General features: G+C 42.6%; 116 protein-coding genes and 1 tRNA gene (1 of these 117 only partly in view). 56 read left to right on the top strand and 61 right to left on the bottom strand.

Annotated elements, in window-relative coordinates:
- Positions 1-630, top strand: partial view of an S-layer family protein gene (locus tag CKK33_RS10990; protein WP_095704153.1) — the final stretch only. The gene continues 5,259 nt to the left of window position 1, outside the view; only the last 630 of its 5,889 coding nucleotides appear in the window; its start codon lies off the left edge, out of view; its stop codon occupies positions 628-630.
- Positions 587-1,555 carry a PorP/SprF family type IX secretion system membrane protein gene (locus tag CKK33_RS10995; RefSeq protein ID WP_158223425.1) on the top strand — a complete coding sequence of 323 codons (969 nt, stop codon included), beginning with the start codon at positions 587-589 and terminating at the stop codon, positions 1,553-1,555. The genes CKK33_RS10990 and CKK33_RS10995 overlap by 44 nt, the downstream gene beginning before the upstream one ends.
- Before the next feature lie 21 nt (positions 1,556-1,576).
- Here CKK33_RS10995 and CKK33_RS11000 read toward each other — a convergent pair whose 3' ends face one another.
- Both CKK33_RS11000 and CKK33_RS11005 read right to left on the bottom strand, forming a co-directional pair.
- Positions 1,577-2,779 (bottom strand): MFS transporter, encoded by a 1,203-nt coding sequence (locus tag CKK33_RS11000; RefSeq protein ID WP_095704155.1) that lies wholly within the window; start codon positions 2,777-2,779, stop codon positions 1,577-1,579.
- A complete protein-coding gene (locus CKK33_RS11005; RefSeq protein WP_095705826.1) occupies positions 2,769-3,488 on the bottom strand; it encodes an SGNH/GDSL hydrolase family protein in 720 nt (239 codons plus the stop codon). Before CKK33_RS11005 ends, CKK33_RS11000 begins: the two co-directional genes overlap by 11 nt.
- A 68-nt stretch (positions 3,489-3,556) precedes the next feature.
- On the opposite strand from CKK33_RS11005, the gene CKK33_RS11010 reads away from it, so the two are divergent.
- Complete coding sequence (locus tag CKK33_RS11010; RefSeq protein WP_095704156.1) at positions 3,557-3,805, top strand: hypothetical protein; 249 nt, start codon at positions 3,557-3,559, stop codon at positions 3,803-3,805.
- A 71-nt stretch (positions 3,806-3,876) separates the two neighbouring features.
- On the opposite strand, the gene CKK33_RS11015 is transcribed toward CKK33_RS11010, so the two are convergent.
- The 10 genes from CKK33_RS11015 to pyrE all read right to left on the bottom strand — a co-directional run bounded on the left by CKK33_RS11015 (position 3,877) and on the right by pyrE (position 11,350).
- Entirely contained in the window at positions 3,877-4,227 is a 351-nt protein-coding gene (locus tag CKK33_RS11015) for a single-stranded DNA-binding protein (protein WP_095704157.1), read from the bottom strand.
- Positions 4,228-4,599: 372 nt separating this feature from the next.
- Positions 4,600-5,193: a dihydrofolate reductase family protein gene (locus tag CKK33_RS11020; protein ID WP_095705827.1), complete on the bottom strand. Its 594-nt coding sequence runs from the start codon at positions 5,191-5,193 to the stop codon at positions 4,600-4,602.
- A 129-nt stretch (positions 5,194-5,322) separates the two neighbouring features.
- Positions 5,323-5,736, bottom strand: a complete 414-nt coding sequence (locus tag CKK33_RS11025; protein ID WP_095705828.1) for an EamA family transporter — start codon at positions 5,734-5,736, stop codon at positions 5,323-5,325.
- A 184-nt stretch (positions 5,737-5,920) separates the two neighbouring features.
- Complete coding sequence (locus CKK33_RS11030) at positions 5,921-6,328, bottom strand: response regulator transcription factor (RefSeq protein ID WP_095704158.1); 408 nt, start codon at positions 6,326-6,328, stop codon at positions 5,921-5,923.
- On the bottom strand, positions 6,306-7,304 hold the full coding sequence (locus tag CKK33_RS11035) for an AraC family transcriptional regulator (RefSeq protein ID WP_095704159.1): 999 nt from the start codon (positions 7,302-7,304) through the stop codon (positions 6,306-6,308). Before CKK33_RS11035 ends, CKK33_RS11030 begins: the two co-directional genes overlap by 23 nt.
- A gap of 501 nt (positions 7,305-7,805) precedes the next feature.
- A tRNA-Lys gene (locus CKK33_RS11040) sits at positions 7,806-7,878 on the bottom strand.
- 90 nt (positions 7,879-7,968) lie between these two features.
- Positions 7,969-8,163 carry a hypothetical protein gene (locus tag CKK33_RS11045; protein WP_095704160.1) on the bottom strand — a complete coding sequence of 65 codons (195 nt, stop codon included), beginning with the start codon at positions 8,161-8,163 and terminating at the stop codon, positions 7,969-7,971.
- Positions 8,164-8,297: 134 nt separating this feature from the next.
- The gene (locus CKK33_RS11050; protein WP_095704161.1) at positions 8,298-9,926 is read right to left on the bottom strand and encodes an ABC-F family ATP-binding cassette domain-containing protein; all 1,629 of its coding nucleotides are present in this window, start codon (positions 9,924-9,926) and stop codon (positions 8,298-8,300) included.
- 370 nt (positions 9,927-10,296) lie between these two features.
- On the bottom strand, positions 10,297-10,695 hold the full coding sequence (locus CKK33_RS11055) for an SRPBCC family protein (protein WP_095704162.1): 399 nt from the start codon (positions 10,693-10,695) through the stop codon (positions 10,297-10,299).
- A 13-nt stretch (positions 10,696-10,708) separates the two neighbouring features.
- Positions 10,709-11,350: an orotate phosphoribosyltransferase gene (gene pyrE, locus CKK33_RS11060; RefSeq protein WP_095704163.1), complete on the bottom strand. Its 642-nt coding sequence runs from the start codon at positions 11,348-11,350 to the stop codon at positions 10,709-10,711.
- On the opposite strand from pyrE, the gene CKK33_RS11065 reads away from it, so the two are divergent.
- Positions 11,349-11,972, top strand: a complete 624-nt coding sequence (locus CKK33_RS11065; protein ID WP_095704164.1) for an NUDIX hydrolase — start codon at positions 11,349-11,351, stop codon at positions 11,970-11,972. The two genes, pyrE and CKK33_RS11065, sit on opposite strands and share 2 nt — an antisense overlap.
- Here CKK33_RS11065 and coaD read toward each other — a convergent pair.
- From coaD to CKK33_RS11085, 4 genes are all read right to left on the bottom strand, one after another.
- Positions 11,956-12,417 carry a pantetheine-phosphate adenylyltransferase gene (coaD, locus tag CKK33_RS11070; RefSeq protein WP_095704165.1) on the bottom strand — a complete coding sequence of 154 codons (462 nt, stop codon included), beginning with the start codon at positions 12,415-12,417 and terminating at the stop codon, positions 11,956-11,958. The genes CKK33_RS11065 and coaD overlap by 17 nt on opposite strands.
- Before the next feature lie 190 nt (positions 12,418-12,607).
- Positions 12,608-13,189 (bottom strand): GDP-mannose pyrophosphatase NudK, encoded by a 582-nt coding sequence (nudK, locus tag CKK33_RS11075; RefSeq protein ID WP_095704166.1) that lies wholly within the window; start codon positions 13,187-13,189, stop codon positions 12,608-12,610.
- Positions 13,182-13,727: a 16S rRNA (guanine(966)-N(2))-methyltransferase RsmD gene (gene rsmD, locus CKK33_RS11080; RefSeq protein WP_095704167.1), complete on the bottom strand. Its 546-nt coding sequence runs from the start codon at positions 13,725-13,727 to the stop codon at positions 13,182-13,184. Before rsmD ends, nudK begins: the two co-directional genes overlap by 8 nt.
- A complete protein-coding gene (locus tag CKK33_RS11085; RefSeq protein WP_158223427.1) occupies positions 13,715-14,515 on the bottom strand; it encodes a DUF3822 family protein in 801 nt (266 codons plus the stop codon). The genes rsmD and CKK33_RS11085 overlap by 13 nt, the downstream gene beginning before the upstream one ends.
- Before the next feature lie 69 nt (positions 14,516-14,584).
- Between CKK33_RS11085 and CKK33_RS11090 the strand changes: the two genes are divergently transcribed.
- The gene (locus CKK33_RS11090) at positions 14,585-16,006 is read left to right on the top strand and encodes an ATP-dependent RecD-like DNA helicase (RefSeq protein WP_095704169.1); all 1,422 of its coding nucleotides are present in this window, start codon (positions 14,585-14,587) and stop codon (positions 16,004-16,006) included.
- Between the two features lie 66 nt (positions 16,007-16,072).
- Here the strand turns inward: CKK33_RS11090 and CKK33_RS11095 are convergent, their stop codons facing one another.
- Positions 16,073-17,407: a sensor histidine kinase KdpD gene (locus CKK33_RS11095; RefSeq protein WP_095704170.1), complete on the bottom strand. Its 1,335-nt coding sequence runs from the start codon at positions 17,405-17,407 to the stop codon at positions 16,073-16,075.
- A gap of 186 nt (positions 17,408-17,593) precedes the next feature.
- Here CKK33_RS11095 and clpB point away from each other — a divergent pair, with 186 nt between their 5' ends.
- Positions 17,594-20,191: an ATP-dependent chaperone ClpB gene (clpB, locus tag CKK33_RS11100; RefSeq protein ID WP_095704171.1), complete on the top strand. Its 2,598-nt coding sequence runs from the start codon at positions 17,594-17,596 to the stop codon at positions 20,189-20,191.
- 141 nt (positions 20,192-20,332) lie between these two features.
- On the opposite strand, the gene CKK33_RS11105 is transcribed toward clpB, so the two are convergent.
- Positions 20,333-21,130 (bottom strand): hypothetical protein, encoded by a 798-nt coding sequence (locus CKK33_RS11105; protein ID WP_095704172.1) that lies wholly within the window; start codon positions 21,128-21,130, stop codon positions 20,333-20,335.
- Between the two features lie 193 nt (positions 21,131-21,323).
- Here CKK33_RS11105 and CKK33_RS11110 point away from each other — a divergent pair, with 193 nt between their 5' ends.
- Both CKK33_RS11110 and CKK33_RS11115 read left to right on the top strand, forming a co-directional pair.
- Positions 21,324-22,943, top strand: coding sequence for a hypothetical protein (locus CKK33_RS11110; RefSeq protein ID WP_198952462.1), 1,620 nt, complete (start codon positions 21,324-21,326; stop codon positions 22,941-22,943).
- 164 nt (positions 22,944-23,107) lie between these two features.
- Complete coding sequence (locus CKK33_RS11115; RefSeq protein WP_095705829.1) at positions 23,108-23,455, top strand: phosphoribosylpyrophosphate synthetase; 348 nt, start codon at positions 23,108-23,110, stop codon at positions 23,453-23,455.
- A gap of 74 nt (positions 23,456-23,529) precedes the next feature.
- On the opposite strand, the gene CKK33_RS11120 is transcribed toward CKK33_RS11115, so the two are convergent.
- Entirely contained in the window at positions 23,530-24,087 is a 558-nt protein-coding gene (locus CKK33_RS11120) for a hypothetical protein (protein WP_095704173.1), read from the bottom strand.
- 65 nt (positions 24,088-24,152) lie between these two features.
- On the opposite strand from CKK33_RS11120, the gene CKK33_RS11125 reads away from it, so the two are divergent.
- The 5 genes from CKK33_RS11125 to CKK33_RS11145 all read left to right on the top strand — a co-directional run bounded on the left by CKK33_RS11125 (position 24,153) and on the right by CKK33_RS11145 (position 29,460).
- The gene (locus CKK33_RS11125) at positions 24,153-24,458 is read left to right on the top strand and encodes a DUF3175 domain-containing protein (RefSeq protein ID WP_095704174.1); all 306 of its coding nucleotides are present in this window, start codon (positions 24,153-24,155) and stop codon (positions 24,456-24,458) included.
- Positions 24,459-24,539: 81 nt separating this feature from the next.
- On the top strand, positions 24,540-25,820 hold the full coding sequence (locus CKK33_RS11130) for a pitrilysin family protein (RefSeq protein ID WP_095704175.1): 1,281 nt from the start codon (positions 24,540-24,542) through the stop codon (positions 25,818-25,820).
- Positions 25,821-25,830: 10 nt separating this feature from the next.
- The gene (locus CKK33_RS11135) at positions 25,831-27,114 is read left to right on the top strand and encodes a pitrilysin family protein (protein WP_095704176.1); all 1,284 of its coding nucleotides are present in this window, start codon (positions 25,831-25,833) and stop codon (positions 27,112-27,114) included.
- A 162-nt stretch (positions 27,115-27,276) separates the two neighbouring features.
- Entirely contained in the window at positions 27,277-28,749 is a 1,473-nt protein-coding gene (gene guaB, locus CKK33_RS11140) for an IMP dehydrogenase (protein ID WP_095704177.1), read from the top strand.
- A 126-nt stretch (positions 28,750-28,875) separates the two neighbouring features.
- Positions 28,876-29,460 carry a TIGR00730 family Rossman fold protein gene (locus CKK33_RS11145; RefSeq protein ID WP_095704178.1) on the top strand — a complete coding sequence of 195 codons (585 nt, stop codon included), beginning with the start codon at positions 28,876-28,878 and terminating at the stop codon, positions 29,458-29,460.
- 16 nt (positions 29,461-29,476) lie between these two features.
- Here the strand turns inward: CKK33_RS11145 and CKK33_RS11150 are convergent, their stop codons facing one another.
- Positions 29,477-30,082, bottom strand: coding sequence for a hypothetical protein (locus CKK33_RS11150; RefSeq protein WP_143822948.1), 606 nt, complete (start codon positions 30,080-30,082; stop codon positions 29,477-29,479).
- A gap of 163 nt (positions 30,083-30,245) precedes the next feature.
- On the opposite strand from CKK33_RS11150, the gene CKK33_RS11155 reads away from it, so the two are divergent.
- From CKK33_RS11155 to CKK33_RS11175, 5 genes are all read left to right on the top strand, one after another.
- Positions 30,246-30,692, top strand: coding sequence for a DUF3592 domain-containing protein (locus CKK33_RS11155; RefSeq protein WP_095704180.1), 447 nt, complete (start codon positions 30,246-30,248; stop codon positions 30,690-30,692).
- The gene (locus CKK33_RS11160) at positions 30,692-31,852 is read left to right on the top strand and encodes a dipeptidase (protein WP_095704181.1); all 1,161 of its coding nucleotides are present in this window, start codon (positions 30,692-30,694) and stop codon (positions 31,850-31,852) included. The genes CKK33_RS11155 and CKK33_RS11160 overlap by 1 nt, the downstream gene beginning before the upstream one ends.
- 105 nt (positions 31,853-31,957) lie before the next feature.
- Positions 31,958-32,914, top strand: a complete 957-nt coding sequence (trxB, locus tag CKK33_RS11165; protein ID WP_095704182.1) for a thioredoxin-disulfide reductase — start codon at positions 31,958-31,960, stop codon at positions 32,912-32,914.
- Positions 32,915-33,158: 244 nt separating this feature from the next.
- On the top strand, positions 33,159-35,516 hold the full coding sequence (locus CKK33_RS11170; protein WP_233138196.1) for a family 20 glycosylhydrolase: 2,358 nt from the start codon (positions 33,159-33,161) through the stop codon (positions 35,514-35,516).
- A gap of 18 nt (positions 35,517-35,534) precedes the next feature.
- Positions 35,535-36,275, top strand: a complete 741-nt coding sequence (locus CKK33_RS11175) for a hypothetical protein (protein ID WP_143822949.1) — start codon at positions 35,535-35,537, stop codon at positions 36,273-36,275.
- Between the two features lie 6 nt (positions 36,276-36,281).
- Here the strand turns inward: CKK33_RS11175 and CKK33_RS11180 are convergent, their stop codons facing one another.
- Positions 36,282-36,743 carry a DUF4268 domain-containing protein gene (locus CKK33_RS11180; RefSeq protein WP_095704184.1) on the bottom strand — a complete coding sequence of 154 codons (462 nt, stop codon included), beginning with the start codon at positions 36,741-36,743 and terminating at the stop codon, positions 36,282-36,284.
- Entirely contained in the window at positions 36,743-38,899 is a 2,157-nt protein-coding gene (locus tag CKK33_RS11185) for a glycoside hydrolase family 3 N-terminal domain-containing protein (protein ID WP_095704185.1), read from the bottom strand. The genes CKK33_RS11180 and CKK33_RS11185 overlap by 1 nt, the downstream gene beginning before the upstream one ends.
- A gap of 152 nt (positions 38,900-39,051) precedes the next feature.
- Between CKK33_RS11185 and CKK33_RS11190 the strand changes: the two genes are divergently transcribed.
- Both CKK33_RS11190 and CKK33_RS11195 read left to right on the top strand, forming a co-directional pair.
- A complete protein-coding gene (locus tag CKK33_RS11190) occupies positions 39,052-39,456 on the top strand; it encodes a VOC family protein (RefSeq protein ID WP_095704186.1) in 405 nt (134 codons plus the stop codon).
- Positions 39,457-39,460: 4 nt separating this feature from the next.
- Positions 39,461-40,354, top strand: a complete 894-nt coding sequence (locus CKK33_RS11195) for an SMP-30/gluconolactonase/LRE family protein (protein WP_095704187.1) — start codon at positions 39,461-39,463, stop codon at positions 40,352-40,354.
- Between the two features lie 11 nt (positions 40,355-40,365).
- Here CKK33_RS11195 and CKK33_RS11200 read toward each other — a convergent pair whose 3' ends face one another.
- From CKK33_RS11200 to CKK33_RS11230, 7 genes are all read right to left on the bottom strand, one after another.
- Positions 40,366-41,181, bottom strand: a complete 816-nt coding sequence (locus CKK33_RS11200) for an SDR family oxidoreductase (protein WP_095704188.1) — start codon at positions 41,179-41,181, stop codon at positions 40,366-40,368.
- Positions 41,165-42,004, bottom strand: coding sequence for a glycosyltransferase (locus CKK33_RS11205; RefSeq protein ID WP_095704189.1), 840 nt, complete (start codon positions 42,002-42,004; stop codon positions 41,165-41,167). Before CKK33_RS11205 ends, CKK33_RS11200 begins: the two co-directional genes overlap by 17 nt.
- 5 nt (positions 42,005-42,009) lie before the next feature.
- Positions 42,010-42,624: a recombination mediator RecR gene (recR, locus tag CKK33_RS11210; RefSeq protein WP_095704190.1), complete on the bottom strand. Its 615-nt coding sequence runs from the start codon at positions 42,622-42,624 to the stop codon at positions 42,010-42,012.
- Positions 42,625-42,935: 311 nt separating this feature from the next.
- Positions 42,936-43,964 carry a DUF4097 family beta strand repeat-containing protein gene (locus CKK33_RS11215; RefSeq protein ID WP_095704191.1) on the bottom strand — a complete coding sequence of 343 codons (1,029 nt, stop codon included), beginning with the start codon at positions 43,962-43,964 and terminating at the stop codon, positions 42,936-42,938.
- 67 nt (positions 43,965-44,031) lie between these two features.
- Complete coding sequence (locus CKK33_RS11220) at positions 44,032-46,434, bottom strand: ABC transporter permease (protein WP_095704192.1); 2,403 nt, start codon at positions 46,432-46,434, stop codon at positions 44,032-44,034.
- Between the two features lie 159 nt (positions 46,435-46,593).
- A complete protein-coding gene (locus CKK33_RS11225) occupies positions 46,594-47,766 on the bottom strand; it encodes a hypothetical protein (protein ID WP_095704193.1) in 1,173 nt (390 codons plus the stop codon).
- A gap of 121 nt (positions 47,767-47,887) precedes the next feature.
- A complete protein-coding gene (locus tag CKK33_RS11230) occupies positions 47,888-48,319 on the bottom strand; it encodes a GNAT family N-acetyltransferase (protein ID WP_095704194.1) in 432 nt (143 codons plus the stop codon).
- Positions 48,320-48,471: 152 nt separating this feature from the next.
- On the opposite strand from CKK33_RS11230, the gene CKK33_RS11235 reads away from it, so the two are divergent.
- The 3 genes from CKK33_RS11235 (at position 48,472) to CKK33_RS11245 (ending at position 51,874) form a co-directional block, all read left to right on the top strand.
- The gene (locus tag CKK33_RS11235) at positions 48,472-49,395 is read left to right on the top strand and encodes a glycosyltransferase family 2 protein (RefSeq protein WP_095704195.1); all 924 of its coding nucleotides are present in this window, start codon (positions 48,472-48,474) and stop codon (positions 49,393-49,395) included.
- Positions 49,392-50,567, top strand: coding sequence for a glycosyltransferase family 2 protein (locus CKK33_RS11240; protein ID WP_095704196.1), 1,176 nt, complete (start codon positions 49,392-49,394; stop codon positions 50,565-50,567). Before CKK33_RS11235 ends, CKK33_RS11240 begins: the two co-directional genes overlap by 4 nt.
- A gap of 104 nt (positions 50,568-50,671) precedes the next feature.
- Positions 50,672-51,874 (top strand): DUF763 domain-containing protein, encoded by a 1,203-nt coding sequence (locus CKK33_RS11245; protein WP_095704197.1) that lies wholly within the window; start codon positions 50,672-50,674, stop codon positions 51,872-51,874.
- Here CKK33_RS11245 and CKK33_RS11250 read toward each other — a convergent pair.
- On the bottom strand, positions 51,866-52,390 hold the full coding sequence (locus CKK33_RS11250; RefSeq protein WP_095704198.1) for a DUF4142 domain-containing protein: 525 nt from the start codon (positions 52,388-52,390) through the stop codon (positions 51,866-51,868). The genes CKK33_RS11245 and CKK33_RS11250 overlap by 9 nt on opposite strands.
- A gap of 74 nt (positions 52,391-52,464) precedes the next feature.
- Positions 52,465-55,038, bottom strand: coding sequence for a phosphoenolpyruvate carboxylase (locus CKK33_RS11255; protein WP_095704199.1), 2,574 nt, complete (start codon positions 55,036-55,038; stop codon positions 52,465-52,467).
- 188 nt (positions 55,039-55,226) lie between these two features.
- On the opposite strand from CKK33_RS11255, the gene CKK33_RS11260 reads away from it, so the two are divergent.
- Positions 55,227-57,392, top strand: a complete 2,166-nt coding sequence (locus tag CKK33_RS11260; protein ID WP_095704200.1) for an FUSC family membrane protein — start codon at positions 55,227-55,229, stop codon at positions 57,390-57,392.
- A 2-nt stretch (positions 57,393-57,394) separates the two neighbouring features.
- On the opposite strand, the gene CKK33_RS11265 is transcribed toward CKK33_RS11260, so the two are convergent.
- Together CKK33_RS11265 and CKK33_RS11270 are read right to left on the bottom strand one after the other, a co-directional pair.
- Entirely contained in the window at positions 57,395-57,856 is a 462-nt protein-coding gene (locus tag CKK33_RS11265; RefSeq protein WP_095704201.1) for a PRC-barrel domain-containing protein, read from the bottom strand.
- Positions 57,857-57,877: 21 nt separating this feature from the next.
- Complete coding sequence (locus CKK33_RS11270; RefSeq protein WP_095704202.1) at positions 57,878-58,528, bottom strand: OmpA family protein; 651 nt, start codon at positions 58,526-58,528, stop codon at positions 57,878-57,880.
- 141 nt (positions 58,529-58,669) lie between these two features.
- On the opposite strand from CKK33_RS11270, the gene CKK33_RS11275 reads away from it, so the two are divergent.
- The 4 genes from CKK33_RS11275 to CKK33_RS11290 are packed head-to-tail and all read left to right on the top strand — an operon-like array spanning position 58,670 to position 63,239.
- A complete protein-coding gene (locus tag CKK33_RS11275) occupies positions 58,670-60,727 on the top strand; it encodes a BatA domain-containing protein (RefSeq protein ID WP_095704203.1) in 2,058 nt (685 codons plus the stop codon).
- A 21-nt stretch (positions 60,728-60,748) separates the two neighbouring features.
- Positions 60,749-62,005, top strand: a complete 1,257-nt coding sequence (locus CKK33_RS11280; RefSeq protein ID WP_095704204.1) for a dihydroorotase family protein — start codon at positions 60,749-60,751, stop codon at positions 62,003-62,005.
- Between the two features lie 11 nt (positions 62,006-62,016).
- On the top strand, positions 62,017-62,685 hold the full coding sequence (locus CKK33_RS11285) for a hypothetical protein (RefSeq protein WP_095704205.1): 669 nt from the start codon (positions 62,017-62,019) through the stop codon (positions 62,683-62,685).
- A gap of 8 nt (positions 62,686-62,693) precedes the next feature.
- Positions 62,694-63,239, top strand: coding sequence for a DUF4199 domain-containing protein (locus CKK33_RS11290; RefSeq protein WP_095704206.1), 546 nt, complete (start codon positions 62,694-62,696; stop codon positions 63,237-63,239).
- A 262-nt stretch (positions 63,240-63,501) separates the two neighbouring features.
- On the opposite strand, the gene rseP is transcribed toward CKK33_RS11290, so the two are convergent.
- The 6 genes from rseP to CKK33_RS11320 all read right to left on the bottom strand — a co-directional run bounded on the left by rseP (position 63,502) and on the right by CKK33_RS11320 (position 70,491).
- Positions 63,502-64,833 (bottom strand): RIP metalloprotease RseP, encoded by a 1,332-nt coding sequence (gene rseP / locus CKK33_RS11295; protein WP_095704207.1) that lies wholly within the window; start codon positions 64,831-64,833, stop codon positions 63,502-63,504.
- Positions 64,834-64,850: 17 nt separating this feature from the next.
- Entirely contained in the window at positions 64,851-66,017 is a 1,167-nt protein-coding gene (locus tag CKK33_RS11300) for a 1-deoxy-D-xylulose-5-phosphate reductoisomerase (RefSeq protein WP_095704208.1), read from the bottom strand.
- A 172-nt stretch (positions 66,018-66,189) separates the two neighbouring features.
- Positions 66,190-67,689, bottom strand: coding sequence for a GH3 auxin-responsive promoter family protein (locus tag CKK33_RS11305; protein WP_095704209.1), 1,500 nt, complete (start codon positions 67,687-67,689; stop codon positions 66,190-66,192).
- Position 67,690: 1 nt separating this feature from the next.
- The gene (locus CKK33_RS11310; RefSeq protein ID WP_095704210.1) at positions 67,691-68,419 is read right to left on the bottom strand and encodes a hypothetical protein; all 729 of its coding nucleotides are present in this window, start codon (positions 68,417-68,419) and stop codon (positions 67,691-67,693) included.
- Between the two features lie 6 nt (positions 68,420-68,425).
- On the bottom strand, positions 68,426-69,394 hold the full coding sequence (locus tag CKK33_RS11315; protein ID WP_095704211.1) for a glycosyltransferase family 2 protein: 969 nt from the start codon (positions 69,392-69,394) through the stop codon (positions 68,426-68,428).
- Positions 69,395-69,540: 146 nt separating this feature from the next.
- Positions 69,541-70,491: a glycosyltransferase family 2 protein gene (locus CKK33_RS11320; RefSeq protein WP_095704212.1), complete on the bottom strand. Its 951-nt coding sequence runs from the start codon at positions 70,489-70,491 to the stop codon at positions 69,541-69,543.
- Positions 70,492-70,622: 131 nt separating this feature from the next.
- Between CKK33_RS11320 and CKK33_RS11325 the strand changes: the two genes are divergently transcribed.
- The gene (locus tag CKK33_RS11325) at positions 70,623-71,579 is read left to right on the top strand and encodes an energy transducer TonB (protein ID WP_095704213.1); all 957 of its coding nucleotides are present in this window, start codon (positions 70,623-70,625) and stop codon (positions 71,577-71,579) included.
- A 7-nt stretch (positions 71,580-71,586) separates the two neighbouring features.
- Here CKK33_RS11325 and CKK33_RS11330 read toward each other — a convergent pair whose 3' ends face one another.
- Positions 71,587-73,086, bottom strand: coding sequence for a malate:quinone oxidoreductase (locus CKK33_RS11330; protein WP_095704214.1), 1,500 nt, complete (start codon positions 73,084-73,086; stop codon positions 71,587-71,589).
- A 282-nt stretch (positions 73,087-73,368) separates the two neighbouring features.
- Between CKK33_RS11330 and CKK33_RS11335 the strand changes: the two genes are divergently transcribed.
- Positions 73,369-73,884, top strand: a complete 516-nt coding sequence (locus CKK33_RS11335; protein ID WP_095704215.1) for a hypothetical protein — start codon at positions 73,369-73,371, stop codon at positions 73,882-73,884.
- Between the two features lie 248 nt (positions 73,885-74,132).
- Positions 74,133-75,143: a glutamine synthetase beta-grasp domain-containing protein gene (locus CKK33_RS11340; protein ID WP_095704216.1), complete on the top strand. Its 1,011-nt coding sequence runs from the start codon at positions 74,133-74,135 to the stop codon at positions 75,141-75,143.
- A gap of 35 nt (positions 75,144-75,178) precedes the next feature.
- Here CKK33_RS11340 and CKK33_RS11345 read toward each other — a convergent pair whose 3' ends face one another.
- Entirely contained in the window at positions 75,179-75,592 is a 414-nt protein-coding gene (locus CKK33_RS11345) for a gamma-glutamylcyclotransferase (protein ID WP_095704217.1), read from the bottom strand.
- Positions 75,593-75,672: 80 nt separating this feature from the next.
- Between CKK33_RS11345 and CKK33_RS11350 the strand changes: the two genes are divergently transcribed.
- The 4 genes from CKK33_RS11350 (at position 75,673) to CKK33_RS11365 (ending at position 80,354) form a co-directional block, all read left to right on the top strand.
- A complete protein-coding gene (locus CKK33_RS11350; RefSeq protein WP_095704218.1) occupies positions 75,673-77,031 on the top strand; it encodes a glutamine synthetase family protein in 1,359 nt (452 codons plus the stop codon).
- 129 nt (positions 77,032-77,160) lie between these two features.
- Entirely contained in the window at positions 77,161-78,198 is a 1,038-nt protein-coding gene (locus CKK33_RS11355; protein WP_095704219.1) for a hypothetical protein, read from the top strand.
- 46 nt (positions 78,199-78,244) lie between these two features.
- Positions 78,245-79,114: an HAD-IIA family hydrolase gene (locus CKK33_RS11360; protein ID WP_095704220.1), complete on the top strand. Its 870-nt coding sequence runs from the start codon at positions 78,245-78,247 to the stop codon at positions 79,112-79,114.
- A 160-nt stretch (positions 79,115-79,274) separates the two neighbouring features.
- The gene (locus CKK33_RS11365) at positions 79,275-80,354 is read left to right on the top strand and encodes an aldose epimerase family protein (protein ID WP_095704221.1); all 1,080 of its coding nucleotides are present in this window, start codon (positions 79,275-79,277) and stop codon (positions 80,352-80,354) included.
- A gap of 46 nt (positions 80,355-80,400) precedes the next feature.
- Here the strand turns inward: CKK33_RS11365 and CKK33_RS11370 are convergent, their stop codons facing one another.
- Complete coding sequence (locus CKK33_RS11370; protein WP_095704222.1) at positions 80,401-80,946, bottom strand: hypothetical protein; 546 nt, start codon at positions 80,944-80,946, stop codon at positions 80,401-80,403.
- 195 nt (positions 80,947-81,141) lie between these two features.
- Between CKK33_RS11370 and CKK33_RS11375 the strand changes: the two genes are divergently transcribed.
- From CKK33_RS11375 to CKK33_RS11455, 17 genes are all read left to right on the top strand, one after another.
- Positions 81,142-81,840, top strand: a complete 699-nt coding sequence (locus CKK33_RS11375; RefSeq protein ID WP_095704223.1) for a CoA transferase subunit A — start codon at positions 81,142-81,144, stop codon at positions 81,838-81,840.
- Between the two features lie 136 nt (positions 81,841-81,976).
- Positions 81,977-82,633, top strand: a complete 657-nt coding sequence (locus tag CKK33_RS11380; RefSeq protein WP_095704224.1) for a 3-oxoacid CoA-transferase subunit B — start codon at positions 81,977-81,979, stop codon at positions 82,631-82,633.
- 75 nt (positions 82,634-82,708) lie between these two features.
- The gene (gene rpe / locus CKK33_RS11385) at positions 82,709-83,359 is read left to right on the top strand and encodes a ribulose-phosphate 3-epimerase (RefSeq protein WP_095704225.1); all 651 of its coding nucleotides are present in this window, start codon (positions 82,709-82,711) and stop codon (positions 83,357-83,359) included.
- A gap of 174 nt (positions 83,360-83,533) precedes the next feature.
- Positions 83,534-84,601, top strand: coding sequence for a 3-phosphoserine/phosphohydroxythreonine transaminase (gene serC / locus CKK33_RS11390; RefSeq protein WP_095704226.1), 1,068 nt, complete (start codon positions 83,534-83,536; stop codon positions 84,599-84,601).
- A gap of 84 nt (positions 84,602-84,685) precedes the next feature.
- Positions 84,686-85,636, top strand: a complete 951-nt coding sequence (locus CKK33_RS11395) for a D-2-hydroxyacid dehydrogenase (RefSeq protein ID WP_198952463.1) — start codon at positions 84,686-84,688, stop codon at positions 85,634-85,636.
- A 166-nt stretch (positions 85,637-85,802) separates the two neighbouring features.
- On the top strand, positions 85,803-86,996 hold the full coding sequence (gene mqnE, locus CKK33_RS11400; RefSeq protein WP_095704227.1) for an aminofutalosine synthase MqnE: 1,194 nt from the start codon (positions 85,803-85,805) through the stop codon (positions 86,994-86,996).
- Between the two features lie 88 nt (positions 86,997-87,084).
- On the top strand, positions 87,085-87,717 hold the full coding sequence (locus CKK33_RS11405) for a histidine phosphatase family protein (protein ID WP_369803556.1): 633 nt from the start codon (positions 87,085-87,087) through the stop codon (positions 87,715-87,717).
- A gap of 2 nt (positions 87,718-87,719) precedes the next feature.
- The gene (locus CKK33_RS11410) at positions 87,720-88,463 is read left to right on the top strand and encodes a menaquinone biosynthetic enzyme MqnA/MqnD family protein (protein ID WP_095704228.1); all 744 of its coding nucleotides are present in this window, start codon (positions 87,720-87,722) and stop codon (positions 88,461-88,463) included.
- Positions 88,464-88,518: 55 nt separating this feature from the next.
- Positions 88,519-89,325: an SDR family oxidoreductase gene (locus tag CKK33_RS11415; RefSeq protein WP_095704229.1), complete on the top strand. Its 807-nt coding sequence runs from the start codon at positions 88,519-88,521 to the stop codon at positions 89,323-89,325.
- A gap of 248 nt (positions 89,326-89,573) precedes the next feature.
- Complete coding sequence (locus tag CKK33_RS11420; protein WP_095704230.1) at positions 89,574-90,044, top strand: hypothetical protein; 471 nt, start codon at positions 89,574-89,576, stop codon at positions 90,042-90,044.
- Positions 90,045-90,266: 222 nt separating this feature from the next.
- Positions 90,267-90,464 carry a cold-shock protein gene (locus tag CKK33_RS11425; protein ID WP_095704231.1) on the top strand — a complete coding sequence of 66 codons (198 nt, stop codon included), beginning with the start codon at positions 90,267-90,269 and terminating at the stop codon, positions 90,462-90,464.
- A 125-nt stretch (positions 90,465-90,589) separates the two neighbouring features.
- Positions 90,590-91,834: an MFS transporter gene (locus CKK33_RS11430; protein WP_095704232.1), complete on the top strand. Its 1,245-nt coding sequence runs from the start codon at positions 90,590-90,592 to the stop codon at positions 91,832-91,834.
- Between the two features lie 93 nt (positions 91,835-91,927).
- Positions 91,928-92,839: an oxygen-dependent coproporphyrinogen oxidase gene (hemF, locus tag CKK33_RS11435; RefSeq protein WP_095704233.1), complete on the top strand. Its 912-nt coding sequence runs from the start codon at positions 91,928-91,930 to the stop codon at positions 92,837-92,839.
- Between the two features lies 1 nt (position 92,840).
- Positions 92,841-93,236 (top strand): hypothetical protein, encoded by a 396-nt coding sequence (locus CKK33_RS11440; RefSeq protein WP_095704234.1) that lies wholly within the window; start codon positions 92,841-92,843, stop codon positions 93,234-93,236.
- Positions 93,237-93,438: 202 nt separating this feature from the next.
- On the top strand, positions 93,439-96,081 hold the full coding sequence (gene gyrA, locus CKK33_RS11445; protein WP_095704235.1) for a DNA gyrase subunit A: 2,643 nt from the start codon (positions 93,439-93,441) through the stop codon (positions 96,079-96,081).
- 3 nt (positions 96,082-96,084) lie between these two features.
- A complete protein-coding gene (locus CKK33_RS11450) occupies positions 96,085-97,191 on the top strand; it encodes a lipopolysaccharide assembly protein LapB (protein ID WP_095704236.1) in 1,107 nt (368 codons plus the stop codon).
- Positions 97,192-97,248: 57 nt separating this feature from the next.
- Complete coding sequence (locus CKK33_RS11455) at positions 97,249-98,496, top strand: lipopolysaccharide assembly protein LapB (protein WP_095704237.1); 1,248 nt, start codon at positions 97,249-97,251, stop codon at positions 98,494-98,496.
- Positions 98,497-98,825: 329 nt separating this feature from the next.
- Here the strand turns inward: CKK33_RS11455 and CKK33_RS11460 are convergent, their stop codons facing one another.
- The 17 genes from CKK33_RS11460 to CKK33_RS11530 form a co-directional block, all read right to left on the bottom strand.
- Complete coding sequence (locus tag CKK33_RS11460) at positions 98,826-99,029, bottom strand: hypothetical protein (RefSeq protein ID WP_095704238.1); 204 nt, start codon at positions 99,027-99,029, stop codon at positions 98,826-98,828.
- A gap of 413 nt (positions 99,030-99,442) precedes the next feature.
- Positions 99,443-99,607 carry a hypothetical protein gene (locus tag CKK33_RS19515; protein WP_158223428.1) on the bottom strand — a complete coding sequence of 55 codons (165 nt, stop codon included), beginning with the start codon at positions 99,605-99,607 and terminating at the stop codon, positions 99,443-99,445.
- Between the two features lies 1 nt (position 99,608).
- Positions 99,609-99,944 carry a hypothetical protein gene (locus CKK33_RS11470; RefSeq protein WP_095704240.1) on the bottom strand — a complete coding sequence of 112 codons (336 nt, stop codon included), beginning with the start codon at positions 99,942-99,944 and terminating at the stop codon, positions 99,609-99,611.
- Positions 99,944-100,501, bottom strand: a complete 558-nt coding sequence (locus CKK33_RS11475; RefSeq protein ID WP_095704241.1) for a hypothetical protein — start codon at positions 100,499-100,501, stop codon at positions 99,944-99,946. The genes CKK33_RS11470 and CKK33_RS11475 overlap by 1 nt, the downstream gene beginning before the upstream one ends.
- Positions 100,501-100,995: a hypothetical protein gene (locus CKK33_RS11480; RefSeq protein ID WP_095704242.1), complete on the bottom strand. Its 495-nt coding sequence runs from the start codon at positions 100,993-100,995 to the stop codon at positions 100,501-100,503. The genes CKK33_RS11475 and CKK33_RS11480 overlap by 1 nt, the downstream gene beginning before the upstream one ends.
- Positions 100,967-101,548, bottom strand: a complete 582-nt coding sequence (locus CKK33_RS11485) for a lysozyme (protein WP_095704243.1) — start codon at positions 101,546-101,548, stop codon at positions 100,967-100,969. The genes CKK33_RS11480 and CKK33_RS11485 overlap by 29 nt, the downstream gene beginning before the upstream one ends.
- Positions 101,548-101,712, bottom strand: coding sequence for a hypothetical protein (locus CKK33_RS19520; protein ID WP_158223429.1), 165 nt, complete (start codon positions 101,710-101,712; stop codon positions 101,548-101,550). The genes CKK33_RS11485 and CKK33_RS19520 overlap by 1 nt, the downstream gene beginning before the upstream one ends.
- Positions 101,713-101,785: 73 nt before the next feature.
- Positions 101,786-102,214 carry a hypothetical protein gene (locus CKK33_RS11490; protein WP_095704244.1) on the bottom strand — a complete coding sequence of 143 codons (429 nt, stop codon included), beginning with the start codon at positions 102,212-102,214 and terminating at the stop codon, positions 101,786-101,788.
- A gap of 91 nt (positions 102,215-102,305) precedes the next feature.
- On the bottom strand, positions 102,306-102,446 hold the full coding sequence (locus tag CKK33_RS19525) for a hypothetical protein (RefSeq protein ID WP_158223430.1): 141 nt from the start codon (positions 102,444-102,446) through the stop codon (positions 102,306-102,308).
- 52 nt (positions 102,447-102,498) lie between these two features.
- Positions 102,499-102,984: a hypothetical protein gene (locus CKK33_RS11495; RefSeq protein ID WP_095704245.1), complete on the bottom strand. Its 486-nt coding sequence runs from the start codon at positions 102,982-102,984 to the stop codon at positions 102,499-102,501.
- Between the two features lies 1 nt (position 102,985).
- Positions 102,986-103,261 carry a hypothetical protein gene (locus tag CKK33_RS11500; RefSeq protein ID WP_095704246.1) on the bottom strand — a complete coding sequence of 92 codons (276 nt, stop codon included), beginning with the start codon at positions 103,259-103,261 and terminating at the stop codon, positions 102,986-102,988.
- Positions 103,261-103,704 carry a hypothetical protein gene (locus CKK33_RS11505; RefSeq protein ID WP_095704247.1) on the bottom strand — a complete coding sequence of 148 codons (444 nt, stop codon included), beginning with the start codon at positions 103,702-103,704 and terminating at the stop codon, positions 103,261-103,263. The genes CKK33_RS11500 and CKK33_RS11505 overlap by 1 nt, the downstream gene beginning before the upstream one ends.
- Positions 103,705-103,707: 3 nt before the next feature.
- Complete coding sequence (locus CKK33_RS11510; protein WP_143822951.1) at positions 103,708-104,391, bottom strand: hypothetical protein; 684 nt, start codon at positions 104,389-104,391, stop codon at positions 103,708-103,710.
- A gap of 44 nt (positions 104,392-104,435) precedes the next feature.
- Positions 104,436-105,476 carry a hypothetical protein gene (locus CKK33_RS11515; protein ID WP_095704249.1) on the bottom strand — a complete coding sequence of 347 codons (1,041 nt, stop codon included), beginning with the start codon at positions 105,474-105,476 and terminating at the stop codon, positions 104,436-104,438.
- 433 nt (positions 105,477-105,909) lie between these two features.
- Complete coding sequence (locus tag CKK33_RS11520; RefSeq protein WP_095704250.1) at positions 105,910-106,182, bottom strand: hypothetical protein; 273 nt, start codon at positions 106,180-106,182, stop codon at positions 105,910-105,912.
- Positions 106,182-106,589: a hypothetical protein gene (locus tag CKK33_RS11525; RefSeq protein WP_095704251.1), complete on the bottom strand. Its 408-nt coding sequence runs from the start codon at positions 106,587-106,589 to the stop codon at positions 106,182-106,184. The genes CKK33_RS11520 and CKK33_RS11525 overlap by 1 nt, the downstream gene beginning before the upstream one ends.
- 167 nt (positions 106,590-106,756) lie before the next feature.
- The gene (locus CKK33_RS11530; RefSeq protein WP_095704252.1) at positions 106,757-106,963 is read right to left on the bottom strand and encodes a hypothetical protein; all 207 of its coding nucleotides are present in this window, start codon (positions 106,961-106,963) and stop codon (positions 106,757-106,759) included.
- Positions 106,964-107,118: 155 nt separating this feature from the next.
- On the opposite strand from CKK33_RS11530, the gene CKK33_RS11535 reads away from it, so the two are divergent.
- From CKK33_RS11535 to CKK33_RS11550, 4 genes are read left to right on the top strand one after another with little or no spacing between them, the layout of a single operon-like run.
- Positions 107,119-107,589 (top strand): DUF4442 domain-containing protein, encoded by a 471-nt coding sequence (locus tag CKK33_RS11535; RefSeq protein WP_095704253.1) that lies wholly within the window; start codon positions 107,119-107,121, stop codon positions 107,587-107,589.
- A 1-nt stretch (position 107,590) separates the two neighbouring features.
- Positions 107,591-108,040: a GNAT family N-acetyltransferase gene (locus tag CKK33_RS11540; RefSeq protein ID WP_198952464.1), complete on the top strand. Its 450-nt coding sequence runs from the start codon at positions 107,591-107,593 to the stop codon at positions 108,038-108,040.
- A gap of 5 nt (positions 108,041-108,045) precedes the next feature.
- The gene (locus tag CKK33_RS11545) at positions 108,046-108,669 is read left to right on the top strand and encodes a helix-turn-helix domain-containing protein (RefSeq protein ID WP_095704254.1); all 624 of its coding nucleotides are present in this window, start codon (positions 108,046-108,048) and stop codon (positions 108,667-108,669) included.
- Positions 108,670-108,713: 44 nt separating this feature from the next.
- Positions 108,714-110,081, top strand: coding sequence for an MATE family efflux transporter (locus tag CKK33_RS11550; protein ID WP_095704255.1), 1,368 nt, complete (start codon positions 108,714-108,716; stop codon positions 110,079-110,081).
- Here the strand turns inward: CKK33_RS11550 and CKK33_RS11555 are convergent.
- Complete coding sequence (locus CKK33_RS11555; protein ID WP_095704256.1) at positions 110,078-110,980, bottom strand: histone deacetylase; 903 nt, start codon at positions 110,978-110,980, stop codon at positions 110,078-110,080. The genes CKK33_RS11550 and CKK33_RS11555 overlap by 4 nt on opposite strands.
- Before the next feature lie 27 nt (positions 110,981-111,007).
- Positions 111,008-112,291, bottom strand: coding sequence for a kynureninase (gene kynU / locus CKK33_RS11560; protein ID WP_095704257.1), 1,284 nt, complete (start codon positions 112,289-112,291; stop codon positions 111,008-111,010).
- Between the last annotated feature and the right edge of the window lie 52 nt (positions 112,292-112,343).

A 112,343-nucleotide genomic window follows, 5' to 3' on the forward strand; every position in this document is an offset into this window, starting at 1 on the left:
ATGTCCAGTTTGGCGGTTAATCCGACGGGAACGCTAACCCTTGTTTCCGCAGGTAATTACAGCACAACGGCAGCACCTGCACAAGCCAGTGTACAGGTAGCGGCCATACCTTCTGATAGCAATGCTTCTATAACCATCAACGGAATAGCTACCGCCAACGGCGTGCCATCAGCGCCAATTGCGTTAAACGCGACCAGTACATTATTATCTATTGTAGTTACAGCAGAAGACGGGATTACCACACGCACCTTTACCATAACTGTTAACAAAGCGCCAAACACCCTTATGGCTACACGACAGGAAATAAGAATGCTGGCCCCTAAAACCGCTGCATCTTTTGCACCTGCTGATGTTGTAGTACACCCGGCCGTATCACCTAATGGCGACGGATCAAATGATTTTCTCACAATTGAAGGACTGTCTGATGTTTCGGGCAGCAAGTTGTCTATCATGAACGCGGCGGGTAACCTGGTTTATGAAACCAAAAACTATGGCAAGAACGGCAATGTGTTTGACGGCCATGACCGCGGCGGCTCCATGCTTAGATCCGGCACTTATTATTACGCGCTGGAATACACCACCGGGAATGAAACCAAGCGCAAAACCGGTTACCTGGTACTTAAATATTAAACCACAGAAAGATAAAGTGAAGAAGGTATTTCAACTCATCATATTCATAAGCCTGCTGCCATGCGGTGGCAGGCTTTTAGCTCAGCAACAGCAAATATTCAGCTATAGTCAGTATGCCGATAATCTGATACCGGTTAACCCGGCTTACTCTTTACTGGATAAGGCGGGCTCCATCAACCTGATGGGCAAAAAGCAATTTGTTGGTATCGACGGTGCACCTACCAGCTTGATGTTCAGCGGTAGTTTGCCCATTGAATCGATAGGAGGCTCGGCCGGTATATTTGTACTGAACGACCAGGTGGCTATTGAAAAGCAGTTAGAAGTAAACGCGTTTTTCGCGAAGAGCATACAGCTTTCGGCTAATGATTACCTCGCAGTGTCACTTAATGCGGGTATTAGGAATTACAATGCTAACTACTCGTCGCTGGATGCATATGACCCGCAATTCAGGGACGATGTGCGTGAAACATCGCCCAACCTGGGGTTCGGTATCATGTTCTACAGCAGTAAGTATTACCTTGGCTTCTCTTTACCCGAACTTACTATACGCAGTTTAGGTACGGCATCGGTACAGCAGGCCAATTACCTAAAAAACCATTACTATTTTACAGGTGCTTACCTGGCTACACTGAGTGACGATGTAAAGTTTAAACCATCTACACTCGTCTCTTATGTAAAAGGTTCGGATATACTGGCAGACATAACAGGCACGTTTTATCTGAAAGAGCAAATAGGGCTGGGGGCTAACTATCGCACCAATAAGCGTGGTTCAGGTATTATCTCTATTATTGGCGATAACTACAAAATTGGATATGCCTACCAGTTTGGCACTTCATCAAACAATCTCGGCGGTTTTAACGCGGTGGTACATGAGGTTAGTTTGGGTTACCGTTTTGGTAAAACCATCGAAAGGAAGTTACTTTAACCGTATGATATGATATGCTACTTAGATGTCGCTTTTCAGGAGCAGATCGTTCTTATGCTTTGAGGGTATTTTATGCCTTAATAGCATGTAAATAAAAGCAAGTACAGCTACTACGCCGCTGGCATACATAATAAATGGCACCTTACTGATCACATCCTGATATAACCAGCCCGAAATAAGCGCGCCGAGGCCAATACCTGCTTCCAATGAAATATACATGGTAGCCATTGCCTTACCACGGTGATCGGGGTGGCTCATATCAACCGTCCAAGCATTGAGGGCGGGAGAGAGGATACCCGTCGCTACACCATAAATAACACCACCCGCCATAAAGCCGGTAATAGTGGTAGAAAAACCGATAACAAACAAGGCTAATATAAGTAAAACCAGCCCGGCGTTAATGACCGCTATACGGCCATATTTATCTGACACCCTGCCCGCGATAAAACGGATAACTAATGATGCGACGGTAAATACCATAAAAAACAAACCTTTGTTTACGATACCGAGGTGCTGGCTCCAATCAGGTATTACAGTAAGGATAGCCCCATAAGCTACATATGCTAACAGCGTTACTACCGCAGCGGGCAATACTTCCACAGCTATAATATCCTTACGGGATATTTTTAAGACGGATAATTTGAATGCTTTTTTGTCCTTAAGCGTTTCCTTCATGTTCATGAGTATGGCGATTGACATGAGCGCAAACAACGAAGACGTATAAAATAAAGCGTTAAGCGAAAACCCGAGCCTTATGGTACTGCCAATTGCAGGCCCGATGGCCAGCCCGGTACTAAAGCACAGACCATGCAAGCCCAGCGCTTCGCCCCAGCGCTCCCTTGGTACAATATCGGCTACGTAAGCTGCTGTGGCCGTAGGCTTAAAACCAGTTGAAAAGCCATGCAACAGCCTCAGAAATAAAAAACCGGCTACCGTACTTAATATGGGGTATAAAAAGCCGCAAATAAAGCAAACTATTGAACCTACGGCCATTACCGGCACACGGCCCAGCGTATCAGTAAGTCGCCCGCTAAAAGGGCGGGAGATACCCGCGGTTAAGGTAAACAAAGCAATGATGAGGCCTTTATGTTCGGCACCGCCCAGGCTGGAAAGATAGCCAGGCAGCTCAGGAATAAGCATGTTAAAGCTGCAGGAAAACAGGAAAGAGCTTAAGCAAACAAGGGCAAAATGTAAATTATAAATAGGGTTTGCCTTATCGGCCATGTTTTTTATTATTGGTATGGTTGGCGGGTTGGGCCAGGGCCTTTTTTATAATTGGCTGCAAAGCGTTTTCCATGATGGTATAACCTGCGACATTGGGGTGTACGCCATCCTCGGCAAGCGCGGCCTGCATGCCATTTCTGTCGTCCTTCATCAGGGAATGATAGTCAACATAGTACATGTTGTTTTTAGCAGCGAAGGTTTTGAGCATATTGTTAATTGCTACAATTTTCCCGGCGGGTTCAATACCTTTCTTCCATGGGTAGTCGTACACCGGCAATATCGAACTTAGTATCACTTTTATATGGTAAACCTGTGCCAACTGCGCCATTGATATAATATTCCCGTAGATCTGTTCCAGCGTGGCGGGGCCGGTATTGCCCGCGATATCATTGGTACCAGCTAATATGGTTACAACAGCAGGTTTAAGGTCGATAACATCCTGCCTGAAACGTAGCAACATTTGTGGTGTAGTTTGCCCGCTGATACCACGATCAATGTAATTAGGATTATTTTCAAAAAAAACCGTGTGTTTGGTTTTCCAGAATTCGGTAATAGAGTTTCCCATAAACACCACGCGGTTAGCGGGATTGGATTCGGCCATTAAGCGGGCGTTGTCTGCCTGGTATTTAGCCAGGTTTGGCCAATCCTGCGCCTGGGCACCCAAAGCGGATAACAAAAATAATTTAACTGCAAAAAATAACTTTTTCATAACATAGGGTTCATCACTACCAAAAGTGGTATAAAATTTGCTTTTTTCAATACAAAATATAAACAATTGTGAGAGCGGATCATTTTAAAGAGCATTTAAACAGCCTGAGAGAACAAAGCAGTAAATTAAACGAAGCTTTGTCCGAGTTTAAATCTAATTACCATACACTCCAGTTTGGGCTGCAAAGACTTGAAAATGAACTCCGTAAATCAAGAGATATGTTTGAGCAGATGACGCTTGGTACCATCGAGGATACACAAATTATACAATTAACATCAAATAAAGAGGATAACGCTGACAGGCAACTTACCGCCTAATACATGTATAATTAAAAAAAGGACAGCTATCCGGTAATCAGATAGCTGTTCTTTTTTTGCTCTAATTTTTTTCAATACGTTTCTACAACCTGATTTACAATGGGTGTTAGTTGGGTAACCACAATTTCGGTTTTATAACGTTTAATATTCTCTTCATCTACCCACATTTTGGTTTGTATCTTACCTACTATGTGCAGCAGATCATTTTTCTTAATTTCAATATTTTGAATATCAGCCAGGTTTTTATCCACTATTAAATTATGTAGCTCTACGTGTTCAACCGGTTCCGAGTTCTTTTGTATTCGTTCCACCGTTTTTAAAGTGAAGCAGATATTTTCTGCTTTGGCGGTTTTGTGTAAACGTGGGCTGCTTTCTATATGCCCGAGTAAAAATACTTTGTTAATACCTGAATTATTATACATAGGTAAATAAGTGTAAGTAAAAATTTACTAAAAATTACAAACGCGTAATTATACAACTATTATGTTTAAAAAGGAGTGAAATTTTTAAATATATTTCTTATTAATACCAATAAATAACCAATAGTTTTAATAAATAACTTTCAAAAAAACAAGGCGATGTGCGTAAATTCAGTATTCAGAAATTATTTGAAGAGTACATGTCTGACAGGAGAGTGCGAGATACTTATTTGAGCATATTCTCCAAACAAACTATTTATTTTATATAAGCGGGCAAAGCATGGAAAATGAATATAGGCAATTAAATGTTGCAGACCAATAATCAACCAATAGCAGTACGCCTATTTGCTTTAAAACAGGCGTACGGCTACTTATTTATGCACCTATTGTACCTGTTTTAACTTCGCCTGCACGGGTATAGTTGGCAAATATCACACCTCCGGGCGTTATGGTACTCTCAGCTAAGGTAAATGCCGCAGCAGAAATTTCATCACTAAATAGCTTTTTACCGCTACCTAATACAACAGGATATATTTTAAGCCATAACTCATCGGCCAGTTGATGTTTCAATAATAAATGCACAAGCTGGCTGCTTCCCCACACTATGATATGGCCACCTTCAGTTTCCTTAATTTTACGGATATCTTCTACAGTATTAATAAAGATAGTATTTTGCCAGTCAGAACTTTCCCTGGTGGTTGATAATACATATTTAGTAACCTCATTGATGCCCGGCCAGTGATCGGCATGCTGCGGCCAGTAGCTTTCAAAAATATCAAAGGTTTTGCGGCCTAAAAGCAAATCGGCAGGTTGCATTTGTTTTTGCATTGCTTCACCCGATATTTCATCGCCGTACGGGGCCGACCATCCACCGTAAGCAAAGCCTCCTTCGCGGTCTTCATCAGGGCCGCCAGGCGCCTGCATAACGCCATCCAATGACATAAATGCCGAAATAATAATCTTTCTCATATGGTTATGCGTAATAATTGCCAATTAGTTATTCAATACAAATGTGCAGCATTAACAAGTTGATGACGATAGCCATTTCGGACAAACTACAGGGCAGAATACGACAGACTAAACCTTTAAGAATTTTAATTAAAATATGAGTACTATGGAGCCGCATATGATGAGCAATGCGCCAAGCGCGGTTTTAACAGTAAGTGATTCGCCAAGAAATAATACCGAAAATATAATAGCGAGCGCCACGCTCAATTTATCAACCGGGGCAACCTTTGATACCTGTCCGATCTGCAATGCCTTAAAATAAAATATCCACGAAAGCCCGGTAGCAATTCCGGAAAGCCCTATAAAAAGTAGGTTATGTCTTGTTAAAGAGGGTAGGGATGCTGTGCTGCCACGAAAAATGGCTATTCCCCAGGCAACTACCAAAATCACTACTGTGCGTAAAGCCGTAGCCAGATCAGAATCAACTCCTTTAATGCCAATCTTGGCAAAGATGGCCGTTAACGCCGCAAACAGCGCCGAAAGCAATGCATATATCCACCACATACCCATTTTGTTTACGCATTATACGTATTTATCTTAATAGTGTTTGTGGTAGATTATATTTAATCAATGTAATGAGTATTCAATACCCGGATTCGGCTATGTGTTTTTTCACGATTATATCCTTACCGGTTTATGGTACCATTTAAGGCTGGCATATAGAAATAGGATAGAGCTAAAATATTTATTACAGCATATGCCCACAACTACTTGATAAGTTTTTTATTGTATCAATTAGCTTGGTGGCATCTGGCTGCTTTTGAACAAATGTATCAGCACCATCTTTAATGATCTGTTTATGTACATCGCTATTTGTTAATGAAGAATGTGCAATTATTTGCAAATAAGGCCATGCCTGTTTTAAATATCTTACCACTTCAAAACCGTTCATTACCGGCATTTCAATATCAACAATAACAATTTGGGGATGGGTTGACATGGCTTGTAATTGAGTTATCCCCAACAAACCATTATCTGCGGCGAGCACAATGGCTATACCTGCGCGTTTTAATTGCATGGCCATTATCTTGCTATAAAACGCGTCGTCGTCAATAATGGCAACGGTTATTAAATTATTTGCTCCCTTGAAATTCATTAACAATGCCGGGCTGGTGATTATTTATTTTTTTATACCATGCAGAAAACGTACTGCTTTTTTTAAATCCCAAATCTGAAGCTATTTCCTTGACTGTTTTTTCGCGCCCCCTGTATGAGGCCATTGCATAATTGATTTGTATGTTTCGGAAGTAATTCAGCGGGGTTATGCCATAGGTTTCCTTAAAATCTCTCTTAAGCTTAGATACGGATATATTACAGTCTGACGCCAGTTTATATATCCCCGGAAAGCTCTCCGAAAAATGTGCTTCAAGTATCTTAGCGGCTTTTAACATGGCATAGTTGCTATTATTTTCGCGATCGTTACTCATAACGTTTTTTTCAATCAATGAGCATCTTAAAAAAAATGTAGTAAGCCCATATACTGCACTAAAAAGAGAGGCGCGATAATGGTACCTACCACGCTCATAACGCAGGATGTTAAAAAGGCGGTTTTGCAGGAAAAGCTCTGCCTTTGCCGTCCCTCTCGCCTCATTTAATGAAATATCTTTTGTAGAAGTAATATTTTCACTTTTTCCGGTTAGTGCCTTAATAAAACCATCGGTATAAATAAGCCGGCAACATTTTACCACGGTACCTGCTTTAAGGTAAATCTCATAAGAAGCATTAGGATCAAAAAAAACGACCTGGTTATCAGCCCAGTTAATATCTTTTCCATTTTTATACCCTATCTTTTTTGACCCCGAAATAAAGTTTACCGAGTATAATTTGGCTTTGTTTTTCGGCATAAAGTGATAACGGGTATTTTGTTTAGCTTTAATTTCTAACGCGATCATCCAAAATCCATCTTCTATCTTTTCATAAAATATTTCGGATGATACGTATTCCTCATTTAAGTAAAAATGCCCTTTAGTGACCAGGCCAGGTACCGTACTATGCCTTCCATAATAACGTAGGTAGGTAAGAGGCTCAACTCGTTTTAAATTAACGTCCCGCCATCTGGTTAACAAGGTCATTATAATTAATTTTCAACACAGGTGCAGTTATACTGTATTATTGCCATTGTTTAAACCAGCGGGTGTTTTGGAGATATTAAATCTCCCCGGATGCCTTATATATCTTGGGCGTAAACACCGGTAACAATAGTATTTTTTAACAGAAGGGAAAAAGAGCTTCATAAAAACCGATCGGCGTATTCTGTAGAGTTGGTTCCCACATATGTTGCACTCGGGACTGAAGGATGGAGCGGCTAATTTTGACGAGTTAAAACTGTTTTCCATACAATTAATAAAGGATGGACAATTTTAAACAAAATAAGAATAAATGATAGGTCCAAAAGTTCCCAAATAAGCTCTTTTAATGTCAAAAAAGCCGATTATGGTATTTATTGGCCAGGGGAACGAGCAGATTAAACTTAAAGCAAAGTTTTACATACAGTTAAACCCACAAATACGTAAGAAAGGTTTGTTAAATAAAAAAGCCCTGCCGGTTTGGCAAGGCTTTTTTTCGTTTGGAGGTGACCCCGGAGAGATTCGAACTCTCGACCCAATGATTAAGAGTCATTTGCTCTACCAGCTGAGCTACGGAGTCGTTGTGGTGTTTGATAACGCTTCAATAAGTAAAGCGGGTTGCAAATATACAATTGCTTAAGCTAACTCCAGAAAAAATAATGCAGCTTTTTTATCGCGGCAGATCTTTCCGGATATACTTATGGTATAAATATTCGGCATAACCCACGCTGATATAATCAGGGAATTTCCAGGCAGGGTAGTACTTTCTTTTAATATATTTAAGAAAACTGAAAAACACTACGCCAGCTATAAGCAATAAAGCAAAGCCTAATATTATAGTGCCGAAAACCGTGATAATATTCATAGGTATTTAATAAGGTTATATCCGGCTAAATTATTCATTACTAAAGAAATAAAAAGGCCTGTTGATAAATATTCTTGAACTAAAAAAGCCCGTATAATACTTATTACACGGGCTTTTTATACAAGTAGGTATCTTTAGGCCGTAGCGTACATCTCTTCGCGTTGCTTTTTTACAGCTTCGCTGTTGATGTATTCATCGTAGCTCATTAGCTTATCAATAACACCACCGGGAGTAATCTCAATGATACGGTTGGCTACGGTTTGTACCAGTTCGTGGTCACGCGAGGTAAAGATAATATTACCCCTGAAATCGCGCATACCGTTGTTCAGTGCCGTAATAGATTCCAGATCGAGGTGGTTGGTAGGCTCATCAAAAAGCAGCATATTGGCGCTTTGCAGCATCATACGGCTAAACATGCAGCGCATTTTTTCGCCACCTGATAACACATTGGCTTTCTTTAACACTTCCTCGCCACTGAAAAGCATACGGCCCAGGAAACCACGAATAAACTGATCGTCCTTTTCGCCCGGTGAATATTCACGCAGCCAGTCAATCAGGTTCTCATCCTTGCCTTTGAAATATTCGGCACCATCAATAGGTATGTCGGCCAGGTTAACGGTAACGCCCCATTTAAAAGTACCGCTGTAATCTTTATCTCTCCCGGTTAAAATATCGTAAAAAGCGGTAGTAGCCAAACTGTTTTGCGATAGTACGGCTATCTTATCGCCTTTGCTGACCATAAAATTCACGTTGGCAAATAATACTTCGCCATTAAGGGTTTTACCCAGGTTTTCGGTCTGTAGTACCTGATCGCCAATCTCGCGGCCCTGGTTATTAAATATAATGCCCGGATATTTACGGTTCGATGGCTGTATCTCGTCAAGATTAATTTTATCCAGCGCTTTTTTACGGCTGGTAGCCTGTTTTGACTTTGAGGCGTTGGCGCTAAAGCGACGGATAAACTCCTGCAACTCCTTAACCTTATCCTCGGCCTTTTTATTTTGCTCGGCACGTTGTTTCAATGCCAGCTGGCTCGATTCGTACCAGAACGTGTAGTTACCGGTATAAATGGTCATCTTGCCAAAATCAATATCTACTACGTGCGTACACACGGTATCCAGGAAGTGCCTGTCGTGCGATACTACCAGTACAATAGCCTCGTATGATGCCAGGAAATCTTCCAGCCAGCTAATGGTGTGTATATCCAGATCGTTGGTAGGCTCATCCAGTATCAGGATATCCGGTTTACCAAAAAGCGCCTGTGCCAGCAATACGCGTACTTTTTGGGTATTGTCAAGATCTTTAACCAGTTTATAATGAAACTCCTCCTTAATGCCCAAGTTACTCAGTAGGGTAGCGGCATTACTTTCGGCGTTCCAGCCATCCATCTCCGCGAAGAGGTTTTCCAGCTCACCGGCACGCTCGCCGTCGGCATCGGTAAAATCTTCTTTTAGATAAATAGCGTCTTTTTCCTTCATAACGGCATACATTTCCTTATGCCCCATCATTACGGTTTCAATAACGCTGTATTCGTCAAAAGCGTAGTGGTTCTGGCTTAACACAGCCATACGCTCGCCCGGGGTAAAGCTTACCGAACCGCTTGTAGGATCAACCTCGCCTGATAATATTTTAAGAAAGGTTGATTTACCTGCACCATTGGCGCCAATAATACCGTAGCAGTTTCCCTGTGTAAACTTTAGGTTTACATCTTCAAAAAGGGTGCGTTTACCGTAACGGAGAGATAAGTTTGATACCGTGATCATTCTGCGTTCTATTTTGCGGCAAAGGTACGGTAAATTGTTAAGGATAAGAAGCGGGGAGGGGCATTTGAAGCCGGATATTGCTTTCAGGGATATTTATCTACACTTAGTGGCATATACATGTAGAGGCTATTCCTCAAAAGATAACTTTAACGAAATAAAATTTTCACAAAATCCTTGCAAACAACAAAAAAACGCTATATTTATAAAAACGGAATAACAATTGAACAGGTTAATCCGTACAAATAGTTAACCCCCTAAAAATCCCTAATTAAACTATGGCTATTGTAGTAACCAGTCTGTTCATCGTAAATGCGTTGGTAGCAGCCAACCATATTAAAAACGGCAGCAAAAGCGAAATTTAATGCTACGGCTAACTTAGTGCAAGCACTAAGTTAGCCGTTTCTGCTTGCACAAGTTTATTCAAAGGCCCGCTGGCGGCCATCTTCATCAGCATATTCAGTTCAGCAGCAATGGTAAATTTTGCCTTTGTAGTGTTGGCATCATTTTGCGTTATTTCCCATTTCAGTTCCATATCAAATGGCGGCTTTTCAGCAGGTATAACAGAAATTGATTTATTGGGGACCTTTTGATCTATTTTAAGTGAAAGACGGGTAATGTTCTGCACATTAAAACTTGCCGTGTCTGTAGTTGACTCCCAATCGGTAATACCTTCAGGCATTAACTGCCTGTGGTTATTCATATCAGTTAAAAACGCGTAAACAACACCAGCCGGTTGGTTGATCACTACTTCGCTTTCAAAAATGCTCATACCTTATTTTAGATTATTGCCCCCAGGTGGAAGGTTCTTCGCGCCATTTTCTCAACATATCTACATCAGCGGATGATATAAACTGCTTCTCTTCGGCGTATTTAATTAAAGCGTTGTAATTTGACAGGGTGAAGTAAGGACATTTAGCATTCTTGAAATTTTCATCAGCTACATTAAAACCGTAGCTAAAAATAGCTGCAAGGCCCGCAACGGTATAACCGGCCTCACGCAAAGCATCAACCGCCTGCAAACTGCTTTTTCCGGTAGAAATAAGATCTTCAATAACTACTACACGCTGCCCCGGGTTAATTTCGCCCTCTATAAGGTTACCGCGGCCATGCTCTTTGGCTTTAGCACGTACATAAATAAAGGGTAAACCAAGTTCCTGAGCAACCAGCGCGCCCTGAGGGATACCTGCTGTTGCCACGCCTGCTATGCACCCTACAGAACCAAACATTTCCTGTATGGCCGATGTAAGCTTTTGCCTGATATAAGTGCGAATGGTAGGATAAGACAGGGTTACACGGTTATCACAATAGATAGGTGATTTCCAGCCCGAAGCCCATGTAAAAGGATTAGTAGGTTGCAATTTTATTGCTTTAATTTGCAGCAAAAATTCAGCGACCTGCTGTTCGGTCTCACTATTGGTAAACATGGCTCAAAAATACAGAATTTATATCAACGAAAAAGTGGTTTTATTAACCTCAAAAGTGCCTGACGATGGCCTGGAGTACCAACCTATTGATGCAGAGCATTTTGATTTAAAAATAGTTTACTACTGGGCGCTTAAACAAAACAACAGGTTTTTTTACGTATTGTGTAATGATACGCGCGCGTTTTTGAAAAGGATCATCAGGAATAATTTCCTGATAGAGGCAGCCGGCGGTTTGGTGACCAATAAGGATGGAAAGCATCTTTTTATTTACCGCAACGATAAATGGGACCTGCCTAAAGGTAAAATTGAAAAGAAGGAAAAGAACAGGGTTGCCGCTGTACGCGAGGTAGAGGAGGAGTGTGGTATTAAAGTAAGCCGTATTGAAGAAAAAATATGCAAAACCTACCACACCTATATTTACCGTGGCGAAGTAGTACTTAAAAAGACACACTGGTTTAAGATGCGTTATAAAGGTAAGGCTAAGCTTATCCCGCAGTTAGAAGAAGGAATCACCGACGTACGCTGGTTTGCCGATAAGGAAGTACCCGCAATTGCAGGCAATACTTTCCCTTCAATTCTGGATGTGCTAAAAAAGGAAAAACTGATTACAGAAATGGAATAGCCTCTTTAGGAATAAACTGCGCTACATCGCCATTATACCGGATAATTTCGCGTACTATGCTGGAACTGATGGATGAATATCCCGGTTTGCTTACGATAAATATGCTTTCAATTTCGGGCTCAAGCGCATGGTTCATTTGTGCTATGGCCTTTTCGTACTCAAAATCGCTTACGGTACGTATGCCCCGTATCATATAATCGGCACCTATACTCCGGCAAAAATCAACGGTTAGGCCCTCATAGGCAATCACGTGTATACGCTCATCATATGAAAAAACAGCCCTCAGCATTTCTTCGCGTTTGCTTACCGACAAAAGCCCCTGCTTGCTGCTGTTAACACCAATACCGATATACAGTTTATCAAACAAATTTACCGAGCGCTTTACAATATCAACATGCGCTTTGGTAACAGGATCAAACGAGCCGGGGAAAAGGGCTATTTTCATATTTGAGCTTTTGCTTATCAAAAGTAGGGAATAATCGTTAGAAAAGAATTTTCAATAATCAATTGTTCATTGCGGGCGGGCAGAAAGGCTGAAGCAATGTAAAGCGCGATGATAGATATTTTGTTAGCGGTATTTATTGCCAAAAACACAGCGTATAAGATTTCTAACTGTCGTTCGAAATGACAGAATGTTATACCAAATCGTTTAACTGGGCGTATTGCAACAGCATAATAGTTTTGGCATCTTTTATTTCGCCGGTCTTAACCATATCAAGCGCCCTGCCGAACGGCAGTTCCAGCACTTCAATATGCTCCGTTTCTTCTTCAAGGCCACCGCCGTCGCCTACTTTTTGGCTTTTATTATACTCGGCCACAAAGAAATACAGTATTTCTGTAACCGAACCGGGCGACATGTATGCCTCAAAGACTTTTTGTACCTCGGTTATTTTGTAGCCGGTTTCCTCCTCGGTTTCTTTCCGAATACAGTCGTCCGGGTTATCTTTATCCAGTAAGCCGGCGCACGCCTCGATCATATAGCCGTCGGCATTGCCATTTAAGTAGGTGGGCAGCCTGAATTGTCTGGTCAATATGACTTTACCCTCCGCTTTGTTGTAAAGTAATATTACGGCGCCGTTGCCACGGTCATAAGCCTCACGCTGCTGCGGCTGCCATTTTCCATCGCGGCCCAACAGTTCGTAGGTTGCTTTACGCAGTGTGTACCAATTATCTGAGAGAACGGTAAGTTCCAGATTTTTAACATGCTCATTACTCATCTGCCTTATGCTTAAAAAACGAAAAAGAAGAGTGCCCGTATTTACGCTGTTCCACAAACGCCGGGTGGTTACTTAAATTTTGCAGGCTTTGGTGTTCTACTATCAGCAGTCCATCAGGCTTTAACAGCGCCCTATCGAACACTATTTTAGGTATCTCCGGAATTTTATTGAGATCATACGGGGGGTCAGCAAATACCAGGTCGTATTGCTCGGTTTCCATAGCCAGGTATTTAAATACATCGGCTTTGTAGGTTTGTATCTGCGTTAGGCCATGCTGGCGCGAAGCGTCTTTTAAATAATTTACACAATGTATGCTGCGGTCTACCGCGGTTACCTTTTCTGCGTAACGGGAAGCAAACTCCATGGAAATATTACCGGTGCCGCTAAAAATATCCAAAACGGACAAGCCTTCAAATTCTATCTGATTTTGCAGGATATTAAATAGGGCCTCTTTGGCCAAGTCGGTAGTTGGGCGTACAGGTAAATTATTAGGCGGGTTAAGCCTTAATCCTTTTAATTTTCCTCCTATGATGCGCATAATGATAACGCTGCAAGGCTTAATATTTGATGCGCGGAAATGTTAGCCGGCAAATTGATAACGCTTGCGGAGTTTAAATTAACCTCGCCAAAAAAGGCTTTGAGATAGGTAAAATAACCATCAGTGATATTCATATCTCCGCTGATATATAACCTTGCCTTTTCAGGATCTAGGTCTATTTCCCTGCACACCATCGCGCAAAAATAGGCCAGTTCTTCGTGGTTTTTAAAGCTGAAGGTGTTATAAAAACGCAGTTTACTGTAATGGTAGTTGAGTATTGAAACACTTTCGTGACCAATATGCAAATACAAGGAAGTATTGGTAGGATAATTAGCGGATGTAGCCTTTAGCCAGCCCATATCGGCATGGGTTACTTGCTGGTTATCGAGGTCTTTTACCGCGTACAGCAACGCTTCATCAACCTTGTATATAATATGGTTTACTTCATCAAGCGGTTCCACCAGTACTTTTTCGTTGTCTTTTACATCAAGCAGGCGGGCGGCGTCAGCAATATGGGCCTGTTCATAAAGCGCAGCGGGTAACAATGTTAACGCATCAGCCTTTAGACCGATAAGCACCTTTTTATAATTGGCGGTGAGTATGTCCCGCAAATCACTGGGGTCACGTAACTCATCTGTAGAAAAACCGGTTCCCCACTGTAATAGCTGCTTATCCTGTAAAACAGCGTAATTAAAATGGTTTACATCGGCCTGTAGGAGCAGGGAGTATGTGTTGGCCCGGCTCAGGCTAAAATCGTCGCTGGTGTAGTGGGTTTTATTCTCGCTCATGCAGTTTAAGCAAAAGTAATATTTTTTCTGAATTACGTATGTTAACATACTATTCAGCAATTTTGTGATGTGCACGGTACAGAATACATCAGCCAAAGCTTTCCGCATGAGCCAAACGCCCAGCAACTGGAGCTCTTTTTAAAGCTGCACCAATTTTTGGTGAGCGAGGATGGCGACGAATGCTTTATATTAAAAGGTTATGCCGGTACCGGTAAAACCACCATAGTGGGCGCGCTGGTAAAGGCGTTGCCAAAATACAACCTGCGTTCGGTACTTTTAGCGCCTACCGGCCGTGCTGCCAAGGTGATCACGAGTTATTCGGGCCGGAAGGCTTTTACCATACATAAGCGCATTTATCGCAAAAAATCGGCATTGAACGTCGACGAGTCTTTTTTGATAGCCGATAACCTAAGCGCCAACACCCTGTTCATTGTGGATGAAGCTTCCATGATATCTGACGAGATCAGCGGGAACAACCGCGAAACGCTCCTGCACGATCTGGTGAACTATGTTTACAACACCAAAAACTGCCGCTTACTGCTGGTGGGTGATACGGCGCAGTTGCCTCCCGTTGGTGCCGACGACAGCCCCGCTTTAAACGAGCGTTTGATGAAAGCGCAGTTTGGGCTCAATGTGTTTTATTATGAGCTCACAGATGTACTAAGGCAACAAAAAGACTCCGGTATACTGCACAACGCTACGCAAATACGCAACCTGATCAGACAGGAAAAAGAAATTACCCCTAAAATTACCACCAAAGGCTATAAAGATATTTACCGCATGGGTAGCGATATGCTGGAGGAGGGTTTAAACTACGCCTATAATAAATATGGCGATGATCAAACGCTGATCATCTGCCGGAGCAATAAAAACGCTAACCTGTATAACCGGCAAATACGGGGGCGTATATTGTACAGGGAAGAAGAACTTACCGGCGGCGACCAGCTCATGGTGGTGCGTAATAATTATTTCTGGCTGAAAGACCAGGAGGATAGCAGTACCGGCTTTATTGCCAATGGCGACATTGCCCGTATCAGAAAAGTACGCCGGTTTGAGGAGATGTATGGTTTCCGGTTTGCCGATGTGCAGCTGGAATTTACAGATTATGCCGAAGACCCCATATTGGAATGTAAAATACTACTGGACACATTGTACTCCGAAGCGCCCGCTTTACCACCTACCGATCAAAAGCGCTTTTACCTGGAGGCCATGAAAGATTATGACCATATCCCCAATAAGCGCGATAAACATAATGAGCTAAAACTAAACCCTTACTACAATGCCTTACAGGTGAAATTTGCTTATGCCGTTACCTGCCACAAGGCGCAGGGCGGGCAATGGGAAGCAGTATTTGTTGACCAGGGATATTTGACCGACGACATGGTTAATACTGATTTTTTAAGATGGTTTTACACCGCCTGTACAAGGGCAACTAAAGAGCTCTACCTGGTTAATTTTAATGAGCAGTTCTTTATAAACAGTGGTTCATAGTTAGTGGACAATCGTTCATAGAAAAGGAAGATATTCATCAGCAAACTATGACCCATTAACAAAAATCTATTGTGCTTCCGGCAAAGTAATAGTAAATACACTGCCTTCCCCTTCCTTACTTTGCACCGTGATTTTACCGTTATGGGCATTCACTATATCTCTTACAATACTTAAACCAATACCGGTTGATTCTTCGCCTCTTAAACCGGTGCGACCGGCACCTGAGAAACGTTCAAATATTTTAGGAAGCATTTCCTGTGGTATGCCTAAGCCGTAGTCTTTAACCTGTATAATAAAATTACGCTTATCCTTATTTAAATGCACTTCAACCAGATCTCCGTCTTTTGAAAACTTAAGTGCATTACTTACCAGGTTATCAATTACCCGGGTAAACTTCTCATGATTGAGCAGGGCGAAAGCATTTTTTACATTACTCATCAATACCACTCGTTCTTTGCCATTGAGTTGTATCTTCCATGCATTTACAATGCTTTGCAGGCAACTATTGAGATCGGTGCGCTGCAGATCAATAGAACTGGAATTATTCTCGCTGCGCGCCGCTGCAAGCAGGTCATCTATAATGGTACGGGCCTTCACGCATGATTCGCGCATCATATTCAGGTTCTCCTGCGTTTCTTCGTCAATATCGTCCAACGCCATCACCATGGTTAATGACTCTACGGCAGCTATGGGGTTTCGCAGATCATGCGCTACCGTCCCCAACACCTGGTTTTTAAAGATATTGGCCTTTTCTATTTGCGCTTTTTGTTCCCGTATTTCCACTATTTGCCCGTAATAGCTGGCTTTGTAACTGAAAAAATAGCGCGAGGTAAGATAAAAACCGGCCAGCAAAATAGCCGATATCATTTGGTTGTGTATTGTTTCTGTTGGGCCGGCCTGTGCGTGTAAAAGCATCATACTAAACAACATTTCAACACCCACCAGTAATACCAGCGTTTCATAATATTCAAAGGTGAAAAGCATACTAATGATGCTTAACGCAACGAGGTATAAGGTAAGGCTGTTACTGGGGTCTGAGGTGGAAATAAAGCTCGAATACATACCGCACATAATAATGTACAGAGCAAAAACAAATACAAATAAGGCCATGCCCGAGGTAGCAAACCTTGTTTTACGCATATGGCCAACCATCAGGTGGCTAAAAAGGTAAAAGAAAGGTGTTACACCTATAAATACCCAGTTAATAAAGTTGAACTCCGGAAAATTTTGCGCTTTGGTAAGGCTTTCAGGAAATACGTGGTACAGTATCCTGATAATGATGTTTAAGGTAAGAAAGATAAAGCTGGCCGTACGCACTGCCAGTAAATTCTGATAAGTATAGTAATTGCGGTAAGGCTCGCGGTATTTAGGCGGGAGCTTTGCAAAAAAGTGAGTTTCCAATACTGATAAGTTAGTTTAGTTAGGGCTCACCAAAAATATCAATTTGTTGGCTTACAACAAAAACTTGCATGGCGTTCATTTCCTTTATTTGACAAAATGTCTTTTAAAAACAATTTTAAATGCCAAATTTTCAGCGCTGCCGATAGTTAAGGGGAGTGGCAAAAGATTTGATATCATCTTATTACTATGAATTTTAACAACTTTACCATCAAAGCCCAGGAAGCCGTTCAAAAGGCTTCTGAAATTGCAACCGGCAATCAGCAGCAAGCTATTGAACCGGCGCATTTATTAAAGGGTTTGTTACTGGTTGATGAAAACGTGATAACCTACCTTTTGAAAAAGCTAAACGTTAACCTTAACCGGCTCAACGATACCCTCGACCAGCAAATAGCGTCGTTCCCGAAAGTGAGCGGCAGCAACATCTATTTGTCGGCAAATGCCAACACCGCCTTGCAAAAGGCACAATCATATTTAAAAGAATTTAAAGACGAATTTGTATCGGTAGAACATATTCTGTTGGGTATACTGGCGGGTAGCGACAAAGCCGCTACTGCACTTAAAGACGCGGGAGTGAACGAAGCTGATCTTAAAAAAGCGATCATCGCTCTTAGGGGTGATAATAAAGTAACCGACCAGAATGCCGAAGCCACTTATAACGCTTTAAACAAATATGCCCGTAACTTAAACGAGTACGCCGAAAGTGGCAAACTCGACCCGGTTATTGGCCGCGATGAAGAGATACGCCGGGTAATACAGATCCTATCACGCCGTACCAAGAACAACCCGATACTGGTTGGTGAACCGGGTGTGGGTAAAACCGCCATCGCCGAAGGTATTGCCTTCCGTATTATTAAAGGCGACGTTCCCGAAAGCCTGAAAAGCAAAACCGTGTACTCTTTAGACATGGGTGCGCTGGTGGCCGGAGCCAAATATAAAGGAGAGTTTGAAGAGCGGCTTAAAGCGGTTATTAAAGAGGTGGTGCAAAGCGATGGCGATATCATTCTGTTCATCGATGAGATACACACCCTTGTTGGTGCGGGTGGTGGCGAAGGCGCTATGGATGCCGCCAACATTCTTAAACCAGCCTTAGCACGCGGTGAACTGCGCTCAATAGGTGCTACCACGCTTAACGAGTATCAGAAATATATTGAAAAAGATAAAGCGCTTGAACGCCGTTTTCAGAAAGTAATGGTTGATGAGCCGGATGCGGCCGATGCTATCTCTATCCTTCGTGGTTTGAAAGAACGCTATGAAGCCCACCACAAGGTGCGTATTAAAGACGAGGCCATCATTGCCGCCGTTGAAATGTCACAGCGCTATATATCAGACCGTTTTCTGCCCGATAAAGCTATCGACCTGATGGACGAGGCTGCTTCTAAACTCCGTTTAGAAATGGATTCAGTACCAGAGGCGGTTGACGAATTGGAGCGCCGTATAATGCAGTTGGAGATCGAACGCGAGGCTATTAAACGTGAAAAAGATGAGCACAAGGTGGCGGAACTAAGCGAAGAAATAGCCAACTTATCGTCACAACGCGACTCGTTACGAGCTAAATGGCAGGGCGAAAAAGACCTGGTTGATGGCATTAACCAAAAGGTTGAGCAGATTGAGAACTATAAGCTGGAAGCCGAACAGGCAGAACGCGCCGGTGATTACGGCAAAGTGGCCGAATTACGTTATGGTACCATTGTACAGGCGCAAAAACAAGTTGAAGAACTGAAAGCTGCTTTACAGGAAAACCAGGACGATAACCGCATGCTGAAAGAAGAAGTTACTGCCGATGATATTGCAGGCGTGGTATCACGCTGGACAGGCATCCCGGTAAGTAAAATGGTACAAAGTGAGCGCGAAAAGCTGCTTAACCTGGAAGATGAACTGCACAAACGCGTAGCAGGGCAGGAGGAAGCGATTGAAGCTATAAGCGATGCCATACGCCGCAGCCGTGCGGGTTTGCAGGACAAGCGTAAACCAATTGGTTCATTCATATTCCTGGGTACTACCGGTGTGGGTAAAACCGAACTGGCTAAAGCTTTGGCCGAGTACCTGTTTAACGATGAAAATTCGATGGTGCGTATAGATATGAGCGAGTACCAGGAACGCCACGCCGTATCCAGATTGATAGGTGCGCCTCCGGGCTATGTGGGTTATGATGAAGGCGGACAATTAACAGAAGCCGTTCGTCGTAAACCTTACAGTGTGGTGCTGCTGGATGAGATTGAAAAAGCTCACCCCGATGTGTTCAACATCTTGCTGCAGGTATTGGATGATGGCCACTTGACCGATAACAAGGGCCGTGTGGTGAACTTTAAGAACACCATCATCATCATGACCTCTAACATCGGCTCTAACATCATTCAGGAAAACTTCCAGGATTTTGAAGCCAGCGATAAAGAGGCCGTTATCGCTAAAACCAAGAACGAGTTGTTTAACCTGTTAAGGCAAACCATTCGTCCGGAGTTTTTGAACAGGATAGATGAGATCATTATGTTCACTCCGCTGAGCCGTGATGAGATCACCGATATTGTAAAACTGCAATTTAAACAAGTGCAGCAAACACTTGCTGAAATGGGTATAAGTATCGAAGCCTCTGACGATGCGCTGGATTGGTTGGCGCAACTGGGTTACGACCCGCAATTTGGCGCGCGCCCGTTAAAACGTGTGATACAAAAGAGGATTTTGAACGAACTATCTAAACAGATCCTTGCCGGAAAAGTGGACAGGGACAGCAAAATAAAGCTGGACATGTTTGATAACAACTTTGTGTTTATGAATGCCAATGAGTGACAGGTGAGGGTGGTAGCAGACCGGCAGTTACACGGCTATGTGATTGATTATTAAATTTAGCCGGTTTGCCATTCATTAAATACAATTAACAAAAAAGAGCTGCCTTAACAGGCGGCTCTTTTTGTTTAAGATGGCATAGCATTATTTAGCATCAACGTAGGTATAAGTAATAACGGAGTTATTGTTTCCACTATAAGTACTGCTTAGTTTAGCTTTAACAGGATAGTTTTGATTGTTATAGGTGTATTGATAAGTATCTATGGTTATAGAGCCATCATTATTAATCGTTTCCCTTGTAAGTTCATTTTTGTTGGCATATGGAACATCCGGTAATATCCATTTAGAGCCACTAAAAAGGTAGGGGCTATTATGAGTACCGTATTCATCATTAAAAGTCAAGGTAAAAGTTAAGAGATTGTTTGGAGAGTATGCCTTATTTATCTCACTAATTCTATTTTGGTTTTGATAGGTAAAATCAACGGTAGCATGCTCACCAGCAGGTGTTGTAATGGTGTGTGCAATAACCTGATTATTTTGTACACTTATGTCCAGTGTATGCCCTTGAGATGGGTTGCCGGGCTGGCTGTACTTAACTAATACCGGTACACCATTTTTATAAATATAGTCAAAAATGGATATGTCTTTTCCTCTTGTAATGGTCGACTTTATTAAATTCCCATCATTATCATAGGCATAAATATGATCGGCAACGTCTGCGTAGGGAGCATTAATTGACTTACTATGCATGCCTATCATTCGGTTTTGATTATCGTAATCGTAGTCAATTTCAGTGGTCCCCCCATTAGCCTCAGTAACAACAGATGATAGCAATTGATTTTTGCCTTGTACAGGATTTGAAGGTTGTAGATCAGTGTTTTTAGTACTGCAAGCAGTCAAATAAAACGCGATAAACGCTAAAAAAAATGATTTTTTGTTCATGTATGTGATAAGATTTTCGCTGCCAAGATACTACACGCTGGCCGTAATGAAAAATTTGAGTTAGATGTATTAACTACATCGATGAACTATCATTCATCAAAAATTAACAATAAGTTAATGCTTTATAGGGTTTTAGGTGAAACATAACTACTTACTTTAAACGTATAATTAAGCATTATTAACCAACCCTCAAATGAAACAAAACTACAAAAACACATTTAAGGCCTTAGCTTTCATAGCGGCGGGCTTAATGGCAATGGGTTGCCAAAAAAACCAGGAGCAGGCCATCACAAAACCAGCCGAAGCCAATGCAACCATTGGCCGCACTTTAAAAACCATGGCGGTATCGTTAACGCAAGGCTTTGAGGTGGGTGCTACCAGCCCAAAAACAGCTTATGATGTATCGCCAACAGGTTCATCATCCGGCGATAATGTAACCTTATCGGGTAACCAGTGGAATTTGTATGACGCACTGATAGGCAACCTCGCTGCCGATCAAAAGAACGGCTCGTGGTCGGCCCGTATCCGTAACACCGGTAAAATTACCATGTTATATGATGTTACTACAGGCATCAGCAGTGTTACGGTAAAAAGCGCTACTTACAGCAGCGACGCCGCCAGTACATGGGGCTTGTTCTACTCAACAAATGGCGGCAGCTCATGGACACAGGCAGGCTCGGCCGTAACTACCACTTCTACGCTGCAAACGCAAACTTTCACCTTTTCGGTTACCGGCACTGTACGTATCGAGATCCGTAAGCTAAGCGGTGGCAGCAGCCGTATCAATATAGATGATATCACCATCAATGATAATGGTTCTACCGGCGGCGGCGGTACGGGCACCGTCATCACAGGTAAAAAATTCCTGTTTGATGCCAGCCACCTGGAAAATGCAGGTAGCGCCGACTGGCAGATAGACGCTGACGGTACCGAAAACGTAGCATCTTACACCGGCGGTACCACTGTTGAGTTAAAGGCCCAACGCTATCCAACACCGTCATATACCGGCATAACCTCATCAACAGCAGAAACCTACTGGACTGGCGGTATATCTGCCTGGGCTGTTGAACTGGTAAAGAAAGGCGAACTGGTAGAGTCGCTTCCTAATGGCGCTGCCATTACCTATGGCGATTCATCAAACCCGCAGGATTTAAGTAACTACGATGTTTTTGTAGTGGTTGAGCCAAATAAACTGTTTACCGCAGCCGAAAAAACAGCCATCATGAACTTTGTATCTAACGGCGGTGGTTTAATTATGGTGGCCGACCATACAGCTGCCACCACAGCAGGCACTGATGCTAACGGGTACAACCCATCAGATCGTGATGGCGATGGTTACGATTCGCCACGCGTTTGGAACGACCTGATGACCAATAACGGCATCAACAACAGTAATCCATTTGGCTTTACTGTAAACTATGTGGATATCAGCGAAAAGCCATCGAGCAATGTGTATACCGGCACCAATGCCAACGCTACAAAAGTGCTGAACGGCGCTGCAGGCACGGCTTCAAAACTGGCCTTTTACAATGGCTCAACAGCTACGCTTACACCGGCAAACAATGCTAATGTACAGGGCCTGTTCTGGCGCAGTAGCTCGACAAATGGCGGCACTACCGGGGTTATGGCGCTTTTATCTACCTACGGCAGCGGCCGTGTGTTTTTCATTGGCGATAGCTCGCCTTGCGATGACGGTACTGGCGACCCTAATGACAACCTGTTCAACGGTTGGTCTGGCGATTCACCATCGGGCTTTACTTCGCATCCGGCGCTGCACTTAAACGCATCGCTTTGGGCGGCAAAAGCGCAATAACATTAGTACAGTTAACATTTTGAAAAATAGCAGGGTAGCGCAATGCACCCTGCTATTTTTGTTTAATCAACCATCTTGTTACAATAAATTAGCATTACCCGCTGAAACAACCGCTATGTATTTTGGGTTATCATAATACATCATTATCACGCAAAACTACTACCATGAAAAATTTTGAAACATTAGTGGACGCCACTAACGATCTTACCAAAAGAGGTTACACACAAAACCTGAGCCTTGAGGGAGATACTATAGACGATAAGTCCAAAAACATCCAAATGACTGCCGACGATTTTGAAATAGATGAATTCTACCGTTTTGAAGGGCAGAGCAACCCCGATGATATGGCTATTGTATACGGCATCAGTTCGGCAAAATATGGCTTAAAGGGTATTTTGGTTAATGCCTACGGTACTTATGCTAACGATAGCTCTTCGGCCATACAGGCTAAACTGCATCACCACCAGGTAAGCAACAACCTGCATGGATCGGACAGGCCGTCGAACAACTAACGTTGTTAAAGTCAAAAATCAAAAGTCAAAATTTAGGGGTTGGCGAGCTTGCTAAGCTTTTGAATTTTGACTTTTTAATTTTGAATTAAAGCCAACAGCTTTTTACCTCTCGCTTGTATAGCAGCCGTTCCGTTGCGCATGAGAAATTGCATTTGGTTGGCTAATTCTTCTTTTATCCAATCATAGCGGGGAGTGAGGTTAAACAGCACTTCTGCTGCTGTAGCTTTAACTGCCACTTTCACACCAGGGTTTATTAACCAATCGAAGCACTTTTCAACTACCTGTTCTAAATTGATGTTATTGAGTTGTTCACGGATATTATCAGGAGCAGTACTACGTGTCAATAGCATTAGTACCCGCGCGAAGTGCCTTTCACAACTCGGGTTGGTCACTTCGGGCATTCGTGATATAATATAGCCAACGTTAGCAGCATACTTTTCTGGCTGTAGGTGCATCACGCTATCCAGCAGCCAGCAAGCCCTAAAGCCTGTTTGTTGGTTTTGGTGGAACGTAAGATCAACCAGTTGATTGATGTCAAAATTTTCCCGAATAACCTTTTCAGAAAGATTTTCTATGAATTTCGCTCCGCGAATACTCGAAAGTTCCTTAATAAGTAAGTCTGCGGTTAACATCTAAATAACATTAGCAAAAACTTTATTTGGGTAAACAAACTTAATTAAATATAAACCAAAAAGATATGCCGGTTAAGGGTAAGCACAGGAGAAATACGCATAGGTGGTCGGCTAAGGTTACCGCTACCAGTGACGCGCTCGATCTGAAGGAAAACATTTTCAAATCTAAGGATCCAGAAAAGATTGCAGAGTCCTTAAAGCAATCAGCCGAAGAAAGCCACAAGCGCAAGGCTTCTCCTTTCCAGAGCGCCATGTCTATGCTTAATTTCTATATTAACCGTGCAGGGAAAAATCTTACCAAGACGCAGAAAAAACCGCTTGAGCAGGCAAAAAATAAACTCCGGAAATTATATGGTCGCCCGGTGAAATAGTAAGAGGCCACAAAAAACTACCTGCATTTTACATCACCGCATCCTAAAAATTATACATTTGCTAACCGTTATTTAATATATATGGTTAAATACAATCGTTTTACACTTGACAATGGGCTACGTGTCCTTGTCCACGAAGATCATACAACCCCCATGGCGGTGCTAAACATATTATATGATGTTGGCGCCCGCGACGAAGATCCCGAACGCACGGGTTTTGCCCACCTTTTTGAGCACCTGATGTTTGGCGGATCAGTAAATATTCCTAATTATGATGGCCCTCTACAGCGCGTAGGCGGCGAAAATAACGCCTTTACCAGCAACGATATTACTAATTATTATATCACCCTGCCATCCGCTAATATCGAAACCGCTTTTTGGCTGGAGAGCGACCGCATGCTTAACCTCGCTTTTAGCGAAAAAAGCCTGGAGGTGCAGCGCAACGTGGTGATAGAGGAGTTTAAGCAACGCTATCTTAACCAGCCTTATGGCGATGTTTGGTTAAAACTTCGTCCGCTGGTTTACAAAACACACCCTTACCGTTGGGCCACTATCGGCAAAACCATTAAGCATATTGAGGATGCCCGCATTGAGGATGTAAAGGCCTTTTTTAAAAAACACTACAACCCGCAAAACGCCATTATGGTGGTTGGCGGAGATGTGACCACAGAACAGGTGAAGCAACTTGCCGAAAAATGGTTCGGTAGCATACCGGCAGGCGAAAAGTATGTGCGCAACCTCCCGCAGGAGCCTGAGCAACGCGAAGAACGCCGGGAAACCACCACAGGCAAAGTGCCTTTAAACGATATTTACATCGCTTTCCAGATGGAGGCCAGGGCCGATTCGAGTTATTATCCAACAGAGCTGATGTCTGATATCCTTTCACGTGGTAATTCGTCACGCCTGTATAAAAGCCTGATAAAAGATAAACAACTTTTTAGCGAAGCTAATGCCTACATAACCGGCAGTATTGATAAAGGGATGTTTGTGATACAGGGAAAGCCATTACAGGGTGTGAGTATGGAAACAGCCGAAAAAGCACTTTGGGATGAATTGGAAAAAATAAAGGCCGAAGAGGTACCGCTGGAAGAATTGACCAAGGTGCAGAATAAGACCGAGTCGACCATGGTATTCTCGGAGATGTCTTTGCTGGATAAAGCCATGAACCTGGCCTATTATGAACTGCTGGGCGATGCTGATGACTTTAACAGGGAAACCGCAAAATTTTTAGCGGTTACACCAGCACAAATTCAACAGCAGGCGTTAAAGCTTTTCCGTAAGGAAAACTCATCAACCTTAGTTTATCTGGCAGAAACCGCTGAAAGCGTTGACGAACCCGAACTATCAGAAGCCCAAAATTGATCTGAACCCTATGACAGTACTTGACAGAAAAACACCGCCGCAATTTAATGGCGTTGAAAATATACATTTAATAAAGCCTGAGGAGAAAACACTGGACAACGGCGCAAAAGTTTTCATTTTTAACTCAGGCGAACAAGATCTGGTGCGTATTGAATTTATATTTAGTAACCTGCGGTTCAACCCATCTAAACCCTTACTGAATGTGGCGGTTAATACCATGCTTACTGATGGCACCTCGAAAATGACGGCTGCTCAGATCGCGGATAAGATTGACTTTCATGGCGCGTTTTTGCAGGTTGATTATGGTTATGATAACTCCCAGGTTACACTTTTTACGCTTAACAAACACCTGAACGCTACGTTGCCGGTGGTAAAGGAAATACTTACCGATTCTATTTTCCCTGAAAAGGAGCTGGCCACTTATAAGCGCAACCAACAGCAAAAGTTACAGGTAAGCTTACAGAAGAATGATTTTGTTGCCCGGCGCCTGTTCAACGAGGCTGTTTTTGGTGATACCATTTATGGCAAGGCAGCCTATCCCGAAGATTTTGAATCATTGAACAGGGAGGATATGCTGGCTAATTATAAACAAATGTACCAACCGGGCAACTGTACCATTATTGTAGCAGGCAAGGCGGGTGCAGAAGTGGTAGCGGCTGTAACCAGCACATTTGAGCAGGGCTGGGATCATCAATCGGCCAAAGGCGATACTTCTCAGCCCGAGGTAAAATCAGCAGACGAGCATTTCATTTATAAAGAAAAAGCCGGGGCTTTGCAATCAGCTATTCGTGTAGGTACGCCATTCGTAAGAAGGTCGCATCCTGATTTTGCAGGGCTGCAAGTATTAAATACCGTATTGGGCGGGTATTTTGGATCGAGGCTAATGAGTAATATCCGTGAAGATAAAGGTTACAGCTATGGCATAGGGTCGGGGATGGCATCTTTTAAAAACGCGGGGTCTTTCTTCATCGCCTCTGAAGTAGGCGCTGATGTTTGCAAAGCGGCGTTAAACGAAGTAGAGAAAGAGATCAACCTACTGAAAACCGAACTGATCCCTGAGGAAGAACTTTCGCTGGTACGCAACTTTATGTTGGGCTCGCTGTTGGGTAGCCTGGAAAACATCATGTCGCATGCTGATAAATTCAAAAGCATCTATTTCTCCGGCTTGGATTATGATTATTACGACCATTATACTGAAACCGTTAAAAACATAACTGCCGAAGATTTAAAGGCATTAGCCAATAGATACTACGATTTTGGTAATTTCTACAAAGTTGTGGCAGGGAAATATTGATTAAGAAACAAGATTTAAGAGCCAGGAATCAAGACAGAAATAAATATTCTTTTAAATGTAAAATTCTTGATTCTTGGCTCTTGTTTCTTGTATCTCTTTTAAAATTCAAAATAAAAATCTATCTTTGCCCGGCAAATAATAACTCCAATATAATTATTTGCCATGCAGTTAGACCCATCCAAATTTGTCGCCGAAGGCTTAACTTACGACGACGTACTGTTACTCCCCGCATACTCTGAAGTTTTACCGCGCGAAGTGGATACAAGCACTTTTTTAACTAAAAAGATCCGCTTGAATATTCCTATTATTTCCGCTGCGATGGATACAGTTACCGAGGCTGGCCTGGCCATTGCCATTGCGCAGGCAGGCGGTATAGGCATGCTGCATAAAAACATGACCATTGAAGCCCAGGCCGATGAGGTACGTAAAGTAAAACGTTCTGAAAGCGGTATGATACAGGAGCCCGTAACACTGTCTGAAAATGCTTTACTGTCTGATGCGGTAAACATCATGCGCGAATATGGCATTGGAGGTATCCCGGTGGTATCTGCTGACAATAAGCTAAAAGGTATCATCACTAACCGCGATCTGCGTTTCCAGAAAGATCTTACCGTACCTGTAAGCCAGGTAATGACCAAAGAAAACCTCATCATAGCCCCGGAAGGTACTACCTTGCAAGACGCGGCTGTGATATTGCAGGATAATAAGATAGAGAAACTACCCGTTGTAAATAAAGATGGTAAACTGGTTGGTTTAATTACTTACAAAGATATCCAAAAGGTAAAAACATTCCCTAACGCTTGTAAGGACGAGTTTGGCCGCCTCCGCGTTGGCGCGGCCGTTGGTGTTGCCGCCGATAACATTGACCGTGTTACCGCGCTTGTAAAAGCAGGTGTTGATGTAATTACTGTTGATACCGCTCATGGCCATTCAAAAGGAGTTATCGATATGGTTAAGGCCGTTAAAAAGCTTTACCCGGATCTGCAGGTTATTGCGGGTAACATTGCAACAGGCGATGCGGCAAAAGCCCTTGCCGAAGCCGGCGCTGATGCCGTTAAAGTAGGTATAGGCCCGGGGTCTATTTGTACTACCCGTATTATTGCCGGTGTAGGTGTACCGCAGTTATATGCGGTTTACGAATGTGCTAAAGCCCTTGAAGGTACCGGCATCCCGGTAATTGCCGATGGTGGTATTAAGCAAACCGGCGATATGGTTAAAGCCATAGCCGCAGGCGCAAGTACCATAATGGCGGGTTCGTTGTTCGCGGGTGTTGAAGAATCTCCGGGCGAAACCATCATTTACGAAGGCCGTAAATTTAAATCGTACCGCGGTATGGGCTCTATCGAGGCGATGGCAAAAGGTTCTAAAGACCGTTATTTCCAAGACGAAACTGATGTGGTAACCAAGTTAGTACCAGAGGGTATTGTGGGCAGGGTGCCGTTTAAAGGTAACATGGCCGAGGTGGTTTACCAGTACATTGGCGGCCTGCGCGCAGGTATGCATTACTGTGGTGCCGCAACTATTGAAGACCTGCAAAAAGCACGCTTTGTACGTATCACCGCTGCCGGTATGCGCGAAAGCCACCCGCACGATATTACCATTACTAAAGAAGCACCGAATTATACTTCGCGGTAAGGTATTAGAGGTTGGAGATTAGAGATTAGTTTTGAGAAATTCTAAACTCTGATCTCTAAATTCTGAAATAAAAATACCCGGGTAAGAAAAAACTAATCTCCAATTAACCGATCACTAATCAACTAAATGCAAAGCATTGCCATTTTCTGCGGCGCCAACTTCAACGGCGATCCTCTGCTTAAACAAGCCATTGAAACATTGGCTGATGTTTTTGTAGCAAAGAATATCAAAGTGGTTTATGGTGGTGGCAAGGTAGGAGTGATGGGCTTGATAGCCGATGCCATGCTTAGTCGTGGTGGCGAGGTAATTGGTGTTATTCCGCAGTTTTTGATTGACAAGGAAGTGGGCCACATGGGTATCACCGAATTGCACGTGGTTGATAACATGCACCAACGCAAACAAATGATGAATGACCTTTGCGACGGCATCATTATGCTGCCGGGTGGTTTTGGTACGCTCGAAGAATTTTTTGAAGTACTTACCTGGCTGCAGTTGGGCCTGCACAATAACCCTGTAGGCGTGCTCAACATTAGCGGCTTCTACGACCATTTGTTAAAGCAAATGGATGTTATGGTAGAGCAGCGCTTTCTTAAACCCGCTAACCGCCAACTGGTGCTCACTTCTGCCGACCCCGCGGAACTGGTAAGCCTGATGGAAAACATCGACATAAAGCCCGATGAAGTTTGGTTTAAAGACCGGAACCTGACTTAATTATTCCGTTATTAACTTAACTATTCGCGGGTCTGATGTATAACCTTATTCTATGAGTTGGACTAATAGTTACAATACCATTAGTTAATTCATTGTTAGATAACACAATATACATTTCTACCTCTACGCCGTTTTTTCTAAAAACATCTTTTCTTTTAACCCTTCCGGTTTCTATTGCTGATAGGTCTTCTATTGAACCTGTAGTTTCAGGAGTACCATAATTGGCACTTACCTGGGCAAGCAGTTCTTTATATTTGTTCACATAGTTCATCAAAACCGTGGTAGGTTGTGTAGTCGCATGATGATCTTCGGTAAAATTACTGTCGTCCCATTCATAAAGGATATTATTGATGGTAGAGTCTTTGGCATTGGCGAAATAATATACCCACAGGTTAGGCACATTTTTTTCAGGCCGCTCAAAAACTACCGGATCCGCAATACCCGGTGGGTTAATGTAGGTGCTCCACAGATCAACAGGCTTGCTTTTCAAATTGGTTTCGTAACTGCGTATTTCCGCTATGTTTTTGTTTTTAATATCAAAATTGATCTGCGCGGTGGTAAACTGGCAGAAAAAAGGCACAACATATAGTAAAGCGGCAAAGCTTTTAAAATAACTCATCATAAAAATAGGCGCAGGTTTATGGTTTACCTGCAATTGGTTAAATGCTAAAGTAAGTAATTTTAGCCGGATTAGCTGCTAATTGTTTAACTTACACTACCAAATAATACCTTTTAATTGAAGTATTGTTTTTAAAGTCACCCTTACACCTTTAAATATTTGCTTAATGCATATCAACTTATCTGATGAAGATTTTCAAGGACTTATCACTTTATTGCTTGGATGTATTTTCCTTTTCACAGGATATATTTATACAAGGCGTAACCGTATGCTTTATGATAAAGGGATTAAGGTAGAAGGAGTAATTTTCTCCATTGAACGCAATGATGGATTAAGAGTTGGCAACCGTATTGAGCCGGATTATTACGTAACCATAAGATATACCACGACCGATAACCTGTGGATAACCAAACGCTATGATGAGATAAGAGACGCCTTAACTTTATCTGAAGGCGACAAAGTTAAGGTCATATATAATCCTGCTGACCCGGAAGAGTTTATTTTAGGTGATGGAAGATCTAAGTTTGGGCCATTGGTATTTACGTTGATTGGCGTTTTGCTAATTGCCGGTTCTGTGATAGCATACTTATTTAATTTAAAAATTTTTAGCTAATGATAAAATATTTTTTGTTATTGATAGCGTTTTTTTCATTCTCTGCGTCGGCTCAGATCAATCGAAAACCTATTCTAATTGATACACATAACGATGCCATATCCAATGAGCTCATCACCGGTTCCGATTTAGGCAAATTACAGCAAACAGGCAATTTAGACCTGGTACGAGCCAAAATTGGCGGCCTCAATGCACAGGTATTTTCCATTTGGTGCGGCGACCAATATGGCAATGGCACTGCATTTCGCTTTGCTAACCGTGAAATAGACTCGCTTGATGCGTTAATTAAACGGTACCCAAATAAAATAAAGTTAGTCACTACCTCTACCGATCTGCAAAAGACGGTTAAACAAGGCAAATTTGCCGCGTTGATAGGCGTAGAAGGCGGCCATATGATAGAAAGCCGGCTGGATTATATTGACAGCCTTGCTAAAAGGGGCATGATCTACCTCACCCTAACCTGGAATAACAGTACCCCCTGGGCCACATCAGCCCGCGACGAGGTATTACATGGTGATACCCTGAAACATAAAGGACTTACAGACTTTGGCAAAGCCGTAATTAAAAAATTAAACAGGCTGGGTGTTATTATTGACCTTTCTCATCCCGGTGAGCAAACTTTTAAGGATGTAATGGCACTAACCAGTAAACCGGTAATGGCATCGCATAGTTGCGCTTACGCGCTGGCACCCCATCGCCGTAATTTAAAAGATTACCAGCTAAAAGCCATTGCTAAAAACGGCGGTGTAGTATTTGTAAATTTCTACAGCGGTTTTTTAGATACCGCCTATGAAGCAAAGCACGAAGCCTACCTTTCCAGGCATAAGCCCCAACTGGATTCATTAATGAAGATCTACCACGATTATGACCTGGCCAGTATACGCCTTAACGCCATTAACAAAGCCGAGGCAGACCAGTTACGCCCGCCATTGAGCCTGCTCATCAAACACATTGATTATATGGTGAAACTAATAGGTGCCGATCATGTAGGTATCGGGTCGGATTTTGACGGCGCTGAATCATACCCGCTTGGCTTAGACAGCGTAACCGATTACCCTAAAATCACCGCGGAACTGGTTAAACTGGGCTACGAAGAGAGTGATATTGACAAAATATTGGGCCGCAATTTTATCAGGATCCTTAAAGCGAACAGGGGGTAGTTAACAGCTTATCAACACACCTGCCGCAGCGTTAATAAGTTTTACGGGGTGTTGACTGTCCTTGTTTATGTTTTTATTAAATTCGCATCTCATTAATATATGCAAATGTCACAAGATACTGAACACGTTAAATGTTTAATTATAGGTTCGGGACCTGCAGGTTATACCGCGGCCATTTACGCTTCGCGCGCCGATCTTAAGCCCGTTATGTACACTGGTATGCTTGCCGGCGGTCAGCTTACCCAAACTACCGAAGTGGAGAATTTTCCCGGTTACCCCAATGGCATTATGGGCCCCGAAATGATGGAAGATTTCCGTAAACAGGCAGAGCGTTTAGGAACCGATATACGCTTTGGTTACGTAAGTTCAGTTGATTTTGCATCACTACCACACAAAGTAGTAGTTGATGAAAGCAAAACTATTTTGGCAGATACCGTTATTATCTCTACAGGCGCTTCGGCCAAATGGCTCGGCCTGGAGAGCGAACAAAAATATAGTGGCTTTGGCGTATCAGCCTGTGCCGTGTGCGATGGCTTTTTCTTTAAGGGGCAGGATGTGGCTATAGTTGGTGCCGGTGACACCGCCGCCGAAGAAGCTACTTACCTGGCTAAGATGTGCCGCAAGGTGTACATGATCGTTCGCAGAGATGAGTTCCGTGCTTCAAAAGCCATGGTGCACCGCGTATTAAATACGCCGAACATTGAGGTATTATACAATACCGAAACCATTGAAATAATGGGCGATGGTACCAGCGTTAACGCGGTTAAAGTGTGTAACAATCAAAGCCAGCAGGAAACTATTTTAGATGTGACCGGCTTTTTCGTAGCTATTGGCCATAAACCCAATACCGATATTTTCCGCGGATGGATTAATATGGATGAAACCGGCTATATTATAACACGTCCCGGTTCAACAGAGACCAATGTGGAAGGCGTATTTTGCTGCGGCGACGCCCAGGATCATATTTATCGCCAGGCTGTTACCGCGGCCGGTACAGGCTGTATGGCAGCTATAGACGCAGAGCGTTACCTGGCTGCAAAAGAGCATGTGGTTACCGCTTAAACGGTTAATTGATTAGAGATTTGTGATCAAAGATTGGTTAATTAAAGATTAGAGATTAGAGATTAGAGATTAGAGATTAGTGCTTAAGGTACAATTATATATTTCCTAATCTTTAATCTTTAACCTACAGTCTCTAATACAGCTTCCTAAAAAACTTTAAAAAGGCCGGTTCTTTATAACGAACCGGCTTTTTTGTTTCTATTCGGGTAATTTTTGTGTGATAATGACACATTATTTTCAAATAATGTTAAATTCACAGCTCATTATTCACCTGAAGAAATACGTCATGCTTAAAACGCTAACTGCTTTATTATTCTCCTGCTTCTTAGTATCGTCTGCAATGGTAAACGCGCAGGATACCGATCCTTATGCCGGTATCATCCCGGCACCGGTATCTGTTAAAAAAGCCGCGGGCCAATTTGTTCTTAGTCAGGAAACGGTTATACAGGCAGATACACCTGATAATAAAGCAGTTCAGTTTTTTTCCAAATACATGGCCAATAATATGGCCTACAATAAACAGGTGGCCACCCGCAACGCGCGTGTAAGCACTACAAGTATTGTTTTCACTTCTGCCGGCACCGATAACCTACCGGCAGAGGGGTATCGCTTAACCATTACACCAAACCAGGTCACTGTTGCAGGTAAAGGTGCCGGCCTTTTTTATGGTGTGCAAACCCTCATTCAATTAATGCCGCTTGAACATGGCGGAACAGCGAAGCTACCTGCTGTTGTTATTGAAGATTATCCGCGATTTGGTTACCGGGGCATGATGCTTGATGTTTGCCGCCACTTCTTTACGGTTGAATTTGTAAAAAGGTATATCGACCTGATGGCGGCTTATAAGCTTAACCGCTTTCACTGGCATTTAACCGACGACCAGGGATGGCGAATTGAGATAAAAAAATATCCGAGATTGACCTCTGTTGGCAGCTTTAGAAAAGAAAGCGTAATAGGCAACTACAAAGACCGCCAACCGCTGCAATATGATGGTGTACCGGTATCCGGCTATTACACGCAGGAGCAGATACGCGATGTGGTAAAATACGCGCAGGACAGGTACATTACTATTGTACCCGAAATTGAGATGCCCGGCCACGCCCTAGCGGCGCTTGCCGCTTACCCGGAGTTGAGCTGCAACCCCGATCAAAAGTATGAGGTATCGGGCAAATGGGGTGTGTTTAATAATATCTTTTGCCCCTCAGAAAAAACCTTTGGCTTTTTGCAGGATGTTTTAACTGAGGTGATGGAACTGTTCCCGGGTAAGTACATCCATATTGGTGGCGACGAAGCGCCTAAAGAAGTATGGAAGCAATCTAAATTTTGCCAGGACCTCATCAGGCGGCTTAACCTAAAAAATGAGCATGGTCTGCAAAGCTACTTTGTACAACGTATGGAGAAGTTTGTGAACAGCAAAGGCCGCAGCATTATTGGCTGGGACGAAATATTGGAAGGCGGCCTGGCACCTAACGCCACGGTAATGAGCTGGAGAGGCGAGGAGGGCGGTATTGAGGCTGCCAAACAAAACCATGATGTGATCATGACGCCGAGCAGCCAGGGTTTATATTTTGACCATACCCAGGGCAAACTTAACCAGGAGCCGGTTGGCATTGGTGGCAACGCGCCTATACAAAAAACCTATGCTTATAATCCAACGCCTGCATCATTAACGCCCGACCAGCAAAAGTATATCAAAGGCGTACAAGCTAACCTTTGGACGGAATACATCACCACCGAAAACAAAGTAGAGTACATGATATTACCACGCATGCTGGCACTATCAGAAGTGGCATGGTCGCCTTTGGCTAATAAAAATTTCAAGGACTTTTATGAAACACGCCTGCCGGATCATCTGGCATGGTTTGATAAAAACGGCTACAACTTTCGTGTACCGCCGGCCATTGGCGCTGCTGATACGGTAATGATAGCGCCGGTAATGACGGTGAATTTAAAATCGCCGGTTACGGGAGCCAAAATATACTATACGATTGACGGTTACACCCCACGTGAAACCGAACTGCTGTATACCAAGCCCATGACATACCAGGTACCCCTAAACGAATTTCGCGATCTGAAAACCATTGTGGTAACACCTGCGGGCCGCAGAAGTGTAATTACGGCTGCCAAGGTATTTAATAAAAGGCCGTTGCCGCCAATAGCTTACAACGGAAATGCCCAGGGTTTAAAATACCAGGTTTCGGAAGGCACATATATCAACACTACGCAGATAAACCCGGCCGCGGTAATAGATACCGGCGTTGCTAAAAGTTTCAGTACCGCGCTAAGTGCCTTTAAAAAGGAGTTTGATAAGTATGGCGTTGTGTTTAGTGGTTATATAAAGATTGACGTTGATGGTAATTATGGCTTTTCAACAGCCTCATCAAATGGTTCGGTATTATTGATAGATGAAATACCTATTGTCGATAACGATGGTCGCACCGGACTGATTGAGCAGCAGGGTGTCATTCCATTGCAGAGGGGTTACCATAAAATAACTATCAAATATGTAGACGCAAACACATCGGGTAGTGGTTTACGTGTTTATATGACCATACCCGGTAAGCCTAAAGGTGAAATTTCGCCGGATATGATGTATTATTAATAGCCGATATAAAATATAATGTTAAAAGGTAGATACTCAATTGCAGTTGCTGCTTTGGCTTTACTTGCCGCCTGCAGCAGTAATGATAAAAAGCCGGTTAAGGCCAGCGCTCCCGCTAAGCCCGCGTTAATGGCGCCTTTCAGGTACCATAAAGCCATAGAAGTATCGCCGGGACAAACGTATGATGTAGTAAGCTGGGGCAGGGGCTCAACCGATGCCGGCGCTTTTGCTATTTTACATTCCGATTCGGCTAAAATTAAATATACCACTACCACGGGCGACCTGGACGGCGCCATTGCTGACGTGTATAACGCTGACATGGATAATGATGGCAACCCGGAAATACTGATTGAAGCTAAAGCAAAAGATACCGTTAATTATGCGCGTATATATGGCTTTGAGTTCAATAATAACTCCGTAAATAAGCTGGATTTTCCTAAACTCACAGCTTCGCAACGCAAGGGTTATCGTGGCAACGATAATTTTTATATCAGAGAAGGTAAACTGATAAGAGAGTTTCCTATTTACAGTTCCAACGATTCGCTGGCCAAGCCAAGCGGAGCTAAACGCCAATTAGAATACAGCCTGCGTAATAATAACTTTTCAGTAAAGCAAATCAGTAAAGACTCTACTGATACCATTACGGCTACCCCAAAAAATACGGAACCAAAATCAACCAATGAGGACAAAACCTCAAGATCAACGAAAAAGAAAAAAAGCGAAAGCCATAAGAAGCATCATAAAAGAAGAAGGCGCTAAATATAGCTACACACTTACCCCGAATGCATACTTTACATCGGCCCAAAATTCATCAAGCGCAATGATACGGGGTTTAAAAAAAGAAATTAACCGGGGCCAGTCTTCTTTCTGATAAATGCTTACAGGCGCCAACTCCGCATATACACGGCTAATGGTTTTGCCATATTCATCTGTATCATGCAGCTGCCATTGCCATTCCTCATTCAGAGTAGTATGCAGGATGCTTTTATAGGAGAGTAACTGATCAAAATACAATTCCTGTAGTTCCACATCAGGGTGGGCCAAGTCAATAGAAATAGTCGCCGAGCGGTTATCGGCCTGCATTCTGAAATAGATATGCTTTGCCCCGGTTTTATAATTGATCCAGTTGGTTTTTAAGCCATCGGCAGATAAAACAGGCGTCATATATTGCCCAAAGGCCGTCCAGAACGCCTGTTTTAACTGTGATGCTTGTTCTTTGCTATACATTAAATACCCTCAACCCTGAAAGGGGCCGTTAATTTTTCATCGGCAGAACTGCTGCCCAACACTAACTGATAGTTCCCCTTGTGTAATTGCCAGTCGCGCTTATACAGATCCCATTTGCGCAGTTCCTTAACGGGTATTTTAATGGTTACCGTATTGGCGCTGCCTTTAGTAACCGTTACCCGCTTAAAGGCCTTAAGCTCTTTGTAGGGCATACGTTCAACAGACGGGTATTTGATGTAGGCTTGTACCACCTCATCACCATTAAAATTACCGGTGTTTTTTACGTTCACGGTAACGCTAATGGTATCATTTAGCTTATACGAATCCTTTAGTGGATTACTTAGGGCATATTCAAATGAAGTGTAACTCATACCAAAGCCAAAAGGATACTGTACCGGCCCATTATAATAACGGTAAGTGCGGCCCGCCATGTTGTAATTGTGGTATTCGGGCAAGTCGCTAAGGCTTTTATAAAAAGTTACCGGCAAGTGGCCCGATGGCGATACATCACCAAATAAAATATCAGCTAAGGCATTTCCGCCTTGTTCGCCTGGGTACCAGGCTAATATTACCGCGTCGGCATAGGGGGCAATAGCATCAATATTCACGTCGCTACCGGCGGTAACCACTGCGATAATTGGCTTTTTGACATCATGGCGTAGCTTTTTCAGAAAAGCGATATGGCTGGCCGGGAGATCGATATTCAATTTATCACCACCACCTGCAGCCAGGAAAGCATCGCCCTCTTCACCCTCATAAACAGGGGACAGGCCCAAAACCGCGATGGTAACATCAGCGTTACCCGCTGCCCATATACCACCAAAATGAGTAGTGTCACGGTTATCAGCACCCATATCATATTCCACACGTGCGGCAGGGCCAACGGCAGCTGTAATGCCCTCTACAAAATTTACCACTTTACCTGCACCATGATAGTTGCCTATTAAAGCGTCATAAGAAGTAGAGGTGGGGCCTATAACCATGTAGCTACTGTATTTTCTCTTACTTAACGGCAATATGTGCTGATCATTCTTTAACAGCACCATGCTCTGCTGCGCCACTTTTCTGGCCAGGGCGATATGTTGGGTGTTATGTACGCTATCGGCGCCATAAGCATGGTATGGGCTAAGGCTGGCATCATCGTAAAACCCTAATTTGAATTGGGTGCGTAATGAAGCTGATAAAGCACGGTCAACATCACTGTTTTTTAACAAACCACGCTTCACGGCAGCCAGCACATCATTCTGCAAAAGCGTTGAGCAATCCAGGTTTACACCTGCCTTTATCGCCTCTGCCGCAACTACCACCTGGTCCGGCTCGGTTTTATGGCGAAGATAAATATCATCTAACGCGCCGCAATCGGTAACTACCTGTCCTTTAAATTTCCACTCTTTTAGCAATATGTCATGTAAAAGGGTATTGCTGGTGCAGCAGGGTTCGTTATTTAGGCGGTTATAACCACACATCACACTGGCTACGCCACCATCAACCAGATATTTAAATGAGTAAAGGTATGTTTCGCGCAGGTCTTTCTCATCTACTACCGCGTTAAATTCGTGCCTTCCGGCTTCAGGGCCGCTATGTACGGCAAAGTGTTTGGCCGTAGCGCTTGCCTTGAGATGATTGGGATCATTCCCCTGTAAACCGCTTACAAAGGCCGCGCCCATACGCGAAGTAAGAAAAGGGTCTTCGCCATAAGTTTCCTGACCGCGCCCCCAACGTGGGTCACGGAAAATATTAATGTTAGGTGTCCAGAAGGTAAGCCCCATATATTGTAAACGCCTGCCCATACCGGTTGAAAGGTTGTATTTAGCCCTTGCTTCGGTAGATATAACGGTTGATACCTGTTTTAGCAGATCATCATTAAACGTTGCCGCCATCCCTATGGCTTGCGGAAATATGGTGGCCTCGCCGGCGCGTGCCACGCCATGCAAAGCCTCGTTCCACCAGTTATAAGCGGGGATACCCAGGCGCGGCACGGCTTTACTGTTGTAACCAAGCAGATCAATTTTTTCCTGTATGGTTAAGCGCGATAACAGGTCTTTGACCCGTACTTCAACAGGCTGCTTCGGGTCTTTGTATATTGGTTTTTGCTGCGCGGATGCCAATAACGGCATTAACAGAATAAAAGCCAGGCGGGTAAACCTATTTCTCATTATTACAGTTTTTATAAATAAAGGCTAACTTAAAAGATTTAGCGGGCATGAGCAACAAAGTATAGCCCTAAACGCTACATTAGCAACAAATGCTTACTTTTTTGCAAATATGATAAAATGACTTCGGCTTACCTATTCCTGATCTGATAACCATGCAACAATCTATTATTCACGTATCCCTATTAGTTAATGACTATGATGAGGCCATTGATTTTTATTGCAATAAATTAAACTTCGATATAGTTGAAGATACAACATTAACGCCTGACAAGCGGTGGGTATTAATTAAACCTCCCGGCTCATCGGGCTGCTGCTTGTTGCTGGCAAAAGCGGCAAACGAAATGCAAACGGCAAGCGTTGGCAATCAATCCGGAGGGCGGGTTTTCTTGTTTCTGGAGACTGATGATTTTTACCGCGATTACCACCGGATGCTAAACAACGAGATTATCTTTGTGCGCGAACCCCTTAACGAGAGCTATGGCATTGTAGCTGTTTTTAAGGACCTGTACGGCAACCTTTGGGACCTGATACAAAGGCATAGCCAAAAAAATAATTGATTATATGATGAGGGTCTTATTTACTTGCGCCATTATTGGGTTGATACTTTTCCCATCTGCATCACCGGCTCAGCAAAAAACATTATTTAACACTGATGAAAAGCCACGACTGATCTCCAGGCAATTTTCTTTTACCGAAGGGCCGTCAGTCGATGCAGCGGGGAATATATTTTTTACCGACCAACCCAATAACCGCATCTGGAAATATGATACCCTTGGCAAATTATCTGTTTTTATGGAGAATGCAGGCAGGGCCAATGGCACTTATTTCGACAAGAAGGGCAACCTGATAGCTTGCGCCGATGAACATAACCAGTTATGGCGTATTACTCCGAAGGGCAAAATAAAGATATTGCTTAACAACTACAGCGGGCGGTTAGTTAATGGCCCAAACGACTTATGGGTTAGTCCGCATGGCGATATATATTTTACAGACCCTTATTACCAGCGGGATTATTGGTCACGCACCAAAAGCGAGCAAAGCGGTCAAATGATATTTGTATTGCTTAAAGGGAACAGGGAAGCTCTATTTTTAGATAGCCTGGTAAAGCCGAATGGAATTGTTGGCTCCCCGGATGGTAAAACTTTGTTTGTTGCTGATATAGGAGCCGGCAAGATCTATAAATACCCCATCCTTAAACCAGGCAGGTTAGGAGCAAAGGAACTCTTTTATGAACAAGGGGCAGACGGCATTACACTTGACGAGCGGGGTAACCTTTACCTTGCCGGAAACGGCATTACCGTTATTGATCCGAACGGTAAAAAAATAGCGCATATCGATATTCCCGAACCTTGGACTGCTAATTTATGCTTTGGCGGAAAAAACCGCGATGAGCTTTTTATAACGGCTTCCAATGCGATATATGTTTTAAAAATGAATGTAAAAGGAGTAGAGTAATTGAATATCAGTTACTTTAGCAATGAATTGCGTTCTTTTGAGAATAACTTATATACCTGCTTATCTACAAAGCCAGGCAAAAATTTATTGATTAACACCGTTAACTTGCCTTGCGTAGTGAGTATTAATGTGCGCTTACGTTGCTCTGTGGCGTTGGCAATGCGTGTGGCCACTTCTTCGGCAGTCATCATTTTATCTTCGTGCAAAGTACTCTCACCCTGGGCCACACCTTCAGCGTTTAAGGCGGTGTTTCTGATGTTTGATGCCGTAAAGCCCGGGCATGCTACCATAATATGTACACCGGTATGCAAGTTTTCTATCCGCAACGCGTCCATAAAGCCATTCATAGCGAACTTGGAAGCCGAATATCCTGTACGACCCGGCAAGCCTTTGTAACCGGCTATTGATGATACCGCTACAATGCTCCCTTTGGTCTTGAGGATTTCAGGTAAAGCGTGCTTGGTACAATAAACCGTTCCCCAAAAATTCACGTCCATTAATTTCTTCAGCACAGACACCTCTGTATCTTTGAACAGAGCTCGCATAGACATACCCGCATTGTTAATGAGTATATCCACCTTTCCAAAAGTGAGTTGCGCTTGTTTAATAAGCGATTTACAATCTTCGTCTATAGTAACGTCACATTGTACGGCTACTGCTCTGTTGCTGTATCTGGCCTCGATATCCTGTGTGATCTCGCAAAGGGTAACAAACTGCCTGGCACCTAATACCAAATTGGCTCCCCGTTTTGCAAACTCATAAACCAACGCTTTGCCTATTCCGGAAGAAGCCCCTGTAATAACAACTACTTTACCTTTCAATTTCATATTTCGGTGCGAACAACTGTGGTATGCCCGGTAATTTTAACTCGGGTTTTTTAAACAGATATTTCGCTGCGAAGATAAACATAGCGCCATAATAATGTTTGATGTAATTCCAGCTTGTAGTGGGTTTGATCTGCTTATTAAAGCTCAAAATATAGGTACGTGGGTAATAATAATTCTTGTAGCCCAAAAGCCTTAACCTGAAAGAAATATCAATATCATGGCCAAAATAAGCCAACTTTTCATCAAGCAGGCCGGTTTGCGCTAACGCTTGTTTACGTAACAGCATAAACGCGCCATTAACCACGTCAACTTCGGTAGTGGCAAATTCCTCTTCCTCGACCCAGTTATCGTTATTCTTATAAAGCCTGGATTTAGTAAAATATTTAGACAAACCGGTAAGCTTTAAAAGCGCCGCCCATGGCTTTGTAAAACCGGTTCTTGAATGAGGTATGAAACGACCGCCTGGTGTAAGCGCCCTAACGCCAACGCTACCTGCTTCGGGGTGGGCATCCATAAAGTCTACTACCTGCTCAATTGTTTTTTTGCCGCTTATAATATCCGCATTGACCAGTAAAATATACTCACCAGACGCTAACTCTATACCTTTATTTCGGGATGCGGATACCCCAAGGCTTTGTTCATTCACCATCAATTTAGCTTCCGGAAAATCTTCATTCAGCATTTTTACCGACTTATCGGTAGAAGCATCATCAATGATAATAAGCTCATAATCAATATCTCTGCAAGCTCTTGTTAAAGTAAAAAGAGCCTGCCTGAGCAGGGTGCACATGTTGTAATTAACTACAATGACAGAAAGTTTCATAAGCGTCAGGATGGTGAATTTTCATACGGCACACGAGTCACAATAGAACGCCCTAAAGTAATTTCGTCAACGTACTCTAACTCACCACCAAAAGCAATGCCACGAGCTATGGTAGAGATATTTATATTAAATTGTTTTAAGCGCTTATGCAGATAGAATATGGTAGTATCGCCCTCCATAGTTGCGCTTAAAGCAAAAATTGTTTCTTTTACATTACCATCCTTTAATCTTTCAACAAGGGTATCCACCTGCAGGTCGCCGGGGCCAATACCATCCATGGGCGATATCAAACCACCTAAAACGTGGTAAACACCATTGTATTGGTTGGTATTTTCAATAGCCATAACATCACGCGTATCTTCCACCACGCAAATGGTAGTGTGGTCACGCCGGGGCGACGCGCATATTTCACATATCTTCTGATCAGATATATTATGGCAGGTTTCACAAAACTGTATCTCCGTGCGTAATTTGGTGATAGCGGTACTAAACTTTTGCACTTCTGCCACATCGCGGTTGAGTAAATGCAATACCAGCCTTAACGCGGTCTTTTGCCCTACACCCGGTAATTTCGCAAACTCAGCTACCGCTTCCTCCAACAATTTTGATGAAAAATTCATTGAGCGAAGATACTCATTTTACTGTCTGTTTGCTACTCATCCCATAGCGGTTAGCTATGCTAAAGATTGACTACGGTACTGCTGTGCTGCACAAGATAAATAAGAAAAGGAGACAAATAAACACTCTTGTTATCAGCTATTTGATCGTCGTTAGTTCAATAATAAATTCACACAAGTAGTGTATTTAATCATGTATAACTAATTGATCATTAAAGCACAATTAAAAAAGCAAAGGCATTCCGTGCGGAACGCCTTTAAAGATCAATGATCGCAGATTTTGAGTGTATTTCTTGTAACTGAATCGTTAATAATTAACGGGTTGATACATTAACATTGCTGCTGCCGTTTACCTCAACAGTAGTACCGCCACCGTTTACTTTACCTACCACATCATCTTTATCCTTACGGCCCTGGAAATCGCCATTTACATTGAAGCTTACACGGTTGCCATGGAGGCTTACATCCATGCCGGCTTTCTGGGGAACCAGCAGGTCAATATGCCCGGCACTGGTTTCCAACTTAACATACCTGCCAAGTTTGTCCATCTGTACGTGTACGCTGCCACCACTGGTTTCGGCGTTTACGCTTCCGGCTATTTTCATCAAATTAATGCTTCCACCGGAAGTACTGGTGATCAGTTCGCCATCAACATTATTCCCTTCAATGCTACCGCCGCTTGTTTCAGCACTTACATGCCCTTTAAGGTCAGTTAAGTTTAATGAGCCGCCGCTGGTTTCCAGTTTAATGTTTCCGCTGCAACGCGCGGCGGTAATGCTGCCACCGCTCGTTTCCAGATCAATGTTGTTACGGCTGTCGGTAACGGTAATGCTGCCGCCACTGGTTTCGCCTTTAATGTTACCGGTAATGTTAGCTACAGATAAGCTACCGCCGCTAGTTTCAAAATTTTGGCTGCCGTTTAAGCTCTTTAAAGTAATAGAGCCACCACTGGTATTTAAATTGGTTGAGGTTTGGCTGCCTACATAAACTTTAAAGCCTATGCTGAGCGATTGTCTCCAGTCCATATTATTACGACGGCTTTTGGCTGTAGCGTGTAATTCGCCGTTATGTATATCAATATCTAAGATGTAATCCTGCTCAAGGCGTTTCTTTATTTCGTCTTTGGTGTACTCACGGCCGTTATTACCCACTACAAATACATCAATATGGGGGGCTTCTTTACCTTCGCCACTTACCAGTAAACTGCCGCCGCTGGTATTCAGAAATACTTTTTTAATACCGTCGTTACTTAATGACCGGGTATAATAGGGCTCTTTGCCGGTTTGTGCAAAAGCCGCGCTTGCAGATGAAGCCATCAGCAATAAGAATAGGTATTTTTTCATGTGTGTTTAATGGTTTATTTCTACTAAGACGAGTATTATCGCCTCAACGTTGCAAGAGATTTTATAATTATTCGTTTTTTAAGCTTTTAACTGGATTTACCATAGCGGCCCTTACCGACTGGAAGCTCACGGTAATGAGTGCTATCAAAGTTACAGCAGCAGCTGTGCCAGCAAACAACCAAATATTAGGCTTTATACGGTAGGCAAAATCCTGTAACCATGCATGTGTAGTATACCAGGCCAGGGGCAGGGCGATAATTAGCGATACAATTATGAGCCTGATAAATGATGCCGAGAGTGCGGTGGTAATATCAAATATACTTGCACCTAACACTTTGCGGATACCTATTTCCTTAACGCGCTGCCTGGCTATATATGATGACAGGCCAAACAAGCCCATACACGCAAGCGCTATGGCTATTGCGGCAAATACATTTAAGGCATCGCCCAGGCGTAGTTCTGCCTTATATAATTTATCAAAATCAGCATCCATAAAGCTATACTCGAAAGGCATTTGCGGCATTATTGCTTTGAGTTTGCCTTGTATGCCCGCTATGGTTTGCCGGATATGCTTGCCGGATATTTTAACCAGCAAATTGCGGCCTCTTGGTTCAGTAAATAGTACCAGCGGCTTTATAGTGTTGTGTAACGATTGAAAATTAAAATCCTTAATTACAGCCTTAACAAAACCAGGGCGCGTGGCATCAAGGTACATTTTTTTACCTACGGCCTGTTGCGCAGTCCAACCAAGCGCTTTTGCCGCCGACTCATTTATGATAAAGTGATAAATATTCTTTGTTTGATTATCGTCTTTAATATCTTCTACATCCTGGCGTGTAAAGTCGGCCCCAACCAGTATATGCAGTCCTGTTGTTTTAATATAGTCCTCATCTACAGGGTTAGCGGTAACGGCAAGCTGCTCATTTTCGGGCATGGCATCATTACGCATATTATAGCCACCCACTATATTTACAGGCGTATTTACGCAACGGGAAACAGATACGATATCCTTATCCGCTTTTAACTCGTTTTTGATCAGGTCAACCTTATCATTGAGGCTATAACTAAAAGGCAATACCAACAAGCGATCGCGGTTGTAGCCTAAATCTTTATTACGTATAAAGTTTAATTGTTTCTGGATAATAAAGGTTGAAGCGATCAGTAACACCGATACAGAAAACTGGAAAACAATAAGCGCTTTTCGGGTGAACTGCCCCGAGCCGGTATTTTTAAAGGAGCCTTTTAACACTTTTACCGGCTGGAAACCGGTTAAAACCAATGCAGGATAAAATCCGGCAAAAAAACTTACGCCTATCATTACCACAACAACACCTGTTATAAACGGAAAGGTAAAAAGGGTACTGACGGTAAGTTGCCTGTCGGTAAGTTGATTAAATGCAGGCAAAGCCACTATAGCCACAAACACACTGATGATAATGGCTACCATACACATAAATGCCGATTCGCTGATGAACTGCCAGAATAGTTGCATTTTATCAGCCCCGATAACTTTTCGTACGCCTACTTCTTTTGCGCGTTCCATAGAACGGGCCGTGTTGAGATTGATGTAAGTAAAGCAGGCAATAACCAGTATAAGCAGCGAAACCGCTTCAAGGATATAAATGTACCTGATGTTATTATTAGGTTCAAAACCCGGGAAAGGAGAGTGCAGGTGTACGCTTTTATATGGTTCCAGCGAGAAATTTACGCTCGCACCTTTGCCATTCATTTCCCGTTGCATGAAAGGCCCTATTTTTGACTGGAGCGATTCAAATGACGATGGATTTTTAAGTAGTAGGTAAGTTGTATAATTCGCATTCCAATAACTGCTCTCCTCATCAGTGATACCTAAAGATGAAAAGGAGGCCAGCATATCAAATTTAATTTGCGAATTGCTTGGGCAATCCTGCATTAACCCGCTTACCTGGTAAAGACTGGTGTCGTTAGAAACTTTGAGGCTTTTACCTATCGGATCCGCATCGCCAAAATAGCGCCTGGCAGTAGTTTGTGTAATAACTATCTTATGAGGGGCATTTAGGACAGTAGCAGCATCGCCCCTGAGCATTTTAAATGAAAAAATCTTGAAAAATGATGGATCGGCATACAGGAAGTTTTTTTCGGCAAATGATTTATCATTATAGCTAACAGCGATCTTGCTGGATAGCATGCCGTATAAACGTACCGCGTCAACCACTTCGGGGAAAGTACGTTTAAATACAGGGGCTACCTTAACACTTGTAAAATTGCCCTTGTTAGACTCACCGCCTCCATCAAACTTATACTCCATAATTACCCTGGCAATCCTGTCACCATTCTGCTGCATACTATCATAGCTAAGCTCATGAAAAATGTACAGGCCTATGAGCATACAGCTGCTTAAACCAATAGTAAGGCCCAATAAGTTAATAAAAGTGAATGCCTTGTTTTTAGAAAGGCTGCGTAGGGATATCTTAAAGTAATTTTTAAACATAATTCACCGATAAATCAAACTGCATATCAAAATTACATGCCAGCTACATAAATTGCTTTTTTACAGTAAATTAAGTTATTTAAAGCGAAGCTACACGTTCGTTACCGTAACAGTGAGTGTACGGTTATGATACAGTTACTAAAATTATGGCTTACCCCGCTATTTATGTACAGAAGGCTCATAAGCGTAAACTACCTGATAAGGCTGGTTTTTTAATTTAGCCGACAACTGGCCTATATGCAGGTCTTCGGCCTGGGGCGTAGGCTCACAAACCGTATAGGCTTTTCCGTTATAATTAACAGCCTCACCAACAGGTTGGTTAAAGCTTACCGCCATGGTAATATGGGTAGGATAGAGCATGGCTATCATAGGCAGGTTGTACAGTTCTTTTACCAGGTAAAAAAACAAAGCGGCACGGTCATCACAATCACTGTAGGTAGCGGCGAGGGTTTCTCCGGGCGAGAGGCGCCTTTCGCGGCCATAGTTTTCCTGGTCATCCTCATACAAGAAAGCGTAGCGGGTAAAACGCATCAGGTAGTCAACGCCTTTCTTTTCGTCCATTCCCTTTAATACGCTTTTTAGAGTAGGTATCAATGAGCTATATGTTTCCCTGCTTAGGGGTATGTTAAAATAAGTTTCAAAGCTCACGCCAGGGTAATTATTAAAAGCCGCTTGCTGGTTGGTGTTAAGCCTGATCTTGAAGTGATAGGTTTGCTGCCCATACCGGAAGGTCATACTTTTTTCTACATCACCGGCGGGCGTAAAATCAGGCATTAAGGTTACTTTGTATGAAAACGGGATAACTTTTTCCGGCACAGGTAATAGAACGGGTACGGGCGGGTCGGTGTTAAGATTGGCGTAGGCATAATCATGTATGTTAAGGCATACAAACTGCTTCCCATCAACCATAAAATAGGGGATATCCTTTATCTCCTCGTTATTGTACACATAAAAAATAATTTTTTGATGCGATAAGGCCAGCCGTGCGTCATAACCCGATTTACTGAGCATCAACCATTTATAAAAAGTATATAGCGGATAATTATCCTGTTTAGGGGCTATTTGTTGGGCCGTATGTCGTATGAGCTGATAATAAAGCCAGTCGTTTAATTGGTGTGTTGCCTTATAGGACAGCAAAGCGCCAATCAAAGGCTGATATTGCGCCTTATTCAACTGCTGATAAACTTTCTGCAGCCCGGCTGGCGTTAATTGTTGTGGAAGTTCAATTTTATCTGCGTTTAGGTCGGCCTCAAACGGGTCTTTGTAAAAATTAACCACAATGTGCCTTTGCGCATTTACTGTTGTAAATACCGCCACAAGGAATACAGCCATCCACCAGTTTCGGAGCAAATGCAAGGGTTAATAATTTGGTTATAATAAATATAGCTATTAATAACCTTAAATTAACACTCAGCAATAAAAAAGCTTGGTTTGTTTGCAAATAAACTCAACACTAAACTTGCTTTAAAATCATCTTTTCGGCATCGTCCAATATAAAACAATGTTCAAACCTGCTCATACCCACTTTGGGGTAATAGCCTGTAGCTTTAGGGGCGGCCAGCAAAATAAGTTTAGCTTTTGGGCTATACTTTTTGGTTTCGTAAATAAGCATTGCACCAATACCCTGGTGCTGGTAAGCTTCATCAACGGCAAGGTCGGATAGATAGGTACAGAAGGCAAAATCAGTGAGCGCGCGCGACACGCCAACTAACCGGCCATCTATACGCGCGGTTACAATCAGGTTGGCATGTTGCAACATATCAGCTATACGTTCAGCATCAGCTACCGGGCGGCGCTCGGCAAGGGTACTACGCTGCAACACAGCAATAAATTCGTCGGCACCTAAGGTAAGCTCGCGTTGAAAAACAATTTCTGTTGTGGCCATAGGTATATAGTAATTAAAATGGACAGGATAAAATAAAGATAGCTGTATTGGGCTAAAACACGGCTATATAAACTTTAAGAATATACCAAAGGCATAAAATTTCAATACTTTTTAATAATATTATGCCATCAAACAGCCATTAAGCACCCTGCATGAAAAAAGTATCTGTTGTTACTATCAATTATAATCAGGATAAGATAACGGAAGAACTCCTGGTATCCATCGCCGAAACCAATACCTACGAGAACCTTGAAGTGATTGTAGTGGATAATGGCAGCACCGTTAACCCTATCCCGTTATGGACCGGCAAATACCCTGATGTAAAATTTATCCGCTCGGAGGCCAACCTCGGTTTCTCGGGTGGTAATAACATTGGTATAGCGCAAGCCACCGGCGATTATTACTTCCTGGTTAACAACGATACCGAGTTTTCGCCGGGCCTGGTACAAAAACTGGTGGATATTTTAGACACCCACCCGCAGGTAGGCATCATATCTCCAAAACTGGTGTATGATTATGACCGAAGTATTATCCAGTATGTAGGGTTTACCCAGGTTGATTATTATACCTGCCGTAACCGTGCCGTAGGTAAAGGTGAAAAGGATAACGGGCAATATGACAACTTGCTTGGCCAAACCGGCTATTGCCACGGTGGCGCCATGATGGTAAAACGCGAAACCTGCGAAAAAGCCGGCTTAATGGCCGATAACTTCTTTATTTATTATGAAGAGGTAGACTGGGGCGAACGCATTAACCGGTCTGGCTACCAGGCGTGGGTACGTGGCGACGCGGTGATCTACCACAAAGAATCTATGACGGTGGGTAAGAAAAGTGCCTTTAAAGAGTACTTTATGAACCGCAACCGTATACTGTTCATCAGGCATAACGCGCCGTTTTTTAAAGCGCTGGTGTTTTATTTCTATTTCATGTTACTGGTGGTTCCCCGGAACATTTTAGGATATATTAAAGAAAAGAAATACAACTTTATTCCCATCTTATTCAGGGCTATCTGGTGGAATGTTACTCATAATAAACACAGTACCGAGCTGGGCTTTACCATAAACAAAGTTTCATGATAGTTTTGCTTTGGATTAGCTTGTTTGTAGTAGCCTACACCTTTGTAGGCTACGGCTTTTTGCTGTATTTTATTATCAAGATCAAACGCTCTGTTAGAGGCAAGCCGGCTATACCTGCTATTATTCCGGATGCGTTGCCTACTTGTACGCTTGTTGTAGCTGCCTACAATGAAGAGCATTTCATTACGCAAAAGATCAATAACTCCCTGGAGCTTAAATATCCGGAAGGAAAGCTAAAATTTGTTTTTGTAACCGACGGATCATCAGACCGTGCGCCCGAAATAATAGCGCAGTACCCGCAAATACAACTATTGCACCGCCCAGAACGAGCAGGCAAGATAGCCGCCGTACACAGGGCCATGGAACAGGTAGATACCGAGGTAGTGGTATTTACAGATGCCAATACTTTTTTAAACCCCGAGGCTATTGAGCGTATTTGCAGGCATTACAGCGATAGAACCGTTGGCGCTGTAGCAGGAGAGAAGCGTGTACAGGTGGATAACAGTGCGGATGCCAGCGCGGCAGGCGAGGGTTTTTACTGGAAATATGAATCAACCTTAAAGAAATGGGATTCGGAACTATACTCTGTGGTAGGCGCGGCAGGCGAACTCTTCAGCGTTCGGCGCGATTTGTACCAGGATGTGCCACCGGATACCGTTCTTGACGATTTTATGATCTCCATGCTCATAGCAGAACAAGGTTACCGCATTATTTATGAACCCGATGCTTACGCGCTTGAAACCGCTTCAGAAAATGTTGGTGAAGAACTTAAACGCAAAATACGTATAGCGGCAGGGGGCATACAGTCCATTATCAGGCTTAAAAGCCTGCTGTTCTCAGCTAAATATCCGCTGCTCTCATTCCAGTATGTGAGCCACCGTGTTTTACGGTGGACGGTTACGCCATTTTTCCTTATCCTTGCTTTCCTTATCAATCTGCAGCTGGCAGCTGTGCATTATAGCTTGTTTTATATCTTGCTATTGATGGCACAAGTGGTTTTTTATTTACTGGCCGCCATCGGTTTTATAATGGAAAAGCGGCACATCCGTATCAAGGCGCTGTTTATTCCCTATTATTTTTGCGTAATGAATTATGCCGTACTTGCCGGTATTGTGCGCTATTTCACCAAAAAACAAAGTGCCGTTTGGGAAAAGGCCCAGCGTAAAATGTAGTTTTTGATTTAGCTTTTACTATCGCCTGTTAACGCTGAATATTGCGTAATTTTGTAATTAGTATTTAACAAATACCATCTGCCGCAATTAAAAGTTAAATATTCATGAAACGTTCGGGAAGTGCCGACCTGCCTCTACACTACGGTTATGTTCCGCTTTGGCTTGCCGAACGCATGGCCAAACTGGGGCTTGCCGTAGTAGAAAGTATTGTACTTGATTATGGGAAGGATGAGGTAATCAGGCGTTTGAGCGACCCTTTCTGGTTTCAAAGTCTCGGTGCCGTAATGGGTATGGACTGGCATTCATCAGGCGTTACTACGTCCGTTATGGGTGCTTTAAAAAGGGCCATAAATCCGCGCAGTCGCGAACTGGGTATCTATATTTGCGGCGGCAAAGGCAAACACTCTACCAGGACACCCGCTGAACTTTTAAACGTTTGTAACCTTACCGGCCTAAATGGCGATGAATTGGTGAAATGCAGCAAGCTAAGCGCTAAGGTAGATAATACCGCCATACAGGATGGCTTTCAGTTATACACACATAATTTTATTTTAAGTGATACTGGTAAATGGGCTGTTGTACAGCAGGGTATGAGCGATGCCAGCCGTACGGCACGCAGGTACCACTGGCATTCTGAGCAATTAACTTCTTTTGTAGAAGACCCGCATACCTGCATTTACGGCAGGAATGAGGGCTATATACTGAACATGGCCGATAAACAAGCCGGCAGCTCACGTAAGGGAGTTATGCAGATAGCGGCCGAAAAGCCCGAACTGATGCTTAAAGAGATCCGCCAACTGGTTATGCCCGGTCACCACGATGTACGGGCTAAAGATGTAGACCTGAAAAGGCTTGGCGCCGTATTGTGGCTGGCTCATGAAAAACAACCTCAGGACTTTGAAGATCTGCTGATGCTGCAAGGCCTGGGCCCGCGCACCTTGCAGTCGCTGGCGCTGGTAAGCGAAGTAATACATGGTACGCCATCACGATTTAAGGACCCGGCAAGGTTCTCCTTCGCGCATGGCGGTAAAGACGGGCATCCGTTCCCGGTACCCACCAAAGTTTATGATGAAACCATAGGCACGCTGCAAAACGCCATACAAAAAGCTAAACTCGGGCATACGGAAAAGAATGAGGCTATTAAACGGCTTACAGATATTGCCCAAGCAGCAGAAAAGGATTTTACCCCCAACGCTAATTTTGAGCATGTGATTGAGGAAGAAAGAAAACAATCATGGCGTTATGGCGGCCGTACGGTGTTCGGCAAAGAAAAACCGCCGCATAACCAGCAGCTTAAATTATTTTAGATCGGTGCAAATGGTATTGGCTACTTTAAAATGCGCTTCGAGCTTGGGTAGCGTTTCCTCAGCGAAATCCTGAATATCTCCGCTGGTGTTATTGATGGCGTTCTTAAACAAGGCTATAGCTTTCTCATGATCGTTGACCATTACCTGCGCGTAAGCCTTATCAAAACCTTCGCCTTTTGGCATTTTCTCAAGGCTTTGTAATGATTGCTGATGAATAGTACTCAGTTGATCACTTAACGTGATGTGGTATTTATCGGCAAGCTTTTTTATGTCGGCACCGGCGCTGTTGTGGTGATCAAGAATCGCCTTGGCCATACTAATGATCGCCGTATCGCCGGTTTTTTGCAGTGCAAGCTGCGATAACTTGACTTCTGCCATAGCGTCTTCATTGGCCGCTTGCACAAAACTTACCGCGTCAGCATCAATACTTTTATTGTAGTTTTTACCTTTCCGGTTATTACAAGCCAGTATCTCTAAAAACGCTACAAGCAGTAACACAGCGCCAAATCTTCTCATATAGCTATCTTAACTTATAACTATCTAACAAAATTTGGCACTATGAGTTTGATACCTTTACAAATACTTTTATGCTAAGCCAGGTTACGGCCGGCATTCACAATACCGTAAACCGTGCGTATCACCAGTTTGTTGTAAACACCTATTAATTCCTCGTCGTCTATTTCATTCAGGCGCAGGAGCGCGTAGTGCTGTATAATTACCAATGGCAGCACAATACGTTCGCGTACGGCAATGGAACGCCTGTCAACAGGGTATTCTTCCATCAGCACGTTTGTACCGGTGAGTTGCAGCAACATGTCACGCGTTAATTCGTATTCGGCTTTAAGGCCCTTCCAGAATTTGCTGAACTTTTTATCATTAGCCATGTAGGCGGTAACCCTGAAATCTGATTTAGACATAGACATCATACAGTTATCCAGCATGGTCTTAAAAAAGCCCGAGCGGTGGTATAACTCCTGCACTTCGTCCCAATGTCCGCTTTCTTTCATTTGCTTTAACGCGGTACCCACACCGTAAAAACCCGGAATATTTTGTTTAAGCTGGCTCCAGGATGTTACAAAGCTGATAGCCCGGAGATCTTCCAGTTTTAGTTTAGCTCCCGGGTTACGTTTAGTTGGCCTGCTGCTGATATTGATCTGGGATAACAGCTTCAGCGGACTAAATTTTTCCAGGTAATCCATAAATAGGGGATGCTCGCGCAGCTCCATAAATAGTTTATGGCTGCTTTCGGCCATGTTGGAAATAAGCGATTTATGCTTTTCATCAAGCAGGTCAAAATGGTTGGGGTGCAGGGCAGATGTTACGCCCGCGCTAATGAGTTGTTCTGTATTAAAACGGGCGGTTTCAACAGAGCCATATTGCGAACTTACCGTTTGCCCCTGTATAGTCAACTGGATATGATCATTCGCTATCTCCTTGCCCATAGAAGCATAAAAGCGGTGCGTTTTACCACCGCCGCGGGCAGGCGGGCCACCACGGCCATCAAAAAATGCCAGTTGTATACCGTGCTTACGTGCCATAGCGGTAAGTTCAACTTTGGCCTTATATATGCTCCAGTTAGCCATCAGGTAGCCGCCATCCTTGGTACTGTCGCTAAAGCCCAGCATAATGGTTTGCTTGTTTCCGCGCTTTTTAAGGTGAGCCTTGTAGAAAGGGTGGGTGTACAGGCGCTCCATCACCTCACTGGCATGTTTAAGATCATTAACGGTCTCAAACAATGGCATAAAATCAATACTCAGCTTATCCTTTTCCCAGCCGCTCCATAAAAACAGGGCGATGAGCTGTAGAATATCTGATGCCTGCTGGCAATTGCTGATAATAAAACGCTGACAGCCTTTTTCACCATTACTGTGTTGTATCTGTTTTACCAGCCTGATGGTGTCCAGCGTATCGCGTATGAGGGGCTCAGCCGTTTCGGGGCATTTAAAATCGGCCTGGTTAAATGGCAAGCTCTTAATTTTAGCCGCCTCATCCATTTCTTCGTAATTTTTGGGTACGCCGGTATATACTTTTTCTGTAGTATACTTAAACACGTTACGCAATACGCGGCTATCCTGCCTGATATCAAGCGTGGCGAAGTAACTACCGAAAAGCTTCACCTTTTGTATCAGGTTATCTACTACGCTCACAAACAAACCATCATGTTCTTTTACCAGTGTTTCGCGCATATCGCGAAGAGTTTTCAGTAGCTCGGGCTGCAAATCCTTTGGATTCTCCTGTGGGTTAAAAGCATTATCATACAGCAAACTCTCCAGGAGGGCAATGGTATCCGTAAAGCCACGGAAAGTGATGCGGCGTTTCAGGTTCCTGAAATCGCGGTAATAACACCTGTAGATGATCTGCCGCAGCATAGACGATACCGAACGCGTAGTTTCGGTGGTCACATTAGGGTTACCATCCCTGTCGCCACCCGGCCAGAAACCCAGCTCCAGTACGTTGGCATTCCCCTCAATATCAAATTCATCCTCTAATTTTGATTGTATTGACGATAACGCGTTGTAGAAAATATTTTCGAGGAACCATACCAGGCTGGCAGCCTCATCCACGGGGGTAGGCGATGTTTTGTTGAAGAATGGCGTTTTACCTAACTGCTGCAGTAACACATCAATGGTGGATATATCGTTGGCTTTAAGCGCCTCAATAAGATCGGTCATAATACCCAGCACGCTTCCCGGGTAAAACTGTGTAGGGTGAGCGGTTAATACCAGCCTGAGCGAAAAATCCTGTAATTGTTTGCTGATGCGGGCACGCGCCTCCTCGCTTTGCGAGGCCTGCTGTATGAGGCTTTGCAATGTACCGGTATCATCTCCGCGGCCGACCTTGTTAAATAGCGAATCTTCAATAGCATCAAACAATACCACCTGGCGTTCAATATATTGTATAAACCTGAATAACCGGTTCAGCTCTTCGCGATGATCAATACCGGGGACATATTTTTTAAAAAATGATTCGATGATCTCCACCGGGGATAGCTGTTCGGCGGCTCCTTTTTCACAATGTGAGCTAAAAAAGGGCAGCAATATCCCTATCTCCTTTACCTGGTAAAACGGAAGCGTTTGAAATAAACTGTTGTACAGCTCAAAACGTTTAACCACCTCATGGTTAAATACAGTTTCTTTTTGGCTTAGCCTTAAGGTTGATGGCATACGGTAATTTTTAACAGGTGAAATTGGTATATAACGGCGTGAATTTAATTATCTAAAATCAAAATACGTCATAAAGTATTAAATTATTAATAATAAGGTCAATTTAATGCGATAATGATTAGTATAAACTTAGCGGCAAAATATTTGTTTAGTTTTGCATCACAAATATCCAGCCCAACAAAATATCCATGAAGAGCCAACAGCGCGAAATAAAAAGCTTTTTTTACAGCCAATATTTTTCTGATGGCCTGCGCATGACCATGGGGATACTTATCCCTACACTGGTAATGATGGAACTGGGTGATTTTGATACCGGGTTAACCCTCTCTTTAGGAGCGCTTTGTATTTGCACTATTGACACTCCCGGCCCGCTTACACACAAGCGCAATGGTATGGCCATTGGCAACCTGTTGTTGTTATTGGTAGCCCTTACAACGGGTTACGCGCGCATGAATGTGGTTGCCCTGGCTATTGAAATTACCATTTTCGCTTTCCTGTTCTCCATGCTTACGGTTTATGGTAACCGGGCAGCATCAGTAGGTACATCGTCTCTGCTCATCATGATATTTATGATGGACAAGCATTTACCGCCGGAGGAGGTACCCGGGTTTAGCCTTACGCTACTGGCGGGTGGTATATGGTACATGCTGTTCGCCATTATATTTTTCGGGATAAGGCCTTACCGCGCCGCTCAGCAAACATTGGGAGAAAACGTAGCCGATATTGCCAACTTTCTGCGCATTAAGGCAGATTTTTATGATACCAGAACAGATATAGACGAGAACTACAAAAAGCTGGTACTATCACAGATACAGGTGAGCAACCACCAGGACGCGGTGCGTGAAATACTGTTTAAAAGCCGCATGCTGGTAAAAGAATCGACCCCGGCAAGCCGCATACTGGTGCTTACCTTTAATGACCTGGTTGATATGTTTGAGCAGATCATGGCTACCCACTATGATTATGCTTATATCCGCGAGAAATTTGAACACACCGGCATATTGACTGACATCAACCGGTTTCTGCACATCGTAGCGGATGATCTGGACAACATCGGCTATGCGGTGCTGGCCAACACCAGGCCTCAAAAACTAAGTAACCTCGACCTGCAACTGGAAAGGTTAAAGGTAAAGATTGATGAAGTAGGTGCCGATGAAAAAGAAACCAGCAACCTGGTACTAAAAAAGATATTAATTAACCTGCGCGATCTTGTGGGTCGTATCGGCAATATTTATAAGTATTATCATTCCAAAGCTTCTGACGGGCTGGTACAGAGTAAGCCGGGTGTTGAATACTCCAAATTTGTAGCCCAGCTTGACTTTGCCCCCCATATATTTACCGATAACCTTACGCTAAAATCGGGCGCTTTTAAACATGCCCTGCGGGTAGCGCTGGTGTGTTTGGTTGGTTTTATAACGGCCAAGAATTTCTCACTGGGCGGGCATAGCTACTGGGTGCTGCTCACCATTATCGTGATCCTGAAACCGGGTTTCAGCCTTTCAAAACAACGCAACTACCAGCGTTTGATCGGTACCATTGCCGGTGGCGTGATCGGGGTGCTGATACTGAACCTGATACCCGATAAAACGGCCCAGTTTGTTATACTGGTGGTTTTAATGATAGGTACTTACAGCTTTTCGAGGCTCAACTACATTGTATCCGTTATCCTCATGACGCCTTATGTGCTATTATTGTTCAAGTTTTTGGGGGTGGGCATATTAGATGTGGCGCAGGAACGAATTATTGATACGATAATAGGTTCGGGCATTGCATTTTTAGCCAGTTATCTTATCTTCCCTACATGGGAATTTCAACAGGTGAGCGATAGCCTTAAGATGGCTATTACCGCCAATTTGAATTACCTGCGTAAAATATCAGACAGCCTCTCGGGCATTGAAGTTACCTTAACCGAATATAAATTGGCCCGTAAGGATGTATATGTGAGCTCGGCCAACTTATCTGCCGTATTTGAGCGTATGACGTCGGAGCCTAAGAGTAAGCAGCGTAATATTAAAGACCTGCATAAATTTGTGGTACTGAACCACATCCTGGCTTCTTACGCGGCTAATATTGCATCGGCTTTGGTACTTAATCGCCCTAAAAATACTCATGCCGATATGCAAAAACTGGTAAAACGCAGTATTGCTACCCTTAGAGACACCCAAAGGAAATTAAGCGCCGAAGTTGTGAGCAGTCAACCACCCGAAGATAACATCAAGTTAAATCCTGCTACAAAACCTGAAGCCCCGCAAGTGCCACTAAACGCCGATGAGAAGCTGATGAAAGAGCAACTCGGCTTTATCAACAAGATCTCCGTGGATATAGCCAAGGTTACCGAAGCTGTACTAACCTGATATTAGTCCTTCTTGGCGTAAAATTTGGTTTGTGCCACGTGTAGTGAACCGGGTGGGATAGGAGCGTCGCGTTCCGGAATGTCTAAAGCACGCCTTATAGTATCGTCTGTATCTTTATTGATCTCGCGTCCACGTTCGTAAAGCGGCAAATATTCCAGCGTGGTGGTACTTATACCCGGCAATTTAACTACGTCTTTGTCCAGGTCAAAAACTGCAATATCTATCGGGACTATTACCCGACCATCATCAAGCCCGGCATTGTTGCTTTCCATATCCAGTATAATGTAGCGTACTTTTCTTGTATCGGCGTTAAATAAGAGGTCGTAAACTTCGCCCACTTTGTTTTGGTGGGTATCTAAAACATCCCAGCCCATAACGTTGGGTTGGCTGTCAACTATTTCAAAATCGCTCTCGCTTAATTCTTCAAGGAGGCCGTAGTCGGCGCTGTTATCTGCAAAATCCATTTTGGTATGTATTAAAGTAAACTACTGTGCTGCCTTATTAGGGAAGGCAACAATTTCAACGCTGCGGTTAAGCGCCCGTCCGCTTTCTGTGCTGTTGGGTGCCACGGGTTGTTGCTCCCCAAGCGAATGTACCGATACCTGGTCGTCAGGTAGGCCGCCTTTTTTATTCAGCCATTCTTTTACAGCCTTTGCCCTCGCTTCGCCCAATGCCTTATTGGTGGCTGTGTTGCCTACAGAATCGGTATGCCCGTAAACACCTATGTTAGCGTCTTTATAGCGCTTAATGAGTGAAGAAGCTACTTGCTTTAAGGTAACTTCTGATGAAGGCTGCAATGTGCTTTGGCCCTTCTTAAAAAGAATGTTCTCGCCCAGGCTATAGATGGTATACTGATCGTTACCTTTTACAATAATAGCCGTATCGGTGATTTCATCATATTGTTCTTTGGGAATATTCAGGTCTATCTTATTCCAGTCGGGCTGGGTGGTTACAATTACGTTGCTATCCTTTTTAGTGCTGTCGTGCGCAGTGGTATCAGTAGCGTCTACCCTCAAAGGCGAAGTCCTGTTACATCCGTTATACAACAATACAGCTGCCCCAACAGCTAATATGAAAAATATTATCCACAGCCAGGTTGAACTATGCTTTTTAGGCTGTACATCTAATTGTGCCATATCCTTAATTTTATTAGCAGCTAAGCATAAACCACGCCAAACTATCAAACCCTGTTACGGCATACCGCCAGACATTAATTGCAACGCTTGTTAGCAATAAAATTATTGGCCGCAGTGCGCATTAATTCGCACATTTGTTTAATGCACTTTTTGTATCCGGCTTTTTTATGGGCGTTATCGGCATTGGCCATACCATTAATTATCCACCTGTTTAGTTTCAGGAGGTATAAAAAGGTATATTTTACTAATGTACAGTTCTTACAGGAGGTTGAACTGCAGCAGGCAGGCAGGCGCAACCTTCGCGAAAGGCTCATTTTACTATCACGCCTGCTGATGATAGGCTTCCTGGTACTGGCATTCGCGCAACCTTATATACCGGGTAAAGATGCCTCCGCAGCAGGTAAACAACAGGTGGTAAGCATTTTTGTAGACAACAGCTACAGTATGCAAACCATCAATAAAGAAGGTACGCTGCTTGGCCAGGCAAAAGAACGCGCCCGACAAATAGCAGGCGCTTACGGAATAAATGATCGCTTCCAAATACTGACCAATGATTTTGAGGGCCGGCATCAGCGCCTGCTCAGCCTGAGCGAATTTAATGACGCGGTTGATACCATTAAGGCAAGCCCACGCCACCGCACCCTAACAGAGATCATCAGCAGGCAGCAGCAATTATTAAACATGCAGGCTGGCATACCGGCACACAGCTATATCCTGTCAGACTTTCAGCAAAATATGGCCGCCGCCAAGCCCTCAGAAGCAACTCATATGCGCGTTAACCTGGTAAGGATAACACCGGGCTCGTTCCCTAACATGGCGGTAGATAGTGTTTGGTTCCTGTCGGCCAAACATCGGCCCGGCGAAACCGAGCGCCTGGTGGTAAAGCTGCATAACTATGCGGATAAGCCTGCCGTTAAGGTACCCTTATCATTAAGCATTAACGGCAAACAGAAAGCGGTAGGCAGCTTTAGCGTAAAAGAGCGCACTGTACAAAATGATACGCTTACCTTCTCGGGCCTTGATGCAGGCTGGCAAAGTGGAGTAATTGAGTTACAGGATAACCCGGTAGTGTTTGACAATCATTTTTATTTCGCCTTTAATGTTACCGACCAGTTGCCGGTATTACTGGTGCATGCCGATACCGCCAACAAGTACCTGAATGCCGTTTTTAGTACCGATGGTTTTTTTAAGCCCAGCACGGTTGCCTATGGTAGTGTAGATTATACTTCATTAAATAGCTATCCGCTGGTGGTATTGAGCGATGTAAAAAACATAAGTACGGGCTTAGCCCAGCAGCTAAGGGCGTATGTGCAAAACGGTGGTAACTTAATGATATTTCCTTCCACTATGGCTGATGCAGGCAGCTATCAGGCATTATTGCAACCATTGGGCGCTGCGTATCCTTCTAAACTTATAAGTGCTAAAACCAAAGCTTCGGCTATTAACCTCCAAAACCCGGTATTCAGTAACATGTTCGAGGCAGCCCCTCAAAACCCCGATCTGCCCTTTGCTAATAAATATTACCATATGGAGCCCGGAAATAGCAGAAGTGAATACCTCATCCGCCTGCAATCAGGAACGGATATGCTGCAGGTTACCACATCAGGCAGGGGAAGGGTTTATACATCTGCCGTGCCATTAAACGAGGAGTTTAGTAACCTGCCTGTTCATGGCTTGTTTGTACCCATTATGCTGCGCATAGCGCTCCTGAGCGGGCATGATGGGCCATTGTTTTATTCAACGGAACGAAATGCAGCTATGGAGACTGTGCCACTGCGTTCATCAGAAAAATCAATTGTAAAACTGAGCAACGGAAAAGAAACCATTATCCCAGAAGTAAGGCAGCAGGATGGAAGCAGTGTGCTTTATTTGCCGGGCCAGTTGCTGCATGCCGGAGCATACCGTTTAATACAGCAGGATAACCTGGCCGCCGTACTGGCGTTCAATAACAGCAACAGCGAATCTGACCTGAGGTATCTGGATAATTCAGCGCTTGCCCGGGAGGTGCCGGGCAACGCAAGCACAACCGAAGCAGACAAGCTAAATATTAACAGAATAAACAGCATTGCAAATTGGGGACTGCAATTATGGAAACTTTGTATAATTTTGGCGCTGATATTTATGGCGACAGAAATTTTGCTGGTGAGATACTTTAAAGTCAACAAACCACACTTTCCTGACCCTGACCATATCAGCTAACCCTTCATAAAACAGCAGCTAATGAATTTACTCATTAAATCAGCTACCGTTACAGACCCTGCCTCGTCATTCAACAACAAGGTTGCCGATATTTTAATTAAGGATGGTATTATACAGGAAATTGCCGCTGATATAGATGGCGAAGACATAGAGATATTTGATGCTGAAGGCTACCATGTTTCTCCCGGCTTGTTTGATCTCAACTGCAATATTGGTGAATTAGGGTTAGAAACCAAGGAAGACCTGGAAACCGGAACCGCGGCAGCAGCAGCCGGTGGCTTTACCGGGATAGCCTTAATGCCCAACACACAACCGCCCGTACATTCTAAAGCCGAGGTGGAGTACCTGCTTAATAGGGCCAAAAATAACCTGGTAGATATTTATCCGCTGGGTACCATTTCACACAAACGCGAAGGAAAGGATATGGCCGAAATGTACGATATGTACAAGAGCGGCGCCAAAGCCTTTACCGATGGTAACCGCCCTGTACAAGATGCCGGGCTGATGGAGCGCGCCATGTTATATGTGCAGAACTTTGGCGCCAGGGTGATCTCATATCCCGAAGATATTTCCATAGCGGGTAAAGCGAAAATGAACGAAGGCGTGGTAAGTACCATGCTCGGCATGAAGGGTATACCAGCCCTTGCCGAAGAACTGATGATAGCACGCGACCTTTACCTGGCCGAAGACACTGGGGCAGCTATACACTTTACTACCATATCAACAGCCCACGCGATTGAGCTGATACGCGAAGCTAAACGCAAAGGCGTTAATGTAACCTGCGATGTTGCCCTGCACAACCTTGTATTAACAGATGAGGCTTTAATGGATTTTGACAGCCATTACAAAGTGAAACCCCCATTGCGTACCCAAAAGGATGTTGACGCTTTAATAGCGGGCGTAAAAGATGGCACCATTGACGCCATAGTTACACAGCATACCCCGCATGAGGTAGAATTTAAGGCCGTAGAGTTTGAAGTAGCCGAATACGGCATGATCGGCCTGCAAACCGCATTACCCGTTGCATTATCTGCCGGATTGAGCCCGGAAATGATCATTGAAAAAATGTCGGTAAACCCGAGGCGCATACTTACCGCCGATACCGCCGCAATTGAGCATGGCGCTAATGCCAACCTCATCGTATTTGATGCCCGGTCGGAATGGGAATACAATAAGCAAAATAACCGCTCGAAAAGTTACAATTCGCCGTTTTTAGGGCAGAACCTAAAGGGCAAAGTATTGTTATCCATCAATAACAATAAAATAGCAAAATTTTAAACCTCAATTTTATGACGGACCCAAAGGTAAGCAAAGCCATTACAGCTGCTTTACAGGCATTTAACCAATATAATTCCGCAGGTACGGAAGCCGCTAAACCGGATTTTGAAGCCGTTTTTTCGGCGGAAGCCGACTTTATGACCAAAGTTGACCTGCTCGACAAAGTTTTTGACGACAATCCACGACTGGAAGAACTGCGTGAGCCATTCTTTGATCTGTTGATGATCAATTTCTTTAGCGAGGATGTTAAAAAACTGGAAGACGATTACCTGGAAACACCAGAGTGGGAAGATATTGAGGAGCAAACACTTGACCGTGGTACAGAGCTACTTAACCTGCTGCTCTACCTGAACGAGTGCGACGATGAGGATATAGAACCCGAACTGGAAGATTATCTGAAAGAGTTTTTACTGGTTGATGAGGACGAGTTTCAGGATGAGCACCGCATTTATGAACCCATTATAGCAAACCAGATATTGGTAGAAAGCCCGCTTAGCGAAGTAAAAAAAGTTGCAGGTAGTGTGCCCGAGGATTCAGAAGTAAAGGAGCTGTTTTATCCTATCATGGCGTTTTTCCAGAATACCAGCCCAACAACAAGCGATAAACAGGAAATAGCCGACAACGCGGTTAATCAGCCTTTTGATATGGCGGTGTTGGAAATATTGCTTAGTTTTAAATAAAAAACACAATGGAAAACCTTGCACCTAACCCAACCAAAATTGCTACTAAATGGGCGTTGATCTATGTAGTGGTATCAATTGTCATCACCTATACTTTTCAGTATTTAGATATTGCAGAATCTCCTGTTAAGTATGTAGCTTATATACCTTTCATTGCTTTTTGCTTTTTAGCGCAAAAAGAATTTAAAGACCAACTGGGCGGCTTTATCACTTTTGGTAAAGCATTTAATACCGGTTTCAGGTATGCGCTTTTCAGTGGGCTGTTACTGGGCATATTTATCTATATTTATTTGCAGTTCCTTAGTCCAGAAATGTTAACAAAAAGCATGGAGCAGCAGGAAGCACAAATGGCTGAAAAAGGTTTGTCGCAAGAACAGATAGATAAGGCTATAGAGATGGGTAAAAAGCTTGGCCCAATGCTTGGGGCTGTTGCCACAGCTATAAGTAGTTTAATATTTGGCTCTATCGTAAGCCTTGTAGGTGCCGCCATTTTAAAACGAGAACCTTCTGTTTACGATATACCGGATGAACCTCGTGCAGATCAAACAGTTTAAAACGAACTTTATAATTGGAAAGCCGCTTCTGTAAAGCGGCTTTTTTATTGCCACTAACTACCCGAGCAACTTGTTATTCTGCGCTGCAGCGCAAACCTTTCAACAAAGCATTATTGCAAACGAGGAAAACGACCATTGATGTGCCTTTAACCATTAATCGCTACCCTCAATGGCGAAATAATAATGACCGATATCTGTATAAGCATTACTAAACAAAAAAGCCTGCCCAATGGGCAGGCTTATAAGCTATATAAACTAAGTCTTATTTTCTCGTTACTATCTTCACAATATCATTACCGAAGGCAAACACCATTAGCGAGATCAACAGTACGAAACCAACTATTTGAGCGCGCTCCAGGAACTTATCGCTTAACGGTTTACCTTTTATCATCTCAATGATCAGGAACACGGTATGGCCGCCATCCAGGCCCGGTATAGGCAATAAGTTGGTAAGCGCCAATACCATTGAAAGGAAACCCACCAGGCTCCAGAAACGAAGCCAGTCAACATGGCCGCCAAATTTTTCCGCTATGCCCAGCGGGCTTGAAATAGCTTTGGTGGCTTTCACCTGTCCCGAGAATATCTTTTTAATGCCTTTGGCATTATCGGCAAACATGCCCCAGGCTTTTCTGGCACCAACCGGGAAGGCTTCAAAAAGGCCGTATTTAACCGTTTTGAGATTAGGTAATATCTCATTGCGCGGGCGAAAGAAACCCAGATGACCATCCTTATCAATGTTGGCCTTCAGATCCATCGTGTTGTTGGCGCGCTTAACAGTAAGGTCTACCGTTTTACCTTTATTGGCTGCCAGCACGGTTTGCAGCTGATCGTAAAAGACAGTAGGCGTGTTGTTTACAGCCAGTATACTATCGCCTTTTTTAAGGCCTATACGTTTAGCTTCCCCAATAACTGAATCAACACTAAAACGGCCACGTGGTATCAGGCTGATAAATTCCTCGATACCATAATCAGACAGATCATTCAATATAGTAAGAGGTACTTTGACCTCTAAGGTCGAATCGCCGCGCTGTACCGTAAATACCGTATTATCTAATAATACTTTTGAACTTACCAAATCCTCAAAGCGCTGCAATTGCTTACCGTTTACAGCGGTGATCTTATCACCGGCTTTAAGGCCCATTTTCTGGCCTATTTTACCCGGCACGATACCATATTTTACGGTATCCATAGGCGTATAGCTTTCGCCATAGCGGATAGTGAGCATCCAGAAGATGAATATGCCCACGATAATGTTAACGATAATACCGCCTAACATCACGATCAATCTTTGCCAGGCAGGTTTAGCCCTGAACTCCCAGGACTGCGGCGGCCCGGCCATTTGCTCGGTATCCATTGATTCGTCAATCATGCCGGCAATTTTTACATAGCCGCCTAAAGGCAGCCAGCCAATGCCATACTCAACGCCTTTATAATTAAATTTGAACAGGCTTACACCCCAGGCATCAAAAAACAGGTAAAACTTCTCTACTTTTATCCCGAAAGCACGGGCCGCCAAAAAATGCCCGAACTCGTGCAGTATCACTAAAATTGAAAGACCAAGTATCAATTGGCCCGCCATCACCAAAACGCTCATCCGTAGTTATATAAATGTTAAGCCTTTAACGGCATTTTTTCTATTAAATTTTGCGCAAATATGCGTGTTTCTTTATCAGTATTCAAATAGTCGTGCAGGGTAGGATGCGCAATAAAAGCAATATGTTGCATACAGGCTTCTATAACATCGCTCATTTCCAGAAAGCCTGTGCGGTTTTGCAGAAAAGCTGCAACAGCTATTTCGTTAGCGGCATTAATAATGCATGGCATATTGCCGCCCTGCGCTAAAGCGTCAAAAGCCAACTTCAGGTTGCGGAAAGTAACCATATCCGGCTGTTCAAACGTAAGCTGGGCATAATCCGCAAAATTAAACCGCTTAAAATTATTTTTAACCCTACCCGGATACGTTAGGGCATACTGTATAGGTAGCTTCATATCCGGGAGCCCCATTTGCGCCTTGATAGATCCATCCTCAAACTGCACCAACGAATGGATAATTGACTGAGGATGCACGATCACCTCGATCTGATCGGGTTGGAGATCAAACAACCACTTAGCCTCTATCACTTCCAATCCCTTGTTCATTAACGATGCAGAATCGATGGTAATTTTGGCGCCCATTACCCAATTAGGATGCTTAAGGGCGTTTTCGCGGGTAACCGATGCCAGGTAAGCGGCGTTGCGCCCTCTGAAAGGACCGCCTGAAGCGGTAAGGATAATTTTTTCTATCCTATTGTTTTCTTCACCGGCAAGGCACTGGAATATAGCCGAATGCTCGCTATCTACCGGTAAGATCTTAACACCATGCTCTTTGGCAAGCTCGGTAACCATTTCTCCCGCTACCACCAATGTTTCCTTATTGGCCAGGGCAATATCCTTACCTGCCCTGATGGCATTAATGGTAGGCACAAGCCCCGAAAAGCCAACCATGGCGGTAAGCACTACGTCAATGTTCGGGTGCGATACGTGCTCTTTTATGGCATCATAACCGGCCAGTACTTGAGTAGGTAAATGGGCCAGGGCCTGCTTAACCTCTTCATACTTACTTTCATCACAAATAATGGCATATTGGGGCACAAACTCCAATGCCTGTTGTATCAGCAAGTAAGCATTGGCATTAGCCGTTATCATAAACGCACTGAATAATTGCGGGTTATCTTTGATTACCTCAAGCGTTTGTGTGCCTATGCTGCCGGTAGAGCCAAGGATGGCTATGTTTTTTATGTTGTTGTTAGAGTGTTCGATTGCTTTATTATTTTATTGTTAGTAAAGTTCAAGAAAACTTAAACTTTAACCCTTTCATCTGTAAACTTTATTAATTGATGTATTTCTTTAGGTAATGCATTAAGAATATTGTTTTCGATTGACACAGTTACTCAATAAAACAATATAACAATTAAACAGTATACCCCATCAACTCATCCGCTATCTTCCTGTCATTTGATAAACGGGGCACTTTATTTTGCCCGCCCAGTTTACCCTGGCTGCGCATGTAACTAATAAAGGCGTCCTTTTGTAAACTTCTGACGATCAAAGGGCGCAAAATGTTACCCTCAATAAGGTCAAAATAGTAAATATTTTTTTGTTGCAAGGCTTTATCTACTTTAAGGGCAAAGGCCTCCATATCTTTAGGCTGCGTGCCGAATTCTATAAACCATTCATGGTAAGGTAATTGCCCATCGGCAGGGGCAACCTGAGGGGCTACGGTAAATTCAACTACTTCAATACCTTCTTGAGCAGCTACACTCATGAGTGCGTGTTCCACTTCTTCGCCTATCACATGTTCGCCAAAGGCGGAGATGTAGTGTTTGATACGCCCGGTTACCACGATTTTGTATGGATCCTTAGATACAAACTTTACCGTATCGCCAATACTATAACCCCATAGCCCTGCATTGGTATTCAGTATTAAAGCATAGTTTTTACCCAACTCCACGTCTTTTAAGTTAATGCGTGTCGGGTTTTCGTTATAATATTCATCGCTGGGGATAAACTCATAAAATATGCCGGCATCCACCATCAGCAGTAAGCCTTTTTCTTTCTGCGAATCCTGGAAAGCGATAAACCCTTCCGATGCCGGGTAGGTTTCAATACTGTCGATCTTAAAGCCTATGCTTTCTTCCATTCGGGCGCGGTAAGGCTCGTAATTAACGCCGCCATGCACGTATAGCTTAAAGTTAGGGAAAATGTCTTTGATCTTTTTTCCGCCTGATATGGCAGATAGCCTGTCAAAATACATCTGGCACCATGGTGGTATGCCAGAGATGAGGCGCATATCCTGGTTCCTGGTTTCTTCCACAATGGCGTCAACCTTTTGTTCCCAGTCTTCAATGCAATTGGTTTGGTAGGAGGGCAGACGGTTCTTTTGCAGGTAGGCCGGTACATGGTGCGCTACGATACCCGATAATCGACCGGTTTGTATGCCGTGTTTCTCAGCCAGTACAGGGCTGCCTTGCAGGAATATCATTTTGCCGTCAACAAAGTCGGCATTGCCGGTTTCATAGATGTAGCTGAGTAACGCATTACGGGCCGCTTTAATGTGCTCAGGCATGCTTTGCTTTGAAATGGGAATGTATTTTACACCCGAAGTGGTGCCCGACGTTTTGGCCAGATAAGCAGGTTTGCCGGGCCAGGTAACATTCTCCTCGCCGTTTACCACACGCTCTATGTACGGTCGTAGTTCTTCATAATCTCGTACAGGTACGTGTTTTTTAAAATCTTCGTAACTGTTAATTGAACTAAAATGATGATCGCGGCCAAACGCAGTGTGAGTTGCTTCATGGATGATGTGACTAAAGTTCTTTTGCTGCAGGGATAGCGCGTTGTAACGGATATGATTTAGCTGCCGGTTGACCAGCCATGCAAAAACTTTACTTAACGATGCTTTTATGCCCATATTAATCCGTTTCGCTTACGTTATCGTCAATATCCTGATGGCTGTATATTAATTTACGATAAGTAACCGCCAAAATAATGTTTACAAACGGGTAAGTAAATAATATAGTTATGGAGATTAACGGATAATACTGAGAAATTTTAGCAGGTAAGGCGATTAGCAAGATGATGATGAGCAGTATGGATATAACTTTTAAAAGATATCCCCTGGTAAGTTCAAAGCTCTGTTTAATAGATTCTATAGGGCCCGAGTTGTCATCAACAATAAATGTATTAAAAAACATCACCCGTAGGGCTAAATACAAACCGCCTAAACCGGCCAGCAGCTCAATAGCAAACTGTAAGTTAGGGTTGTTGTCAAGATAATCTACAGCGATGCCCAAATTGGTAACCACAAAAGCGAAAATAAACACCACAGCCAGATAACTCCAAACCATCTTAGCTTTGGGGATCACCTGCATAAACTCAAAATCATAGTATTCGCTGTCTATAACCGTGAATATTAATTTATAAAGTCCCAGTGTAGTATAAGCCTGCAGCCAGATAAGAATAAAGGTTACAATCATCGAAGCCCAGTAATCTTCCGGAGAATAAACAAAACCCGCTAATAAACCTAAAATTCCCAGCAGGAAAAAAGCTATTACGGAGTAAACGATGATAGTTACAAAATTTTTTCTGAAAATATCCCATGAAGTTTTTACGGTCTCCACAACCGAAAACGGGTGATACATACCTTACTATGACCTTTTTAAAATAACACGTTTCCAAAAATCCTGCATAAATCCTAACCCATAAGCAGTAAGTTGAATAAAGGCAGCTGCGATGCTCAAAATTGCAATTTTTAACGATTTATTTTTAACAAGCGCATGAAAAAATATTAACAATATGTAAACGGCAAGCAATATGTTACAAAGCGCCGCTATACGCCAGGCAAACAGGTTGGCAATAACAGTAAACAGCAAGCCAAGGGTAACTAATGCAGGGAAAAAATGTACCGCCTTTAACTGCGAGGGAAAAAACTTGTATATATTGATACGCGCCCTGCCAAAAAAGTGGAGCTGCTTAAAAAACTTCACAAAGTCGGTGCGCCGTTTATGATAAACAATGGCTTCAGGTATCAGCCCGATCTTGAAACCCGACGCGTGTATACGTATGCTGTACTCAATATCCTCGCCCAGGCGGGTGATAATAAAACCGCCAACCTTCTCCCAAACCTTTCTTGAAACACCCATATTAAAGCTACGCGGATGGAACTGGCCGATAGCCTTTTTATTCCCCCTGATACCGCCGGTAGTAAATGGCGACGTCATGGCGTAACTGATAGCTTTTTGGATTGGCGTGAACGATTCATGAGCGCCATCGGGTCCGCCATAGGCATCAAGCCAGTTGGCGTTAAGTGATCGGTTTACTACTTCGAGGTAATTTTCGGGAATAAGGCAGTCGGAGTCGAAGATAACGAAATAGTCTCCTTTGGCGCGCTCAAAACCAAAATTACGGGTGAAACCCTGGCCCTCATTCGCTTTTTCAAAGTAATGCAGGTCGAGTTTTTCGGAATATTTATTTACAATATAATCTGCCTTATTTACCGAACCATCCTCAATCACTAATACCTCAAACGCCTTGTAAGTCTGGCGGGTAAGGGTATCCAGTAATTCGTCAATTTCCTGGGGGCGATTATATAAAGGTATGATGATGGAAAAAAACATTTCGTAGATGTGCAAATTTCAAATGTGCAAATATGCAGATGAATGATCAGATGTGTGATTTTGCAAATATGCAGATGCGATGATTAATTTTTACCGATGTTGAAAGAAACACCGGCACATCTGCATATCTCAAATCTCTAACACCATTAAATTGTTTCAGCGATCTGGTAATTGTTCCTGTCGTTTGAGTTGCGCGATACCAGTTCGGCAACAAAACCGGTAAGAAAAAGCTGCGAACCCAATATAATGGCTACCAGGGCAATGTAAAACAATGGATTAGCGGTAACATCACGGTAGGGAAGATGGTGCGCTATAAGGTAAAGCTTTTCGGCAAGCATCCATACGGCAATAATTATCCCCGCAAAAAAGCTAAGCGTACCCATAGCGCCAAAAAAGTGCATAGGGCGCTTACCGAATTTTCCTACAAAAAATATTGATAGCAGATCCAGAAAACCATTGATAAAACGGCTCCAGCCAAACTTGGTTTTACCGTATTTGCGGGCACGGTGCTCCACTACCTGTTCGCCAATTTTGGTAAACCCTGCCCACTTGGCCAATACAGGTATATAGCGGTGCATTTCGCCATACACTTCAATGTTTTTAACTACTGTGCTGCGGTAAGCTTTAAGCCCACAATTAAAATCGTGCAGGTTATTAATGCCGCTCATTTTACGGGTAGCCGCGTTAAAAAGCTTGGTAGGTATAGTTTTAGATATAGGGTCGTAACGTTTTGCTTTCCAGCCTGATATGAGATCATACTTTTCTTCGTTAATACGACGATAAAGTTCCGGTATCTCATCCGGGCTGTCCTGCAGGTCGGCATCCATAGTGATCACTACATTACCACGCGCGGCGTCAAAACCAATATTCAGCGCGGCAGATTTGCCATAATTTCTCCTGAAACGGAAGCCCCTGATAAACGGGTTATTTTCCTTCAGCTTCATGATCATTCCCCATGAGCCATCTGTACTGCCGTCATCAACCAATACAATCTCATAGGTAAAGCCATGCTCGTCCATTACACGGCTTATCCACGAGGTAAGCTCCGGTAATGATTCTACTTCGTTATATAGTGGTACTACTACTGATATATCCATTTAAAAAGAACCTTGTGTAAGGTTAGCTACAAAAATATAAAAATTAAGCACGGTAAGTATATGATAAATGGGTTACATTTTGAAGCGTTATGAATACTTATTAAATTAGCTGTACAAACCCTTATTGCAACATGAAACCTTATGTCTTGGCCTTATTCTTATTAATAAATATTACCGGCTTTGCACAAGAAAAACAACCTGAAGCCAAAACACGACCCGATACCGTACGATATTATATGGTAAACGACTCGACCCTGGCTTACAGTGAAAGCGATGCTAAATTTTTGCGCCTGATGATAAAAGCCGACTCGGGAATGTTCCGTGTGAAGGATTATTATATGAACGGAAACCTGCGCCTGGTTACTTTAACCTCATTAGACAATATGAACATCAGGCCGGGTATAAATGGCATATATGATGAATATTATGAAAACGGAAAACGTAAGACCAGTAAGGTATTTAATAAAGGTAAGATCATAGGCGACGTGCTAAATTACTACCCCAACGGCGCGTTGAGGTGTGTTGAAACATACAGTGCCGATGGCGTTTATCTGAAACAATTTTTAGACTCTACCGGAAACAGGCTTACTATTAACGGTAATGGCAAATGGATAAAATATACCAACAGCCCCGGCGAACGCTTAGAGGGCAATGTGATTAACGGCAAGGAAGAGGGAGAATGGAACTGGTATCTTGACGGTAAGATTTACACGACTCTTTACAAGAAAGGAAAAATTTTATATGCGAAGAGAGATGTTCCAAATGGTGATCCGATTTTCATCCATGTGGATAAGAATCCATCCTTTCCGGGTGGTTTAGTAGCACTTAGGGGTTTTATCATAAAGAATATCGAATATCCTGTAAAAGCCAGACTAAATAATATACAAGGAACAGTCATCATAACTTTTGTAATTGAAACTGATGGTTCCTTAAGTGATATTAGAGTTGTAAAAGGAATGGGCGCAGGATGTGATGAAGAAGCGATGAGAGTGATTACATTATCACCCAAATGGGTACCCGGAGAATCTCAAGGCAAGCAAGTTCGTGTACAACGGTCAATTCCTATAACTTTCAGATTAGGTAGTTAATTTGCATTTAAAGCAATCCCAGCACGGTACTGGTACGCTCACGTGTAGCATTGGCCAAAACCTCATCGTTAACCAGAGATTGCCCATATGATGGTATCATTTCCTTCAGTTTTTGCTGCCACTGGCTGGTTTGCATAGGTTGTTTAAAGCAACGGCTGATCAAGTCGAGCATAATAGGTACTGATGTTGAAGCGCCCGGCGAAGCACCTAACAAGGCTGATATACTGCCATCGGCACTGGTTACTACTTCGGTACCAAATTCCAGTACACCGGTACGCTTTGGATCCTTTTTGATGATCTGTACGCGTTGCCCAGCAATATCCAGGTCCCAGTCTTCTTTTTTAGCTTCGGGAAAATATTCCTGCAAAGCCTTTAACCTATCAGCAGGCGATTGCAGCACCTGAACAATGAGGTATTTAGTGAGTGCCATATTATCGCGCCCCACCGCAAGCAACGGCAATATATTATTAAACTTGATAGACTTGAACAGATCAAGCAACGAGCCTTTTTTAAGGAAGCGCGTAGAGAAACCGGCATAAGGCCCGAATAACAATGATTTTTTACCATCGATCATGCGGGTATCCAAATGCGGTACCGACATTGGCGGCGAACCTACCGATGCTTTGCCGTATACCTTGGCCGCGTGCTGCTCAACAATAGCGGGGTTATTACATACCAACCATTGCCCGCTTACCGGGAAGCCACCAAAACCTTTACTTTCAGGGATGCCTGTTTTTTGCAACAACAGCAAAGCGCCACCACCGGCACCTACAAATACAAACTTAGCGTTAAGGGTTCTTCTATTTCCGCTGGTACGGTCTTCAACCTTTATTTTCCAGGTATTGTCCTTATTACGCCTGATGTCTGCCACCTCGTGGTTAAGGCTAAGGTTAACACCCGGCTTTAGTTGCAGCTTGCTGATGAGGCTGCGGGTAAGGGCACCAAAGTTTACATCGGTACCAATATCCATATGTGTGGCTGCCACCTTTTGGTTAGGGTCGCGGCCATCCATTACCAGCGGTATCCATTTTTGCAGTTGCTGCTGGTCTTCGGCATATTCCATTCCTTTGAAAAAATGGTGTTTTACCAAAGCCTGCTGGCGTTTTTTGAGATATTCTACATTGTCCTGTCCCCAAACAAAGCTCATGTGGGGTACTTTACGTATAAAGCTTTCAGGAGATTCTACATAACCTTTTTCAACTAAAAAAGCCCAAAACTCCTTGGATATTTCAAATTGTTCGGCAATTTTAATAGCTTTTTTTATCTCAACGGTACCATCTTTAAGCTCGGGGGTATAGTTAAGCTCGCAAAAGGCCGAGTGGCCGGTACCGGCATTGTTCATAGCGTCAGAACTTTCGGCAGAAACGGTATCAAGGCGTTCAAAAATTTCAATTTTCAAATTAGGATCGAGCTGTTTAAGCATTACACCTAATGTAGCGCTCATAATACCCGCGCCAACCAAAACTACATCAACCGTTGTTTGAGAACCAATATTGCCGTTATTCATGATGCTTACGAATGTTAGAAAACATTCATCTGTATTTGTTTTTGTTTATGCGTTATACAAAGTTTACGCCAATAAGTTAAGCAATTGTACTTTGCGATAACATAATCAGGCAATTTTAGCAAATTTTACAGAATTTTTCCTGTTCATATTGTAAATTTTTAATGAAAATGGGTGGATTTTAGTGTTTCTGTAAAAATAGGTTGATTTAAATATAAGTGGTGCGGTATTCTGGGTAACACAATTAATTACAAGCGTTGTTGTTGAATATAAACTCCTTGCATCATGCGCAAAATACTATTCATCAGCACCCTCATGTTTGCCTTTACGCTTACCGCATGTAAACATAATTCAAATACATCTATTAAAGATGGTGTACAAACGCCAGTAGTGGTAAATAACAAAAAAGTAGCGGTAGTTAATAATACAGACAAACGTTACGCAACCCTGGCAACCGTGCCGGATATGTGCATTAAATGCATAATTGGCGTTGTTGAACAAACTACAGAATTTAAAAACCTTGGTATACCGGCTATAAACAAGGTTAAATATGAAATTAACTGGGTGCCCGCGCCTAACGCACAAGATACAACAGGCAGGAGAGGAGCAACTAACGCTATAAGGCTTGATATTACGGATAACAAAGGCAACAAAAAAGCTTACCCTGCTTTTGTTTATGATAATACCTCCGCGAAAATGTATTTGCTAAAAAGCGGTGTGAAAACTGAGATCAAAACAACTACAAGTGCGCTGGTAAAGATAAGGAGGGTGTGCTATTGGGGTGTGGCATCAACCAAATAACACGTCCTTTCGCTTCCATGTATATTTTCCGATATTGCCATATATGCTATGTAAGCATAATAATATGGGTGGATTTTGATTCTAAACAGATAAATATTGAATATTTACAATTTTTAGTTCCCATTTTTATAAATTTTTTCAAAAAAGTTATTGAATTTATAAAAATACTTTAAATTAGCGGCATAAATACTGACTGATTTTATAAGGAACTATAATTAAACTTAAAATTTTCAAATTTATCATTCAAAATGGCAACAAAACTCGAGTACATCTGGCTTGACGGCTACAAACCAACTCAAAGCCTGCGCAGCAAAACAAAAATTGTTAAAAGTTTCAGCGGAAAAGTAGAAGACCTTGATAACTGGAGCTTTGATGGTTCATCAACAGAGCAGGCACCGGGCGGCTCATCAGATTGTATCTTGAAACCGGTATTCACCGTACCAGATCCACAAAGAAAAGATGCCTACCTTGTAATGTGTGAAGTATTGGATTCAAAAGGCCAGCCACACGAGTCAAACGGCCGTGCACACATTGAGGATGATGATAATGATTTCTGGTTTGGTTTTGAGCAGGAATACTTCCTGTGGGACCCTGCTACTAACAAACCACTTGGTTTCCCTGCTGGTGGCTATCCAGGCCCGCAAGGCCCTTACTACTGTTCAGTAGGCGCTAACAATGCTTTCGGCCGCGAAATTGTTGAAGAGCACTTAGACGCTTGTTTAGAAGCAGGCCTTAACGTAGAAGGTATTAATGCTGAGGTTGCTGCCGGGCAATGGGAGTTCCAGATATTTGCTAAAGGCGCTAAAGAAGCTGGTGACCAGATCTGGGTTGCACGTTACCTGCTTGAGCGTATCGGTGAGAAATACGGAGTAGCTGTTAACTGGCATTGTAAACCGCTTGGCCAGTTAGACTGGAACGGTTCTGGTATGCACGCTAACTTCTCTAACTCATTATTGCGTACTGCTAATAGCGAAGAGAAATTCAAAGCAGTTTGTGAGGCATTCCGCCCTGCGGTTGCTGAGTGTATTGCCGTTTACGGTGCTGATAACGATCAACGCTTAACCGGCAAACACGAGACAGCTTCAATCCACGACTTTAGCTATGGCGTATCAGACCGCGGCGCTTCTATCCGTATCCCTCTTTATGCTGTTGAGCATAACTGGAGCGGTTACCTGGAAGATCGTCGTCCTAACTCTGCTGCAGACCCATACAAAGTAGCTGCAGTGATCATTAAAACAGTAAAATCTGCTAAGATCTAATCTTCGCGAACTGATATAATAGAATCCTCCGGTAGCTATTTACCGGGGGATTTTTTATTTACATATTCCATGTAATCCCCGCCAGGGATAGAGATAGCATTCTCAATGCTCCTGTTGTAAACGTATACCCAAGCTTTTAATATACCGTTATTGATTATCACCGAGTGCATTTCCCGCCGATAAAGGTTAGGTTGCTCTTCATCGGTTCCTACGCCTTCATAAAAATCCAGCCGTTTTAGTACTTCCTCCGGGTGAGTCATTTCATAAATATTCCCATGCACCAGCTGGTTGGCATCACTGGTTATAATCAATCCCGGATATTCTCCCAAATCATAAAGCTGCCCATGTATAACGCCGGTGGAAACAAACGTGCATTTTTGGCGAAGATAGCGGGCAAACTCATTATCATATTGTAACAAAGTGCCGTAAACAAACAATAAGCAGGTCATGAGGATATAGTGAATGCTGACTTGAATATTTATCCCAATTTATTCTAAATAATCTTAAATTGCCATTTTATATAGCTAAAATGAATGCAGAACAGGTAATTTCATACATCAACGACCATAACATTCAGAAAATAAAATTCGCTTTTGCCGACGTCGACGGCATTTTGCGTGGCAAAGTCATCAGCAAACAAAAATTCTTGGATGGCTTGCAAAGTGGTTATGGCTTTTGCGACGTGGTGTTTGGCTGGGATAGCACCGATGCCCCTTATGACAATGTTGATCTTACAGGCTGGCATAGCGGTTACCCGGACAAGCAATGCTTTATAGATATTTCCACGTTCCGGATGATCCCATGGGAAGACAACGTGCCTTTCTTTATAGCCGACTATAGTGGCCCCGGCGCAAAGGCATTGGAGGTTTGCCCCCGGAGCCTGTTAAAAAACATTATCTCGGAGTGCGATAAATTGGGCTATGTGGCACAATTTGCCCAGGAATTTGAGTGGTTCAACTTTTACGAAACGCCTCAAAGCTTACAGCACAAAGGTTTCAGGAATCTGGAGCCGCTTTCGCCTGGTATGTTTGGCTACTCCATACTAAGGCCATCACAAAACAGCGCGTTCTATAATGATCTGTTTGATAAGCTCACCCAATACCAGATACCTATTGAAGGTTTACATACCGAAACCGGGCCAGGCGTTTACGAGGCCGCCATACACTATGCGCCAACACTGGAGGCTGCAGATAGGGCAGTACTTTTTAAGACCGCGGTAAAAGAAATAGCGTCACAGCATGGCTTAACTGCAACCTTTATGGCCAAATGGAACGAAAATTTGCCGGGTTGCAGCGGGCATATTCACCAGAGTTTATGGTCGGCAGAGGGTGGAAAAAATTTATTTTACGATGATGCGGATGTAAACAAGATGAGCGAGTTACATCAACATTATCTGGCAGGGCAACTTTATTGCCTTCCGCATTTGCTGCCAATGTACGCGCCAACCATTAACAGCTATAAACGCCTTGTGGAGGGCGCCTGGGCACCCACTACCATTACATGGGGGATAGACAACCGCACAACAGCTTTGAGGGTCATAAATGTATCAGAAAAAGCAACCCGGTTAGAGACCCGCATACCCGGCTCGGATACCAACCCGTATCTGGCGATAGCAGCGGCGCTTGCTTCCGGGCTTTATGGCATCAAAAACAAACTAAAACTTAATATAGCAGCCACCAAGGGCAATGGTTATGATAACAAGGCCAACGGCATATTACACAGTAATTTATTTGACGCGGCCACAGCTATGCAAAATACTCCGCTCGCTAAAGAACTTTTTGGCGAAGGGTTTGTAAAACACTTTACCCAAACCCGTTTATGGGAACACCGGCAATATGCCAAAAGCGTAAGCGATTGGGAATTGAAAAGGTACTTTGAGGGAATATGACCGGGATTATTTGCAGTACAAAAGTTTAAAACTGCAAACTGTAGTATATTAGCCGCATAAACTAATTACACCGGTATTGAAGAATTATCCCGTGAAACCGAATAAATACGCTTAATCCCGGTTCAAACAATGGACTTTCACTTAATCATACAATCAGCCTGGGAAGGCTACGATAAATCTAAAACCATCAAAAGCATTGATGATATCAGCGCGATGGTTTCTACCAATCATGTGTACCGCATCACTTTTGATGATGACGATATGGTTATTGCCAAGCTTTCTTTTTTTGGCAAATTCGAACATTTTAAAGAGGATCATCGCATTATACAGGCGCTATCAAACAACTTGCTTTATCCATTTGAAAACCTGCTGTCGAAATCGTTATTAAAAAATAACCGCGTTTATATTTATCGCTATAAACAAGGTAAGGATGACGCCTGGGTAGTTTTTTACAACCCAACCCGCATGATGGAACGCTTGCCACGCCGCCTGGACGACGACATGATCAAAAAACTGGGTAACCAGTTGGGCAAGTTCCATAAAGCATGCTCGAGGGTAAAAAATGTTCTGCCAAAATCATCTAAAACTTTACGTACCGATATTTATGACCTGCAGCGACAGCTGGAAAAAGACGAGCGCAAATTTGGCACACGCATGCAGGCCGACCTGCTTAAATACCACTGCGAACAATTCTTAAAGAACCGCTCCCGTTATAACATGAGTTCTTTCGAGATCATCCCGGTATTTATCGACTGGAACATCGGGAACTTTTCGGTAACACCCGAACTGGAACTTTACTCACGCTGGGATTACGACTGGTTTAGGATGAGCTACCGCCTGCTTGATTTTTATTTTTTCAGCAGGGTGGTTTCAGATGCGGGCGACCGCACCGTATTCAGCTACGTGATAGGGCCAATGATGGAAGACCGCTTTATTACTTTTCTAAAAGAGTATCACAAAGTAAACCCTATTACAGCCGATGAGATACGCTTCCTGAAAGAAGCATACCGTTTTTTTATACTTAACTACGTAATAAAAGACGGGCAATACTTTTTTAGCGGTCAATATGCAAAAAAACTGCAGGCCGAAGCTTTTGAAACTTATCTACCATCTGTTGACCGCGATTTTGATGCAGAGAAAATTATAAAAGCTTTGGGATTGGAATAGTGTAGTTAGTGGTTAATAGTGAGTGACTTTAAACAAATAAACTATAATGAAACGCATAGAGGATTTTAAATCAATTATAGACCGTTATGAAGTGATCTTTTTTGATGCCTTTGGAGTGCTTAAAACACATACCGGGCTGGTGCCCGGTATAGAGCGGACATTTGCTTATCTCGAAGCGCAGAATAAAGAATACTACATTGTAACTAACGATGCATCAAGGAGCCCGGCGCAGTTAGCGCAATCGTACCACAATAAAGGTTTAAACGTGGTAACTGCCGACAGGATCATTTCCTCAGGACAATTAACCAAAGATTACCTGGAACTAAAAGTTGAGGGCGGATATGTGGCTTACCTTGGCACAACAGAGTCTGCCCATTATATAGAAAGCGCCGGTTTAAAAACCCTGCCAGTAAGCGATATTAACAGCAGTAATATTGACCAGGTGAACGCCCTTGTTTTTATGGACGATGAGGGTTTTAACTGGTTTGAAGACATTAATAAAACCGTTAACCTGCTGCGTAAGCGTACAATACCTGCAATTGTAGCCAATACGGATTATGCTTACCCGGTATCAAACCACGATGTAAGCATCGCCATTGGTGGTTTAGCGCAAATGATTGAAACCATTATCGGCAAAAAGTTTATCCGCTTTGGCAAGCCCGATTCGCAAATGTTTATGTTTGTTTATGACCTCATTCGCGAGTACAGGCCCATTAATAAAAAGGAGATAGTAATGGTAGGCGATACCCTGCAAACCGATATTATGGGTGGTAACAAATTTGGACTGGATACTGTGCTGGTTTTATCAGGAAATACTTTACCGCAGGACGCGGATAACCGCATACAGGCCACCGGCATTGTGCCTACCTATATTTGTGAGCATGCCGTTATTGGCCCGCAGGCACTGAATTTATAATCAGGATAAGCTGTCTCATCCCAGGGGGGATAAAAATTATTGTATCTGTGACATTTGTATTATGATAAGAGCAATTAATATAGCAACTTTGGTGCTGTAAGCTATTGGCGGAAATTCATTTTCACTTTTGATCAAATCCGCATGGAAAAACAATATAACAATGACAGAAAGTACTCAAACCCGACCACAATTCCCCCCTGCTACAGCATTTGAAAAAACAGTTAACGGCAAACAAACCCACTTATATATACTAAAAAATAATAATGGGGTAGAGGCGGCAATTACCAATTATGGTGGCCGTGTAGTTAGTTTGTTTGTGCCTGACAAGTACGGCAAGCTCACTGATATCATACTTGGCTTTGAAAGTGTTGATGGGTTTATAAATTCCAAAGAGCCATATTATGGCGCCACCATTGGGCGTTTTGCTAACCGCATAGCTAAAGGCAAGTTCACTCTTGAAGGAACAGAATATACTCTTGCTTTAAACAACGGCCCAAACACACTGCATGGTGGTACACCGGCTTTCCAGGATGTGGTATGGGATGCCGAACAAACAGATGAAGCCACCTTAGTGCTAACCTACCTGTCCGAAGATATGGAGGGCGGTTTCCCGGGCAACCTTAGCGTTAAGGTAACCTACCAAATTACTGATGATAATGCCATGAAGGTAAGTTTTTTGGCTACTACCGATAAAACCACTGTGGTAAACCTTACTAATCACGCCTTTTTTAATCTTAATGGCGAAGGCAGCGGAACCATATTAAACCATATAGTGCAAATCAATGCTGACGGTTATACGCCGGTAAACAGCACATTGATCCCTACCGGGAAAATTGAACCCGTTGCCGGTACTCCTTTTGACTTTGCGAAACCCACGACTATAGGACAGCGCATCAATGAGGATCATGTACAGCTAATAGATGGCAGAGGATATGATCATAACTATGTGCTTAACCAGCACGACCTTTCAACGCCTGTTGCAACCGTTATTGGTGATAAAATCGGCATAAAAATGGAAATCTATACAGAAGAGCCGGGAATGCAATTTTACAGCGGTAATTTTATGCAGGCTCAAAATGTTATGAAAGGCGGGAAGAGAGACGAACACCGCACATCGTTCGCGATGGAAACGCAGCATTATCCTGATTCTCCAAACCAACCTGAATTTCCTTCAACAGTATTAAAGCCCGGAGAAACTTATCAAACGCAAACTATTTTTAAATTTTCGGTGGCACAATAAAAACATTACCATAGCCCGAACTTTGATTCGGGCTATGGTAAATTAACTATTCACCTACCTTTTGCTGATCCGGTACTTCTCGGTTACCGGCTACGTCACCTTCTTCATTAACGCCTGTTTCATAACCATCGTTATCAGCCGTACCTTCCTGATAGCTCAGATTTTGGTCGTCGCTGTTATTGTTGCCATTCCCGGCGTCCTCTTGCTTGGGGCCAGCATTTTCTTCGTCTGATTGGCCTGTTGACGCAGCTCCCAAAGATTGGGTAAAATTGGGTTGACCTAACTGATTAGGATCCTTGAAATTATTAAACTCCGGATGTTCTTCAGAGGGTTCTGAACGCTTAAAATAAACATTATCATATCCGGCATTACGGGATGGGTTGTTGCCATCATCGCCTGATGGTGTATTGTTATCCTCACCAAAGCTTTGGCCGCCATATCCCTGGCCTTCCATTCCGGGTTTGTTGGCTTCTTTTTCTTCGCTGCCAAACATAAAGGTTTCGCGGCGCAGATCTTTTTCTTCTAAATTATCGTCGTCCTCAACACGGTAAGCATTTGGCTGCGGGTTGTTATTATTATTATTCAGTTCCATTTTGTTTATAGATTGATGTATAGTAATAAGGTTTGAGTTTTTTAATTGTTTGCATTTTTTAACTCAAAGTAAATGGGTTAAATTTAAAATCGCCAAAACATGTCTATGGCAGGAGCAAAAAAATCATATACAAAGTTATTATGCATGCATAGTATTATTAAAAAAAACTACATTTGCCTATAACCAATTATAAACATGAATAAAGTTGTCAGTGGTGCTCACGAAGCCATTAACGATATTAAAGACGGCATGACGCTTATGCTGGGGGGCTTTGGTTTATGCGGGCTGCCCGAGAAAACTATACTTGCCTTAGCGGAAAGTGGGATTAAAGATCTAACCTGCATATCTAACAATGCGGGGGTGGATGATTTTGGCATAGGGTTATTGCTGCGCAACCGCCAGGTTAAAAAGATGATCTCTTCTTACGTAGGTGAGAACGCGGAATTTGAAAGGCAGTTGCTTAGCGGTGAACTTGAAGTAGAACTGATCCCCCAGGGCACGTTGGCAACACGCTGCATGGCAGCAGGCTATGGTATGCCGGCCATATTTACGCCTGCCGGCATAGGTACCGAAGTAGCAGAAGGTAAAGAAATACGTAACTTCAATGGCAAAGATTATTTAATGGAAATGGCCTTTGATGCAGATTTCGCCATTGTAAAAGCTTGGAAAGGTGATACCATGGGTAACCTGGTATACCGCTCAACGGCCCGCAACTTTAACCCCGTAATGGCTATGGCAGGTAAAGTAACCATTGCCGAAGTTGAAGAATTGGTTGAACCCGGAGAATTGGACCCCGACCATATCCATACCCCCGGCATCTACGTACACCGAATATTTAAAGGTGAAAACTACGAAAAACGCATTGAGCAAAGAACGGTGAGAAAGAAACAATAATCAGCTATGTCATTGCGATACGCCGTATGGCGGAGAAGCAATCTCACAGAACAGGCACACTGATCTGCCTATGATTGCCACGTCGCTAACGCTACTCGCAATGACATATATTATAGTGTAACAAGAAATTAAACCTATGTTAGACAAAGAAGGCATAGCTAAACGCATAGCAAAAGAAGTAAAAGACGGTTATTATGTTAACCTGGGTATCGGCATCCCTACATTGGTAGCCAACTATATCCCGGAAAATATTGACGTAGTGCTGCAATCTGAGAATGGATTGTTAGGGATGGGGCCGTTTCCGTTTGAGGGAGAAGAAGACCCTGACACCATTAACGCAGGTAAGCAAACCATAACCAAACTACCCGGTTCTGCGGTGTTTGATTCGGCCATGAGCTTTGGCATGATTAGGGCAAAGAAAGTTAACCTGACCATTTTAGGCGCCATGGAAGTATCTGAAAATGGCGACATCGCTAATTGGAAAATTCCCGGTAAAATGGTAAAGGGAATGGGGGGAGCCATGGATCTGGTGGCTTCAGCCGAAAATATTATTGTAGCCATGCAGCATGTTAACAAAGCTGGCGAATCCAAACTTTTACCTAATTGCACCTTGCCCTTAACCGGCATTAAATGTGTTAAAAAAATAGTTACGGAATTGGCCGTGTTAGACGTTCTGCCCGATGGTGGTTTCAAGCTGGTAGAACGGGCGCCCGGTGTTTCTGTGGAAGATATCAAAAAAGCAACGGCAGGCAAGCTGGTTGTTGAGGGTGATGTGCCGGAGATGGCAATATAGTTTGCGGAGGGAAGTTTGCAGTAGCTAACTGCAAAGTGTTAACTGTAAACTTTAAAATATCCCTATATTTACCGCATGCACCATTTGATAGCGCCTTCTTTATTAGCTTCCGATTTTGCAAACCTGCAAAGAGATATTGAACTGGTAAATGCCAGTGAAGCAGATTGGTTCCATGTGGATGTGATGGACGGTATGTTTGTGCCGAATATCTCCTTCGGTTTCCCTGTTATAAAAGCTATCAAAAAACACGCGCAAAAACCGCTTGATGTGCACCTGATGATCGTTGACCCTGACAGATACCTTAAAGACTTTAAGGAAGCCGGGGCCGATAGCATAACGGTACATTACGAAGCCTGCCCGCACCTGCACCGCACCATACAGGTCATCAAACAACTGGGTTGTAAAGCATCCGTAGCTATAAATCCTGCAACGCCTGTTGCAAATTTGGTAGACATCATAGCTGATCTGGACATGGTTTTGGTGATGTCAGTAAACCCCGGTTTTGGCGGCCAGAAATTCATTGAACATACTTTTACAAAACTTGCTCAGGTAAAAACGCTTGCCGCAAATACCAATCCTGATCTTAAAATAGAGGTTGATGGAGGTGTTGATACCGGCAACGCTGCCAAATTAGTTGAGGCCGGGGCCAGCGTTTTGGTAGCAGGAAGTTCGGTATTCTCGGCAAGTGATCCTTCTTTGGCTATTTCGCAGTTAAAGCATTTGTAACTCACACTCGTTTACAATTTCTGGTAAATATTTATCCAAACGAGCAAAAAGAATGTTTTGCTTATGTCACGGCATTTTAAAAAAATGTAAAAAAAGTCTATAATTTTTGTCGAATTAACTACCTTAGGCGCGTCTTAGTACAAACTTAATAAACCAATACATAAATAATTAATCATGAAATACAATTTCGGTGCCGGACCCGGCATATTGCCTCAGGAGGTATTCAAACAGGCAGCAGCGGCTGTACTTGATTTCAACGGAACAGGTTTATCCTTGCTGGAGATATCGCACCGCTCACCGGAATTTGAAGAAGTACTGAATGAAGCTGTTGCGTTGGTAAAAGAACTATTTAACGTACCCGAAGGTTATTCGGTACTGTTTTTACAAGGCGGTGCAAGCACCCAGTTTGCCATGGCGCCCAACAACCTGTTACCGGAGGGTGGCAAAGCCGCTTATCTGGATACCGGCGTATGGGCAAGTAAAGCCTTAAAAGAAGCTAAATTTTTTGGTGATGTAGAAGTAGTAGCTTCTTCAAAAGAAAGCAACTACACTTATATCCCTAAAGATTATACCATACCAACTGATGCGGCTTATTTCCATATCACATCAAATAATACCATTTACGGTACGCAGTTACAGCAATTTCCTAAATCGCCTGTGCCAATGGTTTGTGATATGTCGTCTGATATTTTCAGCCGCGAGGTAAATGTGGCCGATTTCGGTTTGATCTACGCAGGCGCGCAGAAAAACATGGGCCCTGCCGGCGTTACTCTGGTAATTGTTAAAGATGATATTTTAGGCAAAACCGGCCGTAAAATACCTGCTATGTACAACTACCAGGTACAAATAGAAGGTGGTTCTATGTATAATACGCCTCCTTGCTTTGCCATTTACGTATCTATGTTAACCCTGAAATGGTTAAAATCTAAAGGTGGTGTACCGGCTATCGAGAAAGAAAATAACGAGAAAGCACGGGTACTTTACGAAGAGATTGACCGCAACCCACTATTCAAAGCTGTTGCCGCTCCAGAAGACCGTTCGCGCATGAACGTATGCTTTGTGATGGAGAATGCGGAGCTTGAAAAACCATTCCTTAAATTCTGTGACGAAAAGGGTATCGTAGGTATCAAAGGCCATAGAAGTGTTGGTGGTTTCCGCGCTTCTATATACAATGCATTGCCCATCACCAGTGTTTACGTGCTGATAGATGCGATGCGCGAGTTTGCTGAAAAGAATAAATAGTTTAAACGTCATTGGGTCACTGAGTCATTAGGTCATTAACGGCCAACAATGACTCAATGACTCAATGACCCGATGAATAATAAGATGATCAAAATATTAGCTAATGACGGTATCGACCCTATAGGCAAAAAAATGCTTGAGGATGCCGGTTTTATAGTGGATACCAACAATATCCCACAGGATGAATTACCCACCCGCTTGCAGGAGTACGATGCTATTACCGTGCGTAGTGCTACCAAAGTACGTAAAGCTTTAATTGACGCCTGCCCAAATCTAAAATTGATTGGTCGTGGCGGCGTTGGTGTAGATAATATTGATGTTGACTACGCCAAAGAAAAAGGCATAGGAGTTTACAACACACCTGCGTCTTCATCATTATCTGTAGCGGAACTGGTATTTGGTCACTTGTTTGGCGGCGTACGTTTCCTGCCGGATAGTAACCGGAAAATGCCGGTTGATGGCGCTGCCAAATTCAACGACCTTAAAAAAGCTTATGCTAAAGGTGTCGAGCTGCGTGGCAAAACTTTAGGTATCCTTGGTTTCGGCCGTATTGGCCGTGAGGTGGCTAAAATCGCTATCGGTGTGGGTATGGAAGTATTGGCATTTGATGTATTTCCGTTCAACCCCGAAGTTGAAGTAGTTTTAGGTGGTGGTTACGTTGCTAAAGTAGCCGTTAAAACAGCTACAAAAGAAGAAATTATCGCCAATGCGGATTTTATTACCATGCACACCCCATTTGTTGACAAAGCGCTTATTGCGGCTGCTGAGTTCGAGCAAATGAAAAAAGGTGTTGGTTTGGTGAATTGCTCACGCGGTGGCTTAATTGATGAAACCGATCTGATAGCTGCTTTAGACAGTGGTAAAGTAGCATTCGCCGCGCTTGATGTGTTTGATAACGAGCCGACTCCGCGCCAGGATATCTTGTCGCATCCTAAAATTTCGCTTACGCCACACATTGGCGCTGCTACCAACGAGGCGCAGGAGCGTATAGGTGTAGAGCTTGCCAGCCTGATCATCCAGCACTTTAAAGGATAATTATTTATTAAAAAATCATATCCGGCCCTGTGTTTTACCGCACAGGGCTTTTTTATTTGGGTTAATGTAAAGTGAGCGTCAAACTCTGTGTTTAAACACCTGTTGGCAGTGCTAATAATGTTTTAAAACAACCGCAAATTGCTACATTTGCTCAAATTTTTCCACTATGGAAGTATCAGAGAATTTACGGGTACTGATCAATGATCCTCAACTTTTACCCGAATTAAAAGATATAGCCGGGAAGGTACTTCATCAACAGCGCATCACCTTTGAAGAGGGCGTTTTGCTGTATGAAAAAGCTGAACTTGGTTACCTTGGCGTATTGGCCAATTACATACGCGAACAAAAGCACGGCGATAAAACGTATTTTAACCGTAACTTTCATATCGAGCCCACAAATCTGTGCGTTTACGATTGCAAGTTTTGTTCCTACTCGCGCCTTATAAAGCAGCGTGCTGATGGCTGGGAATACACCATGGACGAGATGATGGATATCGTAAAAAAATACGATGACCAGCCCGTAACCGAGGTGCACATTGTAGGCGGGGTATTGCCGCAATATGATGTGCCATTTTACAGCGAATTGTTCAGCAGGATAAAAGCGCATAGACCCGAACTGCACGTGAAAGCGTTAACACCGGTTGAATATCATTACATCTTCAAAAAGGCTAAAATAGACTATGCCACCGGCATGAAGATGATGAAAGATGCCGGATTGGAATCAATCCCCGGCGGTGGCGCGGAGATATTCCATCCGGAAGTACGTGACCTGATAGCAAAAGATAAATGCACTGGCGACCAGTGGCTGGCCATACATGAAGAATGGCACAAACTCGGTATGCGCTCAAACGCCACTATGCTTTACGGCCACATCGAGCAATACTGGCATCGTGTTGATCATATGGAACGCCTGCGCCAGTTACAGGACCGTACAGGCGGTTTCCAAACGTTTATACCGCTCAAATTCCGCAACCAGGATAACCAGATGAGCAATGTGCCGGAATCAACCGTGATTGAGGACCTGCGCAACTACGCCATAGCCCGTATTTATCTGGATAACTTTGACCACATTAAAGCTTACTGGGCCATGATCAGTCGTACCACCGCGCAATTATCATTAAACTTTGGTGTGGATGATATTGACGGTACGCTTGACGATACTACCAAAATTTATTCTATGGCAGGTGCCGAGGAACAACACCCGGCCATGAGTACCAAAGAGCTGGTAGAACTGATTAAAAACGTAGGCAGGCATCCGATAGAACGTGATACCTTGTACAACGTGGTTACCGATTACAAGGACTACCAGTTTGAGGAAACCGCTAAACCAAGTTATTACAAGCTGCCTGTTATTAATTAAGCGAAAAGGTAAAAGCTTAGTAAAAAGCTCATTATCTTTTCCAAAAACAAAGCTTTAAGCCTTATACTTTCAGCTTTAAACTAAAAAAATGGATATTCAAAAGACACTTTATATTGTACGCCACGGGCAAACCGAATTGAATAGGTTAGGCATTGTACAAGGCCGCGGCCGAGATACTGACCTGAATGAAGAGGGACGCTTGCAGGCTCAGCAATTTTATGCTGCTTATAAAGATATACCTTTTGATAAGATCTATATATCAAGCCTTAAACGTACGCAGCAAAGCATACAGCCCTTTATTGATAAGGGAATACCATTTGAGAAACTGAGCGGCCTGGATGAGCTGGCATGGGGCGTACAGGAAGGTCAACCGGCCACGCCCGAAAGCAAGGCGGCGTTTTTAAACCTTATGCGTGATTGGCTGGATGGCAAGCTCGACTCGAAATTTGAAGGTGGCGAAAGCCCTAACGAGGTTGCTATCCGCCAGCGTGAAGCCATGAGCGTGATCATGAGCCATCCCGAAGAAAAAAAGGTGTTGGTATGTATGCATGGCAGGGCTTTACGTTTGTTAATGTGCATCTTAACAGAACAGCCTTTAACACAAATGGATACTTTTCCGCACCAAAATCTGGTGCTTTATAAACTTACTTATGATGGCAGCAAGTTTACCATTGTTGATGCAAACAACGCGCTCCATCTAAAGTCGAAACAGGGAATTTAATCGTGAATAAGATAAAAATATCGGCTGTTAGTTATACTAACACCAAACCTTTTTTATATGGCCTGCAGCATTCTGCTGTAAAAGAAAACATCGACCTGAGTTTGGACATGCCTGCAGATTGCGCGCGTAAACTGATAGATAACCAGGTAGATATCGGGCTTATACCGGTGGCAGCCACTTTAAGCATGTCCGAATGGCATATCATCTCCAACTATTGCATCGGCGCAGAGGGGCCTGTTAATTCTGTATTTATTTTCAGCAATTGCCCTATACAGGAAGCTGCCACGTTGCAACTCGATCCGGAGTCGCGCAGTTCTAATAACCTTGCCCGTGTGTTGCTTAAAAATTACTGGAAAGTGTCGCCTCAATTGATTGAGAATGCGCCCGATTACGCGCATTCAACCGACTCTAAAACCGCGTTTGTACAAATTGGCGACCGCACTTTCGGTAAAACCGAGCAGTACAAGTATGTTTATGATCTTTCAGGCGAATGGAAAAAATTTACAGGCTTACCATTTGTATTCGCTGCCTGGATAGCCAACAAACCTATTCCGGAAGCATTTATACAGGCGTTTAATACTGCTTTACGCCATGGCCTTGCCCATAGGCTTGATCTGTTGAAAGAGCTCCCTCATCGTGCTGATTTTGACCTGGAAGATTACCTGATGCACAAACTCGACTTTAATTTAACAGACGACAAGAAAAAAGCACTGTATCTTTTCCTTGATTATATTAAGGCTTTGTAAAATCGACACCTACGATAAAACAATACGCTAAGCGCCTGTATTATTCCATATAACTATGGAAATACAAAAATTAAAAGGCCAGTCGGCCATTATAACCGGCGCCGATAGCGGCATCGGCAAGGGCGTAGCTTTAGCATTGGCCAAGGCCGGCGCAAAAGTTTCTGTAAACTTTGTGCATAACCACGAACATGCTGACGAGTTAGTAACCGAGATTAAAAAGCATGGCGGCGAAGCCATAGCCATTAAAGCCGACGTAAGTAGAGAACATGACGTTTTAGCCATGTTTGCGCAGCACCTTTCCGTATACGGGTCACTTGATATAATGGTAAACAACGCGGGCCTGCAAAAAGATGCCAAACTGGTTGATATGACGCTTGACCAATGGCAAACGGTTATTGATGTAAACCTTACAGGCCAGTTTCTTTGCTCGCGCGAAGCCGCCAAAATATTTATACAACAAGGGGTAAGGCAGGGGGTAAGTGCAGCTGCAGGCAAAATTATTTGTATGAGCAGCGTGCATGAAATTATTCCATGGGCGGGGCACGTAAATTACGCTGCCAGTAAAGGAGGGATTGAAATGCTAATGAAAAGCCTGGCACAGGAACTTGCGCCCTTTAAGATACGTGTAAACGGCATTGGCCCGGGAGCTATACAAACTCCCATTAATAAAGAAGCCTGGGAAACATCGGAAGCATTAAATAAATTGCTGACTCTTATTCCTTATAAGCGCATTGGTCAGCCGGTTGATGTAGGCAATCTTGCTGCCTGGCTCGTATCTGATGAAGCAGATTACATTACCGGTACTACCATATTTATTGATGGAGGTATGACACTGTATCCCGGTTTTTCTGACAACGGATAGCGCTTATTGTCATAAGAAAGTAAAATACATAGACTTACGAGTGAAAGAAATACCTTAGTGTACTTTTTACAATAAGATATTGTAAAAATCATTGCCATATTGTAAAAAATACACTATCTAAAGGCCCTTATTTTGACAATTTTTCTAAAAATCATCTATTATTATTAAAATTATATAATAATTACCTAAAATTTTGAGAATATTCAAAGCTGGCTTATTTTTGTTGCATAATTTAAAATTTGACAGCCATGAAAAAATTATTTATAACTACCGCCATAGCAGCCTTATTAAGTGTTAATGTTTTTGCAGGCGATAAAAATGTTAAAGCAGAAGGTGGTAACGATAACGTACCTTCTTATGTTGTTAGTCAATTTCAGAACGACTTTATAGGTGCTGAGAATGTAACCTGGAAAGTTACCCGCGATTTTAGAAAAGCTACCTTCACTGTAGATGGTGTACAGAAATCAGCTTTTTACAACCTGAGGGGCGAGTTTATGGGCCTTACTGAAAATGTACAATATCGTGCATTACCGGTAGCCGCTCAAAAAACTATCGCTGCTAAATTCCAGGGTTATTTTGCAAACGAGATCATCAAATTAGAAAACGAAAACAACGTTGAACCAACCGTTTACTTTGTTGACTTGAAAAACGATAAAGAAGAAGTTTTAGTAAGAGTTACACCAACAGGCAGCGTTTATCCGTTCCAAAAAGTTAAATAATTTTTATTATTAACCATATATATCAAAACCGCCCGGTTAGCTTAGCTTTCCGGGCGGTTTTTGTTTAAGCTATTTTATATCAGCCAAATAATTATTTGCATATTAATTTTTTATTATATTTGATAAGATAGTTGTACGTCTACATTGATTATTAAACCCATTTTAATTCAGTTGGATTACTTACTAATCTTAACACAATTATTAATACGTTAATTAAGCATTATGAAAACTGGTAAAGTAAAATGGTTTAACACACAAAAAGGTTATGGATTTATTATAACTGAAGAAGGTAAAGATCTTTTTGTACATTTTAAAGATGTGCAGGGTGGTGTTAACGCCATAAAGGATAATGACGATGTAGAGTACGAAGAAGAAGAGGGCCGCAAAGGCTTACAGGCAGTAAAAGTAAAAAAGGTATAAAACCCCTTTTCCCCTTATAATTAAACCCCTGTTGATAAAACAGGGGTTTTTTGTTGAATAATATTTGCACCCTAAAGTGCAATATTTACCTTAGTGGAACCAACTAACCACTAACCTGATAATTTATGACAGAAGCTACACCCGCCAAGTTAACCCGCAATGCCGTATTTCTGGTGCTGGTTGCCTCACTCGGTTATTTTGTTGATATATATGACTTACTTGTTTTTTCGATAGTGCGGGTGCCAAGTCTTACCGCGCTTGGCCTTAGCGAAGCGGATATTACTACAAAAGGGCAGTTGATTATCAATGTGCAAATGGCAGGTTTGTTGTTAGGCGGCATACTATGGGGTATAATAGGCGATAAGATGGGGCGCATAAAAGTTTTGTTTGGCTCTATTTTGTTGTATTCCATTGCCAACTTCGCTAATGCCTATGTGGGCAATGTAACCTCTTATGCTATTATACGCTTTATAGCAGGTATAGGCCTGGCCGGCGAACTCGGTGCCGGCATTACACTTGTTTCCGAAACTTTAAGTAAGGAGAATCGCGGTTACGGAACCATGATCGTAGCGGTTATAGGACTTTTTGGCGCGGCTGCTGCTTACGCGGTGGCAAAACACGGGTGGCAAAGCGCTTACATGGTTGGCGGCGGCCTCGGCATATTACTGTTGTTGCTACGTGTGGGCACCTTCGAATCGGGCATGTTCAGAAACGTACAGGAAAGTAAGGTATCAAAAGGCAATTTCTTAATGCTATTCAACAACTGGGGGAGGTTTAAGAAATATGTGTATTGCATTTTAATAGGTGCGCCTCTTTGGTACGTGGTAGGCATATTAGTTACCCTTTCGCCAGAGTTTGGTAAAGCGTTGGGCGCTACAGAAACCCTCAAAGCCGGCGAGGGCGTTTTATACACCTATATAGGTATTGCCATAGGCGATATTTTTGCCGGTTTGTTGGCGCAGGTAACCAAATCTCGCAGGTTAACTATGCTTGTTTTCCTGGTATTGTCGCTTGTTAGCGCGTTTACTTACCTGGGCGCTAAAGGTATCACGCACGATAAATTTGTTTGGGTATGTTTCTTTATGGGATGCACCGTAGGTTATTGGGCTACCTTTGTAACCATAGCCGCTGAGCAGTTCGGTACCAACATCCGCTCAACCGTAACTACAACCGTTCCTAACTTTGTAAGAGGCTCGTTAATACCCATTAATACTATCTTTAATTTATTGAAGCCGCACTACGGCATGATCACCACGGGTTACATCATGATGATCGCATTAACCATCATTTCGTTATTCTCGCTTAGCCAGTTAAAAGAAACATTTGGCAAGGATCTGAATTATATAGAAGATGAGGCCGGGCTGATTTAATCCTTAAATGTCTATTTTTAAAACTGCGAGGGTATTATTATTATTAACTTTGCCTCAGCAGTTGCATTATTCGATCACTCACATACTACGCAAATGAGCAGGGAAGAAATAGCCGCCGATTACCAGCAAATACAGGATGAGATATGCGCAGCATTGGAAGCCGCTGACGGAAGCGCCAGGTTTGAACAGGAAATTTGGGAACGTGAGGGTGGAGGTGGTGGTCGTACCAGGGTAATACAGAATGGAAAAATATTTGAAAAAGGCGGCGTGAACTTTTCTGCCGTTCACGGCCAGTTGCCTGATACGGTAAAAAGAGCTCTTAAAGTAGAGCAAGACGATTTTTTCGCCACAGGAGTATCTATCGTTATCCATCCCAATCATCCATTGGTGCCTATCATCCATATGAACATCAGGTATTTCGAAATGCCATCGTCATTCAACTCCAGCACACCGCCGGTGCGCTGGTTTGGTGGTGGAATTGACCTTACACCGCATTATGTTATTGAAGATGATGCAAGGTTTTTTCATCAGCAATTGAAAAACACCTGCGATATGTTCCATGCTGATTTTTATCATCGTTTTAAGGTATGGGCCGATGACTATTTTTTCATTAAACACAGAGCAGAAACACGAGGCATTGGAGGCATATTTTATGACCGCTTAACGGCAACCGATGATATAAGCTGGCAACAGGTGTTTGAATTTTCAAAAGCTGTTGGCCGCACCTTTGCCCCAACTTATATTGAACTGGTGAACCGCAACCGTGATAAAATCTATACTGAAGCTCAGCAATTATGGCAATATCAGCGCCGCAGCCGTTACGCCGAATTTAACCTGGTGTATGACGCGGGTACTAAATTTGGGTTAGAAACCAACGGCCGTATTGAATCTATATTAATGAGCTTACCACCAACCGCTAAGTGGTTGTACAATTATGAGCCACAAGCGGGCAGCGAAGAAGAGAAAACGCTTAGCTTGTTAAAAAAAGGCATTAACTGGGTTTAAAATGAAAAAGGCACTCATATTCATATTGCTATTGGGCGCGCTAACATCATTTAAATTGGATGGTGGCCTTAGCGGCAGATGGGAGTATGGAGGCGGTATTTATAATGGCAAGCCGGAAACCGCCCCCAAAGATTATATTTTGCGAAGGCAATACAACGCGGAACACTACGCAGGCACCTACCTCGAAAAAGATGCGCAACCGCTTACCTATGAAACCGGTAACTATAAATTATCCGGTGATAGCTGTTTTGAAACACAAACCTATAGTGCGCAGCCATCTAAATGGCTCAACGTCACGCTCAAGTATCATTTCAGTATACGTAATGATACGCTGATCTTTAATGGGAAATTACCCAATGGTACCGTTGTAGAAGAATATTGGAAAAGGGTGCAGTAATTCCCCATAAAAGTCCCTTTAATTCCATGTATATTTTAAGATAGGGATTTTCCATTTCTACTCATGATTTGTTGTGCAAAACAGGCAGAATGTTAGTAAAAAAACCACCGTTCTACGTATAATTTCTTATCTTCGCAGGTCGCTTAAATAACATTACTTAACCTAATAACAGCGCCCAAATTATCTACAGAAAAATTAGAAAATGGCTGAAGATTTAGAAAACGAGAACGCCCATAAAGAAGACCGAATAATCCCGATAAATATTGATGAACAGATGCGTGCCGCTTACATTGACTACTCAATGTCGGTTATCGTGTCAAGGGCGCTGCCCGATGTGCGCGACGGTTTAAAACCGGTACACAGGCGCGTATTGTATGGCATGCTTGATTTGGGCCTCAACAATAACAAACCTTACAAAAAATCTGCCCGTATAGTAGGTGAGGTATTGGGTAAATACCACCCGCATGGTGATACCTCCGTATATGATGCCATGGTGCGTATGGCACAGGACTGGAGCTTACGCTACCCTTTTGTTGAAGGACAAGGCAACTACGGCTCAATAGACGGCGACCAACCTGCAGCAATGCGTTATACTGAGGCAAAGCTGCAAAAGATAGCCGAAGAAATGCTGGCCGATATCAACAAGGATACTATTGATTTCCAGCTTAATTTTGACGACTCGCTCCAAGAGCCAACTGTATTACCCGCTAAATTCCCTAACCTGCTGGTTAATGGTGCATCGGGTATTGCCGTAGGTATGGCCACGAACATGGCGCCACATAACCTGAACGAGGTAATCGATGCTACTTTAGCATATATTGACAACAGGGATATTGAGGTAAGCGAACTTATCAAACACGTAAAAGGTCCAGATTTCCCAACCGGAGGTATTATATACGGTTTTGAAGGCCCTCGCGCTGCCTTAGAAACCGGTCGTGGCCGTATCGTTATCCGCGCAACGGCAGAGATAGAAACTTACAATAATGACCGTGAACGTATTATTGTAAGTGATGTACCTTACCAGGTAAATAAGGCGTTGATGATCGAGCGTACCGCCGAACTAATCAATGAAAAGAAAATTGAGGGTATCTCCGCCATCCGCGATGAATCTAACCGCCAGGGTATAAGGGTGGTTTATGAGATAAAACGTGACGCCAACGCGGCCATCGTTTTAAATAACCTTTATAAATATACCGCGCTGCAAACATCATTCAGCGTTAATAATATAGCGCTTGTTGGTGGCCGCCCAATGTTGCTTAACCTGAAAGACCTTATCCATCACTTTGTTGAGCACAGGCATGAGGTGGTTATACGCCGTACCAAGTTTGAACTTGCCGAGGCTGAAAAACGCGCCCACATCCTGGAAGGTTTGCTGATCGCTCTTGATCACCTTGATGAGGTAATCCAGTTGATCCGTTCATCAGGTACGCCTGATGAAGCCCGTGAAGGCTTGATGGAGAAATTTGGCTTAAGCGACATACAGGCACGTGCTATTTTGGATATGACGCTTCGCCGTTTAACCGGTCTGGAACGTGATAAGATCCGAGATGAATACGATGCGTTAATGAAACAGATAGATTACTTAAAATCTGTTTTGGCAGACGAAGGCCTGCGTATGGGTATCATTAAAACCGAGTTAACGGAGATAAAAGAGAAATACGGTGATGAGCGTAAAACCCAAATTGTGCACTCATCTGCAGAAATGCAAACCGAAGACTTTATTGAGGATGAAGATGTAGTGATCACTATCTCCCATGAGGGTTACATCAAGCGTACTTCGTTAACAGAATATCGCCGTCAGGGCAGGGGTGGTAAAGGCTCATTAGGTAGCAACAGCCGCGATGCCGACTTTATAGAGCACCTGCTTATCGCATCTAACCACAACTACATGCTGTTCTTTACCGAAAGCGGCCAATGTTTCTGGTTACGTGTGTTTGAAATACCTGAAGGTACGCGCACCTCAAAAGGCAGAGCTATACAAAACATCATTAACATTCCGAAAGAGGAGAAGATAAAGGCGTATATCAAGCTGAAGTCGTTAAAAGACCGGGAATACCTGGAAAACAACTTCATTATTATGTGTACTAAGAAAGGTGTGATCAAGAAAACATCTTTAGAAGCATACTCGCGCCCACGTGCAAACGGTATCAATGCCATCAACATTAATGAGGGCGATTCCCTTCTTGAGGCAACATTAACAACCGGTACAAGTGAAATTGTTATGGCGCTGCAATCAGGCCGCGCTATTCGCTTCAACGAATCTACTGTAAGGCCTATGGGACGTACAGCAACAGGTGTACGCGGTATCAGCCTGGATAGCAATAATGATGAGGTGGTTGGTATGATAAGTATCAATGACGCCGAAACAACTGTATTGGTTGTATCTGAAAAAGGTTACGGTAAACGTACCGATATAGAGGATTACCGTGTAACTAATAGGGGCGGTAAGGGTGTTAAAACGCTTAACATTACTGAAAAAACCGGAAACCTTGTTGCCATAAAAGGTGTTACTGATACTGAAGATTTGATGATCATCAATAAATCAGGCATCATTATACGCATGGCTATAGCTGAATTACGCACCATGGGCCGCGCTACACAAGGAGTGAGGCTGATAACACTGAAAGGCAACGACGAAATTGCTTCTGTAGCAACCGTTGCACATGTTGAGGACGAAGAACTTGACGAAGCAGTAATAGCCGATGCGACAGCCGATAAGGAAATAGCTGAAAGTACAGATGCTGACATAGCAGCAGGAACAGAAGAATCTGATATAAAACAGGATACTAAAATTGATGAAGGTAACGCGGATGATGCCGCTATCGACGACGACCAAACAGAATAGCTTATGCAAAAAAGCAAGTTGGGTTTAATAATAATTGGGTTGTTTATTACGTCAATCGCCTTCGGCCAGTCCGAAGCGTTGAAAAGCGTGGTAAACAACCTTGCTTTTTATAAAAAAAAGGCTGATATAGCATTTTTGGCGCGGGCAAAAAAATCAGCAGATAGCCTTGTGGTCACCAAGAAGGATTCTAATGATTTGGAAAAGAATATCTATCGTATTATCGTCAATACCAGCATATTGCAGATAGATTCTACTAATGCACTAAAACAGCCTGATAATTTCCTGGATCAAACCACGGCATTGTATGAAAAATTCGCGGCTAAAAACAAGATATTTCAGTATCAGCCAGAAATGGATTACGCCAGCAGATGCCTCGCCAACGCCTACATCAGGAGAGGGTTCGTGTTAATCCGCAACAACGATTATAAAAACGCGTCAATAGCTTTCCAAAACGCTAAAAAGTATGCGCCTGGGCAAAAAAGCATTAACGCTTACATCGCTTTTGCCAATAATAAGCAGGGCAATTTAAAAGACGCGGCCAAGTACTTTGATAATCTCATTAATACCGACAGTACAAATGTAGAGTATCTGGAAACGGCATCATCCATTTATAAATCTCTTGGCGACACCGCCAAAGCACTTCAAATTGTTAAAAAGGGTAGAAAAATGCTCCCAACTAATAAGCAGTTGTTGCATGATGAAGCTAACATCTATAATAACAAACATGATTATAAATCGTTAGAACCTTTACTGGGCCAATTGATAGATGATAACCCCAACAACGCTGAAATTACCTTTGTTGCCGCTAATTGTTATGATCATTTAAACGATTTTGACAAAGCAGAGTCATTATATCTCCGTACCATTGAGTTAGATGGCAACGCTTATGAGCCTGTGTTAAATTTGGGGTTGTTATATTTTAAAATGAGTACGCTTAAGAGCGATACCAACAACAGAAACATTACTAATGCGATAGTATGGCTTGAAAAAGCCAACGAGATGGCTCCACGTGATAAAGACTGCCTTGAGTTGTTACAATTGGCATACACAAAAACCGGAAACCAATCACAATTAGATAGGGTAAACAACCGACTGGAACAATTAAATTAATAAACTAAGCGGAAAATATTCCGTATTACACTCATTACCAATTTAAAACAGTAACTGATGAAAATTAAATTCTTAATGATAGGCGTTTTAGGGCTTATCTCAACGGCAGCCTTTGCGCAAAAAGAAGTAAATAACGCGCAATCGGAGTATGAAAAATACGAAAGCCTAAGAAGCCAGCCTACGTTGGCTATACCAAGCCTTAATAAGGCCAAAGAAGCTATTGACAAAGCGGTAGCCGATCCTAAAACAGCCAATCTTCCAAAGACCTGGGCGGTAAAAGCTTCTGTTTATGCAGGACTTGTAGAATCAAGCGATGAAAAAAATCCTGAAGCAGCAATGTCTAACTTCACTATCGCGGCAGAAGCGGTAAAAAAAGCCCAGGAATTGGATACCAAAGGGGAGAACAAAAAAATCATTGAAAGCGCTAATGGTATATTGGGCAGGTACCAGGGCAATAAGGGTGCAAAAGAGTTTAACGATCAGAAATATGATGAAGCATATAAATCTTTTGATTACTACCGCAGCACTAACCCGGAAGATACTACCGCGATTTTATACACAGGTATGGCTGCGTTTAATGCAAAGAATTATCCTGCAGCTATTACCAACTACAGTAAACTGGTAACTACCAAATACTCAAAAAATGAGGCTGTATACAATGACCTTGCGCGTGCTTATATAATGAATAAGGATACAGCCGGTGCAATGAAGCTAATTAATGAGGCGTTGGTTAAATACCCTAAAAACGCGAATATGCGTGCCAACCAAATTGACCTGAGCCTTAAACAAGGCAAACAAAAAGAGCTATTAGAAACACTTTTACCGGCTATACAGGCTGATCCTAAGAACAAGGATCTATATTATTATGCAGGTTTAATTTACTCACAAACTGCTGATACTTATACAAAACGTATCGATAAGGCTACTGCGGCAACAAAAGCGGGCCTTGAAGCAGAGAAAAAGCAAAATCTGGACAAAGCTGCTGAAATGTATAAAAAGGCCATAGAGGTTGATCCAAACTATTTTGAGGCTAATTTGAACCTGGGTTTTGTTTATTTGTCACCAGCTATTGACATGTTTAACGCGGCTAATAAATTGCCTGCAAACAAACAGAAAGATTACACAGCTATGATGGCAAAAGCATCTGCACAATTTGATCTGGCTAAACCATATATATTAAAAGCTGTAGAAATAAATCCTAAATCTGAGGATGCATTAAGCGCTTTGCTTACGTATTACAAAGGAAAACGTGATGACGCCAATGCAGCTAAGATCAACGCTCAGATCAAGGCGCTTAATCAATAAACTCAAAGTTGCCAAAGCAATAGTAGGAGCCTATAGAAATATAGGCTCTTTAATTAAAACTGTTACTTAACATAATGTTAATTGTACTTTAGAAAGTCATATTATGTTAAGTAGAACGGTGTATTGTTTTAAATTTTAATTTGTGATAATATATCCAAGGCTCTGCTAACTCGGTTATGTTCATCGCTTAATGTAACAACTGCAAATAGACATGCTGCGAGGAACAACAGAAAAAATACTATTATAAAAGACTGTAAGCTTTTGTATTTTTTCTTAATTGATAGCAATTCAGTTTCGAGTTTATAAATCTCTAATTCAGACGACATAGTTTAGGTTTTAAATAAGTGGGCATCAGTTAAGAAATTAACAGAGCCATTTTGATAAACTGTGATAACGGGGTCAACAGATGTTAGTTCATTAACAATCTGGGTAAGGGAGGGGTGACGGTTAAGAAGCTTTTTTACGGCTTTTAACTGGTCAACGGTATTCGCTTTAGTAAAGCGAACCCGAAAGGGCTTGTACTCTTTTGGCATTTTGTTAGAGGTTTAAATAATCAATATGTTAAGGGTAGCCAAACGGTTGAAGCGTTCGACTACCAATATTAATTAATAATTTTTTAATGCCAAAAACTTTAATGCACAATTGTGTGAAAAAAGTTACAAACATTTGAACATCCGAGTTTTTTGATGGATGGTTCAAGGTAGATATTAAATCGTGTAGGGACGGTCAGGACGATTATTTTTTGTGAAATTACCAACCTGACGACGATCAAACCACACATTGCCAAAACGCCAATTAGGCTCATTTTTGTCGAGCCATATGTACAGCTTTTTAAAGTTTTTGACGTGCAGTTTCATAAAATCCGTGGAGTTCTTTTTGATGTAAACAATAAAAAGTTTCGGTTTATACGTGCTGCGGTTTTTTGATGAATGGTTCAAGGTAGATATTAGTGATGAATAAAAAGTTTTGCAACTTCAACGGCTAATTGAGCCACACCGTACCAAAAAGCCCACTTTGCGCCCTCTTTGGCCGTGTCTTTAGCTTTTTGTTTAATAGAACGCTTTGGAGCGGCAGTTGCCGAAGTATCAGGTAATAGGGGTAAATCTTGCATATTAATCAAACTGAATTATTGTTAAAACCATCAAAAAGGGTTGCCCTGGAGAAACCGCATTAAACATATTGTTTAAATACTTAATCGTACGGGTTTCAGGCTCATTTATCTTGCTATCATCAAAATGAAACTCACCAGCGAAATACTTTTGGCACATAGCTTCATAAACTGAACGATTTGCACGGGCTAAGGCATCCACATATTTTTTGCTCACCTCGGGGCATTCGATATCTAACAAAAGGTAACGGCCTGATGGCTTAAATTTGTATTCAGGAGTACCCTGTTGAACGGTAACGGCATATGTTTTTAGTTGCGGCCTTTTTTCTGTAATATCCATTAGCTATTAAATAAGTATGGTAAAATATACTCACCGTCCACGTCAGCGGCTTGCGGTGGTTTAGGAAAACCGTTTGTTTTCATTGATACAGGCAAGTCTATAGGGTCAGGCACTATCTTGTTAGCGAAACCGCCATCATCAAGTAAAAATTTACCTGAATAGTATACAGGCTGAACAAATGGTGAATACCCCATGATAAACAAGTTCTTTTGGGCTATAGCGTCAGAAATAACAGCCTCTGGCGAAAGAACATAACAATGCTCATAAGAATTTCCGTTAGCTGTATGCAAGGGGCAATCAATCAGTAATTCGTCAGGAAAATCATACAGCTTTGCAGCATTGTAAATTTTTTGGGTATCGGCAAAGCCGAAGATATTGTAACCCTCAATTAGATGATCAACAATTTCACCGCTACCCACATCCATTAGTTTAACATGAGTAGGAACAAACGGTAAATTATAATCCTGACCACTTTGTAAATAACAGCGAATATCACCACCTCCGTTATCAACGAGCCTATAGCCGTTTACTACTACTAAAGATTTTTTGTATATCATTATAAAATGCCTTTTGTACGTAAATATTTAACACCGTCTGATGATATGAATTTCATTAAATCAGTGTCAAGGGTTCGGCCGTCAGTAGCAAAAGTTGTATATGCTTCGTCCAAAGCCTTTTTTAAAGTCTTATTGGTATAGTTCTTAACGATATTGAACGCAGTGTCATCCAGCCTATAAAATATCCTTTCAACACCCCAAGAACCTTTATAAGTATTAAATTCATAGGCCAACCTACGGGCATCAGAACGGATTTTATCGGGCGTCCAAGTACTATTTGTTACGTTTTTATACTTGATATCAAAAACCTGTTGTTGATGCTCTACAACTTCTGTAACAGTAGGCGATATAATACGCCTGATAAAGTCACCAACCCATGTAGATGATGAAGCTATCTTATTGATAAGCCACAGGGAAAAACCGCCTATAAGAACGATTTTAAGCCAAGGCCAATCAGAAATATTATTAAATGTGTATCGGAAATTTTTCGCCATTGTATAAATAAACTAAGTATGTACCAGCGACTATTACGGCCAGCATAATAGCCACTTTTTTAATCGCTGAAAGAATGGTTACAATCGGACTACCTGTGTACCAACTGGCAACCTCTGAACGCCTTTTAATTAAAGCTGGTACGGTAATTCTGATACCGTTCTCTGTTTTTGTAGTGCGCCAGCCTTTAATTTTTGCTGCGATTGTTGCGGCCGAGCTACCGCCATTGATGAGGGGTAAAATCTCATTTTGCCAAGCACCAACGCCAGCATTATAACAGCAATCAACACAGGCGTGAAACTGATTTTGAGTGATAGCCTTTTTGAGCTTACTATTGACGAAGTTAACACGGTCTTTGACATCGGTATTTAATAATTGTTTTCCTTTGGCTTTGTCGATTGTGGCTGTGCGTAGGTATTGCTCGTTAGGCTGAATTTGATGACCATAGCCGATGCTATACATTTGAACGCCATTGACAGAGCCATCTTTATACGCCTTAGAAGAAAAGGCCTCTTCTTCTGCGAGCCAGTCGATATAATCCTGTGTGACATTCATTATTCAGTTACTTGTGCGGGTGCATCGTTACCAATTAAGCCGCGCTTTTCAGCCTCGGTATGCCAGTACTTTGCTGTATCAGCAATAAGCGTGATATGGTCACCGTATTTAATGATACGTTTAACCAAGCCAACGACATTTATAAACTTTAAAAATTTAAGCATCTTGATAGTGTTTTATGAAGCGCAGCCGACAAGTTAAACCGACAAGCGGCCACGCTTTTAGATAGGTAAATGTTTATTTTTTGCGTCCGTACTGACCTGTAAAGCCGCCGTTTGGTGCTTGGGGATTGATAACAATTCCCATAGACTGAACTACTACTTTACCAGTTGATAAGTCCATTAAACCGCTGGTGCGAACATCGGGGGTCATTGGCTTTTGTACAACAACCATTACGTTAGCCCAAATACGGCCACTTTGAGACGAATGCTGGTCAGTGTTTTTTGTGAACACGCAAAGGAATTTTACAAAGCCAGCACCACGAGTTTTCGACCATCCAGTTGTAACAGGATTGCCGTTTTTGTCAGATTTTTTGTGCTTTGCACCTGATTTTTTACGGGCTTGCTGACGGTTATTGTTATAACCGTTGTTACCGTAATTAGAACGGCCATAGCCGTTATTCGACTGGTAGCCGCCATTACCAAAGCGGCTGTTATTGTAACCCATTATTTTATTTTTAGAGGTTTACCGTTAAACTTTAGAGGTTTGCCGTTTGTGGCTTTTGCCTCTTTTACTTTTACTTTTTTTGGTGGCATGATTATACAATCAGCGGGTTAGTTGATGAACCGATACCCATTTTTGCGGCAGCGGAATTGACGAATGTTTTACCGTTCGCTGTTTTAAATACGAGGTAATACAGGCCGACAGCTACAGCCGCTACAATTGCGAATACTTTCATGTACCTTTTCTTTTTTGCCTTTGATAAAGCCATTTTATTTTTAATTAATTATTTACTTCTTTAAAGCCCATATAAGCAATATAAAGGCTATCAAACCCGCCACAATAGGCAGATATTTTTTTGTCTGCGTTTCTATTTTAGCCTGCAACAGAGCGTGCCAAATAGGGTCATCACCGTTTGCGTAGAACTCGGTATTGTGATTACCAATAGCACGATGTTTCAACTCGTCAACACACCATATATTTTGAGGTGTATTTTCCAGGGGTTGGCCTGATTGAATTTTATTAAGGGCATCCAGTAGATAACCATCCATTTCGTCACGCTTTTTAATAGCATCATCAATGGAAAAGTATACATACATACCCACATCCGTCATTTTAATCCTACGAGGGTAACGGGTAGCAATGATGGCGTTTACCTCTGCATAAATGTTCATCCAAATATTGGCCTCCCTGCGAGGGTCAGACTTAAATAAGCCACCAATAGCACTTATTACAGACGGAGCAACAGCAACAACAGCAGCTACAGGGATTGGCATTTTATTTCTTTTTAAGAGCCAAAATGACAACCAAAAAACCCAATATGGCGACAACCATTATCCAGTACTTATTATCCGTTGCGGTCGCACCAACATATGAACCTGCGGCATCGCTGATAACTTTTTGACCTTGTGGTGTGCTACCATATATGTAAGCACCAGCAGCCAGTATATCGCCAACAGTGACCGTTTTACCCTGTTCACCTATGATTCCGCCAGTTGCATTGTAACCGATTTGACGGAGAACTGAACCAAAATCGCTATCCCAAAAACTCATTATTTCCAACCTTTCTTTTTGTCGGTTGTAGCATAGCCGAGTATTGCGGCCAGTATACAAACAACGATTACAATTAGCCACCAGTAAGTTGGCTTTGCAGTTACCGTTACCTCTGAACCCATTACCGAAGTAGTAGGGGCGGGGGATGGCACAGGTAAACCCAAGGCGGCACCAATTGTAGAGGCTTTATCTAAAGCCTCCTGTAAATAGTTTTGAGGTGCTACAGATACGGCGGATATTTTATCGCTGACAGTTCCTGCAATGTCTTTTAAAATATTAGTTGATATTGGTAATGTCATTGGTTTTGTTTCCGTTATTGGCTGAACAGGTGTAGAATAACCGCCACCGCCGCCACCGTAATAATTTTCCCTTGTGTTATTACCGAAATACGCATCTTGGATGGTATAATCGGTAATAACGGGGGTTAACTCAACACTTCTCAAACACTAATAGCTTTTTACAACTATCTGCATAACCGACAGGTCATCGGCACCAGTTGTAGTTACTTCAAATTTCGATACACCAACGAGGCTTAGAGCCCAAAACTCTGTACCGCCACCGAGTATAGCCTGATTTACGGTATCACCCTCAATCAGTTTGTCAGGAGCAAACGAAATGTCGTTTGATGACCGCATAATTGCGTCAAGTTCCTGGGGTGTGTAAGTCACCTCATTAGCACCTGCATAAGAGAGGCGAACAGATGACAACGAACCATTATTTGACAGTATAAGCGATTTTGCGCCAAACTGCGGGGTAAACGTTTTGGTTTGGCTGTCGTTGCCTGTGATAATTTCATTGTTAAATTCGTTGTAGAAGCGTGATGCGCTGGCATACTCTAAGCCGAAAACCTCATAGGTAGAACCAGCTACCAAATTGGTAAGGTCGAGCTTTAAGTATGTGTTGTTTTGCAACAAGATTGCGTCAGTAGCTGAAAGAGCCAGCAAAAAGGCGCATTTTACAGTACCATCTGCTTTTTTCTCAATTAGCTGGTGACCAGCCTGAAACTGCGAAATAATGGCGTGTGTACGGATTTTTGAAAGCGGCAACACCTTTGCTGACCCTTGTTCGCTTTGCAGCGACAGGGTAATTTTTTCGTCAACGATTTCGGCAGCACCGTTTTTAATAATCAATATGTGAGATATTGATTTTTGGATTTTTAAATCCGTGATTTCGGTTACGCCAGTTGTAGCTGATTTAATTTGCATTTGTCTTTATTTTCTTTTATAAATTGTTCTCTATCAATGGTTTCACAGAGTACACGCTCATTTATTTTGAAATGTTTTTTTTGTATTCCGTGATAGAATGAGAGCAAATTTATATGCAGGGTTTCCCTATTGGCAAGTTTTACATTAAACGTGTTACGGAACGTATGAAATAGTGTGTAGAACACGTCTTTTTTGTGAAATTTCACACTTGTAAAGAGGCGAGAAATGGTATTTGAACAGTTCCAAATAGCACAATCCATTTCGGTATGATTTTTTGTAACATACTTCGTAACGTACGAACCGACACGGTCGGTAGAAAAGATTTGTGTAACGTCTACAGGGTTCGCACCGCCTTTACCTGCTTTAAATTCTTTTTGGCCGTTAAAGGTGTAACCGTTTTGCTGGAGAATTTTGCACCATATGTAATTGATGCGTTGGGCAGGTAAAAACCTGTCATAGACAATATGTGAGTGTAAATTGCCGTTTTCTTGTTTTTCGTTGACATAGAAGTAGTTTTTAAAGCCGTAGTATTTGCGCAGGTACGTAAAAAACGTGTTTAACATCCTGCTATAGTCCTTATCAGTTCCAATCTGCTTACTGGTTAAGGTCAGCGTGATGAAAACAAACTTTAGTTGCTGGTGCTTTGGGCGTTGAGTATTTGCCCAGGCGGTTAGTTTTTGCCTTATCTTTGTTTTCGTTCTTTGGCTCATTGACTTTCTTTCACGGCCGCAAACTTTTAAAGGCGTTAAACGTTCAAAATGATTGAATTGTGGCATATCTGCCGACGATAGGGGGGCTGATTTTAGTTCTTTTTGCTCTTGCTCAATGGTTAAGAACGTGGCTTTTTCCTTTGGAGTTAAGGAATTAGTTTTTAACTTTAGCACTGATGTTTTTGAGCGGCAAAACGATGAGCCGCACAAAGTTACCTCCGACCTATCACTATATGTATCGGTTTCAAGAGCATCTAACTCATTGCCTGAAACAATGAGTGCGTTTTGTGTTAGTATCATTCTGTTAGAGGTTTTGGTATTAGCACCGTGTTAAAGGTGGTTGAAGCCCTTTAACACATTTATAACTACCCGCCAGCAGCACACTGGCGGGTTTTTTTTTGCTTAATTCTTACCTAAAACGCTGGTTTTGTTGAAGAAAAACAGCGGAGTTTGAATTGTTGCATATAAGATAAATCCATTAACGCCGCCTTTTATTTCTGCGATTAGAGCGGGATTTACGGGCTATAAAGCCATTAATGACAAGCTGATAAACAGGGATAGGAGAATTTCTAAAACCGTCCCATATAGAATAATATTGAGAATAAGGCCACATAGTTTTAAAATTTACGGTAAATGAAAAAGTCAAGAATTTTAAACACTGCTATACCGACCATACAGCCCGTAGCAGTAGCGGCCAAGTAGAGGCCAGCGAGATAAATAGCTTCAGATAGTGTCATGATTGAAAAAGGTTTAATTGGGGTGTTTGAAGTGGAAGTTTAGAAATATAGCGGTCGAGGTGTTTAACCCTCTGTTTGCACTTTTGCAAGTCCTGTGTTGCGAATATGTTTTCCCGTCTATCGAGGTCGTTTTTCGTGCGTTCGATAGTTTCCTCATACCGCTGGATAAGCGCCTGCAGAGCGAGGCGGTCAGTCATTTCTTCAATAGGCTGGGAGATAGTTTCCGCAATCTTGCGAGCAACTACCGATTTAAGTAATTGCTTTTGCATTAGTCTTTGATTGAAGTAGTGAGAAATTGATGTGTACCGGCTGTTATAACCTTTTTATTGAAAAGCTTATTAAACAAGGTTTCGATACTATAATCGACAACCAAATTGAGAGAAGTAAGGCCGACTTTTTTTGATGAAAAAGACGGGTTATACATTGGATGCCAAGCGGCCAGCGATATAGAACAACGTGTGCCATCGGGGGTAAACCAAAGGCCACTTAACAGACCATCACAGATGATAGTACGATTGTTTAACGTTTGGCACTTTATGCCTTTTTTCCTGAACAGCTTTAGCAAGCTGTTATACATGGTGTGTTTGCCTTTTTTACGTATCATCTCCAACTCATTTAAGTGTTGGAAATAATGTTCAGGCTGTATTTTCGGTTTATTATTTGCTATAATTGACATAGTAGTAAAAGGTGTAAAACACACTTTTACTTAACATAATGTTAATTATATGAATTTTTAAGATGAGAATTTATTTAAAGTTTTATAATAATATTAAATCACCTAAAATAAACTAAAACAAAACGCCCGGATAATTTATCCGGGCGTTTATAATTTTGATAACCAAATTACATTGGCTTTTTAGTAGTATCTTTTTTTGTGGTGTCTTTCATTACTGTATCAGCAGCTTTGGTGGTATCACCAGGAGCCATTGTTGTAGTTGAATCTGTTTTGGTGCTGTCTGAACCATTTGTTGCCTTTTCGGAACTGCAACCTGTTGCAATTGAACCGATTATCATCGCAGCAGCTGCGAAACTTAAAATTTGCTTTTTCATTGATGTTTTTAATAGTTTTACAAATGGATAACCTTTAAACAGTTAAATTGTTTAATTATTTATCAATATTTCTTTGAGAAACAGGTCATAATTATCCTTCAATTAAATTAGCTTTTTATTAAATTCAAAGTAATTTTTTCTGATATTTATCAGCAATGGTGGTATCAGAAAATACCTTAAAATGGATCATGCGCTTCTATCCTCCCCTGTTTTTTCAACGCGTTTGGGTTAAGGGTTTTAATAAAGATTTCAGAGGTGTGCACGTGTCAATCATTAAAAGTTTTCTGAACACGAACTATAACGGTTCTATTTTCGGAGGTACTATATTTGCCGCAGCGGACCCATTCTATCCGGTATTATTTGACCGTATATTACAATCACCCGGAAGAAAGTTAAAGATATGGTCCAAATCCTCAACAATAAATTATTTAATACCAGCAACCGGCAATTTAAAATTTACTATCACTATTACCGAGCATCAGATACAGGAAGTAATAGATACAATTGATGTATATGGAAAATATGAAGGCACCTATCCTGTAGAGATTTTTAACGATAATAATGAGATTTGTGCTTCGTTAAATAATGAAGTTTACATACGCGACCTAAACTTTAAACCACTATAACATGCCGGTTTATATGAATGATGCCCATTACCATAACCAGGGCTATTATATTTCTACTGATAATAGTTTGCTGCATTTCGCCGAGATATTTAATTACCTTAATACTGAATCTTATTGGGCTAAGGGAATACCCGAAGATAAATTACGGAAAGCAATAACAAATTCACTGTGCTTCGGCATTTACAAAAATAACGAACAGGCTGGTTTTGCCAGGGTTATTACAGATAAAGCTACCTTTGCCTACCTGTGCGATGTGTTTATCTTATCAGCCCATCGCAAATCGGGCCTATCAAAATGGCTCATGCAAGCAATTATATCTCACCCGGATTTACAAGGATTAAGACGTTTTGTATTAGCCACAGCAGATGCACATGGGTTATACAAACAATTCGGCTTTGAGTTGATCAAAGGAGCCGACCGATGGATGGAAATATTTACGCCTTATAAATAAACGCAATGAATTTAAAGAGACAGATACTTGAGGGAGAAGGCGTTAAACTCGACTTTAAAAAAACCATCACCAGTTGTGAAAAGATAGCGAAAACAATGGTATCGTTCGCTAATAATGTTGGCGGCCGTTTACTTATTGGTGTTTTGGATGATGGCACTATAAAAGGTGTAAAAGACGAGACCGAAGAACGATATATGATCACCAGGGCGGCGCATTTCTTCTGCAGGCCGGCCCTCGACCCTATCTTTGAAGAAATATATTATGACGATAAAACGGTTCTAATGGTAGATATACCGGAAAGTACCGAAAAACCGCATTATTCCCTGGCCGAAGACGGTAAATGGTGGGTATACATTCGCGTGAAAGACAAAAGTGTGCTGGCCAGTAAAGTGGTGGTAGATGTATTGCGCCGTGGAGCAGACGAAAAAGGCGTGCTGATTGAATATTCATCTAAAGAGAAAGCGCTGCTTGAACATTTGGATAAAAAAGAACGCATAACAGTAAAGGAATTTTGCGCATTATTAAATATTGGTCGGCGCCGAGCGCAGCGCATACTTGTTGACCTTGTTTTATCGGGTGTACTGGCTGTACATACCACCGAAAAGGAAGAGTTTTACACGGCGATGTAGTTTAAGGGCATAATATGTACCTTTGCCGCCTCCACTGCCGGCAAATGAATTTAAATCTACAGAAATATAAACCCTACTATAAAGACAGCCTCGGGCTTGCCATTCCGGTAGTACTGTCGCAGGTTGGCCATACACTGGTACAACTGTCAGATACCATTATAGTGGGACAATTTGCCGGCACCGATGCCCTTGCCGGTGTTTCACTATCTATCAGTACGTTTTTAGTTCCGCTGGCAATTGGTCTGGGGATTAGTTATGGCATTACACCGTTAATAGCGCAGCATAACGGGCGGGAAAATTTTGCCGAATGTGGTAAACTACTTAGCAATAGCCTTCTGCTAAACATACTTACAGGGTTGGTATTGTTTAGCGTAGTTTACGGGGTAATGCAATTATTCATTGACAAACTGCACCAGGACGTGGCTGTTGTGGCTCAGGCTAAACCTTTTCTGTTATTGCTGAGCATTTCTATTATTCCGCTGCTGATATTTGACGCTTTTAAGCAATTTGCACAAGGCCTGGGCTTTACCAAACAGGCCATGTACATTACTATCGTGGGCAACATCCTGAACATACTGGTAGGGATAGTTCTGGTAAAAGGAATGTTTGGGATCAAGCCAATGGGCATACGTGGTGTGGGTTATAGCACCCTGATAGACCGTTGCCTGATGGCGATCGCTATGGGGACTTATGTTTTCCGTTCACCGGCTTTTAAAAAATATCTTTCGAGCTTCAAACTTATCAACGTACAATGGATACGGATTAAGCAGTTGTTAAAAATAGGTATGCCTGTAGCATTACAAGCCACGTTTGAGCTTAGCGCTTTCGGTGGCGCATCTATTCTTATTGGTACTATCGGCCCTGTACAACAGGCAGCACATCAAATTGCCATATCTCTCGCTAGCATGACCTACATGATGGCTAGCGGTGTTTCTTCCGCGGCGGCTGTAAAATCCGGAAACTACTTTGGTGCGGGTAAGCATCATCACCTCAGGTTATCGGCCATTTCAAATTACCATATTGTGATAGGCTTTATGTGTGTAACGGCAGTTATTTTCGCAGTCTGTAACCAGTGGTTACCTTGGATGTATACTACAGATAGGCAAGTCATACAAATTGCTGCTCAGCTACTCATCGTAGCTGCGTTTTTCCAGTTATTTGATGGTACGCAGGTAGTTGGCCTGGGAATACTAAGGGGAATGGGCGATGTGAATAAACCAACCGTAATTACTTTTGTATCATACTGGATCATCGGTTTGCCAATCGCTTACTTATTAGGCATACAGTTAAACTGGGGAGTTAAAGGGGTTTGGTATGGCCTGGTTTGCGGTTTAATGGCTTCGTCGATTATGCTATTTATTCGTTTTCATAAAATTAGTCATAGTAATCAATCGAAGTTACAAGCCGGTTAAAAATAGAGTTCGGCAGCTACTTTATAGGTATTGCAATGCGCTTCAACAATATCTTTTATATGAGGCGAGTATCCTCCGCCCATACTTACCTGCACGGGGATATTATTTTGCCTGCATTGCGATAAAACAAACCTATCACGTTCTTTGCATCCTTCTTTACTTAAGGACAGTTTACCCAGCTTATCAGACGATAAAACATCTACCCCGGAAAGATAAAATATAAAATCCGGTTGGTGCTGTTGAATCAGGGCTGGCAATGCGTTCTTCAATAACTTAAGATATTCATCATCTCCGGTACCGTCATTAAGCGGTATATCCAGGTCTGACCGCTCTTTCCTGAAAGGGAAATTCTTATCACCATGTATAGAAAAAGTAAATACACGGGGTTCATTTTCAAATATCTGCGCGGTTCCGTTACCCTGGTGTACATCTAAATCAATAATTAAAATGGATTGATATAAACCATTATTTAACAAATAGTTAGCAGCTATAGCCTGATCATTTAGTAAGCAAAAACCTTCGCCCCAATTAGTGCCTGCATGATGCGTACCCCCTGCTGTATTAAAGGCAATACCAAATTCTATCGCATAATGGCAACCATCTATGGTGCCTTTGGCAATTCGCCGCTCCCGTTCAACTAAATCAGCATTAAGCGGAAAACCGATGCGGCGTTGCTCTTTTGGCGGCAATGTAAGCTCTCTAAGCTGTCGCCAATAATCGTCATCGTGCGTAAGCAGTATGGTTTCCTCATCCAGTATCTCCGGTGAAAAAAAGTTTTCATCCGTTACCACACCCTCATACTTTAACTGCTCAGGAATAAGTTCGTACTTAAGCATCGGGAAACGATGCCCATCCGGAAGCGGATGTAAGTAAATAGGATCAAACGCTATCTTAAGCATATAACGACGAGCTAAAAATTAGTTTACTTAACTACTTGATACCGCTTTTAAAAGGCATTCTGCAGCCTGATAAACATCTGTAAAGGAATTATAAAGCGGCACAGGGCTTAAACGGATTACATCGGGTTCGCGCCAGTCGCCTATTATGCCGTTCTCAGCCAAATAATTAAAAATAGCTTTCGCATCTCGTGCGCATATTACAGAAAGCTGGCTACCCCGCTCCGAGATATTTTTTGGGGTGATGATCCGGAAAATCTCTTCACCACATTCGCGGTTAATATCATTGATCAGAAATTCGAGATACGCCGTTAGTTGATCGCCTTTTGCCCTCAGCGGTTTAATGCCCCCCGCCTTTTCAAATATATCCAGCGAAGCTTTGTGCATGGCCATCAGTATTATAGGACTGGTACTTACACTCCACCCCTGTGCGCCCATTTCAGGGTCAAAGCCCTGCTGCATCAGAAACTGTTTATCCCTGCGATAGCCCCACCAACCCGCGAAACGATTAAGCTTAGGATTATCAAAATGTTTTTCGTGAACAAACACACCGCTAATGCCACCCGGGCCCGAATTAAGATATTTATAAGAACACCAGCAGGCAAAATCTGCATCCCAATCATGCAATTTAAGGGCTACATTACCGGCAGCGTGTGCCAGATCAAATCCAACAAGCGCGCCAGCCTTGTGCCCTGCCTTTGTTATAGCCTGCATATCAAATAGCTGCCCGGTATAATAGTTAATCCCGCTAAAAAGCACAAGGGCGGTTTCATCGGCGTTATCTTCTATAGCCTCAATAATATCCTGCGTATGCAAGGTTACCTCACCCGGCCTTGGGCTTACTTCAATAATGGCATCTTTAGGGTTAAAGCCATGAAAACGGACTTGGCTTTCAACCGCGTACTGGTCTGACGGAAAAGCACCCGCCTCCATAATAATCTTATATCGCTTATGATCGGGCTTATAAAAGCTCACCATTAACAAGTGCAGGTTTATGGTAAGCGAATTCATCACCGTGATTTCTTTTTCGCTGGTGCCAAGTAAACCTGCCAATACGGGCAATAACTGCTTATGATAACTAAGCCATGGCGCCTCGCCATTAAACCAGCCTTCAACTGCGTAATGTTCCCAGTAATTTAATTGTTGCTGTATATAATGTTTTGCAGAGTGTGGCTGCAAACCCAATGAATTACCGCATAGGTATATCGCAGCCTGGTTATTATGGCGCGGGAAAAGAAATTCGCTCCTTAAATGCCGTAGAGCATCCTGCTCGTCCTGCTCTTGCGCGAAGTTTAAATTACGCTGATAGATCATATTCAATATTAGGCATTAGCTATGTATAGCCAAAGAAAAATATATAAAAAAG

The sequence above is a fragment of the Mucilaginibacter sp. MD40 genome, from assembly GCF_002288635.1.
Lineage (GTDB): Bacteria > Bacteroidota > Bacteroidia > Sphingobacteriales > Sphingobacteriaceae > Mucilaginibacter.

What these genes read in the sequence shown, in the direction of transcription:
- CKK33_RS10995 (WP_158223425.1), top strand. Translation starts at nt 587, where the DNA reads ATGAAACCAAGCGCAAAACCGGTTACCTGGTACTTAAATATTAAACCA.
- CKK33_RS11000 (WP_095704155.1), bottom strand. Translation starts at nt 2,779, where the DNA reads ATGGCCGATAAGGCAAACCCTATTTATAATTTACATTTTGCCCTTGTT.
- CKK33_RS11005 (WP_095705826.1), bottom strand. Translation starts at nt 3,488, where the DNA reads ATGAAAAAGTTATTTTTTGCAGTTAAATTATTTTTGTTATCCGCTTTG.
- CKK33_RS11015 (WP_095704157.1), bottom strand. Translation starts at nt 4,227, where the DNA reads ATGTATAATAATTCAGGTATTAACAAAGTATTTTTACTCGGGCATATA.
- CKK33_RS11020 (WP_095705827.1), bottom strand. Translation starts at nt 5,193, where the DNA reads ATGAGAAAGATTATTATTTCGGCATTTATGTCATTGGATGGCGTTATG.
- CKK33_RS11025 (WP_095705828.1), bottom strand. Translation starts at nt 5,736, where the DNA reads ATGTGGTGGATATATGCATTGCTTTCGGCGCTGTTTGCGGCGTTAACG.
- CKK33_RS11030 (WP_095704158.1), bottom strand. Translation starts at nt 6,328, where the DNA reads ATGAATTTCAAGGGAGCAAATAATTTAATAACCGTTGCCATTATTGAC.
- CKK33_RS11035 (WP_095704159.1), bottom strand. Translation starts at nt 7,304, where the DNA reads ATGACCTTGTTAACCAGATGGCGGGACGTTAATTTAAAACGAGTTGAG.
- CKK33_RS11045 (WP_095704160.1), bottom strand. Translation starts at nt 8,163, where the DNA reads ATGAATATTATCACGGTTTTCGGCACTATAATATTAGGCTTTGCTTTA.
- CKK33_RS11050 (WP_095704161.1), bottom strand. Translation starts at nt 9,926, where the DNA reads ATGATCACGGTATCAAACTTATCTCTCCGTTACGGTAAACGCACCCTT.
- CKK33_RS11055 (WP_095704162.1), bottom strand. Translation starts at nt 10,695, where the DNA reads ATGAGCATTTTTGAAAGCGAAGTAGTGATCAACCAACCGGCTGGTGTT.
- CKK33_RS11065 (WP_095704164.1), top strand. Translation starts at nt 11,349, where the DNA reads ATGGCTCAAAAATACAGAATTTATATCAACGAAAAAGTGGTTTTATTA.
- pyrE (WP_095704163.1), bottom strand. Translation starts at nt 11,350, where the DNA reads ATGTTTACCAATAGTGAGACCGAACAGCAGGTCGCTGAATTTTTGCTG.
- coaD (WP_095704165.1), bottom strand. Translation starts at nt 12,417, where the DNA reads ATGAAAATAGCCCTTTTCCCCGGCTCGTTTGATCCTGTTACCAAAGCG.
- nudK (WP_095704166.1), bottom strand. Translation starts at nt 13,189, where the DNA reads ATGAGTAATGAGCATGTTAAAAATCTGGAACTTACCGTTCTCTCAGAT.
- rsmD (WP_095704167.1), bottom strand. Translation starts at nt 13,727, where the DNA reads ATGCGCATCATAGGAGGAAAATTAAAAGGATTAAGGCTTAACCCGCCT.
- CKK33_RS11085 (WP_158223427.1), bottom strand. Translation starts at nt 14,515, where the DNA reads ATGAGCGAGAATAAAACCCACTACACCAGCGACGATTTTAGCCTGAGC.
- clpB (WP_095704171.1), top strand. Translation starts at nt 17,594, where the DNA reads ATGAATTTTAACAACTTTACCATCAAAGCCCAGGAAGCCGTTCAAAAG.
- CKK33_RS11105 (WP_095704172.1), bottom strand. Translation starts at nt 21,130, where the DNA reads ATGAACAAAAAATCATTTTTTTTAGCGTTTATCGCGTTTTATTTGACT.
- CKK33_RS11110 (WP_198952462.1), top strand. Translation starts at nt 21,324, where the DNA reads ATGAAACAAAACTACAAAAACACATTTAAGGCCTTAGCTTTCATAGCG.
- CKK33_RS11115 (WP_095705829.1), top strand. Translation starts at nt 23,108, where the DNA reads ATGAAAAATTTTGAAACATTAGTGGACGCCACTAACGATCTTACCAAA.
- CKK33_RS11120 (WP_095704173.1), bottom strand. Translation starts at nt 24,087, where the DNA reads ATGTTAACCGCAGACTTACTTATTAAGGAACTTTCGAGTATTCGCGGA.
- CKK33_RS11125 (WP_095704174.1), top strand. Translation starts at nt 24,153, where the DNA reads ATGCCGGTTAAGGGTAAGCACAGGAGAAATACGCATAGGTGGTCGGCT.
- CKK33_RS11130 (WP_095704175.1), top strand. Translation starts at nt 24,540, where the DNA reads ATGGTTAAATACAATCGTTTTACACTTGACAATGGGCTACGTGTCCTT.
- CKK33_RS11135 (WP_095704176.1), top strand. Translation starts at nt 25,831, where the DNA reads ATGACAGTACTTGACAGAAAAACACCGCCGCAATTTAATGGCGTTGAA.
- guaB (WP_095704177.1), top strand. Translation starts at nt 27,277, where the DNA reads ATGCAGTTAGACCCATCCAAATTTGTCGCCGAAGGCTTAACTTACGAC.
- CKK33_RS11145 (WP_095704178.1), top strand. Translation starts at nt 28,876, where the DNA reads ATGCAAAGCATTGCCATTTTCTGCGGCGCCAACTTCAACGGCGATCCT.
- CKK33_RS11150 (WP_143822948.1), bottom strand. Translation starts at nt 30,082, where the DNA reads ATGATGAGTTATTTTAAAAGCTTTGCCGCTTTACTATATGTTGTGCCT.
- CKK33_RS11155 (WP_095704180.1), top strand. Translation starts at nt 30,246, where the DNA reads ATGCATATCAACTTATCTGATGAAGATTTTCAAGGACTTATCACTTTA.
- CKK33_RS11160 (WP_095704181.1), top strand. Translation starts at nt 30,692, where the DNA reads ATGATAAAATATTTTTTGTTATTGATAGCGTTTTTTTCATTCTCTGCG.
- trxB (WP_095704182.1), top strand. Translation starts at nt 31,958, where the DNA reads ATGTCACAAGATACTGAACACGTTAAATGTTTAATTATAGGTTCGGGA.
- CKK33_RS11170 (WP_233138196.1), top strand. Translation starts at nt 33,159, where the DNA reads ATGTTAAATTCACAGCTCATTATTCACCTGAAGAAATACGTCATGCTT.
- CKK33_RS11175 (WP_143822949.1), top strand. Translation starts at nt 35,535, where the DNA reads ATGTTAAAAGGTAGATACTCAATTGCAGTTGCTGCTTTGGCTTTACTT.
- CKK33_RS11180 (WP_095704184.1), bottom strand. Translation starts at nt 36,743, where the DNA reads ATGTATAGCAAAGAACAAGCATCACAGTTAAAACAGGCGTTCTGGACG.
- CKK33_RS11185 (WP_095704185.1), bottom strand. Translation starts at nt 38,899, where the DNA reads ATGAGAAATAGGTTTACCCGCCTGGCTTTTATTCTGTTAATGCCGTTA.
- CKK33_RS11190 (WP_095704186.1), top strand. Translation starts at nt 39,052, where the DNA reads ATGCAACAATCTATTATTCACGTATCCCTATTAGTTAATGACTATGAT.
- CKK33_RS11195 (WP_095704187.1), top strand. Translation starts at nt 39,461, where the DNA reads ATGATGAGGGTCTTATTTACTTGCGCCATTATTGGGTTGATACTTTTC.
- CKK33_RS11200 (WP_095704188.1), bottom strand. Translation starts at nt 41,181, where the DNA reads ATGAAATTGAAAGGTAAAGTAGTTGTTATTACAGGGGCTTCTTCCGGA.
- CKK33_RS11205 (WP_095704189.1), bottom strand. Translation starts at nt 42,004, where the DNA reads ATGAAACTTTCTGTCATTGTAGTTAATTACAACATGTGCACCCTGCTC.
- recR (WP_095704190.1), bottom strand. Translation starts at nt 42,624, where the DNA reads ATGAATTTTTCATCAAAATTGTTGGAGGAAGCGGTAGCTGAGTTTGCG.
- CKK33_RS11215 (WP_095704191.1), bottom strand. Translation starts at nt 43,964, where the DNA reads ATGAAAAAATACCTATTCTTATTGCTGATGGCTTCATCTGCAAGCGCG.
- CKK33_RS11220 (WP_095704192.1), bottom strand. Translation starts at nt 46,434, where the DNA reads ATGTTTAAAAATTACTTTAAGATATCCCTACGCAGCCTTTCTAAAAAC.
- CKK33_RS11225 (WP_095704193.1), bottom strand. Translation starts at nt 47,766, where the DNA reads ATGGCTGTATTCCTTGTGGCGGTATTTACAACAGTAAATGCGCAAAGG.
- CKK33_RS11230 (WP_095704194.1), bottom strand. Translation starts at nt 48,319, where the DNA reads ATGGCCACAACAGAAATTGTTTTTCAACGCGAGCTTACCTTAGGTGCC.
- CKK33_RS11235 (WP_095704195.1), top strand. Translation starts at nt 48,472, where the DNA reads ATGAAAAAAGTATCTGTTGTTACTATCAATTATAATCAGGATAAGATA.
- CKK33_RS11240 (WP_095704196.1), top strand. Translation starts at nt 49,392, where the DNA reads ATGATAGTTTTGCTTTGGATTAGCTTGTTTGTAGTAGCCTACACCTTT.
- CKK33_RS11245 (WP_095704197.1), top strand. Translation starts at nt 50,672, where the DNA reads ATGAAACGTTCGGGAAGTGCCGACCTGCCTCTACACTACGGTTATGTT.
- CKK33_RS11250 (WP_095704198.1), bottom strand. Translation starts at nt 52,390, where the DNA reads ATGAGAAGATTTGGCGCTGTGTTACTGCTTGTAGCGTTTTTAGAGATA.
- CKK33_RS11255 (WP_095704199.1), bottom strand. Translation starts at nt 55,038, where the DNA reads ATGCCATCAACCTTAAGGCTAAGCCAAAAAGAAACTGTATTTAACCAT.
- CKK33_RS11260 (WP_095704200.1), top strand. Translation starts at nt 55,227, where the DNA reads ATGAAGAGCCAACAGCGCGAAATAAAAAGCTTTTTTTACAGCCAATAT.
- CKK33_RS11265 (WP_095704201.1), bottom strand. Translation starts at nt 57,856, where the DNA reads ATGGATTTTGCAGATAACAGCGCCGACTACGGCCTCCTTGAAGAATTA.
- CKK33_RS11270 (WP_095704202.1), bottom strand. Translation starts at nt 58,528, where the DNA reads ATGGCACAATTAGATGTACAGCCTAAAAAGCATAGTTCAACCTGGCTG.
- CKK33_RS11275 (WP_095704203.1), top strand. Translation starts at nt 58,670, where the DNA reads ATGCACTTTTTGTATCCGGCTTTTTTATGGGCGTTATCGGCATTGGCC.
- CKK33_RS11280 (WP_095704204.1), top strand. Translation starts at nt 60,749, where the DNA reads ATGAATTTACTCATTAAATCAGCTACCGTTACAGACCCTGCCTCGTCA.
- CKK33_RS11285 (WP_095704205.1), top strand. Translation starts at nt 62,017, where the DNA reads ATGACGGACCCAAAGGTAAGCAAAGCCATTACAGCTGCTTTACAGGCA.
- CKK33_RS11290 (WP_095704206.1), top strand. Translation starts at nt 62,694, where the DNA reads ATGGAAAACCTTGCACCTAACCCAACCAAAATTGCTACTAAATGGGCG.
- rseP (WP_095704207.1), bottom strand. Translation starts at nt 64,833, where the DNA reads ATGAGCGTTTTGGTGATGGCGGGCCAATTGATACTTGGTCTTTCAATT.
- CKK33_RS11305 (WP_095704209.1), bottom strand. Translation starts at nt 67,689, where the DNA reads ATGGGCATAAAAGCATCGTTAAGTAAAGTTTTTGCATGGCTGGTCAAC.
- CKK33_RS11310 (WP_095704210.1), bottom strand. Translation starts at nt 68,419, where the DNA reads ATGTATCACCCGTTTTCGGTTGTGGAGACCGTAAAAACTTCATGGGAT.
- CKK33_RS11315 (WP_095704211.1), bottom strand. Translation starts at nt 69,394, where the DNA reads ATGTTTTTTTCCATCATCATACCTTTATATAATCGCCCCCAGGAAATT.
- CKK33_RS11320 (WP_095704212.1), bottom strand. Translation starts at nt 70,491, where the DNA reads ATGGATATATCAGTAGTAGTACCACTATATAACGAAGTAGAATCATTA.
- CKK33_RS11325 (WP_095704213.1), top strand. Translation starts at nt 70,623, where the DNA reads ATGAAACCTTATGTCTTGGCCTTATTCTTATTAATAAATATTACCGGC.
- CKK33_RS11330 (WP_095704214.1), bottom strand. Translation starts at nt 73,086, where the DNA reads ATGAATAACGGCAATATTGGTTCTCAAACAACGGTTGATGTAGTTTTG.
- CKK33_RS11335 (WP_095704215.1), top strand. Translation starts at nt 73,369, where the DNA reads ATGCGCAAAATACTATTCATCAGCACCCTCATGTTTGCCTTTACGCTT.
- CKK33_RS11340 (WP_095704216.1), top strand. Translation starts at nt 74,133, where the DNA reads ATGGCAACAAAACTCGAGTACATCTGGCTTGACGGCTACAAACCAACT.
- CKK33_RS11345 (WP_095704217.1), bottom strand. Translation starts at nt 75,592, where the DNA reads ATGACCTGCTTATTGTTTGTTTACGGCACTTTGTTACAATATGATAAT.
- CKK33_RS11350 (WP_095704218.1), top strand. Translation starts at nt 75,673, where the DNA reads ATGAATGCAGAACAGGTAATTTCATACATCAACGACCATAACATTCAG.
- CKK33_RS11355 (WP_095704219.1), top strand. Translation starts at nt 77,161, where the DNA reads ATGGACTTTCACTTAATCATACAATCAGCCTGGGAAGGCTACGATAAA.
- CKK33_RS11360 (WP_095704220.1), top strand. Translation starts at nt 78,245, where the DNA reads ATGAAACGCATAGAGGATTTTAAATCAATTATAGACCGTTATGAAGTG.
- CKK33_RS11365 (WP_095704221.1), top strand. Translation starts at nt 79,275, where the DNA reads ATGACAGAAAGTACTCAAACCCGACCACAATTCCCCCCTGCTACAGCA.
- CKK33_RS11370 (WP_095704222.1), bottom strand. Translation starts at nt 80,946, where the DNA reads ATGGAACTGAATAATAATAATAACAACCCGCAGCCAAATGCTTACCGT.
- CKK33_RS11375 (WP_095704223.1), top strand. Translation starts at nt 81,142, where the DNA reads ATGAATAAAGTTGTCAGTGGTGCTCACGAAGCCATTAACGATATTAAA.
- CKK33_RS11380 (WP_095704224.1), top strand. Translation starts at nt 81,977, where the DNA reads ATGTTAGACAAAGAAGGCATAGCTAAACGCATAGCAAAAGAAGTAAAA.
- rpe (WP_095704225.1), top strand. Translation starts at nt 82,709, where the DNA reads ATGCACCATTTGATAGCGCCTTCTTTATTAGCTTCCGATTTTGCAAAC.
- serC (WP_095704226.1), top strand. Translation starts at nt 83,534, where the DNA reads ATGAAATACAATTTCGGTGCCGGACCCGGCATATTGCCTCAGGAGGTA.
- CKK33_RS11395 (WP_198952463.1), top strand. Translation starts at nt 84,686, where the DNA reads ATGATCAAAATATTAGCTAATGACGGTATCGACCCTATAGGCAAAAAA.
- mqnE (WP_095704227.1), top strand. Translation starts at nt 85,803, where the DNA reads ATGGAAGTATCAGAGAATTTACGGGTACTGATCAATGATCCTCAACTT.
- CKK33_RS11405 (WP_369803556.1), top strand. Translation starts at nt 87,085, where the DNA reads ATGGATATTCAAAAGACACTTTATATTGTACGCCACGGGCAAACCGAA.
- CKK33_RS11415 (WP_095704229.1), top strand. Translation starts at nt 88,519, where the DNA reads ATGGAAATACAAAAATTAAAAGGCCAGTCGGCCATTATAACCGGCGCC.
- CKK33_RS11420 (WP_095704230.1), top strand. Translation starts at nt 89,574, where the DNA reads ATGAAAAAATTATTTATAACTACCGCCATAGCAGCCTTATTAAGTGTT.
- CKK33_RS11425 (WP_095704231.1), top strand. Translation starts at nt 90,267, where the DNA reads ATGAAAACTGGTAAAGTAAAATGGTTTAACACACAAAAAGGTTATGGA.
- CKK33_RS11430 (WP_095704232.1), top strand. Translation starts at nt 90,590, where the DNA reads ATGACAGAAGCTACACCCGCCAAGTTAACCCGCAATGCCGTATTTCTG.
- hemF (WP_095704233.1), top strand. Translation starts at nt 91,928, where the DNA reads ATGAGCAGGGAAGAAATAGCCGCCGATTACCAGCAAATACAGGATGAG.
- CKK33_RS11440 (WP_095704234.1), top strand. Translation starts at nt 92,841, where the DNA reads ATGAAAAAGGCACTCATATTCATATTGCTATTGGGCGCGCTAACATCA.
- gyrA (WP_095704235.1), top strand. Translation starts at nt 93,439, where the DNA reads ATGGCTGAAGATTTAGAAAACGAGAACGCCCATAAAGAAGACCGAATA.
- CKK33_RS11450 (WP_095704236.1), top strand. Translation starts at nt 96,085, where the DNA reads ATGCAAAAAAGCAAGTTGGGTTTAATAATAATTGGGTTGTTTATTACG.
- CKK33_RS11455 (WP_095704237.1), top strand. Translation starts at nt 97,249, where the DNA reads ATGAAAATTAAATTCTTAATGATAGGCGTTTTAGGGCTTATCTCAACG.
- CKK33_RS11460 (WP_095704238.1), bottom strand. Translation starts at nt 99,029, where the DNA reads ATGCCAAAAGAGTACAAGCCCTTTCGGGTTCGCTTTACTAAAGCGAAT.
- CKK33_RS19515 (WP_158223428.1), bottom strand. Translation starts at nt 99,607, where the DNA reads ATGCAAGATTTACCCCTATTACCTGATACTTCGGCAACTGCCGCTCCA.
- CKK33_RS11470 (WP_095704240.1), bottom strand. Translation starts at nt 99,944, where the DNA reads ATGGATATTACAGAAAAAAGGCCGCAACTAAAAACATATGCCGTTACC.
- CKK33_RS11475 (WP_095704241.1), bottom strand. Translation starts at nt 100,501, where the DNA reads ATGATATACAAAAAATCTTTAGTAGTAGTAAACGGCTATAGGCTCGTT.
- CKK33_RS11480 (WP_095704242.1), bottom strand. Translation starts at nt 100,995, where the DNA reads ATGGCGAAAAATTTCCGATACACATTTAATAATATTTCTGATTGGCCT.
- CKK33_RS11485 (WP_095704243.1), bottom strand. Translation starts at nt 101,548, where the DNA reads ATGAATGTCACACAGGATTATATCGACTGGCTCGCAGAAGAAGAGGCC.
- CKK33_RS19520 (WP_158223429.1), bottom strand. Translation starts at nt 101,712, where the DNA reads ATGCTTAAATTTTTAAAGTTTATAAATGTCGTTGGCTTGGTTAAACGT.
- CKK33_RS11490 (WP_095704244.1), bottom strand. Translation starts at nt 102,214, where the DNA reads ATGGGTTACAATAACAGCCGCTTTGGTAATGGCGGCTACCAGTCGAAT.
- CKK33_RS19525 (WP_158223430.1), bottom strand. Translation starts at nt 102,446, where the DNA reads ATGAAAGTATTCGCAATTGTAGCGGCTGTAGCTGTCGGCCTGTATTAC.
- CKK33_RS11495 (WP_095704245.1), bottom strand. Translation starts at nt 102,984, where the DNA reads ATGCCAATCCCTGTAGCTGCTGTTGTTGCTGTTGCTCCGTCTGTAATA.
- CKK33_RS11500 (WP_095704246.1), bottom strand. Translation starts at nt 103,261, where the DNA reads ATGAGTTTTTGGGATAGCGATTTTGGTTCAGTTCTCCGTCAAATCGGT.
- CKK33_RS11515 (WP_095704249.1), bottom strand. Translation starts at nt 105,476, where the DNA reads ATGATACTAACACAAAACGCACTCATTGTTTCAGGCAATGAGTTAGAT.
- CKK33_RS11520 (WP_095704250.1), bottom strand. Translation starts at nt 106,182, where the DNA reads ATGCAAAAGCAATTACTTAAATCGGTAGTTGCTCGCAAGATTGCGGAA.
- CKK33_RS11525 (WP_095704251.1), bottom strand. Translation starts at nt 106,589, where the DNA reads ATGTCAATTATAGCAAATAATAAACCGAAAATACAGCCTGAACATTAT.
- CKK33_RS11530 (WP_095704252.1), bottom strand. Translation starts at nt 106,963, where the DNA reads ATGAAAAAGCAAATTTTAAGTTTCGCAGCTGCTGCGATGATAATCGGT.
- CKK33_RS11535 (WP_095704253.1), top strand. Translation starts at nt 107,119, where the DNA reads ATGGTGGTATCAGAAAATACCTTAAAATGGATCATGCGCTTCTATCCT.
- CKK33_RS11540 (WP_198952464.1), top strand. Translation starts at nt 107,591, where the DNA reads ATGCCGGTTTATATGAATGATGCCCATTACCATAACCAGGGCTATTAT.
- CKK33_RS11545 (WP_095704254.1), top strand. Translation starts at nt 108,046, where the DNA reads ATGAATTTAAAGAGACAGATACTTGAGGGAGAAGGCGTTAAACTCGAC.
- CKK33_RS11550 (WP_095704255.1), top strand. Translation starts at nt 108,714, where the DNA reads ATGAATTTAAATCTACAGAAATATAAACCCTACTATAAAGACAGCCTC.
- CKK33_RS11555 (WP_095704256.1), bottom strand. Translation starts at nt 110,980, where the DNA reads ATGCTTAAGATAGCGTTTGATCCTATTTACTTACATCCGCTTCCGGAT.
- kynU (WP_095704257.1), bottom strand. Translation starts at nt 112,291, where the DNA reads ATGATCTATCAGCGTAATTTAAACTTCGCGCAAGAGCAGGACGAGCAG.